Raw genomic sequence first — 109642 nt, forward strand, 5'->3', positions numbered from 1 at the left:
TAAGGTTGTAATGCCATTGAATTTATAATATTTTCAGTTCGGATGTTTTGAAGGGAGAGTGACTGGCATGCTCTGGTTTACAGAACAGCATACTCCTAATGTGAGGTTTTCCATTAAGATTGACAAGCAGCTCTTTAGCGAGCAGAGTGAGTTTCAGCGGATTGATGTTTTTGAGTCCGAGGAGTTTGGCAGGGTGCTGGCTCTTGATGGCTATCTGATGCTGACGGAGAAAGATGAGTTTATCTACCATGAGATGATAACCCATGTACCTATGTGCGTGCATCCCAGCGCCAAAAGGGTGCTGGTCATCGGTGGCGGTGATGGGGGTACTGTCAGGGAGCTGACCAAGTATCAGAATATCGAAAAGATTGACCTGGTGGAGATTGACCAGCGGGTGGTGGAGGTCAGCAAGATGTTCCTGCCCAAGACGGCGGCAGCTCTGGAAGACCCTAGGGTGACCTGCTATTATGAGGACGGCTTGAAGTTCATCCGCCATGTGGAGGATGAGTATGACCTGATTCTGGTGGATTCCACTGACCCTTTTGGTCCCGGTGAAGGCCTCTTTACCAAGGAGTTTTATGGCAACTGCTTCAAGGCGCTCCATGAGGACGGCATCATGGTGAACCAGCATGAGAGCCCTTTTTACAAGGAGGATGCCTATGCCATGCAGCGTGCCCATAAAAGGATATGCCATTCCTTCCCGATCAGCAGGGTATATCAGGTGCATATTCCTACCTATCCTTCCGGCCACTGGCTGTTCGGTTTTGCTTCCAAGAAGTACCATCCTGTGAAGGATGTGAACTGGCAGGCCTGGAAGGAACTGCGGATACGCTGCCATTATTATAACTGTCCGTTGCATGCAGGCTCTTTTGCCCTGCCGAACTATGTAGAGGAGCTTTTGCGAGATGTTGAAGACTAATGTAGAAACCTTTTTGGGCTGTGAGGCGGAGCTGGCGGATGCCAGGATTGTCATCTTCGGTGCGCCTTTTGATTCTACCACTTCCTTCCGTCCGGGAACCCGTTTTGCCAGCAAGGTGATGCGGGGGGAGTCCTACGGACTGGAAACCTACAGCCCATATCAGGATCTTGATATGGAGGATGCTGCTGTCTTTGATAGCGGTGATTTGGAGCTGTGCTTCGGCGATACGGAGACGGCACTGAAGGATATTGAGGAAAGGACGGCGGAAATCCTGGCTGCCGGGAAGCTGCCCTTTATGATTGGCGGTGAGCATCTGGTAACGCTGGGAGCCATCAGGGCTGCTGTGAAAAAGTATCCTGACCTGCACATCCTGCATTTTGATGCCCATACGGATCTGCGGGAGGAATACCTGGGGGCAAAGTTGTCTCATGCTTCTGTCCTGCGCCGTGCCTGGGAGCTCACCGGGGATGGCAGAATCTGGCAGCTGGGCATCAGGAGCGGCCTGCGGGAGGAATTCCGCTGGGCGAAGGAGCATACCAATCTGAGGCCTTTTAACCTCAAGGCAATGCCAGAGGCACTGGCAGCCTTGCAGGGAAAGCCGGTGTACTTCACTATTGACCTGGATGTGATGGACCCGTCGGTTTTTCCGGGAACCGGGACGCCTGAGTATGGCGGCGTGACCTTTGGGGAGCTGATGGAAGCGGCAGTGGCCGGCTGCGGCCTGAACGTAGTGGGCTGCGACCTGGTGGAGCTGTCGCCTGCCTATGACCAGAGCGGCGCCTCTACGGCGGCGGCCCTGAAGATTATGCGGGAAATGCTTCTGAAGCTGGAGGAACCTTTTATCAAGGGGCCTGTGCAGGTGTGAGGCAAATTCTGCCGATGTGTTGATTTATTGATGTATAAAATAAATTCTGTTTATGTATAAACCTTTTAATCTTAGTGCTTAGTGAAATCTGGAGGTAGAAGAATGGGAAAAGCGTTAATTATCGGCTGCGGCGGCGTGGCCAGCGTGGCAATTCACAAGTGCGTGCAGAACAGCGATGCCTTTGAGGAAATCTGCATCGCCAGCCGTACTGTCAGCAAGTGCGATGCCCTGAAGGAAAAGCTGCAGGGGGGCAAGTGCAAAATCACCACGGCTCAGGTGGATGCCAACAGCGTGGAGCAGCTGGTAGCCCTCATCAAAAGGGTGCAGCCGGATGTGGTGCTGAATCTGGCACTGCCTTATCAGGACCTGACCATCATGGATGCCTGCCTGGAGTGCAAGGTAAGCTATGTGGACACTGCCAACTATGAGCCGGAGGATACGGCAAAGTTTGAGTACAAGTGGCAGTGGGCTTATCGGGAGAAGTTTGAAAAGGCAGGCATTACGGCGCTGCTGGGCTCCGGCTTTGACCCGGGGGTAACAGGCGTGTTCAGTGCCTATGCCTTGAAGCATCACTTTGACGAGATTAACTACATCGATATCCTTGACTGCAATGCCGGTGACCACGGCTATCCATTTGCTACCAATTTCAACCCGGAAATCAACATCCGCGAGGTTTCTGCCAAGGGCAGCTACTGGGAGGATGGCAAGTGGGTTGAGACCGAGCCTATGGAAATCAAGCGGGTGTACAATTTCCCTGAGGTGGGGCCGAAGGACATGTATCTCCTGCATCATGAGGAGCTGGAATCCCTGGGCATCAACATCCCTGGCATCAAGCGCATCCGCTTCTTCATGACCTTCGGTGAGAGCTACCTGCGCCATCTGAAGTGCCTGGAGAATGTGGGCATGACCTCCATTGAGCCGATAGAGTTCGAAGGCAAGAAAATCATTCCGCTGCAGTTCCTGAAGGCGGTGCTGCCGGACCCTGCCAGCCTGGGTCCCCGCACTGTGGGCAAGACCAATATCGGCTGCATTTTCCGGGGCAAGAAGGATGGCAAGGACAAGACCTACTATCTGTACAATGTCTGCGACCATCAGGAGTGCTACAAGGAAGTTGGCTCCCAGGCCGTATCCTATACCACGGGTGTACCTGCCATGATTGGCGCCATGCTGGTGATGAATGGCACCTGGAAGAAGCCTGGCGTGTACAACATTGAGGAATTTGATCCGGACCCGTTCATGGAAGCCCTGAACAAATGGGGGCTGCCATGGCAGGAAAGCTTCAATCCGGAGCTGGTTGACTGATGGGGGCGTTCAGCTACCGGCCTGACTGGCTGGCTGAAGTAACCACACCTGCCTATGTGGTGGAGGAAAAGCGGCTGGTACACAATCTGGAAATCCTCAGGGGGCTGCAGGAGAGGACGGGCTGCTATGTGCTTTTGGCGCAGAAGGCATTTTCCATGTACTCCTGCTATCCTCTTATCGGTCGCTATCTGAAGGGGGCTGCCGCCAGCGGCCTCTTTGAGGCACGGCTTGCCTACGAGGAATTTCCCGGGGAGAACCACGTCTTTAATCCTGCCTTTCAGGAAAAGGAATTTGCGGAGCTCCTTAAATACTGTGACCATTTTGTGTTCAACTCCATGTCCCAGTGGAAAAGGTTTGGTGCCCGGGCACTGGCTGCCGGCAAGGAGTGCGGCCTGCGCATCAACCCGGAGCATTCCACCCAGGACCATGCTATCTATGATCCCTGCTCCCCTCTGTCCAGGCTGGGGGCAAGGCTCAGCGAGCTGGATGAGGACAGCCTGGAGGGACTGTCAGGCTTTCATTTCCATACCCTCTGCGAGCAGGGGGCGGAGCCTCTGGCAGAAACCCTGGAAGCAGTGGAGGAAAAGTTTGGCAGGTTCCTGCCACGGCTGAAATGGATTAATTTCGGCGGCGGCCATCATATTACCAGGGAGGGCTATAATATGCCCCTTTTGGAGCGGTGCATTCGCAGGATGCAGGACAGGTACGGCCTGAAGGTATATCTTGAGCCGGGAGAGGCGATTGCCCTGGATGCAGGCTTTCTGGCGGCTACGGTGCTGGAGGTCATCGAGGGGCCTGAGCGGGAGCTGCCTGTGGCGGTTCTGGATGTGTCGGCTGCCTGCCACATGCCTGATGTGCTGGAGATGCCCTACAGGCCGCCTCTGTCTGACAGTGGTGAGGCCGGCGAGCGGAAGCATTCCTACATGCTGGCAGGTGCTACCTGCCTGGCAGGGGACAATATCGGCGTCTTTTCCTTTGATGAACCGCTGAAGCCGGGACAGAAGCTGCTGTTTGGCGATATGGCCATCTACACCATGGTAAAGAATAATACCTTTAACGGCATGCCGTTGCCGGATATTGTGTATGTGGATGCCGGGGGCAGCTGGAAGACAATCAGAACCTTTGGTTATGATGACTTTAAGCAGCGGTTATGAAAACAATGTGTTATGGTATATGAAAATTTTTGTTTTTCGCAAAAAAATTGCACATTTGATATTTACGAAACTCGCAAAATTTTATATAATGTATATGAATGGTACTTATTATCAAGGGATTGAAGTTTAGGAAAGAAGAGGGGCGTATATATGGAAAATAGAAAAATACGGGATGAATTGGAGAGCCTGGTGTCGTTCATTCGTCAGAAGCACAAGGAGTTCATGGTGAGCAGGCTGCAGCCGCTGGGCATCAAGACCAGCTCAAGGGGTGCTGTGCTGTATGCTGTCTTCGAGAATGAAGGCCTCGTGCAGGAGGATATCAGCAGCAGGCTGAGCATGGACAAGGCTTTTGTCACCAGGGAGCTGAATGCTTTGGGGGATATGGGGCTGATTAAGCGTCTCAAGGACCCGCAGGATCATCGCAGAAATCATATTTTCCTGACTGATGACGGCCGGGAGCTGGGCGAGTCCATCGTGAAAATCGAGGAAGAATGGGTAAAGATGGCCTATGCCGGTTTTTCAGCCAAGGAGTTCTCAGCTATGAAGAATTTTTCCGAGCGTATCAGCAACAATATAAGGAATAATTAAGTTTCATAGGAGTGCGGCGGCACTCCTTTTCTTTTTGCTTTTTTGATTTGCAATCTGTGGCAAATCGTGGTAGAATGTTTGGTACAGCGAAGAAGGAGAGAGTAGCCTGCAAGGTGTCTTTCAGGGAGTCCTGGCAAGTGGGAACAGGGCAGATGGCGGCAGGTGAAGTTCACTCCGGAGCTGTCCTGGTGAAGAGATGTAGTCAGGACGTTTTCCGCGTTAAGGAGCAATTAAGTGAGAAAATAGGGTGGTACCGCGAAATGGTGGTGCATCTTTGATGCGATGCCTTCGCCCCTAGCTGTTGGGGTGGAGGCTTTTTTGTGCACAGAAACCGCCCATAGAAAATATTTTTAGGAGGATATTATGGAAGAAAAGATTGAACAGCTCAGGCAGGAAGCCGCCAAGGCTGTAAAGCAGGCAGTAGGCAGCCTGGGGGACCTGAATGATATCAGGGTAAAGTACCTGGGCAAGAAGGGTGAGCTGACCACTATCCTGAGGGGCCTGGGGCAGCTTTCCAAGGAGGACAGGCCACGCATCGGCCAGATTGTGAATGATGCCCGTCAGCAGCTGGAGCAGCTGATTGCGGAGAAGAACGAGGAGCTCCGTGAAGCGGAGCTGAAGAAGCGCCTGGCCAGCGAAAAGATTGATGTTACCCTGCCGGGGCGCCGTGCCCCTCGCGGTCATCTGCATCCCCTGACCATGACGCTGATGGAAATCAAGAGCATCTTCATGAAGATGGGATTCACGGTGGAGGTGGGCCCGGAGATAGAGAAGGATTATTATAACTTTGAGGCATTGAACCTGCCAAAGGACCATCCGGCAAGGGATATGCAGGATTCCTTTTATATCACCGAGGATATCCTCATGCGTTCCCAGACTTCCCCGGTACAGGCAAGGACTATGGAGTCCCATGAGCCCAACAGCCCTATCCGCATGATTGCGCCGGGCAGGGTGTATCGCCGTGATGACTACGATGCCACCCATTCCCCGATGTTTACCCAGGTAGAGGGCATGGTGATTGACAAGGGCATCAGCCTGGCTGACCTGAAAGGCACTCTGGAGAGCTTCCTGAAGCAGATTTTTGATGAAAAAGTCAAGGTGCGTTTCCGCCCTAGCTTCTTCCCATTCACCGAACCTAGTGCCGAGGTGGATATTTCCTGCGTGATGTGCAAGGGCAAGGGCTGCCGTGTCTGCAAGGGCACCGGCTGGCTGGAAATCCTCGGCTCCGGCATGATTCATCCGAATGTGCTCAGGATGAGCGGCTATGACCCTGAGAAGGTTAGCGGCTTTGCATTTGGCATGGGTGTAGAGCGTATTGCCATGCTGCGTTACGGGATTGACGATTTGCGTCTTTTCTATGACAATGACTTGAGATTTTTAAAGCAGTTCTGGTGATAGGGAGGAATTGGAAAAATGCAGGTATCTGTAAAATGGCTTCATGATTATATAGATTTCACGGAAACTGCCGAGGAGCTGGCTGACAAGCTGACCATGGCAGGTATTCCTGTCGAGAATGTTATCCGTGCCGATGAGGGACTGGACAAGGTTGTCACCGGCAGGATTGAGAAGATAGAGGTGCACCCGGACTCCGATCACATGGTGATTACCTCCATGAACGTGGGGGCGGCTGAGCCTGTCCAGATTGTCACCGGTGCCCAGAATGTACGGGAAGGGCAGATTGTGCCGGTGGCCATGATCGGTGCCAAGCTGCCCAATGGACAGAAGATTTCCAAGGGCAAGCTGCGGGGCGTGCAGTCCAACGGCATGCTGTGCTCTGCCGAGGAGCTGAAAATGGATGTGACTGCCCTGCCAAAGGAGCAGACCGAGGGCATCTATATCCTGCCGGAGGATACTCCTGTCGGCATTCCTGCCAGCTCCGTGCTGGGACTGGATGATGTGGTGCTGGAATTCGAGCTGACTGCCAACCGTGGCGACTGCTTCAGCGTGCTGGGGCTGGTGCGTGAGGTGGCTATCCTCACCGGCAATGAGCCAAAGTGGCCGGTGATAAAGGTCAATGAGGATGATGCAGCCAAGGCTTCTGACATGATCAGGATTGGCATCCAGGCGGAGGACCTCTGCAGCCGTTTTTCTGCCCGTGTGCTGAAAAATGTCAAGATTGGCCCATCTCCGAAGTGGATGCAGCAGCGCCTGGAGGGAGCCGGTATCCGTGCCATCAACAACGTGGTGGATGTGACCAACTTCGTCATGGTGGAGCTGGGGCAGCCTATGCACGCCTATGACTATGACCAGATTGCAGGCCACAGCCTGACTGCCCGGCGTGCCGTGGAGGGTGAGAACCTTCATACCCTTGATGACTCCGAGCGCCTTGCCAGGGGCAACGAGCTGGTGATTGCTGACAGCGAGAAGCCTGCCGGCCTGGCCGGTGTCATGGGCGGCCAGGAGTCAGAGGTAACGGATAGTACGACTGCTATTGTGCTGGAGGCAGCCTGCTTTAACGGTGCCAGCATCCGTCGCACCTCTCGTGCCTGCGGTCTTCACTCCGAGGCTTCCGGCCGCTTTGAGCGCGGTACGGATGTGACGGCTACCATCAGGGCTATTGACAGGGCGGCACAGCTCTTGCAGGAGATGGGGGCATGCACTGTCACTCAGGGCGTAGTTGATGTTTATCCTGTAGCTAAGGAGCCTGTCCATGTTACCTTTACGGCAGAGCAGATTAACAGCCGCCTGGGCACGGAGATACCGGCTGAGCGGATGATTGAGATTTTGGAGAAGCTTTATTTCAAGGTAAGCCCTCAGGAGGGCGGCGTATATAGCGTAGAGGTTCCATCCTGGCGAAACGATGTTACCTTTATGGAGGACCTGTCCGAGGAAATCGCCCGTATCCACGGCTTTGACAATATCGCCTCCACCACCCCTAGGGGCAATGTTACCCAGGGGGGGCAGAAGCCGTTGCAGGCCTTTGCTGACCGGGTGAAGCTGGCACTGTCCCACATGGGCATGTGCGAGGAGGTTTCCTTCAGCTTTACCAGCCCTGAGATTTTTGATAAAATGGAACTGCCGGAGGACAGCAGCCTGAGAAAGGCTATCCCTATCATGAATCCTCTGACGGATGAATTCCCGCTGGTGCGTACTACCCTTCTGGGCAGCGTGCTGGAGAATGCCGTCCGCAACCTGTCCAGGAAGAATGAGGACATCAAGATTTATGATGTGGCACCTGTCTTCTATCCTAAGGCACTGCCTTTGACGGAGCTGCCGAGGGAGGTTGTGAAGGTAGCAGGCTTTATGACCGGCCGCCGCAACCCTGTGGGCTGGAGCAATGACAGTGCTCCGATTGATTTCTACGATGCCAAGGGCATTGTGGAGGATTTGCTGGAAATGCTGGAAATCAGCCGCTATCAGGTGGAGGCTGGCGAGTATACCGCCATGCATCCGGGCAAGACTGCTCTCTTTAAGAAGGGCAAGGAGGTTATTGCCGCTGTAGGCGAGCTGCATCCGAAGGTGGCTGAGAATTTCGGCATCACCAAAAAGGCATATGTCTTTGAAATGGATCTTTTGACACTGCTGAAGTACACCGTAGCCAAGAGCAGCTGCACATCCCTGCCGCGTTATCCTGGTATCAGCCGTGACCTGGCCATGCTGGTGGATGAAAACGTCAGCGCAGCGGAGATTGAGCGCACTATTTCCAGAAATGGCGGCAAGTTCTTCGCCGGTGTCACCCTGTTTGATGTATATCAGGGCAAGCAGATCGCTGCTGGCAAGAAGTCCATGGCATTCAGCATCCAGTTCCAGTCCAATGACAAGACCTTGACTGATGCCGAGGCCGATGAGGGCTTCCAGGGGATTCTGGAGGCTGTGCAGAAGGAGTTTGACGCAGAACTTAGAGGGTGATGCTTATGGCAACAATAGTGGATGTAACTATTCTGGGAAACCGTTATAAGCTGAAAAGCAGTGACAATGAAGCCGGGCAGCTGGAGGAGCTGGCCGCCCGGCTGGATGCCAGAATGCAGGAAACAGCCAGTCATCTCAAAAGGGTTAATCCGCTGAATGTAAGTATACTGACAGCCCTGCAGCTGGCGGAGGAGCTGGCGAAAAGCCATGGGGAGGCCAGAGCTGCCTATGCAAAGCTGCAGAAGCAGTACAATGACGAGCTGGCGAGGCTGGGCAGGCAGCATGCTGCCGAGCTGGCACAGTGCAAAAAGGATGCTGCTGAGCTGGAAAAAAAGCACTCAGAGGAGCTGGCACAGTGCAAAAAGGATACTGCTGAGCTGGAAAAAAATCACTTAGAGGAGATGGCAAAGCTCAGGCAGGATATGGACAGGCTGGAAAAGAAGCAGGCTGATGAGCTGGCACAATGCAGAGCGGAGCAGGCAGCTCAGGGCAGAAAACATGCTGATGAGCTGGCAAAGCTGACTGACGGGCAGAAGGAGTCCTTGTCGCAGCTGACCAGGCAGCATGAGGCGCTGGTGGCTGAGCTGCGGCAGGCGCACAGCCAGGAAATGGCAAAGGTGCAGCAGGCGCACAGCCAGGAAATGGCAAAGGTGCAGCAGGAGCAGTCACGCCGCTACGAGGCGTTGCAGGCGGAGCATGCCAGCCTGAAAAAGGACTATGACGAGCTGATGGAGCTGCTGGAAGAAACCTGAGTTAATGAAAAAATGACCACCTGGATAAAAGCTGGCTTTATGGATTTTGTGAGCGAGCGATTCCGGTGGTCATTTTTATTTTATTGATGGTGTTGCTGATATTGGTACTGATATCGATGCTGTTACTGTTGTTTGATTGTTGATATTGCGCAGAGTTTTATTTTTGGGCGATGGCGCGGGAGGCGGCACCGCCATCAGCATTGGCACGGACAGGGATTTGCAGCTGCCGTCCTGCTTTCAGGGGAGTATCGGCATGTACGCCATTGATTTCACAGATGGCCTCTATCAGCTGTGCTTTGTCGGCTTCGTTAATGGTATACCTGCCGGCTACATCGTGTAGGCTTTCGCCGGGCTGTATGGTAACGGCTGCAAAGGTATCAGTGCGCAGGTAGTCATTATCCAGGTGCATAGGGGCTAGGGCGGCAAAGGCGATGAGGATGGTTACGATAAGCTTTTTCATTTTTTACATCTCCTGACTGTAGTATTTTGGTATTGCATTGCTTGAAGTATCCGGGGTGCGGAAACCTTTCTTCGTGAAAGGAAGGTTCGCAACATGTTTGTTTGTATATATATTAGCACGAAAAATCGTTCTTGGCAAGCACTTTCGGAACGAATTTACCAAAACTTTTTACCGAAACTTTTTTTAGCGGTATAGTTCCTGTAAAAATGAATGGTCAATAACTATAAAAACTTGCAATAAATTTGTGTAAATACTATAATGGAAGCTGGTATTTTAAAAGAAATGACAAATTTCTTTGACTATATAGGAGGGTTAAGATGATTAAATTGACTATGCCGGATGGTTCCATTCGGGAGGCAGAGGCCGGTATCAGTGCGCTGGAGCTGGTAAAATCCATCAGCAACAGCTTGGCAAAGAAGGTGCTGGCTGTCAGCATTGATGATAAAACCATGGATTTAACGACAATTCTTGACAGGGATTGCAAGGTGCAGTTCCTGACCTTTGAGGATGAGGGAGGCCGCCATGCACTGCGCCATACCGCATCACATATCCTGGCACAGGCAATTAAGCGTCTGTACAAGGATGAGAACGTGCAGCTGGCCATCGGCCCTGCCATTGAGAACGGCTTTTACTATGATATTGATATGGAGAAGCGCCTCACCGAGGATGACCTGAAGGACATCGAGAAGGAAATGAACAAGATTGTCAAGGAGAACCTGAAGCTGGAGCGCAAGCTGGTCAGCCGTCAGGAGGCTTTGGACATGTTCGGGGCAGCCGGTGAGAATTACAAGGTAGAGCTTATAAATGACCTGCCTGAGGATGCGGAGATTTCCCTCTATACCCAGGGGGAGTTTACGGATTTGTGCGCAGGCCCTCATGTGGTGTCCACCGGCAAGGTAAAGGCACTGAAGCTGCAGAGCGTGGCAGGTGCTTACTGGCGTGGCAGCGAGAAGAACAAGATGCTGCAGCGTGTATACGGCACTGCTTTTGAGAAGAAGGATGAGCTGGATGCTTATCTGAAGATGCTGGAGGAGGCTGCCAAGCGCGACCATCGCAAGCTGGGCAAGGAGCTTGATTTGTTCAGCATCCATGAGGAAGGCCCTGGCTTCCCGTTCTTCCATCCAAACGGCATGGTTATCCGCAACGAGCTGATTAACTATTGGCGTGAGGTACATCGCCGCTATGGCTATCAGGAAATTAGGACGCCGATGATTTTGAACCGCCAGCTGTGGGAACAGTCCGGCCATTGGGCTCATTACAAGGAAAATATGTATTTCACCGAGATTGACGGTGAGGACTACGCTATCAAGCCTATGAACTGCCCGGGCGGCATGCTGGTGTACAAGACTCAGCAGCACAGCTATCGCGACCTGCCGTTGCGTGCCGGTGAGCTGGGCCTGGTGCATCGCCATGAGCTTTCCGGCGCCCTCCACGGCCTGTTCCGGGTGCGCAACTTCACCCAGGATGATGCCCATATCTTCATGACGCCGGAGCAGATTGAGGGAGAAATCCAGAACGTTATCAACCTTTTTGATGAGGTGTACAGCACCTTTGGCCTGAAATATCATGCAGAGCTTTCCACCCGTCCTGAGGATTCCATGGGCTCCGATGAGATGTGGGAGCTGGCTACTAACGGCTTGCGGAACGCCCTTGAGCATCGCGGTCTGGATTATATTGTCAACGAAGGTGACGGTGCTTTCTACGGCCCGAAGATTGACTTCCACCTGAAGGATTCCATCGGCCGTACCTGGCAGTGCGGCACTATCCAGCTGGATATGCAGCTGCCGGAGAAGTTCGACCTGACCTATGTGGGCGAGGATGGGCAGAAGCATCGCCCTGTCATGATTCACCGCGTGGTATATGGCTCCATTGAGCGCTTCATCGGTATCCTGATTGAAAACTATGCCGGTGCTTTCCCGACCTGGCTGGCACCTGTGCAGGTAAAAATCCTGCCTATCACTGACAGGCACATGGATTATGCCTTTGAGCTGAAAAAGAAGATGTTTGACCTGGGGCTCCGTGTAGAGGTAGATGACCGCAACGAGAAGGTTGGCTACAAGATGCGTGAGGCACAGGTGAAGAAGATTCCTTATATGCTGGTAGTGGGCGATCAGGAGATGGAAAGTGGCACTGTCAACATGCGCAAGCATGGGGAGAAGGATACTTCCACCATGCCGGTGGATGAGTTTATTGCTTATATTCAGAAGAATATTGCGGACAAGTCCGAGGCTTATTGATTATACAAAATGGTTTGTGGGATCTGCTCAGATTAAAATTGATTATTGATTAAATAAAATATTTGTGGACTCTGTTCAGATTAAAATGGGATGAGCAGTGACAGTTTTCATCTTGGATCGTCACCGCTTATCCCTTTCTTTTTCTGAATAGATACAACAGAATGATATAATGATATTTCTTGTACGTTGCTTTTATGCTTATTGATTGAAAATATGTACAGAATATTGTACAATGTTATTAGAGGGGGTGGCGGCGATGCTGGCTGTTAATTATTCATCTGTAAGAAATAATTTTAAGGAATATTGCGATAGGGCAGTGTATGACGTTGAGCCAATAATTATTACTCGTAAAAATGAGGAAAATGTTGTCATGCTTAGCCTTGATGTCTACAATAATATGCTGGAAAATTTATTTATTAGAAGCAATGATAATAACTATCAGCATATTCTCAAGGGAATCAAACAGCTTGAAGCAGGCCAGGTAGTAACTTCATCTCTGGATGAAATGGAGAAGCTGATGCATGAACAATAAAATTGTGTTTTCTGCTAGTGCATGGCAGGACATTAATAACTGGGTGCAGGAGGATAGAAAGGTATTTAAGAAAATTAATGCTTTAATCCAGGATATTGCCAGGAATGGTAACGAAGGAATAGGGAAGCCTGAACCTCTTATCAATATGAATGGATATTGGAGCAGGCGTATAACAGATAAAGATCGCCTTATCTACAAGGTGCAGGAGGCTGCAATACTGATTGCAGCCTGCAAGGGACATTATGGAGATAAATAAACCATTTGAAATTAAGGAGAAACTTTATATGAAAGCGACTGTATTTTATTTTTCAGTGTCGGGAACTACAAAGCGTTTTGCGGAGATTATTGCTGATGCCATGAGTGCAGAAGGGGTAGAGGCTCGTGCCATGTCCATTGAGGCAGTGGATGAGCAGTGGGTAAAGGAAAGCCGCTGCGTAATCCTGGGTACGCCTACCTACTTTGCTGACATGGCAGGCACGGTAAAGTGTTTTTTGGAGAAGTGCGGTAGCTATGAGATGAGTGGCAAGCTGGCAGGTGCTTTTGCCACGGCTCGTTATGTGCATGGGGGCGGTGAGGCGGCCATCCAGATGATTCAGACTCATTTCATGTGCTATGGCATGCTGGTGTATTCCGGCGGCAGCCAGGATGGGCTGACTATCCATCTTGGGCCGGTGGCTATCCGGGAGCAGGCGGATGATTATGTGGAGACCTTCCGTATCTACGGCAGCCGTATGGCGAAGAAGGCACTGGAATTGTGGGGCTAAAAGGTTCTTTATTGTAATAAGATCTATAGATAGGGCTAGGGGATAATACAGCAATATAGATATGGAGCAGGTTTGAAGCCTGCTCTTTTTTTGTGCAAATTTTTATGAAAATGCTTTCAGAGGCTGAAAACATACTGTGCAGAGAGTGTCCTATAATGTAACCATAGCAAGGGAAACACCGGCAAGCCGGAATGAAGGCAGGCAAATAGCGGTGTAGAGAAATAAATTATGCAAAGGAGATTTGGACATGAAGGTTGCAATTTCTGCTAATGAGGTTGGTGCCCGCTTGAAGGATGTTATCAAGGCGCATCTGAGCGGTGCAGGTTATGAGGTTGTGGATGTTTCTGACAAGGACATCTTCACTGCTACCATGAACGTGGTGGAGCTGGTGAACAAGGGTGAGATTACCAGGGGCATCGTGGTGGACGATTATGGCGTGATTCCTTTCAACATCGCTGCCAAGAACCACGGCATTGTATGCGCTCCTGTTTATGAGGATTATACTTCCAGCATGACGCGCCGTCACAACAGCACCCAGATTATCACCATGGGCTGCAATGTTACCGCTGACGTGCTGTCCTGCCAGCTGGCTGAGAATTTTGTCAAGACCGAGTATGATGGGGGACGCCATCAGATTCGCATCGATATGCTGAACCGTGAGCTTTGATAAGCAGGATAACGTGAGACAGGAGGAAAGGTAATTATGAAAATCGCTATTGGCTGTGACCATATTGTTACTGATATTAAGATTAAGGCAGCTGAGTTTCTGAAGAATCAGGGCCATGAGGTTATTGATGTAGGCACTTATGATTTTATCCGCACCCATTATCCTATTTTTGGCCGCAAGGTGGCAAAGGCTGTTGTTACCGGCCAGGCTGACCTGGGGGTATGCATCTGCGGCACCGGCATCGGCATCAACAACTCCGCTGTGAAGGTAAAGGGCATCCGCGGTGCCTGCGTGGCTGATGTGCAGACTGCTGTTGCTGCCAAGGAGAACCTGAATGCCAATGTCATCGGCTGCGGCGGCCGTGTGCTGGGTGTAGGCACTATCGAGTACATCCTGGAGGCTTTCTTGAAGGCTGAGTACAAGCCGACTCCTGAGAAGGAGGCACTGATTGCGAAAATTGATGCCATGGTGCCTGAGAATGACTGCATTGAGAACGATGCTCTCTTTGATGAGTTTGAGCAGAAGTGGGCAGAGGGCTATTATCACGACTGATAATGTGATATGATGTAAGGGCTTATCTTTTGCGGGATACGGCATTGCATCATTTAAAAGTTGTGAGTGTTAATTTCAGATGTTTAGATGTTTAGATGTTTTAAGGGGGATATTGAAAATGACTAAGGAAGATATGGAAATGGTGGCTATGGAAATCGTAGCCTATGCAGGTGAGGCCCGTACCCAGTTCCTGAAGGCTATGGACGCCATGGCTGACAAGGACTGGGAGGCAGCTGAGAAGCTGATCAGCGAGGGGTATGAGACCGTGCTGAGCGCCCATGATTCCCAGACTGATATGATTGCCAGGGAGGCCGGCGGCGAGGACATGGAGCTGTGCTTCCTGATGGTGCATGCACAGGACCATCTGATGAACGCTATGCTGCTGGGTGATATGTGCAAGCGTTTCATGAAGATGATGAAGTAATTCGGGCTGTCAGGCAGGAGGAAATTAAAAATGTTAGTTACCGCAAAAGAGATGCTGCTGGAGGCAAAGCAGGGCAAGTATGCCATCGGTGCCTTCAATGTTGAGAATATGGAAATGGTTATGGCTGTGCTGGCTGCTGCCGAGGCGAAGAATTCCCCGGTTATCATGCAGACTACTCCGGGCACTATCAAGTATGCAGGCGTGGATTATTATTATGCTAACGTGGCTGCTGCCGCTGCACGGAGCAAGGTGCCTGTCGTTATGCACTTGGACCATGGTGACAGCTTTGACCGTGCCATGGCTGCTTATCGCGCCGGTTATACATCCATCATGATTGACGGCTCCAAGCTGTCCCTGGAGGAGAATATTGCCCTGACCAAGCGTGTTGTGGATGCCTGCCATCCGGGCGGCGTGTCCGTTGAGGGCGAGCTGGGCAAGGTCGGCGGCAAGGAGGATGACCTGGACGGCGGCGATGACAATCCATACACCAATCCTGACGAGGCAAAGATTTTCGTTGAGCAGACCGGCGTGGATTATCTGGCTATCGGCGTAGGCACGGCACACGGCGTGTACAAGGGGATTCCTCATGTAAATACCGACCTGATTGCCACTATCCGTGACCTGGTGGACATTCCGCTGGTGCTCCATGGTACTTCCGGCGTGCCTGATGACCAGGTTACTACTTCCGTGAAGAACGGTATCTGCAAGGTAAACTATGCTACTGACCTGCGCATTGCCTTTACCAAGGGCGTGAAGGAGTTCATGGCTGCTAATCCTGAGGCTTTTGACCCGAAGAAGTATTGCAAGCAGGGCATGGCTGAGGTGCAGAAGTATGTGGAGCAGAAGATTGAGGTCTGCGGCTCCGCGAACAAGGCATAAATTTTTCGCTATAAAAATAATAAAACTTAAAACACGTCGGCAGTACCCACGAAAACCCGCTTGCGCTCAATGGATAAAAAAGGTTTTCGTCTGGTACATACCGGCGTGTTTTTGGTTTACAAAAGGCGCATATCACACATGATAATTGCGATTGCTCTTTGCCCGTTCCCGTGCCATTTTCCTGGCTTCCTCCTGCTGATGCTGTATTATCAGGTAGTCAATGAGGATACGGCTGATGACATAGAGGGGCAGCCGGGAGGTCACATCCACCCGGGTAAAGGAGCGGTTCCTGTGGCTGTAGCCCTGGATTTTGATATGGGCGATTTTGTTCAGGGGCAGCTCCGGCGGGGCGCAGGTAATGGAAATAATCCTGGCACCCATCATGGAGGCCCGCTCGGCAGCAGAGATCAGCTCCGGCGTGCTGCCTGACATGGAAAAGAGGATAACCACGGATGTGCTGTCTGAATGGCCGCTCAGCTCCTGCATGATGTTGGAGTCGGTGTTGAGGATGACGCATTTGCCCAGCACCTGCAGCTTCAAGGTCATTTCCGATGCTACCTGGTTGGAAAGCCCCTTGGAGAAAACGAAAATCTTCTCCGCCTTTTGGATTTCCTCTACCGCCTTGAGGATAGTATCGATGGAGAGCTGGTCGATGGTGTTGCTGATTTCCGTCAGTGACTTGTTGAAAATCTCGTTGATGTCCGTGGTATCCTGCTTGACCTCCGTATGCTGGGTAAGCATGTAGCGAAGCTCCGCAAAGCCGGAGATGCCGCATTTCTTGATGGTGCGGGAGACGGTGGCAGGGGATGAGTAGGTAGCCTCTGCCACATCGCTGATGGACATGTTGGAGATTTTTTCTGCATTGGAGTTGATGAAGCTGATGACATTCTTCTCCGTGTCGGTCAGTTTGTTCAAAAAGTCATGGTCAATTTTTATGAGCATAATAGGCACCTCGCACATCATTTTCTGTATTGCTTGCATTGGCAGCTGGCAGCCGGGCCTGCATACCACGCCTCTAATAATACCATAAAAGAAGAAATTGTGCCAAATATATGGGTAATCAGCACTATCTTTCAGAAAATTCCTCCGGTGAGGAATGAAAGTTCTAAGAAATATTGGACAAACGTCAAAAGATGTGGTATCATAGCTTCCGTATTAAAAACCGAAAGGGGATTAGTAAAATGACAAAAGCAGAATTGATTGCAAATGTTGCAAAAAAGGCCGAGCTGACTCAGAAGGACACTGAGGCAGCAGTAAACGCATTCTTCAGCACTGTACAGGAGTCCCTGGCTGCTGGCGAGAATGTTCAGGTTATTGGTTTCGGTACCTTCGAGGTTAGGGAGCGTGCTGCCCGTGTTGGCCGCAATCCGCAGACTGGCGAGGAGATTCAGATTGCCGCTGCCAAGGTTCCTGCTTTCAAGCCTGGCAAGGCATTGAAGGATGCTGTGAACAAGTAATTTTAAAAAAATTACTCATAAAAAGAGCTGTCGATTTTTTCGATGGCTTTTTTTTGGTATTTTTCCCATAATAACAAAATAATTATAAAAAAAAGAAGGATTTTTCAATTAAACGGCGAATACTAAAAGATGTACAGGATAATATAATAATCATGGAAATTCCACATTTATTTGCGGAATAAGGGGTGTGAGCCGTGCATGTATAAATGTGACCTGAATATCTATCTGGTGGGGGTAGAGACCGAGGCTGCCGAGGCAATGCGGTCGGTAGAGCCTTTGGAGTGGTTTTCCCACAACTTCATTGCGGCTGACGGCTTTGCTGGGATTGATGTGCAGGAGGCAGATGTTCTTGTTTTCAAAGCTTCTGCCGGTGCAGGAGCGGAGCGTGTCAGGGAAATGGCTGGTGATAAGGCTGTGTGCGTTATTTGCAGTGATGATGCTTCCGGCATGTCGTGCCGTGAGCTGTCCGCTGTGGATGATGTGTGGCCCGGCAGGCTGGCCTTTGACACGGCAAAGCTGCTCTTTGCCCGGCTGATGAAGGATATAAAGCTGAAGAAGGATGCCTGGCTGTGGGAGCTGGAGCTGCAGTCGGTGATTGACACCAGCATGGACCTCATCTGGTTCAAGGGGCGCTACGGGGAGCATTGGCGCGTCAATGACGCCTTCTGCAAGATAGTGAACAAGACCAAGGAGGACATCCGTGGCAAGCAGCATTACTATATCTGGGGGCTCAGCGAGGAGGAATACAAGGCTGGCAAGTTTGTCTGCCTGGAGACCGAGCAGGATGTGAAGGAGGCCGGCAAGACCTGCCGCTTCCGGGAGCATGTCATGGGGCAGGACGGCCTCAGGGAAATGATTACCCTGAAGACACCCCTCTATGACGAAAAGGGCGAGTTCCTGGGGACTGTAGGCGTTGCCAAGGACATAACCAAGGAGGAGGCGTATCGCAAAAAGCTTTTGCATCAGGCTCAGACTGATGAGCTGACAGGACTGCTGAACCGGCGGTACTGCTTCTTCAAGCTGGAAAAGCTGGCCAGATGCGAGCGGCTGGCTATCTGCTACATGGATCTTGATTTCTTCAAGGAGCTCAATGACAGGTACGGCCATCAGGCCGGGGATGATGCCCTGGTGGGCTTTGCCGGGCTGCTGCGGCAGAATTTCCCGGAGGCGATGAATGTCCGCATGGGTGGCGACGAGTTCGTAGTTGTCATGTGTGGTGAGCATAGCAGGGAGGGCATCCAGTCCCAGCTGGACAATTTTATGGATAATGTGCACGAGTTTTTTGCCAGGACGGAGGAATTCCGAGAGCTATCCGTCAGCATAGGCGTTACCATAGGGGAGGAGGCAGGCATTCCGCTGGAAGTCCTGCTCCGCCAGGGGGACGTCGCCATGTATGAGGCAAAGAACGGCGGCAAGAACAGATATTGCTTCTACAGTGATGAAATGTATGGAGCAAATAGATAAGTGTAATTATTTTAGGGGGTATGTGCTATGACAGATTTTAGGGAAATGGGAAATTTCAGGTCTATCAAGATGCAGCTGATTGGTGTTATTGCAGGTGTATCGGTGGCAACAGGGCTATTGCTTGGCGGTTTCTTTATTTTTTCGCAGATTCAGAACAATCACGCCCAGCTGGATCATTATCGGGCAAACCTGGAGGCAAATGTTGAAGCAAGCCTGAAGGGCGAAACCCAGGTGGCATTCAGCATCCTTGAGCAGATGCACAAGAAGGAGCAGGCAGGTGAGCTGACCCGGGAGCAGGCTCAGAAGCAGGCAGCCGACCTGGTGCGTGACCTGCGCTATGACAATGGCAAGGGCTACTTCTGGATTGATACCAAGGAAGGCGTGAACGTGGTGCTTTTGGGGCGTCCTTCCGAGGGCAAGTCCCGTATTGACCTGGTGGACCCGAATGGCACTTATTTCATCAAGGAAATGCTTGCCAACGGCCTCAAGGAGGGCGGCGGTTTCACTGATTTGATGTTTGCCAAGCCGAATGAGACCACTCCGCTGCCGAAGCGCAACTATACTGTCTGCTTCCAGCCATGGGGCTGGGTAATCGGTACCGGTGTCTGGATTGACCAGATTGATGCCCAGGTTGCCGAGGAGCAGGCACTTTTGCAGAGTGAGCTGCAGAGCGACATCCTGATCGCTGTACTTGTTATCATCATTCTGCTGGTGCTGTTTGTAGCTTTTGCTATTTATATGGGCAACCGCATTGCTACGCCGATTCAGCTGGTTACCAAGCATATTCAGTGGATGGGTGATGGCGACTTCCGTGCCCATCAGGAGGATGCGGCAGAGATGCAGGCGCTGGCTGCCAGGCCGGATGAGCTGGGCGTTATGACTCACGCCATGGACGATATGCAGGGCAAGCTTCTGAAGCTGATGCAGCAGATTGTGGAGACTGCCGAGTATCTGGCAGCGGCTTCCGAGGAGCTGACCTCCACCTCCGAGCAGGCGGCTACTGTCAGCAAGTCTATTGCCGAGTCCGTGATGAATGTGGCAGGCTCCTGCAGTGAGCAGTTTACTGAGGTGGAAACTGCTTCCGGCAATGTCAGCAACCTGACTGCACACATGCAGGAATTTTCCGCTACGATTCGTGAAAGCAGCCACAAGATTCAGGAGACTGACGAAGTGGCAGAGCAGGGACGTGCCAATGTAGGTACTGCGGTGAACAACATGGAAACTATTGATGCTACTGTTACCCATATTGCAGAGGTTATTGAGCGCCTTGGCGAGCAGAGCCAGCAGATCGGCGTTATCATTGACACCATTTCCTCTATTGCCGAGCAGACCAACCTGCTGGCACTGAATGCGGCTATTGAGGCTGCCCGCGCTGGTGAGCACGGCAGGGGATTTGCCGTTGTGGCCGAGGAAGTAAGAAAGCTGGCAGAGCAGTCCCAGGCTTCTGCCGGTGAGATTGCCGCCGTGGTAGTTGGCATCCAGAAGGATACCGAGAATGCTGTAAAGGCTATGAAGGCCGGCGTTGAGCAGGTAAAGAGCGGTACCGGTGCCGTAAAGGATGCCGGTGGCTCCTTCGCCCATATTGCCGAGATGGTATCCGTGGTGGCTGATAACTCCAACACCATGGAGAATGCGGTGACTGTCCTGGCTGACAGCACCATGAAGATTAACGAGGCCATTGAGAAGATTAACTCCATGAGCCGTGCTGTAGCCAGCGAGGCGGAGACTGTATCTGCCGCTACCGAGGAGGAGACTGCTTCCATGCTGGAGATTGCAGATGCCAGCCGCAAGCTGGCTGAGCAGGCACAGGATTTGCAGAACTCCCTGGCTCAGTTCAAGCTGTAAGTTGTAAGTTATAAGTGATAAAGGATGGTAATTGATGCTGGAGAAAATGATTGGCGGCAGGCTGAACCGAAAGAAGTATATCATGTATTATCTGGCTACCATAGTTGCAGCTGTGGTGGTGATGATGCTGTTCAGCGCCGCAATGATGGCAACCGGCCAGCTGGAGACTATGGAGACTGGCGGCACCATGTATATTGGGGGAGTGCTGATTGGGCTTTTTTCCAACCTGGTTGCGGTGTGCCTGGGCATCAGGCGGCTGCACGACCTGGGCAAGGGCGGCAAATGGCTGCTGGCAGTTATAGTGCCAGCCGTGCTCAGCTTCGGCGTGTATTTTTTGGACAGCAGCCTGGTGGCGAACCTGGTCAGTGCACTGGATATTGCCGTTGTCATAGCTTTGGCTGTGATGAAGGGCAACGAGGGTGCCAATGAGTTCGGTCCTGCCAGCTGAAATCCTGTTGCAGCCGGGCTTTTAAGTTAAAGCCTTCGATATATCCGCATCAGCTTTTGATGCGGATATATTTTTTTGCAGGATTTTTGTTTTTCATGTAGAATATATAATATATGTGGCGATTATCCAAACCGCCGTAAAACCCCTAGCTTCAGCTATAGGGATACAATTCAACGTAGATAGTCTTGTATTAGTTTACTTAAAGTGATATAATACAAACATGAGCGAAATAAAATACCACTCAAGCCACAATATCGTATATTCGTGTAAGTATCATATTGTATTCTGCCCCAAGTACCGCAGAAAAGTGTTGGTCAATGGCGTTGATACCAGACTAAAGGAGCTGGTCAAGTCAATCTGTGAAGAAATCCAAGTCGATGTAATCGAAATGGAAATCATGCCAGACCATGTGCATCTTCTACTGGAGGTTCATCCGCAGTTCGGTATTCACAAAGCCGTAAAAACTATCAAGGGTAAGACCTCTCGTATCTTGAGGCAGGAATTTCCATGGCTGACAACTAAACTGCCTAGCCTATGGACAAACAGCTATTTCTGCTCCACTGTCGGCGGTGCTCCGCTTAACATCGTGAAGCAGTATATCGAGAGCCAAAAAACATCGCAAAGGAAGTGAGAAAATGGACAAGTACACAATGGGCTTCAAATTCAGAATATATCCGAACCATGCCCAGCAAGAACTAATTAATCGCACTCTGGGCTGTTGCCGATTTGTGTTCAATCATTTTCTCGCCATCCGTAGAGATGAATGGACTGCAAACCATAAGTCTGTAACCTACAATCAGACTAGTGCCATGCTGACGGACTTGAAAAGGTATGAAGAGTATAGCTGGCTGAAAGAGGTAGACAGCATGGCATTACAAGAGTCCCTAAAGAATCTCGACACAGCGTATCAGAATTTCTTCAAGCACCAGTCAAGATACCCCCGCTTCAAATCCAAGCATAACCATAGCCAATCCTACCGCACAAGAAACCAAGGCAATGGCGTCCGTATCATAGGAAATCGAATCAAGCTGCCAAAAATCGGAGCTGTGAAAATCAAGCAGAGCCGAAAATTTGAAGGGCGAATCCTTAATTCTACGGTCAGCCGTAATGCTTCTGGTAAATACTTCGTATCTCTGTGCGTAGAATTGGACAAGGAGACTTTACTCAAGACTAATGACGGCGGCGAAATAGGCATTGACGTAGGCGTAAAGGAATTCTATTCGGACAGTAATGGAAATACTGTTGCCAATCCCAGAATCCTGCGGCGTTTGACAAGAAAGCTCGTGCGAGAACAAAGACGGCTTTCCCGGAAAATGCCAAGGTCTATGAATCGCGACAAGGCTAGAATCCGTGTTGCCAGAGTACATGAGCGTATATCCAATATCCGCAGGGACTTCCTGCACAAAACATCTACGGCATTGGTTAGACAGAACAAGACTATAGCCATAGAACACCTAAAAATAAAGAACATGATGAGAAACCACAAGTTAGCTCGTGCCATATCGGACGTAAGCTGGTCTGAGTTCTTCCGTCAGCTTGAATACAAGGCAGAATTGCATGGCTCTGAAGTTCTGAAAGTAGATACATTCTATCCATCTAGCCAAACCTGTTCTGAATGCGGCTATCAGAACACGGAAACTAAAAATCTTGGTATTAGGAAGTGGACTTGCCCTAAATGTGGCTCACACCATGACCGAGACACCAATGCCGCAATAAACATACTGCGCAAGGCAATAGAACAAAAACAGGTTTCCTAGCATAAATCAGTACCGTGGGACACACGGGAATTCACGCTTGGGGAGAACGTGTAAGTCGGAATAACTACGGTTAGTCCGCAGTGTTCAGCGAACCAAGAATCCCCTGCCTTTAGGCATGGGGAGTGTCAACCTGATAAAATTTTTTTGAATGGGGAGATTGCTGCATGATGCAGGCAAATATGATGTGAGTATGCGGGCAGATATTATGATATGATATGAGAGGATGTGGGAGAATGGGAGATAAGGATATATCTGGCGGGGCTGCAAGTTATTTCAGCGATTCCATGACCTTTGAGGAAATGGAGAAGATTCTGAGCCTGCTGCCGGCCAATATCTACCTGAAGGATGCAGAGGGGAGATATGTTTTTTGTACCCAGTACTGGCATCATCTGAGGGATAAGGATGAGCCGGGGTGGACTATCCGGGGCAAGACCGATGTGGAAATCCGGGAGGACAAGGAGAATGCCCTGCTTGCCATGGAGAAGGACCGGGAGGTCATGCGCTCCGGCAAGGGCTGCCGCTATGTGATTGAGATTTTCCAGAACGGTGTGCAGGAGTTTCTGGAGATTGTCAAGGAGCCTATCAGGGATGGCAAGGGCAATATTGTGGGCATCGTAGGGCTGATTAACGACGTGTCGGAAAGCGAGAAGCTGAAGCGGAAGCTGAACCGGATGGCCATGACGGACAGCCTGACGGGGCTGGGGAATCGCAACAGCCTGATGCGTGATTTGGAGAAGCTGACGGCAGATTCGCTGCCTATCAGCATTGTCAGTGCAGACTGCGACGGCTTGCAGATGGTAAATGACACCTATGGCAAGGCCACAGGGGACGAGTATATCCGCATGACTGCCATGGTCATGGAGCTGGCGCTGCCTGAGGATGCCATGGTCTACCGGGTAGGCGGTGATGAGTTTACCATTGTGCTGGTGAATACGGATGAGAACGAGGCCAAGGGGATTATGCGCATGTTCAAGGAGCAGTATGACCAGTATCGGATTCAGAACCAGCCCCTGAGCATTTCCTACGGCATTTCCACGGCGGAATCCGTGCGGGATGATTTGCGCCGGGTGCTGGAAAAGGCGGATCTGGATATGTGCCAGAGAAAGCAGCGCAGGCGCCGGGTGCTGTAAATTTGGAGTAAATGAGTAAATGAGGAAATTTTTTGTGCCATTTTGCCCGATGTGTGATATACTAGTAAAGTTAGTGTGCGGTTGTTGTGCATTAAGGCATAGTATAACATAGCATAATGCGTAAGAAATTCCTTATTTGGGGGTAGATTATTTTGAAGAAAATGTCAGGTAATGAATTGCGGGAGGCTTATCTCCAGTTTTTTGCTGAGAAGAAAGGTCATCTGAGGCTGCCAAGTGCCTCCTTGATTCCGGAGAATGATCCGACTCTCCTGATGGTGGGTGCAGGCATGGCGCCTTTCAAGGCGTATTTCACCGGCAAGGTAAAGCCGCCTCGCGGACGTATTACCACCAGCCAGCGCTGCGTGCGTACCGGCGATATTGAGAATGTAGGCCGTACTGCCCGTCATCAGACTTATTTTGAGATGCTGGGCAACTTCTCCTTTGGTGATTATTTCAAGAAGGAAGCTATTCCTTGGTCCTGGGAGTTCCTGACCGAGGTATTGGAGCTGCCAAAAGACAAGCTGTGGGCATCCATTTATCCGAAGGATACCGAGGCAGAGGAGCTGTGGAAGGCACAGCCTGGCTTTGATCCGACTCATATCGTGAAGCTGGAGGACAACTTCTGGGAAATCGGCCCCGGCCCTTGCGGACCTGATACGGAGATTTTCATTGACCTGGGGGAGGAGCGTGGCTGCGGCAGCCCTACCTGCGGCGTAGGCTGTGACTGTGACCGCTATCTGGAAATCTGGAACAACGTGTTCACCCAGTTCGACAGGACCGAGGAAGGCACCTACAACGATTTGGAGCACAAGAACATCGATACCGGCATGGGCCTGGAGCGTATTGCTTCCGTTATGCAGGGGGTAAAGAACAACTTTGAGACTGACCTCCTGTTCCCGATTATTGAGTATGCCTCCAAGGTGTCCGGCGTTCAGTACGGTGCTGATGCCGAGACTGATATTTCCCTGAAGGTTATTGCTGATCATGCCCGTTCTATGACCATCATGATTATGGACGGCATCCTGCCATCCAACGAGGGCAGGGGCTATGTGCTGCGCCGCATCCTGCGCCGGGCTGTCCGCCATGGCCGCATGCTGGGCATCAAGGACAAGTTCCTGGAGGGTGCCGTGGATGCAGTCTGCGATATTTATGCAGATGCCAGCGACTTTGAGGCTCTCGGCCAGAAGAAGGAGTACATCAAGAAGGTTATCGCCCTGGAAGAAGACCGCTTCTCTGCAACCCTGGAGCAGGGCATTGAGCTTTTGGACGGCTATATGGCTGAGACCAAGGCAGCTGGTTCCAAGGTATTGTCCGGGGAGCTGGGCTTCAAGCTGTACGATACATTTGGCTTCCCTTGGGAGCTGACGGAGGAAATCCTCCATGAGAACGATATGGAGCTGGACAAGGAAGCCTTTGACAAGGAAATGCAGGCACAGCGTGACCGCGCCCGTGCGGCCCGTGCGGAGAATGAGCGTTATGCTATCCCTGATTTGCAGGGCATCGATACTGCAGCCCTGAAGGTTGACCTGTCTGCCCGTGAGGGCAAGGTGGTGGCTATCTGGAAGGATGGCGCCCTGGTGGATGAGCTGCAGGATGGCGATGAGGCAGGCATTATCCTGGATGTTACCCCGTTCTATGCAGAGGGCGGCGGCCAGGTAGGTGACAAGGGCGTGCTGGTTACCGAGTTTGGCAGGATTCAGGCTGTCAATGCCAAGAAGCTGCCGGATGGCACCGTATACCATGAGTGCTATGTGGAGGAAGGCCAGCTGAAGGTTGGCGACAAGGTGGAAATCAAGGTTGACCAGAATGTGAAGCTGGCTTCCGCCCGCAACCATACTGCAACCCATCTCCTGCAGGCTGCCCTGAAGCGCGTGGTAGGACAGCAGGTAAATCAGGCTGGTTCCTCCGTGAATGCAGACCGCCTGCGCTTCGACTTCACCAACTTCGAGCCTGTTTCCGCCCAGCAGCTGGCTGATGTGGAGGAGCTGGTGAACCGGGAAATCCTCAAGGGCACCGATGTAGTCATCGAGCACATGTCCAAGGACGAGGCCACCGGCAAGGGTGCTATGGCACTCTTTGGTGAGAAGTATGGTGATGTAGTACGGGTTGTCAGCGTACCTGGCTTCTCCATGGAGCTGTGCGGCGGCTCCCATGTGACCAATGTAGGTCAGATTGGCCTGTTCAAGATCATCAGCGAGACCGGCGTGGCTGCCGGGGTGCGCCGTATCGAGGCTATTACCGGCCAGGCTGCCCTTGACTACGCCTTTGGCAAGATGAAGGTGGTTGCCGAGGCAGCTGCCAAGCTGAAGTGCCATGAGGAAGATGTCATTGCCCGTGTGGATGATGTGCTGGCTCAGTCCAAGGACATGCAGCAGCAGCTTGCTGCCATTCATGCCGAGCAGGCCAAGGCTGATGCAGCGGCATTGGGTGACCGGGTGCAGTCCGTGGGTGCTTTCAGCGTGATTGCCGCCCGGGTGGCTGCCAATGACATGGATGACCTGCGCAGCATGGCCGATATGACCTGTGACAAGCTGGATACCGGCGTAGTTGTGCTGGCTGCTGTCAACGAGGCAGAGGGCAAGGTAAGCCTGGTGGTGAAGGCTTCCAAGGCGGCTGTGGCTGCCGGTGCCCATGCAGGCAAGGTCATCAAGGAAGCTGCCAAGCTGGTGGGCGGCGGCGGCGGCGGACGCCCTGATATGGCTCAGGCCGGCGGCAAGAACCCTGCCGGTGCAGAGGATGCTCTCGCCAAGGCTGTGGAGATTCTGGCTTCCCAGAGCAAATAAGGCAAAGTCGCATATCATGCAGATGATATGCATGTAAATGCCGTAAATGCTGTAGATAATGCAGATGATAATGCAGGTCATGCAGATAATGTGATGCTGTAATTCGTTTTATTTGCAGCAGGCTATAGAAAATCACTCCCCGATGGTGTACAATATATATGTACTGAAAGGGAGTGATTTTTTTGCGCGAAGATAATAATCGGGCTGCAGATAATAATGAGCCTACAGGAAATGCCGGAGCCGGTGAGGCGGTTTTGGAGCCCGGGACTGCCAGGCATCTTTTTCTGGCGGTTATAATTACTTCATTCATCGGGCCCTTTGCCGGTTCCGGCATCAATGTGGCAGTACCGGCTATCGGCCAGGAATTTGGTGCCAGCGCCAATGACCTCAGCTGGGTGGTGTTCGGTTATTTGCTGGGAGCTGCCATGTTTACGCTGCCTACAGGCAAGCTGGCGGATATTTTGGGCAGGCGCAGGGTGTATCATATGGGGCAATGGCTGTTTTCATTGACCTTTCTGGCAGGTGCTTTTGCCACTTCCATAGAAATGCTGAATGTTATCCGCTTCATCGAGGGCAGCGTCATGTCCCTGATTTTCGGGCCGGGCATGGCTCTCCTGGTTTCCTCCCATCCACCTACGGAGCGGGGCAGGGTTATCGGCTATTCCGCTGCCTCCACCTATAGCGGATTGTCCCTGGGGCCCGTTATCAGCGGCTTTCTCTGCGAGCTGACGGGCTGGCGCAGCATCTTTGTGGCAACGGCGGCAGTGGTGCTCATCAGTATCTGGATGCTCCGCGGCATCTCTCAGGAATGGTACGGGGACAAGGGAGCGCGGCTTGATGTGAAGGGAAGCCTGTGCTACATGCTGGCGGCGCCAACGCTGCTATACGGCCTGGCGGAGATTAACAGCAGTGAGCTGGGCAAGGTGGTGCTGGCCCTGGGAGTTCTTGGGATGCTGGCCTTTGCCTTTATTGAATACAGGGTGGCGAATCCCTGCCTGGATATCAGGATTTTTAAGGGCAACAGGGTGTTCACCTTCAGCAATCTGGCAGCCATGCTCCATTATAGTGCCACCTTTGCCATCAGCTTTTTGATGTCTCTGTATTTGCAGATTATTTTGGGCTTTTCCGCCTCCATGGCAGGGGGGATTATCCTTTTGCAGCCTGTGGTGATGGCACTGCTTTCCCCAAAGGCAGGGGCGCTTTCCGACAGGATTCATCCCGGCAAGGTGGCCTCCGTGGGCATGGGGATTACCTGCCTGGGGCTTTTGCTGATGTCATTTCTGAATGGAGGGACGCCTATTTGGCAGACGGGGCTGATTCTGATGCTGGTGGGGCTGGGCTTTGCCCTGTTTTCCTCACCTAACAACAATGCCATCATGGGGGCTGTGCCGCCCAAATACTACGGCACTACCTCGTCCCTGGTATCTACTATGCGGCTTTTCGGCCAGTCCATTTCCATGGCACTGGTGACAATGCTTCTGGCATGGTGCGGCGTGCAGTCCCTGACCGGCAGTGACAATGTGCACCTGCTGCCAGCAATTCAGGCGATTTTCCGGGTGTTCTGCGCCCTGAGCTTCATCGGCATAGGTTTTTCTTTGGCGAGAAATAAGTGAGAAAACTACTGAAAGTATTTCATTTCTAAGGGGAAGCAGCTGAAATAAGGAATAGAAGGAATAGGAGGAGATTTTATGGTAAAGATAGCGGTTATTGGCGGTTCCGGGGTATATGACCCTGATATGCTGGAGAATGTACGGCAGGAGAAGGTGGAGACTCCTTATGGGGAAGTGGAGCTGCAGGTGGGCACTTATGCAGGCAAGGAAGTGGCATTTCTGGCCCGGCACGGCAGCAAGCATTCTATTGCACCTCACAAGATTAATTACCGGGCCAACATCTATGCCCTGAAAAAGCTGGGGGTGCGGAAGATTATTTCCACCACGGCAGTTGGCTCTCTGAACAAGGCCATGCAGCTGGGGGATTTCGTGCTGCCGAACCAGTTCCTGGATTTTACCAAGAACCGGGTGTGCACCTTTTATGAGGGGGGAGAGCGTGGCGTAGTCCATGTGGATGTGACGGACCCGTACTGCCCTGACCTGAGGCGGAAAATCCAGGAGATTGGCAGCCGCCTGGGGATTCATGTGATAAACGGCGGCACCTATGTCTGCACTGACGGCCCCCGCTATGAGACTCCGGCGGAAATCAGGATGTTCTCCATGCTGGGAGGCGACCTGGTGGGTATGACCAACGTGCCGGAGGTTACTCTTGCCCAGGAGGCGGAGATGTGCTATGCAACTATCTCCATGGTGACTAACATGGCGGCAGGCATTTCCGAGACCAAGCTTACCCATCAGGAGGTCATGGATGCCATGGCGGCCAACAGCGGCAATTTCCGCAGGCTGATTATGACCTTGCTGGCAGAGCTTGATGCGGACGAGGACAACTGCGACTGCGCCCATGTGCTGGCCGGGGTAGGCGGCTTCAAGTTATGATGAAGTTTCAGCTGCCCCAGCTTTACTTTAGCAAGCTTATGCGGGCGATTACGGAGTTTGAATTGATTGAGGACGGGGACAGGATTCTGATTGGGGTGTCCGGGGGCAAGGACAGCATTTTCCTTGCCTACGCCATGGCCATGATGCGAAAGCGGCTGAAGAAGGACTTTGAGCTGATGGCGCTGACCATCAATCCCATGTTTTCCCAGGATTTTGATACGAAGCGGATCGGGGAGTTTATGGCGGAGCTGGAGATTCCCTTTGCCAGCTTCGAGGTGGATATTGCAGGCACCATTGAGGCTCAGCAGGGCAAGGACCCCTGCTATACCTGCGCCTTTTTCCGCCGGGGGGCGGTGAACCGCTATGCGGTGGAGCAGGGCTGCAACAAGGTGGCCTACGCCCATCACCATGATGATGCGGTGGAGACCTTCTTCATGAGCCTTCTGTATTCCGGGCAGCTGCATACCTTTACCCCGAAGACCTATCTGGACAAGACTGATCTGACGGTTATCCGTCCCCTGGTGTATTTCCGGGAGCAGGAAATCAGGGAGGCAATCCAGTATCACGGCTTTGCGCCGGTGCCTTCTCCCTGCCCTCATGACGGCCATACGGTGCGACAGAAGGTCAAGGAGCTGATACGGGACATGAGCAAGGACAATCCCCAGCTGTATCCCCATCTGGCGGCTGCCATGCGGGAGGATGCCCTGGGGGAGCTGTGGCCGCCGGTGAAGACCAGGAAGGAAATGAAGAAGCAGTATTATGAGTACATGTATGGCAAGCAGGAGATGAAGGATTAGCAGCTTTGCAGCCTGCCTGCCGGCCGGCTGAGTATCCGGAAGGATGAAAAACAGGCTCAGGCTATAATTTTAGCAGTGTTTCCATATATGGCAGGATTTTTTGTAACATAGTAACAAAGACGTCCTGGCACCCTGTATAAAAGCTTCCCTTTTGTTAGAATAATAATCAGATGAAGCAAGAGATTTTGATTGTTGATTGTTTTGTGATTTTGATTTACCATTTGCAGAGAGGGGAGAGAATTGTTGTGAGCAATTCCAAGGGTGTCAAGGGCGATTTTGTTATTTTGGACGGGGAAAAGTTCTACAAGCTGGAGAACTATGACCGCATGGATGATTTTTTCATGACTATCACCAGTTCCGGCGATGTGTGGAATTTTCTGTGGGCGAAGGGCGGCATCACTGCCGGCAGGAAGAATGCCGACCACGCTATTTTCCAGTACGGCACGGCAGACAGGATTGCCGACTACAAGTACACCACCGGCTCCTATACGGCGATTCAGGTGGAAAGGGCTGATGGCGTAACGCTGTGGGAGCCTTTTGGCAGGTTTTTGCAGGGAACAGGGGCGGCAGGCATCCCGGAGGATGGCGTGCAGTACAATCTGTACAAGAATATCAACGGCTCCAAGGTGATTTTTGAGGCACGTAATGAGGCTTTGCAGCTGGTTTTCCGCTATGGCTGGACCTCCAGCAGGCGTTTTGGCCTGGTCAAGCTGGCAAAGCTCATCAATATGGCTGACAAGCCTCAGAGGGTGCGCGTTTTGGATGGTGCCAGGAATATCATGCCTGCCATTGTGGATGCCTCCCTGCAGAACAATATGTCCGTGCTGGTGGATGCCTACAAGAGCACGGAGCTGGATACAGAGTCGGGACTTGCCATGTTTGCCCTGTCTTCGGCCCTGACGGACAGGGCCGAGCCAAATGAGGCGCTGCTGGCCAATACCTGCTGGTTTACCACAGAGGATGAGGTGTATATTTCTGATGGGGTGATACAGGACTTTGCTGCTGGCAGGAAGCTTACGGAAACAGATATAATTAAAGGCGGCAGGGGCAGCTGCTTTATCCTGCATGAGGCGGAGCTGGCAGCTGGCTCCGAGGACAGCTGGGCAAGTGCCTTTGACCACTCCCTGAATGCAGCTGATGTGGTGAAGCTGAAAAAGGTGCTGGCTGACAGGAAAGAGGCGGCAAGGCTTCTGGCAGAGGATATCGGGGCTACGGATGCTGAGCTGGACAGGTTTATCGGTGAGGCTGACGGCATTCAGTCTACGGCTGATGAGATGGCATGTGTCCACCATCGTACCAACGTGATTTTCAATATCATGCGGGGCGGCTTCTTTGCCAATGATGGCAGGATTGATGTGGCAGATTTTCTTGCCTTTGTCAAGCAGAGAAGCGCAGCTGAATATGATAAGGCGGCAAGGCTGCTGGCTGATATGGAGGAATCTTCTGAGGCGGCAGGGGAGAAGTCTGTGGCCAAGAAGACCTTGGAGGGAAAGATTTTTGCAGCGGCTGACAGCCAGCTGACCAGGCTGTATATGGAATACCTGCCGGTGATTTTCTCCCGCAGGCATGGTGACCCTTCCCGTCCGTGGAATAAGTTCAACATCGCCCTGACTGATGGGGACGGCAACCAGGTGCTGAACTACGAGGGCAACTGGCGTGATATTTTCCAGAACTGGGAAGCCCTGCTGATATCTTACCCTGAGTACATTTCCAATGTGGTGGCGAAGTTTGTCAATGCCATGACCATTGACGGCTTTAACCCGTACCGCATTTCCCGGGAGGGGATTGACTGGGAGTGTCCGGACCCTTCGGACCCTTGGGCGCAGTTCGGCTACTGGGGCGACCATCAGGTGATTTATCTCCAGAAGCTGTTGGAGCTTTTGGCAGGCTATGATGCTGCTTTGCTGGATGATTATCTGTCTGCCAAGCTGTTTTCTACTGCCAATGTGCCATACAGGCTGAAAAGCTATGAGGATATCTGCCGTGACCCGAGAAATTCCCTGATTTTTGACAAGGCTCTCAGCGACGAGCTCTTGAAAAAGGCAAAGTCCCTGGGGACTGACCAGAAGCTGGTGCAGGACAAGGAAGGCAGGGTGGCACTGGTGAACCTGACTGCCAAGCTTCTGCAGCTGGTGATTGCCAAGGCTGCCAATCTTGTGCCGGGAGGCGGCGTGTGGATGAATACCCAGCGGCCTGAGTGGAACGATGCCAACAATGCCCTGGCTGGCTGGGGTCTGTCCATGGTAACCGTCTGCTACATGGAGCGGATGCTGAAGTTCCTGACGGAGCTCTATGGGCATCATGGTGAAGCTGTCTATGAGATACCTGCCACGATTGCAGCATGTATGCAGGATTTGAAAAAGCTTTATGCAGGTGCAGGCATGAAGGCAGGCAATGCAGTCTTTGCGGATGGAGTCTTTGCGGATGCAGGCAGCCGCAAGGCGTTTACTGATGCGGCAGGCTTGATTTTCCAGCAGGAAAGGGACAGCCTGTACAGGGAGTATTATGGGGCTGAGTCTGCCCAGGTGTCCGGCAATGAGCTGAAGGAGTTCTACGGACTGGTGGAACGCCTGGTAGCCGGGACTATTGCCTGCAACAAGCGGGCAGATGGCCTGTATCACACCTACAACACCCTGAAGCTGGCTGCTGACGGCATGGAGATAGAGCACTTGCAGGAGATGCTGGAGGGGCAGGTGGCTGTGCTGTCCAGCGGGCTTCTGACCTCCGGGGAGGCAGTGGAAATCTGTACTGCCCTCAGGCATAGTGGCATGTACGAGGAGCGGCAGAATTCCTATATGCTCTATCCAAACAAGAATTTGCATTGCTTTTTGGCAAAGAACCGCGTTTGCGCTGACAGGGCAAAGGGGCTGGAAGCTTATCTTGAGCAGGATTTGGATGGCTTCTATCATTTCAATGCCTGCTGCCAGAATGAGGAAAAGCTCACCGGCTGGCTGGAGACTCAGCCTGCTATGGCTGCTGCTGACAGGGAGAAGCTTTTTGCCCTGTATGAGGAAGTATTTAACCATCATGCCTTTACGGGCAGGTCCGGCACCTTCTATGCCTATGAGGGGCTGGGCAGCATCTACTGGCACATGGTGGCCAAGCTTCTGGTGGCAGTGCAGGAAAATGCCCTGCGCTCCCTGGCTGCTGATGATGGCTATGGGGAGAAGCTGAAGGCGTTGTATCAGGAAATCAAGGCTGGGCTGGGCGGTTCTGCCAAGTCCCCTGAGGTATACGGGGCGTTCCCGTTTGATGCGTATTCCCATACCCCTTACCATAAGGGTGCCTGCCAGCCGGGCATGACCGGACAGGTAAAGGAGGAAATCCTTACCCGCTGGGGCGAGCTGGGCATCAGCATTGAGGCAGGCTGTGCCGTATTTAAGCCGCAGCTTCTGCCAGAGGCTGAGATGGGGGATGCCAGTCTGGGCTTTACCTGGTGCGGTGTGCCTGTCAGCTACCGCCGGGGGGCAAAGAAGCTGGCTGTCAGCATGGCAGATGGCACTGTGCAGGAATTTGACGGCGGCGTGCTGCCACAGGAGTACAGTGAGCTGCTGTTCAGCCGCAGCCATGCCATCAGCAGGATAGAGTTCAGCTTTTGATGCTAGCAGTTAAGGAAAATTTTGTCCGTAAATTGCAAAAAATAAAATAAAAGTAAACTAAAAAGATGGTTTTGATGTGCATTCTATACATGTTAGACATGCTATGCGTCAAAACCATCTTTTTTATTTAAGCATTTGTTTTTTATTTTTTGCTATTTGTTTATGCGGCGTTATTGGGATTATGGGGATTCATATAATAGTAGCCGTTCCGCAGCTCCAGTATCAGCTCGTCCACTTTGTTGGAAAACCTGTCCAGCGTGGCTTGGAATTTTACCAGCAGGTAGCAGGAGACAACGATGGGGAAGCCGACCGTGGAAATGGCGGATAAAAGCTTTTCTTCCATGAATGTGCTCGCTCCTTTCGATATTAAAATTGCCCCGCCGGGGAAGCGGGGCAACGTAGGGAAATAATAGGTGGTAAACAAAGTTCATGCCTTGAACCTTCAGGCGTTCAAGCTGGCCTTATGCCTCCGGCAGCTCCGTGATGATAGTCTCACGGATATAGGCGCGTTTGATGCCGTCAATAGGGGAGCCGGTCTCAAACTGGAACACATCCTTGTCGATGATGTTCTGCATTACGCCCTTTACCTGGCTGGCAGTAATGCCATCCTTCGGGTCCGCCAGGGAAATAGTCTTGGTGCCGTCCTCGCCACGGGTAAAGACCATATTAAGCTTCTTTGCCATATATATTCTCCTTTCCATTAAAGTTAGTAGCTAAAGGGGTTAAAGGCTCTTAATGCTCAAGAGCCACTTGAAGCAGTGCCGCCCTATGTCATGGGTTATGCGGCCTTCTTCAAAACGTGGGTGTCAATACGGAGCACATCCTCATTGGGATAATTGTACAGACCGGCCAGCTTGTCCCCGATGCTTTTCATGTCAGCATCAGAGATAGCGGTATCAAAGCCGTTGATGGTCTTGTACAAAAGGATGTGGTCACCCTCGTTATCGGTGCCGGTAATCAGTGCCAGCTTCAAGGCAGAAGACTTGGTTTCACGAATTGCCATAGATAGTTCCTCCTTTCATGTCTCAACAAACTCAAAAGTTAATAAGCCTCTGTATGTGGTCAGGCTGCGGCATCTTCCAGCTCAGTCACGATGACATCGCTGTAATACGCCTTCTTGATACCATCCACAGGCACGTCCTTGACCAGGACAGCCTTCTTGTCCACAATCGCCTGCATTGCCTCATAGGCCTGAGCCTTGGTGAGGTTCGGATTTGGATCGCTGATGGTAATAGTCTTGGAACCGGTGCCCTTGCTGAACACCAGATGCAGTGTTGCTGCCATAAAAATCACTCCTTTCGTCAGTCACGCAATCGATACATAGTTTTGCCCCTTCGCAGGTTATGCGGAGAGGACAGAGGTGTCAACCCGGTCTACCTCTGCCAGGGCATGGCTCTGCAGTCCTGCCAGACCGTCGGCAATGCCCAGAAGCTCATCATCGGTGAGCCCGGGATTGATGCCGCCAAAGCTCTTGGTAGAGCAGGTGGCATCCCCCTTGGCATTAGTGCCGGTCTCCAGCTTCAGCTTGAGGGTGGAATGGTTGTCCATCAGTGTGCTCATGAAAACATCTCCTTTCACGAAAAATAATTTTTTCAGGGAACAGGTGCATATGACAAATGATTATAAAATCAACAAGCAATATACATGGAAAAGTTAGGGGGTATGGGAAATATATTGCTTTTATCAGGTGCCGTTGTTCCCTGCACCCATATAGTACGTCCATGACATGTCACCGTCAAGTCTTTTTTTAAAAAATTTTTTTTACGCCATATTCCAGCCCTGCCAATCGCTGTGGGGACGGGGAGCAGGCCGCCTGGTGGCAGCCTTGTCCAGCTGCCACTGCATGCGCCGCAACACCCCTTCGCAATAATTCAATGACTCGGCCTTGTTCCGCATCATGACATCCATGGCCTTCAAGGTGCTATCCGTGCCGTATTCAGCCAGGAAGCGGAGCAGCTTCACCTTGTCCGCAGAAGGGGGCTCTCGTTTGAAGTAGTCCATGTAGGCATCCTGGCAGAGCTGGTAATCCCCGCTGTTCTGACAGAATTCATTGACTGTCATAGGCACTTTAGGGTTAGCAGTATTATTGCCAATGCTATGGCAATTGCTATTACTGCTGCCGTTGTTTATATTTTTCTTTTCTGCCTGATCTGTCACTGTAGTAACGTGGGTAGTATATCTTTTCTTTTCTTCTTCTTCTCCTATAGGGGAGTTTTCAGTTTTGTTTTCACTCAGTATATAGAATAAACCCTTGATACATCTATAGAGTCCAGATGTATCAAGGGTTTTAGATTGGATAAGATTAGGTAAAATTTGGTTCGTTGCTAACTTACTACTAGCATACTACTAACACTATTTGTAGGTCGGTAGCACATTAATAGCTTCAATAAGTTGCTCTTTGGTCTTATGCGTGTATACTGAATCATCTACGTCACTCCCTGCATGACCGATTATTCTTTGAATGATAACCTTGTTCACGTTAGCGTTGTTCAGCATGGTCTCGCATGTATGTCTTCCGTCATGCGGTGTATGCTTTTGGAGACATGGTATTCCGCTATTCTTCCAGCGGTGCTCCCTAAAATTTGACGTTGACATACTAACGAAAAGTTCCTTATCGCTCTGGTATCTCTGGATTATTGGCTTTATGGCATCATGAATAGGGATAACCCTGTCCTTCCCAGCTTTCGTTTTAATACCACCAATCATATAGTCCTCATGTATGTTAGAGTTTTTAAGGGTAAGCAATTCGCCAATTCTCATTCCGGTGAATATCAGTATCAGAGCCATGTCAGCTGTAAAGCCTCCTTCGTGTTGCCATAGTTCATGTATTTCTTCTGGAGAGAACGGGTAATGCAATGTTGACTTGTCTACAGCCTGGGGAGTTAAGGCATCCGCAAGGTTTGTTGAGGTATAGCTATTCATCATGGCAAACTTGTATAGCCCTTTGATTGCTGCCTTTAAAACCTGGGATACCGATGGAGTAGTGCTATCCATTATCAATTGCAAATCATGTGCTGTCACATGTTTAAACTTGTGCCTGTGTAATGGAGTTAGTTTTCTGAGCGATGCCTTATATGATGCTGAGATATCCTTTGAAGATGCCTTGTAATCCAGGAACTCCTGAACTACTTCGCCGAATGTCTTCTTGTTGCCAGCAAGATACTGTGGTTCACGGTGGTATATAGCGAGGGCATCCAATCCTTCCTGGCGTGTCCTATAGTAGCCTATAGGTTCCCTGTCCACCTTGCCTTCTGCGTTGATGCCATGCGATACCACAACTATCCACGGCTTCCTGCGCTTGCCTGAGAGCTTATAGACACTTCCGTATCCATTAGGTAATCTCATGATTAATCGCCTCCCAAAAAATCTAAAAATTTTTCATGGTTATCCTTGACCATACATGTAATATAATGTATCATGTATATAGTCAACAGGGCGAAAGGAGGTGTAAATATGAAGATTTCAATAGACTATGCCGCTCACCAAATGGGAGTGAGTCCATCGTTTCTCCGGGCAGGATTGCAACGAGGGGCTTTCCCATTTGGCACAGCGTACAAGAATGATAACCGGTGGAGCTACTATATTTTCCCAGCTAAGTTCCAGGAGTATATAGGCTCCGCATGTCCTCAAGGAATTTGACCATGAGGTCAAGCTCTTCTTTGGAGAAACGTTTCGCTAAATGCAGGGACTCAACATTTCTTCCCATCATATGGTCAACGGAAACCTTGAGTTCATTTGCAGTCTTCTCGATAGTAGACCACTTTGGGTCACCTTCTCCATTTTCCAACCTCTGGATGGCTGGGAGAGACACGCCAACCCTGTAAGCAAGGTCTCTCTGGGACAGTCCCTGGGCTTCACGAAGTTCTCTAATTTTTCTCATAAAAATTTCACTCCTTTCCTTGACTACACTTATGACATGTTGTATCATATATGTAGTCACTGAGGTAAACTTCTATAGATACATTATAGCACAGTTTGTCAAGGGTGAAAAGCAGTTTTTTAAAAATTTTTTAGGAGGTCATATCATGGCAAAGATTATCAAGAAGTCGTTTGACAACAAGGTTACTCCGAAGGGATTAGCCAAGTGGGTAAAAGTAAACTCCAGGTACGATGAATACGAGGGTAAGAAGAAGTACACTGTAACCCTGCGGTTCCCGAACAAGGACGATGAGGCTCGCATGAAGAAGTTCTGTGATGATACCTTGGCAGAAGCAAAGAAACTGTCTGAGTTCGAGGGGCGTACATGGAGAAGCGGTGATGACCTGCGCAATGGCTATACCGTAAACGAGGATGGCTCTCTGGACTTCAAGTTCCAGACCGCAGCATTCTATACCGACAAGGATACCGGTGAGCTGGTTCAGAAGTTCATCCCTGTATTCAATGTAGCAACCCAGTCAAAACTGCCACACGATGTAAGCATTGGTGATAACTCTGAATTGCGCATTGCATTCATGCCGATGGCATATTGGATGACCAAAGACTCAAACGGTGTGAATCTGTACATTAACAAGATTGTCGTTGATAAACTGATTGAGTTCGGCGGTAGTGATGATTTCAGTGAGTTCGGTATTGAGATGCCGGTGAGAGAGCCTGGCCTCGATGAGGAGGACGTTCCAATCTGATGAAAAGCTGGGATGACTGCAATAAGCCTCACAGGCTGGCAAAGAAGTTCCTTGGAATAACAGGTGACTTCTCCAAGAAGAACTTCTTTGCTGTCTACAGCTTCTTTAAGAAGCAACAGGAGACCACTCTGAATCTGCTATATGAGTACCTTTGCTCCCTTGACGGGAAGCGAAAGATTACTATGGCAGACCTGTTTAAACAGGCGGATGAGTGGAACACGAGAAGCAAAGTAAAACACATAACTCATAGTAATGTTACTGATTATCTTGAGTTATTAGGAGGTACACGATGAAAGATTTCATAGGGGTTCCAAGGGTGAAGTTGAAAGACTTCTATAAGATGGTGAAGGCTAAGGCACAGGCTGAGGCTGAGGAGCACAGGAAAGCGAGGAAGGCAAGGCATGAAGCTCAGAACGCTGATGATGACGATGGTTCTGGTTCTGAGCCAAAGCGTGAACGCATCCGCACCAGGGCACGTTTACAGTGACCTTTCTTTTTGTCGCCCCAAAGACATTATAGAAGATGTAAAACCAACTGTAAGATACATAGCAAATGTATCATGGTATACAGCTTCTGACGATGAATGTGGAAAGTCAGATGGAATCACTGCGAGCGGTGAGCAAGCGGTTGCCGGAATTACGGTGGCCGCTGATGACCTTCCGCTGGGTACAAGAGTCCGCATTAACGGTCATGAATACATCGTTCATGACAGGTTTGGCGGTGGGTATAAAGGGCGCATAGATATTTATTGTGAAAGTAAAGAGGAGGCATTTGCTAACGGTAGGCAAATGCTAGAAGTGGAGGTACTGGAATAATGGACAATATAAGAGCAAAGATATTTATTGAAGCAGATGAAGCAGGTACAAAGGTTGAAGTTAATGGTGCCCCATCTATTATCATGTTCTTCCTTGGTCAGGTCATAGTTGACATATCGAAAACATCTGATGTACCACTGGAGGACATACGTGAGATGCTTGCAAAGTCTATTCAAGTATGGTCTGAGGATTAATTGTGAGAGGACATGACACATGAATGTTAATAGCTTACTAAGGAAAAGCCTGGTGGAATATATTCCGGAGGCGCAATTGCATAGCGATGGGACATATCGGTGCGCATGTCCTATTCATAACGGTGATAACCCAACGTCATTCACTATCTTTCCACAGGAGAATACATTCCATTGCTTCTCCTGTGGAGCCCATGGCAACATCATTAACTTTGTCATGGAGCGTGACAGCGTATGCTTCGACACCGCAGTCAAAACCCTCTGTGATGATTTCGGTGTTGAGATTGATGATCCGAAGTACAAGGAGCAGCTTGATATTACCCAGCGTAATGCAAGGTGGGCAGTGGGTATGCAGAGACAGCTCCCACGCATCATTGATTACCTGCACAAGCGCGGGCTGACCGATGAATCCATCAAGACATTTGGTCTTGGGTACAGCGAAAAGCTACAGGCTCTTTCGATTCCCATGTACGACACCTGGGGCCGGTGTGTGGCATTTCTCTATAGATACTTTGACCAGATGCCTAAGTACAAGAACAGCAAGAATATAGATGGACTCTTTGTTAAGGGTAAGTTCTTGTATGGCCTTCCACAGGCACAGCGGTTCCTGCGCAAGACGAAGACTCTCATGCTTTGCGAGGGAGCCATGGATGCCATCAGTGCAATCCAGCAGGAGAACTGCTGTGTAGCCTACTGTGGTATCAGTGTTGGCAAGGCTCACATCGAGCAGATAAAGGAAGTCATTAAGCCAATTGGTGCCAAGGTTGTCCTGTGTCCTGACAATGATGGCAAGGCTGGCAAGTTTGTTCTGAGAGCCCGTGACTTATTCATGAAGCAAGCACCGGACACGGTTGTCAAAGTAGCCGTGATACCTGATGGGGCAAAGGACTTCAACGACATGCTTGTCCAGGGCATGGATATAGCCAACGATTGCAAGTATGAATCCGTGGACTTGTACTGTGTAAAGCAGATTGTAGCCAATGAGCCCGACAGGGATATGCAGGAAAAGCAAGTGGTCGCTTTCATGTGTACCGTGAGGAACCCTTTGACTCGTGCTGATATAGCTGAATATCTTGCTGACGTATGGGAGCGCGATGTAGCTCTGGTTCGTGAGTTATTCAATATCAAGCAGGATACAGCCGAGGAACAAATCAAGGACATCATGACAGTGGACGTTGGGTATCAGAGGCTGGAACATAAGAAGGTCGAGGAAACCTTCGGAGTTGGCTTTGATAACATCGACAATACCATTCAGTTCACAAGGAAGAATGTGGTTATCCTTGGAGCGTACAGTGGTTCTGGCAAGACTACCATGTTAGCCGAGTGGATATTGCACTGGTGCATCAAGTGCCACAAGAAAGTCCTGTTCTTCTCACTGGAGATGCCAGTGGAAGACATAATGAAAATCCTCATATCCAAGATTGTGCAGATACAGCAGTTCAAGGTATACGAGTATATCAAGGAGCGTCCTGATACCTATGAGCTAATCATGGATGCCCTGAAGAAATACCTGTTCATCGTGGACAAGAACTACTTATCCTTTGATGATATGGGAAACTACATCAAGCTCCTGGCCTCACGCGATATTATGGTTGACATAGTAGCCGTGGATTACTTCCAGTACATGCAGGGCACTGACACGCTGGAAGGGCAGGAGAATACAGCGAAGAACATGAAAGCCTTCGCAAAAGAGAATAACGTGACATTGTTCATGCTTTCACAGCTCAATAAGGGAAGTCAAAAGGATGGCAGCGGAAAATTCAGAGAGCCGGTGCAGACTGACCTCATGGGCTCAGGTGCTATAGGCAATTCAGGTGATTACGTGGTTGCTATATGGAGACCAGCGCAGGTTCCTGGCTTATCACCGATTGACCGTGAGCATGTGAAGTACGACACGATGTTCAAGATAATCAAGGCTCGCGAGGTAAGAAGTGGTGACATCATATTTAATCTGGTGTACAACCCTGATACCTCACGATTAATGGAAAAGATTGGAGAGACAGTATAATGCCAGCGATAGGTTTTAAATGTCCTAATGGGGACAAGGTTACATTCGAGCAGTGCTTTGCAGGGTGTGACCATCAGTGCATGAGCTTACCTGCACTCAAGGCTACATCGCAACCACATTGGTTCGGTAAGCCAAGTGTTACCCAGCTCTTAGCACCGACACGCATCATGTACCTACAGATTATGAATGACTTCTACCTGAATCCGCACGGTAGCATAGCAGCCATGATTGGCACATCAATGCACGCCATCATGGAAGACAATTGTCCCGATGGATGGATAATGGAGAAGCGTTTGGAAGATGACATTACATCGGGAGCCTTCGATGCCTACGATGCGACAACGAAAACCCTGTATGACTTCAAGAACTATGGAGCCTACAAGGTATCGCAGGTACTTGGCTACAAGGCTCGCTGGGTAAAGCGTACAGTTACCAGGGGAAAGCACGCTGGCGAAGAACGCTGGGAGCAGAAGTTTGAACCTGGTGGCGTGAGGCATGTGCATGACGTAGCATTACAGATGAATTACTACCGCATCCTCATGGGGAAGCATGGGTATCCGGTGGAGAAAATGATGGTTCAGGTGTTTGTCCGCGGTGGTCTGGATAAGACAGCGAAAAGCTATGGAGTTACCCAGCCGACATACCTTGTGCCCATCAATCCAATATCAGACCGATGGGTGCGGAGGTACTTCGAGATGAAGTATAAGAAGCTCATGGATGCCGTGGAGAGCGGTGTCGTGCCGGAGGTATGCAAGCCGGTGGAGCGATGGAATGACCGCAGATGCAAGGACTTCTGCGAGGTTAATGAGTTGTGTCCATATTACCAGAAGAACTACATGGTGTAAGGAGGAAGAACAAATGACTAACGAGGAATTTCTGAGAAGATTTGATGCGCATGAAAAGTTCACCAAGAGAGAAATCAGGGAAATGTGCTGGGGGGAAGTCGGCGAGTTTATTGATGAGCGTGTAGTTGATGAATTACGTTGGTTTTTATCAAAGGAGACAATATTTCAGGTAGAAGATAGGTTCTTTAGTATAAGTTGGTTTCAGGGAGCCACTGAATGCCAGGAAAATGAATATGATGATAGTTATCCAGTGGAAGTACGCAGGGTTGAAAAGGTTGCATACGATTATGTGCCAATCGAGGAGGACAACTGATGAACAAGATGTGTGAGGTGGCGCACTTGCTTGGCCTGGAGCTGGGGCAATTCTTCATGATAGATGTGTTCGAGGGTGTATTTTGTATCACGGAGCATGGCCTCGTAAACGTAATCCTTAAAGGGAATGTAATTAACAATGAGCAGGGTGAGATATTACAACGCTTGCTCTTGGGTGACTTCGAGATTACTCATGTTGCCAAGTGGACAAAGATTAAGGAGGGATATCATGGCTGATTTGTTTGATAATGTATATACGCACTGTAAGTCATTCAATAGTTCTGAATGTATAAACAATGGCGAAAGGTGTAAGTTCAGAGAAGGTGATGATGGTTGTAAAATAGAGAACATCACTGGTGAGGTACCGATACTCTGGGATGATGAAGATAGAGAGAGTATCAATAAGGTTCTCGCGGAGCACCATATCAGCATCGAAAATGACAATGGTATTGAGAACGACAACAATGGCTACAGTACATCTCAGAAGCACTATATAGCCAAGTCTCCTATTGAGTTCATGCAGACTCTCATGAGCAAGGAGATGTTTGTTGGCTTCTGTATTGGTAATACCGTCAAGTACCTGATGCGTGCGCCGTTCAAGGGACAGCTCAGGAGTGACCTTGATAAGGCTAGGCAGTATTCGTGGTGGGCATCGCTTGCCAGGAAAGGTAAAGTGGTTGACCCATCGGAGCCTGTACCCAAGGATTTCAAGACGAGGGTGTTTATATGTTAAGAAGTTTTATCATATTTGCAGTAATGGTTATCGCTGGTACATTTGTTTACCTGGTTGTAAATTACGCCAAGGGGTTTGGCAGATGTATCATGGATATAAAGAAGCGTTTTATGGATTCCATCTCTGATGATGGAGTGCCGGAGAACATCAAGGTGACAAAGTTAAGGAGGACGAGAACATGAGTAACAATGGAAAAATTGGAATGACAGGTATTGCAGTGGCGATGATGTTAGCCATCGGTCTTGGGGCAACGGCTTCATATAAGGTGGATCCTGGGTACGCCGGTGTTGTCTACAATATGGATGGTGGCCTTGAGGAGGAAACCTTGGGGCAGGGCTTTCACATGGTATTGCCATGGAAGAAGGTTATTGAGTATCCTGTAAGCACCGAGACTGTGTACTATACTAAGTCTAACGATGACGGTGAGCAGGTTGACAACAGCATTAATGTGAATACCAAGGATGGCAAGCAGGTAAATGTATCCGTGACCTACGCTTATCACATGGATGAAGCAATGCTTCCTTCGGTATTCGAGAAGTTCAGAGGTCAGAAGGCTTCCGCGATTGAGGCTGGCTACATGAAGAACGAGATGTATCAGGCGATTAACGAGGTTACCTCTCAGTATTCTCTGATGGAGCTGGTTGGCAATAAGCGGCCTCAGATTAACGAGGAGATTCTCAGGAAGTTCCGTAGTTCCCTTGAGCAGTACGGCATTATCATTGAGACCTTCAATTTGTCCGATGTAGTTCCTGATGAGCAGACCAAGACTGCAATTCAGGCTGTGGTAGATGCGCAGAACGCACTGGAAAAGGCAAAGGTTGAAAAGGAACAGGCTGAGGTTGAAGCTGAGAAGGCAAGGGTGGCAGCTAAGGGCAAGGCTGATGCTGAAATCATTGAAGCCGAAGGTACAGCCAATGCAAATGCAAAGCTCCAGCAGAGCCTGACACCGCTTATCGTTGAACAGCGTAAGCTCGAAAAGTGGGACGGTAAACTCCCTGGTATCGTTGCCGGTAATTCAAATCTTTTGATTCAGCCATAAGGAGGAATGTACATGAGTAAGATTATTATCAGTGTTGACGATGATGAAAAAGTCTCGGTTGAGTACGATGGTTGCGAGGATAACCTGCGTACCCTGGGAACGTTGCACTTTGCGCTTGTCAAAGAGATTGCTAAGTTCTACAACGTTGACCTGGGCGAGGCAACGTTTATCATTGGCAAGATGTCATTCAATATTATCCGTAGCTTAATTGAGGAGGAAAACGTATGAAGGCAACAACAAAGGCAGAGATTCACATGATAGTTGAACCGCTGGAGGCACTTGTAATCTACAAGGCGTTGTCCGGCAAGAAGATGGATTCCGAGGAAGATGGTGTCCGCAAGGAGCTCTTGGAGCAGCTGAATTCAACCGTATGCTTCGGCGTTGCAGAGGAAATCCTTGGCTGACAGGCTTCATCTTGTCTTACCGCTGGTTCCAAGTGTGAACAGTATGTACATGACCACCAAGTACGGTGGTCGTGTGCGTACTAAGAAGGCAAGGGACTGGTTCGATGAGGCAGAGAGGATTACCAAGCTGGCAATAGTTGAGCAGGGATGGCAGCCTACTATTGGTGAAAAGGTTGTTCTTGAAATCATGACATACTTTCCTGACCGCAGGAAGCGTGATGTGAACAATAGCTCCAAGGCCCTCTGTGATATGCTTGAGCACGCGAGGGTGTATGACAATGATAGGTATGCGCTCCCACGGTATATTGATTATGCAATTGACCGCGAGCATCCGAGGACAGAAGTGGTTGTGCGTAGGTTCGGGGAGGGAGACGAATGGAAGACGATGATTCCCCATGCGTGAACTGTATCAATAAGTGTGATGCGTGGGAGGCAGAGTATTGTTGCTTGTTATGTGAGTATCTTGGTGGTGGCAATTGTGATGATTGTGACCCGATGGAAATCTGAGGAGGAATTGTATGTTCTATGAAAGCATGATAAAACTGAAAAAGAAGAACATCGAGGCCGTAATTAAAATCCCGTTTGATACCAGGGATGAAGCGTTGGTTGGGTTCAATAGGTTACTTGATATGCTTGATGAAAGCCACGATGATACCTTGAAGGTATTGAATAGCTTTGCTGGCAATGGTGTTAAGGAGGAGTCGCATGTTTTATGACAATGAAATCTCCATGGGTATAATGGAGAAGAAGTATTTACAGCCAGGGGAAACCCCAGAGCAGTGGCTGGACAGGGTGGTGTCCATATTCTCCCCTGATTTGCAGGATGATATAAGGTATGCCATTAGTCAGGCTGACTTCTTGCCAGCAGGGAGAACCTTGGCTGGCGCAGGACTCAAGGGAAAGCGTAAGATGAGTACGTCTAACTGCTATATTTGTCCTTCACCAAAGGATAACATCGAATCCATATTTGATACAGCGAAAATGGTTGCTCGCATCAGTAGCTATGGTGGTGGCTGTGGGATAGCATTGGATAACTTGAGACCGAAGGATGCACTGGTAAACAATAGTGCAAGAACATCAACGGGTGCCGTGAGCTTCCTGAATCTCTTTGATACGACAGGCTCAATTATTGGCCAGGCTGGAAGACGTGCAGCTTTGATGGTTGGTTTACGCTGTGACCATCCTGACATTTATGAGTTCCTTCGTGTCAAGGAGAATAACGAAAAACTTGCTTCCATGAACATCAGTATTAAATTCACTAATGAATTTATGGAGGCGGTGCGTGACCATAAGAAATTCCATCTTCACTTTGAATCCGTGCATGAAAACATTGAGCGTGACATTGATGCCGCTGAATTTTTTGAGGAATTCTGCAAGGTCAATGCTGACTGGGGAGACCCAGGGTGCATCTTCATCGACAGGGTAAGGAGCTACCACTTGCTCAGTGGTTATCCTGAGTATCAGATTGATATATCCAATCCGTAAAGTGTATGCGGCGTTGCATGGTAACATGCAAATGAAAATCCCCTCTGAATAACTTGGAAGCCCTAACGTAAAGCCGAGGGTGACAGGGAGCAAGGGTAATGCCAGCTTGAGAGAAGTAAGCGAGGGGACATCCCATGTGGATGGTGCGGTACTCCAGACGACAAACACTGTTATACCAGGTGTGCTATGGAAACATAGTGTCGTAGGGTGCAGAATATTATGGTATAGGTGGTAACAGCTGCAACCTTGGTTCCATCAATCTTTATAACATGATTGATGACAAGTTCACTCGCGAAGCGCATGTGAACTATGAACGCTTGGGAACTGTCGTAAACATTGCTGTTCAGGCACTCGATGAAATCCTTACTTATGGCTATGGTATGCAGCCATTAGATCTGAATCGCAAGGTCATTGATGACTGGCGCAGCATAGGACTTGGTATCTTCGGTCTTGCGGATGCACTGGTTGCTATGGGTATACGTTATGGCAGCAAGGAGTCAATTGAATTTGTCTCTGATGTCATGGAACACATCATGCTCTATGCCTTGGAAACATCATCAGACCTGGCTCATCACTATGGCTCATTCAGAAAGTATGATTTCGAGAAGATTTGCGAGTCTCAGATAATCAAAGCTTTCCCTTACATGAGGGATAAAATAGAAATGGATGGGCTCCGTAATGGCTCACTGATTTCCATCGCTCCAACAGGCACTATTTCCCTGTTTGCCGGGCGGTTCACTGGTGGTGTGGAGCCTATGTATCAGGTGGCATACGAGAGAACCTCCCATTCCACTGAGGACGAAGGAAAGACCTTCTTTGTCTATGCTCGTGGCGTGGAAGACCTCCTGAAATTCCATGGGATTGACCCTCAGAAAATCACGGTGGACGAGATTAAGGCACGGTTCCCATTTGTTATTGAGTCTCATGAGGTGCCATGGAAAGAGCGTGTGGCTCTCCAGGGTGTAATGCAGGATTACGTTGACAACTCCATCAGCTCCACGGTAAACCTGCCTAACAGTGCAACATGGGAAGATATTCGTGACATCTACATGTTTGCATGGGAGCAGGGGCTCAAGGGAATAACCGTGTTCCGTGATGGGTGCAAGCGTGGCAATATCCTTGGCGTATCTAAGGATGAGCCAGTTGAGTCAATGTATAACATGGTTGAACCGCTGAAGCGTGGCAGTACCTATCGCGTTGATGGCTCCACATTCAAACAGCGGACAGCCTGTGTTCCTTCCATGTATGTCACGGTGAACAAGTCAGACACAGGCGACCTCATGGAGGTATTCACTAATGCCAGCGGTGGTTGTCAGGCCAACATTAATACCATTACTCGCCTGGTTTCCCTTTTACTACGCGCTGGTGTCAAGCGTGACATTGTAATCGAGGAGCTTCGTGAGAATCAGTGTCCTGCATGTCAGGCTCTTAGAAGGCAGGGAAAATCCCTTTCCCTGAGCTGCGGTAATGCCATTGCAGATGCCATGACAGCCATGCTGGACGATGAATCTACCGTGGAGCATGATGGCTACCTGGTATGCCCTGAGTGTGGCAAGCATACCCTTAGACCAGAGGGTAAATGCTTTACATGCAGTAACTGTGGCTACAGCAAATGTGATTGAGGTGATTTGATGGGACATGTTTATAACCTAGGATTAAATGTAGCATGTGACGTTTCCGTGTATGCGGAGAACGCCAGTGAAGCCAAGGAGCAGGCAGTGAGCCAGGTTGAAAGTGGCTTGGTAGACCTTGGGTTCGATAATCCCGATGCTGATGTGGTGAGCATTGAAGCAGACGATTGAAGAACGCATCAAAGCACTGCGACTACAAATCATGATTCATAGCATTATCTATTATGAAATGGATAACAATATAATCAGTGATGCTGAGTGGTCAAAGCGTGCTATGGAACTCGTGGAATTGCAGAGGAAATACCCCTCTGTATCCACGGTGTTCGATGAAGCGTTCAAAGATTTTGATGGTAGCACTGGTTTCCATTTGCTGCGCTATGCAGACGATAGAGCCAGGGGCAAAGCGAAATATTTGTTAAGAATAGAAGGGAAGTTAAGAGAATGATTAAGACATTAGGCGTATATAATCTTGAGGAAGCACTCGCATCCGCTGGACTTCCGATGTGCTTGCATATTGATGCGTTAAAAGCATCGGAGGGCAGGGGAAAGAAGCTTGGTCATGCCCCTGTCGGCAGTGGTCACGATAAGTTCCTTCGCGGTATCATGGTGAGCTTCAGGATACAGGCTCCACGGTATTTCTACCAGCAGCTTGATACCTACCATTTTGTTGAGAGCGTAAGCAGTCAGTCCACCATGCATTGCGTTGATGAGTTCAATCTGAATACAATGCTTGCCCCGGCTACTGACCAGATAATTGCAACGAGATTCAAGCAGCTGGTTCAGATGTACAAGGATGGCAGGATTCCATTGTCCGTGGTAAAGGCATCGCTTCCGGAGGGGCTCATGCTTTACCGTGACTGCGTGACCAATTATCAGCAGTTGAAAACCATTTACAAGCAGCGCAGGAATCACAGGCTCACTGAGTGGCAGGAGTTCTGTGATTGGATTGAGACTTTACCTATGTTTAAGGAGTTGGTATTAGATGAAATTGGGTGATTATGTAGAGGTTACTAATGGAGATTTCGCAGGGAAGCAGGGGTGTGTTACTGCTATCGAAAGCAATAACATGGTCCGCATTGATGACAAGTATTGGTTCGTTGCTGAAGATGTGAAGCCAATTGCTCCCATTGTTGAAGTGAAATACTTCGATAAGCGTTGCAAGCTTGAGCAAAATGGTGATTGGATTGACCTCAAGGCAGCAAAGGATTTCCATTATCATGCAGGGGATGCCCTCATGATACCGCTGGGAGTGGCAATGAAACTTCCAAAGGGGTACGAAGCTCACATGCTTCCGCGTTCCAGCACATTCAAGAGATATGGTATTATCATGACCAACTCCATGGGTATTATTGATGAAGCATACTGTGGCGATGATGACCAGTGGCATTTCCCTGCGTGGGCATTGCGTGAAGGTCGCATCAAAGCCGGTTCCAGGATTGCACAGTTCCGCGTGGTAAAGCACCAGCCAGCATTGCATTTTGCTGAGACTTCAAGGCTTGGGTATAAGAACCGCGGTGGCTTTGGGAGCACTGGCAAATGATTGTCCGTGTTCTCGTGGATTTGAATGATGAGGGGTGGCTATACCTCCTCACCATTCAAACAGAGGATAAAGACAGGCTCTTTGAGTTATTGAAAGAGCATAGCCATGATGTAAGATTCATCGAAGAAAAAGAGGAGCCTTCCAAGAGGGACACAGGTGACCGCAAACTAGACGATGGAAGCATTGTCCTGCGTTGCCAGTCCTTTGGAGACAAGGTTGGTGCAATGTACGCCTTTGGCAAGAGCCAGGGCAAAATGTGCACCATAGAAAAGGCGGTGGCAGTATGAAAGATACCATTGCCCAGTTCATGGATGACTATAATACCGGCAAGATTTCCTTGGTAGACCTGCAACGCAGATTGGCATTTGACCAGTGGAAGCAAGACAGTAAATATACTAGACTAATAGAGTACGTTCCTAACATGAGATGCCCGGAAGACATCGTACTCGCCAAGTATGATTACTTGGAACTCTATAGCTGTCTTATGAAGCTAAGGCACCGCGTATCCAGTACCACTTGGAAAATCCTGTGCATGGTTGCATACGGATATACCCAGGAACATATCGGTCAACGGTTGAACTTAGGTCAGCCAGCGATAAGCAAACGAATAAGCAGGGTTCTTCCCATAGCTGAAAGGTTAAACTTGAAAGCACTGCTTCACGCGGTAATTGCATGGAAGCAATAAAAAAGGGGGAGCATTAAAACACTTGCTTTTAGTATAACTGTGTGATATTATATAGGCAAAGATAAGGTAAGAAATGTCGTAGAGCCACGACGTTATAAAGAAAGCTCACTGAGAAGATGGGTCGTAGAGCCACGACCGGCACAAAAGAAAGCTCACTGAGAAGAACCCTCTTTTGAGGGCTTTTCTTGTTTTTGGGAGTAATTATGCATTAATCAACCCTCTCTAATCTCTGCAAAAGAGAAAAGGGAGGGTTGTTTTTTATTATTGCATGTTGTCTATAACTCTGTCCCATCTAAACATACTTGCGGTTCGTTTTTGTAAGAACCGTCTATTCTTTTTCTGATAATTCTTGCACTTCGTTCTTCGCCCGCTTCCTCATATGCCTCTGCTATGAAATTAGCATAGGATAAGAATTTAACTTCATCCCCTTCCATGTGAGCAGAGATAAGAATACCTATTGTTGTTGCATTTATTACCTTCATTTTGTCATATCCCCCCTTTTTTTATCTGCCTTCCATGAAATCCTCCATTTTCTGAAGGTCTCGCTCAAGCATACGCCTGTAATTCAAAAGCTCTTTCATTTCAAGTGCAGTAAAGCAATCTTCGTTATCTTTATATGGTTTTGTTGCGGCATCCTTTATGCCAACGAGCACATCGTACAGCAATTCTTCTTCACTGAGATACACTTGCCAGGCGCGATATATAGTAGCATTGGTTGAATCGAATGAGTCATAAACAATTCCATCAATACAGCACACTGTATGGTCAGTTATTTTGAGTTTATCATTATCTACTTTTACACCCAGCAAAAACCTTCCTTTAGGATGGTTTAATGCAAACTCCTTAACTGTTTCCTGTACATCAATCATTAATCTCACAGCCTTGTTGCTCAGATATACACCAATACATCTGGATTCATTAAACATTCTTGACATTTTTATACCAAATTCACATAAGTTACGATATGCTTTATCATAAGATATATCAAATGCTAATGCTGTAGCGCGGATAGAACAATCCAGGGAAATGTTTTTCTTTGGATTAACATTGAACTCGCAAAACACCTCGCCATCTTTTGGTTTCGGTAAATCATATAGCATAACAATCACTCCATTGTATCGTATTTCCAGTTTTCATTTTGTCATATTTACCATTTTATCACATTAGAAAAGCGTGGGGAATACCCACGCTTAAACAACTTTCAATGTACGGAATATCACGGAAGAATCATCGAACCTAATTGTGTCATCGAAGCTATCAGTAACCTTGTAGCACGTCATGATAAACATAATGTTGTCAACCATATCATTGTCATCAACGTCTTTGCTGACTCCATCTTTAACAAAGCTAAGTAAGGTTTGCAGGTACACTCTTATAGCCTCTATATACTCATCTTTAACTTGCATACAAATAGATAAATCATCGCTATTATCAATTGTTGTTATTGCATACAACGTCTTGCACTCTTTATCCTCGCATGGAAGGTTGTACAGTCTAACACTCTTGTTTCCAAGCCTTGCCATTTTACCATCTGGAAAAACATGCATATTCCATTTCTCAGCCCATTCGGTAAAAAGTTTCCTTGCAGTTTCCAGGCTGCACGTGACAGCCTGGTCTTCCATGTACAATCCATCTAAAGCAGTGACAATATACATGATTACTCAGCCCCCTTCATGAAATCTGCGATAACCTTAATTTCCTCTGGCATCCGCTCATACGGTGGTAACTTTCCAGTCTCAGCACAGTTGTCATACAGACTGATGATTTCTTTGACTGTCTTTTTGATGAGTGCATGGTACTTATTCGTGCCGAGCAAATCCAGGAGCTTGTCGCCATACTCAACGATACCATCATGCACCCAGTAGAAATCCGTGAAATTATCCAATGGCTTACTATTGGAACCCATCTGCAGGATTTCCAGGGCTGACAGGTTATCAACCGCACTATCGAAATGCTTGGCGGTGCAAATGAATCCATCGAACCCATGCCTATCAAGGTCAACCACTTCCAAGTCCAGGTACTTATCGATGACATCGAACTGAGCACTTGGTTTTGAGAACTCAATGCAAGTACACAGGATGTCAAACAGCTTATCCTGCTTATCGCCGGCCAGCTCAAATACAAGCGTGTGTCTCTCGAATACGCATTTATATTCATGGAAGCCATCGAACCTCATGACCTTAGTAATGTCATATTCACCGAATGTTCTGTGATTCAGTGTATCATCATAATAATCATGAGAAAAATCATTGAGGCTAATGCCTATCTGCCTATCACAGGACACAACAGTATCACTTGCAACCACACAGGTGTCTCCATTTTTCAGCGTAATAATATCAGCATTCTTGAATTCCATAGCTTATTCCTCCCCACCAAGCAATTCCATTTTCCCATCAATGAGCCTATAGTGCTCACATATATCCAGGTCTTCATCCCATGTGTTCATGTACCCCTCATACTCAGTGAGCTCAATCCACTGGCAGTCCTTGGGAAATATAATGCGATTACCGGCAATTACACCCCTGTCACCATCTTTGAGTACAACAATGTCACCGCACTCAAGGGGCTCACCACGCTTGAACACAGTGGTGTAGCACTGCTCATAGCTTTCCTTTCTCTTGATTTCCATGATGTCCCACTCGATGCAAATCTTGCATGTGCCATTATCCCTGAAATCCTCCAGGGAAATCCAGTCCCAGTCACCGCGCTCATCGATTCTTACGATGGCATCATCAGATACCACGCCCTCAGTCTTGTCCCTGAATACAACTATGTCTTTCTGTAAGAATTCCATGATTTTTACCTCCTAAAACTATAGATTAATCCCCATTTTTGAGGGGTATTAATTGCCTGTCCATATAATTATATAGGCAAGCAATTTTACCCCTCGAAAAACAGGCTTTAAACGGCTTCTATGATGCGAATATCCACGTCAATGAGACCAATGCTCTTCTGACAGACAATGTTATCATCTATATCCACGCTGATATAGTCGCCAAATGCTTTCTCACAAAATTCCCTGAGAATTTCACGGGCACCGCTGAGGCAATACTCCCATGTCATAATCAGGTAAAAATTATGCTTATACAGTTTGGTCTTGGTGTGTGCAGAACTCATGAACTGTATGAATTTTTCATCGCGCTCATGTAACTTCATGAGCTGGGCATAGTCCTCCACAAGTAACGCAGCTTTTATCATCATATTAATCGCGCCTCCATATTTCCCTGCCATCCCTTATGATAACCATTACATCAATGTCGGAGTTTCTCTCACCGTGCTGAAGGTCATCTGTGAAATAATCCCAGTAAACAACTTCGTATGTAGCCCTGTGAACAAAGTATGGACCGGACACAATGTAATCTTTTTCATTCCTCAGCGTTACAATGTCGCCATTTTTCAACATGTAGCGTGGATCAACACGTCTCCAGATGCGCTCATATTCCCTGCTGCCCTCATGTTCATCGTCGCCCCAGTCGATACGATACACTTCCATGATGTCCAGCCCGTCATCCTGTATGTGCCTATAGTCATCAGTGTAATCTTCAAAGAGCACATAGTCATATGCATCATCATCTATATCGCTGGGAACAAATGCAATAATGTCACCAGCAATTGTGCCACGCCTGTAATCCCTCAGCACAACGACATCTCCGTTAAACAGTTTCATGATTACATACCTCCATTTCATTTTTCGTATGCTTAACCCTCGGAATACTTGGAATTTCCGTGTATTCCTTTATCCTGAGCTGCTCACATGAATTAAATTCATACAAGAGCCTGTAGAATTTCCCTTTTTTAGCATCGTTAGCCTGCCCATCCTTGGCAACGAGGATATTTCCCACGCAATGGCCAAGAGCCTCGAAGGTTACCGAGCGTTTTTCCTTGTGTACGCATTGGACATAGTCTATGTACATTGGTTCACTCCCTTATCTTATAGAATTTCACTCGCTTAAATATCTTTCCCACATGATGCTCGCATGTGAACACGAGATACCGTTCCCTCAATTGCTCAGTGGAAAAAATAGGGGAGACGGTGATACCAATCTCCCTCAAGCCCTCAATAATGTCCTTCCGCTTCCATTTCTTCCATGGCTTTTCGCCTCTAGCATAGGCTGATATAGCATTGTTGCTCATCATCTTGTCTTTAGAGTACCCAGCCATGACAATCACTCCTTTGTTTCACAATTATACGCTTTGAATTTACGTTTGTCAAGCTAATGTACGCTTGATATTGCAAAGACTTCTTCCATAGAAGCACCCTGCGGAGCCATGCAGGTCGCAGTCAGGACAACGCCATTCACCTGCACGCTTGATTACTCCTTTCTGTATCGTCTTTTTTCCTGAGTCAATAGGGCACATGTATTTCTCAGCCCACGCTGGGACAACTGGAATCTCCTTGCTCCCCTTGATGGGCAATACTACACCACCATACTCAAGGAACCTATCCTTAAGCTTGTCCAGCATTGGATAATCCTTGTTCTTGTATACGAAAGCCAATGGAAGGGTAGGGTAGATGTGGAGATTTTTTGCTGATGCATCGACAGACCACATGATTACATTCATATCCCTGTCCAGCTTCTGGATAAGCTCAGGATACTTGGAAAATATCTGTGTTCTTATACCCCTTTCATTGAGGAGCTCAATTACCTTCAGCCAATCATCGTTGATGTCACCTTTATCAAACATACGCAACGCTTCTCCGTGGCGGTGCGTTGGAGCGACATTGTACTCACAGCTAATCATGTGAGCAACCCTGTAGGGGTCAAGGTGTGCAGCGAGAGCAATTAATTCACCCTTGATAGCCACTTTTCTCATGATGTAATGCCCAAAGCAGGCATAACAATACTTAGCACATGCTTCCGTGGGATTGCAGTCAAGATAGCTGCCGTTCACGCAAAGCCCTGGCTTGCTTGCGTGACCGCAAATGCCCACGGAATACAGCCAATCAAAAAGCCCATCAACTCCACGCTCTTTCATGGGCTGATAGGCCGAATGTGTTTCATCGAATACGCTTTTATGCACATTTTCTTTTCCTTGCAGCAAATCGTTGGCTGTATGCCTTATTTCTGAGGCATATCCTGCCATGCGATGCCACGCTGTTCCCTTCAGGCTCATTTATTTCACTCCTTTTCTTGGTAAATCGTGTAATCCTACGGCATTATTGATGGATTCCACTTCTTCATCCGTGAGAATACGCTTTATCTTAATAGCTCCGCAGATATACCACTGAACCACCGCCTGAGCATTGGTTTTGTATCTGTAGAAGCCATTTTTTGGCACGTATCTCAGCATTTTATCCCGAGCACACTTCCCAGCAAGCTCAGCCTGTACCTGGTAGTCAATTTCATCACTGAATTCTATCAGTGCCCACACCTGGTTGTCCGGGCGGTAGCTTGGGCGTGCATCCGTGGGATTTTCCTTGCTTCCAATGTGTGTAGCCACGGGATACTCGCATACATGCCATCCAGGACGGAAGCAAAGTTCTCCAGAGGATGCCTTGACTCTCCCTGATGGCATACGCTTTCCTTCGGATGCCTCCAGCCATACCCCGATGGGGCGTGGTTCCTTTGCATCCACATAGAGGGTAAAGAGCTCTCCATGCTTTACATTGAATAACTTGTAGCCTTCCATAATACCCTCCCTTACACTGCAATATTGTTGTCAACAAGGTAATGGGCCAGCTTATTGGCAGCCTGGTATCTTGCTTCCGTGTTCCAATCATATGCTGGCATACCGTGGATTAATACGTTCCTTCCAGTGCGACTGGTGTTAGTTACATAGAACACAGTACAGTATTTTGGCGTGCTCCATGCAATAGAGCGCATTACATCGGTTACGCTTAACCCCTTGAACACCTCATTCAACGTCCTGTCATTAAAGAACACAGGTACATCAAGGTCAATCTTCCTGTTATATACGTCCCTCAACAGGTCAAAGAAAATCTCCTGATTTTCCATGAGCTTGTGCAACATGAACTCATACTGTCTCTCGCTTGCTTCACGCTCTGCAATCATATCCATGAGCTCATCGTACTCACGCTTCATAATGTCTGCCCGTGCCTTCATGTCTTCAATGTTGTTCATCATTTTACTTTTCCTCCTTGTAAATCCTTTTCATGATTGCTGCTACGTCATCCTGGTCAATATTAAGATACCTCATTGTAGTTCCAGGATTTTTATGTCTCATTGCAGTCTGAATGTACTGCAATTCAACGCCATGTTTTGACAGTGTGTTCGCAAAGTATCTGCGGAAAGAATGTGGGTGATAGGGGAGACCACATTCCCTGCAAACCTTACTGACCATGAATTTCATACCCTCCAAGGTCATCGCTGCCTTCTGCTGGGTAACAAATAATTCATCCAGGTCATACTTGCGTGTGTCCAGGTATTCATCAAGTGACTCACGCACCCTATTATGGATAATGGGAACCACGGCATCCCGTTTCCCTTTTGTATTCCTGAGCAGGATTTTATTCCCAGATAAAATATCTCCGAGATGCAAGTTAGCAACCTCGGAGATACGGAGACCATTATATGCCATGAGGGCAAAGATTAATTTGTCTCTTGGGCGTTTCAATACACCCCATATTTTCTCAACCTCCTCATCGGTGGGGCAGGGCTCAATAGGATTATTACAACGATAACCCTTGATTATCCTTGCCTTGTCCTTGGATAATTCACCGTAATAATCAAGCGCACTTTTGAGTACCGTGAGGTACATCTTTTTCGATGTGCCCTTGATGCTGTCGTCTGCAATGAACTCAATAATTTCCTCTTTGCTGCCTGTCTTGAATTTCTTCAAGGCATTACAGTAGTTCTCGTAAGTGTTCGGTGAACGTGTCCTCCGGATTTCCTCAAGATATTCTTTAAACATGCTTACATCTCCTCCCAGAGCATTTTCAAGGCGGTATCAAGGAGCTTGTTGCCTTCCAGGGCATCTACCATAGGGCGTTCTGCAGAAGACTTCGTTCTCCTTACCGGTTCAGTATGATAAGCAAAGTCACTCGCTGCTGAAATAAATCCCCAGCCATCAACGAGGTTACCATTCCAATGGTCAGCAAGGTCAGGAGCCTTGAGGCACCTCATGAACCTCACCCTATTTTCTGAGGCTCTCTGCGTTGCAATATCTCCCATGTCAGCATTGATAGGGAAGAGCCTATTGACCATCTGACATCCACGCTCAGTACCAATCTTTACATGGGCAAGAGCCTCGGCTGTATCGTTGAGAGCCTTGTTGTATTTGGTCTGCATGGCAAGAATGTTCTGACATTCTCTTACCTTGCTGGCAATGTCTCCCTTGTGAGCAAAACTCCACTTGCGAGCAGCCTTTTTCAGTGCCAGGTTCATGGTATTCTGGCAAAATACACGGACATTCGTGAAGCATACGCTCACCGCACGGGTTCCGTCGAAGCTATTGGCGAACAAGAGATAATTCTCGAACTCATCTCCGAGAACCATGCTGTCGGGCGTTCTTGCGAGCATCCATATCACCTTGGAACCCTTGACATGACCAGCAGTTTCCAGTTGTATATCATGTTCAAGAAGCTCGTCAATAAAATCAAATGCTTCCCAGTTCTGGACAATGCGATACTTCTTTCCCACAGTTCCGAGGATTTCTCCATTGTCAGTACGATAGTTTGCCACTGCACCCGTAGGGACCTGCACCCCATCGATGTAGCAGAACTGGTCTGCCTGGGACACGGTAAAGTCCAAGTCTGCAAGATGCAATGCATCCCGCATTTTCGTGGAGCCAGGGAAGGTGATACTTCCAAGGCTATCCCACGGATTCTTACGGGTATCATACATGCTCTTTGGTACGATATTCCTCTGATTGATTACGGTATTCCTCTGATTCACTACTGCTAACATTTTTATTACCTCCAATTCTCTAACGTGTCCCTAAGCTGTTTTGCAAGGTTATCATAGAGCTCACCCTTGATGTGCACTCTACTGTCACCTGTGTACTCGTCAAGGAAATCCTCGATGATGTCGATGAGGCATCCAATCAGCTCTTCATCCATGCGTGTCACTCCTTCCATCCATACACTTTCTTCACTGCATCCGCGAGGCTCTCCGTGTACTTGCTAACAAACTCATCCAGCGGCATCTCATGGAGCCTATCCATATCCTTTACCTTCCTGTACACGATGTTGTGGTGTCCGTCATGGTGATACAGGGTAGACCTCAGCTCGCCATCCTCAATAAAAAAGGTTGCATCATCGCAACCATGGAAATTGAATATGTCACTCAGTATTCCAGATGTGATTAAGTGATACCCCTGCGTTCTCCCATTCCAGAACCCAAGGTCTGCCACCTCAATAATTGGAGAACCAACGTCAATCCTGAGATTCATCCTCTCGTCATCAAGGTATTCTTTATTCAGCTCGCTGACGATATTGTACTTCTCATCATCATCGGTAACACCTGGAAAACATTCCTCCAAATAGTCCTTGTAATCATCAATGTCGACTTCGCTGCTCCAAATTTTAATCATGTGTATTACCTCCTTTTAACATTGGTACTGGCTGGGCATTATCAATTGCTATCATGATTTCGGTATTGGCTTCACCGAAGCCTTCACCGAATTCCCTGTCAACAATTTCCCAATCACGGATAATATATGTACCATTGTCTCCGTTATCCGTATCCAGCCTGTCATACCGGTCAATACCGATAGACAGTGCACCGCCAAAATAGTTTGCTGCCACTTGACACAAGCGTGCCCACCCATAGCAATCACTTTCTGGCCTCCTGAAGCCAGCACGCTTACAATACTTAAGCAGGGAAGCTACGAAATCAGGATTTCCATTCCAGTGCATGTATACACCGACTTCCCTTGTCTCGGTCGTTATTACACACCTGTTTCCCATGATTCTTCCTCCTTTACCTCTTCGTACAATTCCTGTATAATCTCACGCCCATAGTAGGCTACGTACTCCATCAGTATATCTTTACCCATGTAGACGGAGAGCTCATCCAGCATTTCCTGTTCTTCCTGTGTGGGGATAAAGCAATCCTGCGTTTCATCGAGCCTCCAATCTTCTTTATAGGGAAAACTGGGAAGCTCATCTGATTCATTTACAATCTCAGTCACCACCTTTATCGTGTGCTCTAATTCAGGTAACACGATGTACTCATGTTCCGTGTGAGCATTGTAGTATCCACAGGACAGGTTCACAGCGGCAATTCCAAGGACAGGGGCGATGTCCACAATATCACTGTACGAACCTATGTCCGTATGGAACCCCTTGGAAGTAATGTAATCCTCCAGTTCGGGGCAATAGCAATCGTAATACACGGCATCATTCTTGCCCTTACGGTCAAGCTCAATAATGAACTTTATGGAACTCATTCTTTTCCTGAGCCCCTCGTTCTTGAGATATTCATTAACAAACCTGCTTGCCCCGATTCCACCGCTTTCCTCACCGCATGTAAAGAGGAGCCACGGCTTTTTCTTTGCCTTTTCACGGATGCTCACGAGAGCATACACACCACAACGGTCATCACCTCCGATACCCTGCGGAGACATCCAGATTTTACTGGACCGACAAATGGTTTCCACTTTTTCCTTGTGAACCGTGTCCAGGTGGGCAACGAGAAGCACAGGAGCTTCACCTGGAACCAGGATATACTTGATGGCTTCGTGGATTGCATTTTCATACCTGCGAGTGAGCCGGTTGAACAACTGCAATTCGGTTTTCCTTATGATTTTACTCAGCATACTTATGCCCTCCCTAAAGTTTCACGGCTTACCCGTGGGAAACACTCAGGACAAAGACCATCCCTAAGAGTGCTCAACGGATAGGCATCGTCACATTCTTTGCATTCCGAGAATCTGCTGTTATAACAGTATTCACATACTGTTATACTGCTACCATCATGGTCGATTGCATCATGTGTCTCTTCCTTGTTACCATAGTTACTGCACCAGTCGCATTTTTCATAGTTCTCGGCGCACTCATCGCATACCCTGCCAATTCCGGATAGGCATTGCGTCTGAGAACTGAATACATCTCTTTCACAGCAATTACATTCGACAACCTCTGAATCATAGCAAGCATCGCAAACTACCACCGATTCACCTGTTTCCAGGTCGTGGACTTCATTTCCATTTCCATGGTGGACAGCATCGCCACAGCAAAAGCAAATGTCATAACCCATATCTTCCAGGCAATCGTTGCAGTAGAGGTACTTATCGATTTCCTCGCCACACTTGAGACAAAGCCCTGCCTCGCCAGCAATGAAAGGACTTGCTGTTTCCATGTGAGATTTGAGTACAGATACTGTTGCTAAATTACTGAAATGCCACCAGTCAGCATATCCGCCGAATAATCCGTGCTCATGTACCCAAGTTCTCCCCCATTGGCTTACTGTTTTCTTGGTCCAGAGATTTACCTCGCCCTCAAGGAGAGCAATTTCCCTCTGGACAAGGTCACGGTAAAGCCTGTACTCTTCCACCTCTGTATCAGTGCCTCCGTTGGTGGTATAGAGGCGAGACTGACACAAAACGCCATTCCCAGGCTCATACATGAAGAGCTGTCTTGTTGTCTTGCGGTTATTCAGCGTTTCCTTGTCGCTAGGGTCCGCCACGGTAAATGCGATGAATGTCACCGGGTCACGGGCATACCCAGTACATCCGTTGTTATACTGATATTCAGTGCATGTCAGGGAGTGGCATGAGGTGAGCATCTGTCCACGGTCATCTCCATGGGGGTTGCTCATAGTAAGAAAATGGGCTGGGTTCAAGCTGAGGAACAGCTTGTAGCTCAGCTTTCTGCTATTCATTTCATCTGCCACTTCTGCGAACTTCTTCTGGAACCATGAGCCTTTAGACTCATTGACGATTCCAAGGCTCTTACATACTCCATGGAGTACGCGGGATAATTTCTTTCCTGGCCTCCATGCGTTTGGAGCGACCCTCTGTAATACTGGCAAGTGCTCGTTTTCATGACATGCAAAGAATCTTGCAATTTCAGCTATCTCACTAAGGCGAATGTCTTCTCCCACCTTTGCCTTCACAAGAAGGTCAACGACTCCCGAATATACCATCCCAACAACTGGCTCATGGGTACGATTGCCATTCAATACAATCGCATCGAGTTCCTCGTCCCACGATGGGGACTTACGGAAGAGCTCACGGAGTCCCTGCTTTGCCATGGTACTGTCCTCCGCGAGCCGTTCGTAAAAAGGCTCGTCTGTGAGAATATGGTCATCAACATCGATATGTTCGTTGTAATCTATCATGGCAAGGCGAATGTTCTGCTCTGCCATAGCAATTTTCTCTTCCATGCTAATCATTTTATTGCTCCTTTCTCCTTCATGGAGACAAAGCTGTCTCCACCGATGATAATGTGGTCGAGCACGGAAATATTCATGATTTTTCCTACCTGAACCATGCGAGCGGTAACCTCAAGGTCCTCTTTGCTAGGCGTTGGGTCACCACTTGGGTGATTGTGAACCAGGATAATCGAGGCTGCTCCTTTGATTATCGCTGGCCTAAAGACTTCCCGTGGGTGTACCACGGAAGCATCCAGGGAACCTATTGAGATAGTTTCCCATGACAAGATATGATTCTTTACATTGAGCAGGATGATACAAAAATGCTCCCTGTTTTCATATTTCAGCCGTGAAGCTGCGTAATCCGCAGCATCCTCTGGACAGGTGATAATTTTGATATTCCTATTTTGTTGCCCCAGTCTCTTGGCGAGCTCCAGGAGAGCAAGTAGCTCCAGTGATTTCCCTTTCCCTATGCCAGGAAAGGATTCAAGATTAATATCCCTGAGCCCTGCGAGCCCATTTGCTTCCCTGAGTAATTCCTGAGCTACCTCGTAACCTGAAGTGGTGCTGGTATCTTTGATAAGCAGAGACAGGAGCTCTGCATTACTCAGAAACCCTGCCCCCAAATGCTTGAGCCTTGTGGATGGGCGTTCATCCACAGGCATTTCACGAACAAATATAGTCGCCATTTTTCTCTCTCCTTTACCAAATTTTTCCTTTTTCCTAAGTAAAAACCAATAAAACTTTGAAACTCCAAAAATTTTCCTTTTTTTGTACAGGCTTTTAACCCAGGAAAGTCTTAGAATACGTCAACGATTAATACCGCTGACATAAACAAGAGCCCCATGATAAGCAACGCACTCGTTGCTATCCCAGTGTGTAACCCTAGAAGGATAACGCACCCCATGACCCCTAGAGCTATGTACTCCGCGAAATCATCGGGGTACTCTTCATATGCTGCACAGTAGGCAGCATAGAACGCAAGGGCAAGAATTGATATTATGAGAGTCCAGTCAATAAACATTAGAAATCCTCCTTTACAATGTCAACGCGGAGCACACGCTCCCATTTCTCAAACGGCATTTCCACAGAGCCATCGGGGAGAATAGTTCTCCCCATTTTCGCGGTAATCACAGGCTTATCCCCAGCAATCCGAAGGATGCCTGCAAGCAAATTCGGGGGAGCCACCACGGCAATAATGTCATGCGCCTCAATTTCCTGGGCTATATCCTGGGCGGACTGGATAGACTTGTTCACCTGGGTAATATCAACGTCACCCAGCTTATCCATGAGAGCCTGCATCTGTGCCACCTGCATGAGGTGGCGCGAAAACCATAATACTTTTGTCATAATGAACCTCAACTTTCTCCCCGTAACAAGTCGTACAAGTGTACTAAATCGAGCACACCGACATACCTTAAGCCGATAGGACAGCACAAAACTTATACTTGCTCATGCCAATTCATGGGCAAAATAAAAGAGCCATACAAGTAAATCGCATGACTCCTCTGTTTGCCCATGACATACTATAACCCCATCGCAAACTCTGTCAGCATGGCAATAATGGTAGCCTTGCTTGCACGGAATGGCAGGTGATACACAGGGAGCTGCCCTGCAACCGTGCCTCTACGATAGAATACATAGGTGGCTTGTGCCCCGCAACCGCGAAGCTCCACCTGATACCTCTTTATCTTAAGTATACTAGGCATAACTATTCCACTCCTTTGCAATATTAATTACCATACCTGGCTTCAAGCTGAAGACTGAGAAAAAGACGGATACGCCTTGGTACAGTAGGGTTGAGTATGGTTTCAACGAAATCAAGAATTACCTCGGCTTCCTTACGCTCCTTGCGATACAGTGGACGCCGGTGCCCTTTGGTGCGCCCCTTAGTAAACCTACGTGGCTCAGTGAGCTTCCTGAGCAAACTAATGGCTTCCTGTGACTCAGGGCCACTAAAATGGTACTCAACGAGAGTGCTTATGAGTAACTTTGTTTTGAGCATTGTTTTTCACCTCCTCCAGTAATTACGGTTCCAGGTGATGGCACCCCTGGCAACCTCGCCTACACACAACTCGCCATAGGATGGCGTTTGCCCACCGCCTATGTAGTGCCTCTTATGGCTACGGTGGAGAAGCTTGTTTGTGTCGTATACCGCGACACCATCGCTCCCCTTGTATTCCGGTGTACTCTTGATGGTAGCAGGGATAGGCGGCAACTCAAGGTTAATTCGCCCCTGAGTATCAATGAGCCACGATATATGCCGTTTGCCCCCACATGTAAACACGGCTATAGAGACGTTTTTCTCGTGGTCCCTATAGTGCTTGACGAACACGAGTGTGAACATGCCTTTTACAGTGAGCTTTTGCCCTGGCGTTAGGTCTTTGATATTCATGGTAGCCCTCCAATTGCATAGTAAAAAAGCATAGTGTATAGTCACCATGCTTGTGAGACATAGTTTTGTGCGACACTATTTGCACGCATAAAAAAAGAGGCTAGGGAAAAATCCCTAGCACTCTTGCAGGTATCACAGACACAATTTATAAAAATAGCCGTCCTTGTCGTACATAAAATTAGCACATGTGATAATATCTGCTTTCATAGTGTCGCCGTCAAACGTTGTAAAATCAACGGCATAACCACCAACCCCACTGCCTAGCGGATTATGGGATATGGAAGCCCCATTTTTCGAGGCTTTCACATAAATTTTTTTAGCCGTATCACTATAAGCAATTTGTGTTTTAGTGATATAGCCTTGCATGGTGTACGCTCTTACAATGTCAATATAAGTATTGGCAATAGTATTTTCTGTATACTCATTATCTTTAACAAGTATGCTGTCCTCGGGTATCTCGCCAAATTCCATAGTCAACGCTGTTTTTGGAGCCCCCTGCATCTCATAGATACTATCTGTCAGCCTTGCCAACAATGCCTGTACATCTGCCACACTTGCCTTGCCTTTTGCCATGGTAAAGACCACCTTTCATTATATATAATTGTAAATGTGCTATCGCCCCTTGGCTTTTGCCTCAAGGCTTGCATATAAGGTATCATGAAATCCTATTTTCGCCTATGTATACATTAAAATATCGCTTTATAACCATAAAGCCAGGTATCAAGGATAGACCCCGGACCCCGTGCCACACAAGGGCTCCCAGGGTGCAAAAATTTTCACCAATGATAGCAAAAAAATTTATCTTCGCGCGGTATGACCCTCATATCCCGTGGCCACCAATTTTTCAAATGAAATCCCCCTCAAGCCCAGTAATATCAACGCTTCTCACTGTCATTCACCCACCGAAACACTATGTAATTCCCAGGCATCAAATGAAAAAACTCTGCTAACCCCAGTAATACCAAGGGGTGCAAGGCTCTGTACCAAAGCGAAACAATATTTTTATGGGACTAAAGTTTCATTTTTAAAAATTTGAAAATTTTTTTGGGAAACATGGAATATTATTGTGGGCTAAATACATTATATGTAGAACAGGTTTTTACGTTCTATCCTTTTCTCTTCTTTGTAAAGGAGCTGAGAAGGACATGGACTCATGAGGAAAACTTTGCGAATCGTTAGTGTTGCATTTCCCAGTCTTTGACTTGCGACTCTTACTCATGTTGTTCATGGCTTTTTCAGAACTCGCCCATGAAGTACAGTGCAGCTTATGCTGTGAGATAGTAGTGGGAGCAACCCTATTAATCCGTCATTGGCATGGAGTGCTTCTTTAAAAGAGAAGAAAGTAGGGAATGAGGATACGACCGTCTGTGGGGGACTACAGGGGGTCAATGTTTAAACCATAGTTCTTATCATAGATATACATTGTATTACTATGATATATATGTATACTATGTATACAGTGTATTCGAGGGTAACTCATAACCTATGGTTCTTAACCATGGGACATCACCCCCTTGGGATAACGTTATTGTCCGATAGGACAATAAGTCACGAAGTGACTTTACCTTCTATGGGATATATCGTACTAAGAATACGATAGTATTCCATGTAGCTCTATATGAACTATGGAGTTCCATAGAACATGAGTATATGATATACCATGAATAACTATGACATACATGTATACTATGAATACCTTACTTACCTATAGATACTACATTGTATCTTTATGGAACTATATATTCTTTATAGTTCTATAGAAATGCAATGTATATCATACATACAAATGTTTACAATTAATTACATTAAATTACAAACAATGTCATTAATTGTTTACATTGTTTACTATGTATTACATTGAATAACAATGTAAAGGAGGTACATCATGGCAAGAGGAAATCCAAATCCAAAACCATTAGCTCCAAGGAGGGGCAGTGCGACAAGTCCTCACATGGAAGCTCCAGGCAAGAGCATGATTCAGATATACAATCTGACTGGCATGGTAAGGGAAATGAGACTCAAAGGAAAAAGCTATAGAGCCATTGCTGATTACATTAATAGCAATAAGCTCATACCAAATGGCTATGTCCTTTCTTATAACAGCGTGGTTCGCTGGTGTGCCAATAATGGCCTGGGCGGAACCATAGAAGCAACTTCTGATACTGAGGCCGTCAATACATACAATATCAATTGCAAGCTGTTAGCCATGTACCGCGAGGCACTTGATGGGTTGCAGCTCAGGCTCGATGAAGCCAATAGCAATCCTGGCGGTACAAAGATTTCTGAGTACAACAAGATTGTTGATGGCATAGCCAAGATGGGCTTTCAGATCCAGCAGCTCACAGCGAAAATCGGTGAGATGCAGGAGCAGGTCTATAGATATGAAACTGCTTCCAAGGTAATCGAAATCATCATGGCTAAAATAAGTGTCCTGCTTCCTCAAGAGGATTATGAGGAAATCAAGGCCAAGCTGAGGGACGACCCGATTCTCTGCGAGGCACTGAAGACAATCGCACCGAGCAACGTATGAGGAGGAATGTGTATGCTATGGTTCATATTTTATCCGATGAACCTGATGCTTTCCATATTGTGCTATCTCACAAATTGGTTGGCAGCGCTGTTCGCTGATGAGCGTGGTGAGCTTCATGGCTCATGGCTCTACTGGCAGACATGGGATGATTCATTGGATGTGGAGTGGTTCGTGAAGGAAACTGTTCCCAAGATTTTCAGGTACGACTTTGACAAGCACTATGTCAGTACCAGGGAGGCTCCTGAGTACCTCAAGCACCTGGGCAGGGATAAAGGCGCTGTCAAATGCATTAATAATGAATTCACATTGAAGGAACGCATCCAGCGGTATTTCTGTCGAGTGCTTTGGCTGTACCGTAATAACGGTTATGGCTTTGCCTTCTACTGGTTTGGCAATGGGTGTGTTGGCAACCTGCTTGCAACCAGGAAATTCAAGTATGGTACGCTGGTATACGATAGGTTCAATCCTATCTGGGGGCCATGGAAGCTGTCTGGCAAGATTGGCTGGTTTGAATTCCTTGCTGGCTGGAAACTTGCCACGGAATCCGGTGCCTTCAAATGGGCAATGATAACAGGAAGAATTTTGATTAGAAAGTAAGCTCTGCAAATGCAGGGCTTTTTCTATGGAGCCATGGCAGAGTGGTTTATTGCAGCGGTCTCTAAAACCGATGATGTTCACGCATCCGTAGGTTCAAATCCTACTGGCTCCGCCATAAGAACAATAAGCTGCCATGCATCCCCATTGTCCGGGGAACCGCAAGCGCAGTACTAAAGCATAAGAGGGCATGTGAGTCATGAATCACGAATGGTAATCCATTCAGAGTATGGGTTGCAAAACGGCTACATGAGGTTCGCCCTTACTCATGTATCACATGGTTCGTTAGCTTAGTTGGTAGAGCATCTGACTTTTAATCAGAAGACCTGGGTTCAAATCCTAGACGAGCCACCATAAACATGCAAAAGGAGAATGACTATGATTAATGCAAATGATTCTGTAAAACTCACTGGTTCTGTTGCCAGCACTGGCACCGGCTCCTTTACCGTGTCCGTAACCGAGTTTTTCGTTGATGGGGCATGGCACAAGCTGGAAACCCCTCGTGAGCTTGAGATTAACACGAGTGACTACACGAATGACTTTACATCCCTGGAGCTCAAGTACATCAAGGAGAAGGCTGAGGCTGACAGCAAGTCTTCCACGCTCTGCGAAGATGACCTTGAGATTGTGAATTCCATTGTGAAGAAGTTTTCTTCCGCGGCTACTGACGCATGAGCATGGAAGAAAAGAATCGCAGACCTCGCCATGTGAAAAAGGGCAAGGATCTGCGCAGACATGTGAAGGACAGGGATGACTACAGGGCAGCCAAGAAAGAAATATTTGAGCATAGAGCACGATGAATGACTTGGTTACAACGATAGACGATAGAGAAGCCGTGACATCCAGCCGTGTCGTGGCAACAGCCTTTGAAAAAAGGCATGACAATGTTTTGCGAGACATAAGGGGTCTCCTCAAAATTGAGGATACCCAAGGAATGTTCTACAAGACTACATATATCAATAAGCAGAATGGACAGAAGTACACGGAGTACCTCATGAACCGCGATGGGTTTGCCATACTGGTCATGGGGTTCACGGGAGCTAAAGCCCTTGAGTGGAAAATGAAATTCCTGAATCAGTTCAACGCCATGGAATCCGTCATCAGACAGCACGGTCTCGAAGGGAAGGTGCAGAAGTCTCTTGATGCCATATCTGACCTGCGAAAGCAATTGAAGGACTCAGGCATACTGAGGGAGTACATAGCTCCCCATCATTTCTTTGACCACCTGGCAGCTCGATGGAAGGAAGCAACGCACCGTGAGCGCATAAGGGACTTCTATGATGATATTGGTTCTTACGCTGGCGTGAATGTTCCTTATAGCAACATGATAAACATTACAGTCAAGGATTGGCTGTTGAATCATGTTGGACTCAGTACCATTGAGGAGCTTGTGATTGGGCTGGAAACACATACGATTACATATTCTAACCGAGGCAAGCCAGTGTCAAAGCATGGTGTCTTCGGGAACAAAACTGAATGGACAAAGATTGTTAATGAGTTCGGCGGTCGATGTGCTTATTGCGGAGCTGAGGGAACGCCATTGATTGCCGAACATATCATTTCACAATCCGCGCTGTCCAAAGACCACCCTGAGAAAGTTGACTTGATAGGAAACATTATTCCTGCCTGTCAGCAATGCAACCGATAGAAATACACGACCGACTTTGAGAAATGGTTCCCAAAGCAGCCATTCTACTCAAAGGCACGGCACAAGAAGATAATAGAACACATGGAGAAGTATGAGGTGAAGTGAATTGGCAGAGAACATCATGAGAGAAATCTTTGGCAACAAGCTTCGCAGGGATGCAGAAGTCGGCTCCATGAAAGACAAGTGCGCCCATGACTTCAAGCTGTTCTGCGAGTATTATCTGGCGGATAGCTTTGGATAGCCCTGGAGCCACAAGTTCCATGACTGGCTGATTGACAAGCTGGTGAGCATAACCTTTGACCATAGGGATGATGAAACGAGAACAGTGGTAGCATCGCCTCGTGGTCATGCAAAGTCAACACTCATATCCTTTGGGTATGTACTTTGGCTGATAGTGTATAACTACAAGAAGTTCATCGTTATTGTCTCGGCTACTGGCACGGTATCAAAGCAGTTCCTACTGAATATCAGGACAGCCCTTGAGACAAACCAGCGATTGCGACAGGATTTCGGTGACCTAACCAGCGATGACCTATGGAATAACACGGAGCTTCTTACGCAGAACAAAGTGTTTGTCACTGGTCGTTCGGCAGGACAGCAGATGCGAGGACTGAACTTTAATGGAACACGACCGGACATCGTTATCCTTGATGACTTGGAAACTCCTGAGCAGGTGGCAAGTCCTGCGCAAACACGTGACCTTGAGAAATGGTTTAACTCAGATGTTCTTCCTATGGGCAGCATCAGTGCTGACTTCATTTACATTGGCACAGTGCTTTCATATGAAAGCCTTTTGTACCACATGCTGACCAATGCTGGCTACAGCTCATGGACACGCAAGAGGTTTCAGGCGGTAATTGAATTTTCCAGGAGCCCATTGTGGGACGAATGGGAAACCATCATTACAGACCTGGAGCGTGGCGACCATGCGTATGACGATGCGGTGGCATTTTACAATGAGCACAAGGAAGAAATGCTTGAGGGCACGGAAGTCCTCTGGCCAGACCAGCGACCTGATATGTACAGGTATCTCATGGAACGCAGGATAGCCGATGAGGAAAGCTTTGCCAGCGAGTACATGAATGACCCACAGACCGAGAACACAAGAGTCTTTAAGACCAAGTGGCTTGAGGATAACTATTATGTCGATGCGCCTGACATTCGGGAGATGTGCATTGCCATTGACCCGGCGGTATCAGCGAAGCGCAAGAATGACTATAGTGCCATTGTTGCTGTGGGGCGTGGCATGGATAACTACTTCTATGTACTGGAAGCCGATGTACAGAAGCGCACCCCTGATAAGATTATTGAAGATGCCAAGGAGATAATCGCTAGGTACTACAAGTACAAGCCTAGCATTGTCGTGGAGACCAATCAGATGCAAGCATTCTTTAGCAGTACCTTGAAGCGAGATATGGTTAATGCTGGAATATACCTTGACTGGATAGAAGTCTATCGTAAGTCAGGGGACAGCAAGAGCAGTCGTATAGAGAGTCTGGTACCGCACATAAAGAATGGTTACATAAAATTCAAGGCAAGTCAGAAGATATTGCTTTCACAGCTAAGGAATTATCCAAAGGGACATGATGATGCTCCCGACTGCTTGGAGTCAGCGTTGGCTCCGATGCTGAGTACAAACAAAACATCGTTTGGCTTCAGTAGTGCAGGGGCATCTCCGAAGCACGGTGGAACTTTTGACTTCCTCAAGAAAGCGATAGGAATGAGGTGAGAAATTGTTTAACAGTGTAAGAAAGTATTTGGCAAGTGTAATCACGCCACCGTTGATGAAACTGCTTCCAACGGACAGGTATGGGACACGGCTGCCACAGAATGTCAAAACGAAATCTGTTTTGCCAAAGAACCCTACCGTGAGGCAGCTACGGAATTTCTCACGAGAGCCTATTGTGCGCAAGGCAATCATGATTGTACAGGATGCCCTTGCCAGACAGGATTACCGCATTGATGTAATCGGTGGGCGAGGGAAATGCACAAGGCAGATTGCAGTGCTAAAGAATATCATCGAACATCCAAACGTGATTGACAGTAAAGACTCGTTCATCAAGAGAATACTTGATGATGCGCTGGTACTCGATGCCATGACTGTGGAAATCGCGAGGTCAGAGGATGCGAGCCATCCATTGTTCCTTTATCCGATTGATGGGAGCACCATTCAGCATCTAACTCCGTGTTGCTATTCAGATCCGGATGCTGCAAGGTATTGCCAGCAGCAAGCGGATGGTATGAAATACTTTACAGCCAAGGAGGTTGCGTATCTTCAGCGTGAGTATTTCACTTATCAGCCTTATGGACTGAGCCCTGTCATGACCGCCTACAGGTACATTGATTACTATCTGTCAGCAGTTGACCAGAGCAATTCCAAAGCCACAAACGGCACAGCGGATTATCTGATTGACCTGAAGGATGTGTCCAATGATGAGCGTGAGAGATTCATCCAGTATTTCAATGAAGAAATTGAAGGTACTGGCAAGATACCGATTATCAACGGTACAGAAATTGAAACCAAGCAGATACGGTCGAGCTTCGGTGAATCCAGTTATCTCAACTGGCAGGACAAGCTGACTGCGATTATCGGTGTGGCTTTTGGACTGCCACCTGAAAAACTTGGGTTGATGATTGCTAATGACAGAAGCACCGGTGAAGACCAGGAGAATACAGTGATGCAGGAATTGATTAAGCCTTATGCTTCCATGTATGAGGACTTGATTAACACGTATGTCATTGGCGCACTTGGCTGGGGAGGCATCCTTAAATTCCGATTGGTATACGAGGAATCCGAACAGCAGAAGACCATAAAGTCCAAACGATTGATTGATGAATACTATCGCGGTGCCATTACTGAGAACGAGTTCCGTGACAATATGGGCTATCCTCAGAGCGACAGTCCTTATGCTTCCTTGACCTATCCGGAGAAAACCGTGAAGATTAATGTGGACAACGGATTAGCTGGGGGATTCAATGGGGTTGGCAATGTAAAAGACACCAGCGATACCAAAAAGGATACATGAAAGGTGGTGAGATAAATGGAGAAAATCAAGGCATCACTTAGTAATGTAACCCTATCCAAAGAAAAGAACCTGATGATTATCAATGGATGCATCGCCAAAATCGGTGAGCCAAGCACTGGCGCGCCGTGCGGTTCAGGTGGCTACAACGTATGCTTCACACAGGAATCTGTTGATGCATGTGGTAAGAGCTTCGTTGGTATGCCTGTCAACTGCGTGCTCCCTGCTGGCATATGGGGCGATGGTGCTGACGAATGTTACGCGCCAGAGGAAGTCCTGTCCGGGCATGGAGATACCATCATTGGCTTTGTTCGCAAATGCAAAGCACAGGATGACAACATCATGGCAGAGATTGTCATGTGGAAAGAAAAGTACCCGTGGCTGGCAGAGCTTACCGTCAATACGATGGACTCATTAGGTTTTAGCGTTGAGATGTACCCGACCAAGGTACACAACGATGACAAGAATAATATCCAATACATTGATGAATTTGAGGGCGTTGGCTGTGCAATGCTATGGAGCAATGTGGCAGCGTTTTCCCAGACGTTCATCGATAAGATTGCAGCGATGAGGAGTGATAATAATATGGATGAAAAGATGAAGAATGAGATTGCGGAGCAGGTAAAGGCTTCCGTAGCAGAGACCGCAGAACAGATTCGGGTTTCCCTTGAGGAGACTGTTAATGGCTTGGTAGAATCTGTGGCTGCCATTAGCGAGACTGTGAATAACCTGACGAAAGCACAGGCTGAACCAGAGGAGCCGGAGGTACCAGCTGATGAGCCGGAGGAACCGGTGAAGGCTTCCGATGAGACTGAGCAGACTATTGCTGACCTGAAGGCTACCGTTGAGGCACTGAAGGCTTCCATCGAAAAGCCAAGCATCCCTGAGCCAAAGGCTGGTCAGAAGGCACAGGCAAATCCTAACCTGGATGCACCGAGCGACAAGGCTGAGAGGATTAAACAGATTAATGCATCTTCCATGTCAGCCATGGAGAAGCTGCGTGCCATTGCCCGTCTGAACATTAAGAAAGAAGGTTGATAAACTATGTACAATAGAAAGCTTTATAGAGCATCTGAGAGCCCGATTAACTACGTAAACCAGGGGCACGTAATGATTATTGGTGATTACGACCACGTGCTGAAGGATTACCTGAAGCGTGATTTTGCGATTGACTTCAAGGTGAACCATGTCCAGGCACTTGGCTATCCGCATGTATGGAATGAGCAGAAGGCAATTCCTGAGAATACTAAGGCCGTTGACCCGCGCGCTGGCTTTGGCACTAAGGAGACCCCTTCTTATCGTCCGACTACCCTGAACGCCAACTACGACCGTGATAACTGGAAGCAGGCATTTGCCCGTTGCTATATCACTGGTATCCGTTATGACTTCTTCGACAAGAAGTTGGAGGAGACCTATGGCGTTATGGAAGACCTGATTGCGAAGGACTACAACGATATGTTCGTTGACTTCTCCCGTAAGACTGCAAATGATTTTTGGAATGGCACTGGCACCCTCGCTGGTACCACTGAGAACGACCTTGTGTACTGCGGTGTACTGAGCCAGATTACTGACAAGACTGCCATCGTTTCCGGCGCAAACATTGCAGATGCCCTGACCACCAAGATTACTTCCTTGATGACTCGCCTGGATTACACCAACTACCCTGATGTTATCTGCATGAACCCTGCAACCTATGACATCATCATGAAGCAGGAGCAGAACAGGGACATCTATTCCAAGCCGGTTGACATGGAGATTATCCCTGGTATTTCCGTGCCAGCGTTCTACACTCCGATGGGCAAGCTGCCAATCGTATTGACTCCGTTCATCAAGCCGGTTACCGGTAGTGGCAAGACCACTCACTCCATTGTTGCTCTGAACACTTCCATGATTGATAAGCTGTACATGTTCAATGATGGTCCTCAGACCTACGAGATTGCCAACCCTGACAATCCGCTGGCCAATGACCGTCTGCTGACTGACAAGTTTGTCATGGACTTTGCGAACTACATTGTTCACGGCGCACACACCGGTGCACACTTCATCATGACCTATGAGGTAACTGCATAAGCAGGGGGCTACTAAGCCTCCTGTTTATCTTATGAAGGAGAATTGATATGGCAAGAACTACTAAGGCAACCACTAAGGTTGCAGAAAAGGAAAACATCGTTACTCAGGAGTATGAACTGCTTGAGCAGTACAAGGACTTCACGCACATCATGGTGAATGGTACACTTGTCCCTGTCCATGGTGGCAAGGTTATCCTGGGTAATCCTGATATGGCAAAAGGATTATTGAAATGAGTTACATAAAGGAAAGCGAGATACCAATCTACTGCGGTCTTGTCCGTGGCGTGACCATGGAGCATGTGGAAGCAGCGACAACTTTGATTGATGCGTACAAAGGTACTAGCTTTCTCCCGGTTCAGCATGTGGAGCGTGTGGAGCTGAAGCAACGCCGTGGGGAATACCGTGGCAAGCTTAATCATTTCCCTCGCATCTGCATTGATAAAATCACAGCCAAGGCTCGCAGTATTTTCGGTGAACAGAAATTGGAACTCCCGGTGGATTGCATCGACTTTGACGATGACCTTTCGTTGTACTTCACGTTTACCATGCCTCGTGAGCTGATGTTCAGGCAGGTTCCATAGAACATAAACATTGTTTATCACAGTGGCTACAATGTAATCCCTGAACAGCTCAAGAGGGCGTGTGGCATCCTTGCTTGCAATATCAAGCAGATGGGCGGTGTCATGCGGTGGAAGCAACGTGATGACTACGACATAAAGGTTACTCTGTCAGACGAAGGCGTGTTCACAGAAGAAATAAAGGTTATGCTTAGAGGAGTTGAGATACGATGAGCAGTGTACTTGAATTTTACTCAGATAGACTTGAGCGATTACAGTGTGAGCGTGGCTTCATCGAGGAAGGGCTCATGCTGCGCAGAGGTAAAACTCAGAACCCATACACAATCTCTGACCACAAGAACGTCATTGTTCCTCTTGGGACGAAGATTGCAAATGGCGACCTCATAAAACGCATCGACCATGAGTTGCAAGACCAGTTTATCATCGTTGCAAAGCAGATTGGAGCTGACTGCGTATCCATGCAGGGCAAGCGTATCAATTCCTTTATTGATATTTACCAGATTAGCAACAAGCTGGATGACCATCATCGCAAGGTTGGCTTGAAGGAAGAGCTTGTTCTCAAGAATGTTCCTTCGTACTGCGAAGACCAATCAGCATACAATCAGTTCTATGATGCCGGTTATCTTCCAAAGGTTGTAAAGAAATTCTTTGTGCAGCCTGACGACAGAATAAAGGATATGCAGCGCATCAAGAGTGAAGATGGTGTATTCCAAATTGACGGTATCACCAAAGAAAAATACCGTGATGTTTGGGTAATACAGGTTTCGGAGGATGCCAGGAAATGAATGAGAGGCTTTAGAAAAGAATGGAGAGATGCCTTCGCAAGTTTGCCCGTGCAAAGAAGAAGGAATTTTACCATAAGATGAACAAGACCGCAAAGCAGTACAAGAAAGATCGTGGTGAAATTCATTTTGAATCAGAGGTTTCTTCCACTATGGGTAAGGCAAAGTTATCATTAGCTGCCTATGGTCAGAGAGTATGGACATTCGAGTATGGCAAGGGTAAAGGCACTGGCACATTCGAGAAAACGAATTATACTTTACCAACATCGTTCCATAAGACAAAAATATTCAGGCAATACACTGGTAATCCTGCGAGAAACCCAATGCGAAAAGTTTACCAGCTATATGCCAATAGGCCTTCTAAGCGTAAAAACAAAATCACTGTTAGACGCAAGAGGGGGGATGTTGTTCAGGAATACGAAATGAGCTATCCAAAGCTTATCAGTACACCGATTAAGAGCAATCGTGTAATGGATAAGAATGGGCTCATGAGGCTCATGACGAAGAAAGAACAACTTGCCGAAAGCAACATTGGCTGGAGACAGCAAATCATAGGATTGTTTACGATTTACTCTCGACCGGGTACTTACACCGACCTCGATGGTAAATAGCATACATCCGATGCTAAAGCTGTGTTCGACTTAGAAAAACCTAATAAGCATGGGGTACTAAAGAGGCCCAAGCTCTCTCATCCAGGTAGAGCCTATGTTACCAACTTGTTTGAATATGACTTTGTGCGAGAGAAGCCTCGGATATTCCCCGACAGGTCTAAAGCTCCTGATTGGACATTGCATGGCTTCTGCAAGCAAGCTAACGAGGAGATAAAGGAATACGCTGAAAACGTGTTTGAGGAATTAGGATTTAAATGAATGCATTTGAGTATGTAGACACACTTTGGTTCCTGTGTGCAGAAAATGAAGAACTAAGGGACCTGCTTAACATAAGCGAAGATGAGGATTACTCATTGAAGATAAGGCAAGAGGATGTATCAGCGGAGGGTTATGATGCAGACAAGCTTCCATTTATCGCAATGTATTTTTATGAAGCTTGGACGACTTATAATGACTTTGCTAATCTTGGCTACTTGTACATTGACATATATGCGCCGACACGCGAGGCTGTCCCTGCGATACGAAAGATAATCGTAGACACAATGCATGAGCATTTTAATGAGAGGGTTCGCAACGAAGGACAACAGCAAAGCGGTGTACATGCAGTGTATAAATACAGATTAGAATTTACTCCTCTGATTTCCACATAAGAAAGGATGATGTATATATGGCTAACGTAGCAAACATTTTGAACACCCCAGTATTGCTCCATGGTATCGGTAAGGGCGTACTCAAGACCGTATAGGGCAAGATTCTTGAGTTCACCACTGCTCAGTCCATGAAGCTGAATGTTACCACCTCCTCCGAGGATGTATACGGTGGTGACTCCCTGTTCCCTCTGTACACCTACCTGACTCAGAAGGAAGGCACCGTTGAGATTACCAACGCTGACTTCAAGCTTTCCCAGGTTGATATTGCACAGGGTACCAAGACCAGCACTACTGGCAACAAGCGCAACTACATGGTAAAGATTACCAAGGACAGCTCCAAGCTGACCGATGATTCCGTTCCTGTAACTGGTGTTGAGGTTATTGCGATGGTAGGTCCTGATGGTAAGAGCGTACCTGTAGCAACCGATGCTGGCGATGATGTTGTTGCAATTTCCGCTACCGGTGCGATTACCGTTGGCACTAACGTAACTCTGGATGAGGGCGAGTACAACGTATGGTTCCGTGCTGACAGCTCCGCATCCGTGGCAGCTGAGATGCTGAAGAACGCTATGCCAGAGGTATCCGAGTTCACTTGGATGTTCACCACCGAGGATGCAGATGGCAACAAGTATCAGATTGACATCTATGCCCGTCGTGTCCGTGCAAACGGTGAGCTGGCTATTGAGACCGCACGTGATTCCGCAAGCACTCCTACCTTGACTGTCAAGATTCTTGACCCAGGCGATGGCAGGGATGACTTTGCAACCATTACTATCACTAAGCTGTGAGAATGAAAGGGGAGGGCTGACTGCTCTCCCCGTTATTTTTTTATAGCTACTGTATTACAGCTATGAGTAATTATTATGGTGAACTATAACACAGGAGAAAGTTGCGCTGATGATGGAACAGGGTAAATCCATCCTATATTTACAGTTTCATGGAAGCTGTAGTCCACATGGGGGACTTAATGATACCCATGCCACAAGGCAGATACCGAGGCTGACAACCAGCATAAAACTCCTGTGAACATAAATAACCGAGCAGTAATTGCTGCTTTTTTATTGGAGGGATTTATATGAAGAAAATATTATTGATGGTAATAATGTTACTGAGCTTTAATGGCGTATGCAGTGCAAGCGATGGGAATAACATTGGCGTGGACAGGTTTGCCCACTTTGGCATTTAGTATGTCATTTGCGACCAGTTGCATCGCAATGCTGGCATGAATAAGTTCTGGGCTGGCGTGACCACGCTGGCTATCGGCGCAGCTAAGGAAGCCTTTGTGGATGACCACTGGGATGGCGGTGACTTTGCAGCTGATTGCGCCGGTACATTTCTTTGCGTAACATTTTAATCGGAGGGATTACTATGGAAACAAACACTATTTCTATGTATGAAACTGTTATTGACAGGAACAACAAGAAGCACAAGGTATTTTCCGTGCGCTTCAAGGACTTACAGATTGTAACCTCTTTTACAGAGAAATACAATCCTGACTTTTTGACCATGTACCTTCTGGCTCCTGTAAGCGAGGATGGCGAGGTAGTCAAGGATAAGGATGGTAACATTGACTATAACAACGGCTTCAAGGATGACCTGCTGGAGATTATTGAATGCGCCTTGGATTATCGCGAGAGCCGTGAGCAGATAGAGGAATGGTTGGACATGGCAATCGCTAAGGAGATTATCAATACTTTCCTTGGGCTTTCCCAGTTCAAAAAAAAAGCGATGTAAAGGAAAAGACTGAATGGAGAAACCTATTTGCCTCCATTGTCCAGAACACTAGCATGACAATGGAGGATATAGGCAATCTCCGAATCAATCAGATGGAAGATTTATTGGAAGGTATGAATGAGAATGCGGAAGCATTGGAACGCGAGATGAAGGGCGAGGTAAAGCCACTGGAAGGCGATGCTGCCATTAGAAAACTTATGGGAGGGATGTAATATGGCCACAGAAAACGATAAGCCAAAACTTGGATTGGATATATCCATAAGCACAACGAGCGCATTTAACTAGGTTAGGCATCTGAAAGAAGAAATCCAGAAGCTCAAGAATTTAGCCGATAAAGGAATTGACTTCTCCGTAAACATTGGCAGTGTTATTAAGCAGGCGAACAGCGCACTCAAAGAGGCACGTAAATCTATTGATGACATCAAGAAGTCAGCAATGGAGGGTGGCAAACTCAAGCTTGAACTTTCAGAGACTGATATAGCAAAGATTAACCAGGGCATGACTGAGTTGCAGACTGCCATGACCAAGGCATCTACGCTGGGTATGGAGGCGTGGGCTAGAGTTGACCGCGGTATAACTAGGGCTCGCAAGAACCAGAGTGAATTTATGAGGGAAAGCTATCACACGAATTTCCAGAATTTCGCCGGTCAATCTGAAGATCTCGTTCTGAAGACATAGAACGAAAATGTGAAGAATGCAATTGCCCATCAGATGAATAAGAAGTATTCTGAGTATGACTGGTCTGACCCGGCCAAGCTGGAAGAGGTGAGAAAAAAATTCTTTTAGCTTGTAGATTCATACAAAGATACTGCCGACCTCATGAATCCAGAGAGATTTGCAAGGTTTATTTCTGAGTATAGAGCTATAGTAGACCACGCACCTGCATCCGCGGATATAGGAGACTCCCTTAGAATATTAAAGGAGCGCAACATGGATAAAGTGTTCCAAAAGTATTTCAAAGATACTCATATTGCAGGGATGGAAAACATTTTCAAACAGGTTGCTACGCTTGACGATAAGAACTTTGAGTCTATTAAACCGACAATAAAAGAGGCAATAGGTAATATACGTGAAGCAGGGGGTAACAGCTCTTTGTTCGCTCCACTGGCAAAGCAATACAAGGATAATCCTAGAATGCTTGATCTTTTACCAATCTATCCTAATAAAATTATTGACTGGGACAAGATGTTATATGGCGAGGGCGCAACTAAGACCTCAGTAAATCTCGATGCACTGCATAAGGTAAGCGAGGCTTTGCGCCAGGCTATTATGGAAGTCGTTAAAAGCGTAGAGCAGATAAAGAACGCTGCTGCTACGACTGCTGTTTCAATGAATACGATAGCACCTTCATCGGCTTCTCCTGTACCGCCTGAGAAGAGCAATCTTGTAGTGCAGGTGAAGCAGGAGAACGATGAAATCCAGAAAGCCCTGAAGCAGCGTGAAGCTCTCTTGAAGCAGCTTAACGATATGAATAACCTTGTAGCTAAAAGGCCATACGAGCATCGCCTGGAAAAATTGGATAAACTGAATGCAACCCTGTCAACTAATGGCTATGGCATACAGCTTCCAAGGTTCTATGCAAAAAGCGGTGACAAGGAAGCTACAAATGCAGCTTATGACAATTATCTCCGCGAGGCATCCGGTTACAATTCCATGCGCAAAGAGCTTACTTCCATGATGGAACGTGGTATCACGCCTACCAAGGAGCATTGGAATGAAATCAGGAATAACTATTTGTCCATGCTTGACTCCCTGAGGGAAAAGCGTTACAAGATTTCTCCGGTATCAGATGATTTTACTGGCGGAACCTATGAAAAGTTCCTTGCAAAAATGAGGGAGTTCCAGCAGACCGCAAAAGCAAATGGTATCGTACCTGTTACCGCTGATGCCCGTCAGGTCAACGAGAAAATTGCTGAGTTACGTAAAGCCTTGGCATCCCTGGAAGCATTTAGCATTAGGATTACAGCGAACACTGAGCCTATCATTAAGGCAGTTGACTCCGTGATTGCCAGATTGCAGTCTATGAAGGACGTGGCTATCACCGTAAATGCGAACACAAAGCCGTTCATAGAGGCGATAGATGCTTGCATGGCAAAGTGCAAAGAGCTCAAGCCAAATATAGAGTTCGATGCAGCAAAACTTAACACAGAGCTTGCAAAGATAAAAACTGTTCTCCCTATTGCTATTGACTTTGAGAAATATCGTGAGGAGCTTCAGAAAATCCAGAAGTACACCAATAGCTTACCACATATGATACTCAAGGCTGGACTTGACACAAGCGAGTTCATTAAATCCGTTGAGGCTGCTAAAATTAAAGCCAAAGAAATAAAGGATATTCGTTTGAATATTGATGCGAGCGGTGTTGAACCTGGCTATAACAAGTTCAAGGATTTCGTTGATTATGCATACAGGCACAATCCTATTGCAATTGGTGTTACAGTGAATGAAACTAGTCTCAGTGTTATTGACTTGTTGCTCAATAGGGTCCAGGCATTACAGTAGGCATCTAGGTTGCAGATTGATTTTAAGAAACTCTATGATGATATAAAGGTTCTTGAGCAGAACTGTCCTACCATTAAATTGCCTATCTCAATTGATAAAAATATGTTCAAGGAGCAGGTGGGTAAAATCGCTTCTCCAAAGATTTCCACTCAGCTCAAGATTGAACGACAGAAATTCCGTGATGAAATCAAAGATGTTGGCGAGAAACTTCCTAAGATAAAGGTGGGTATCGGAGTTGATGCAAAGGGGTTCCATGACGAAGTTAAGAACGTTGGCTCACAGCTTCCTACGGTAAAGGTTCCTGTTACAGTTGACTCGAAGTTCTTTAAGGACGAAACCGCACGCATACAGGAAATACTTGATACCATAAAACCCGTATCCATAAAGGTCAATGCTGACACACAGCAGTTCATTTCTACTATAAAGGAGTGCGTTGATGAGCTCCACAAGCTCAAGGACATAACCGTTACAGTAAAAGGTAAGAAGCCTAAAGAAAAAACAGCTGCTGTTACAGAGGATACTCCAAAGAAGGCTAAGGGGAAAGCCAAGAAGGAGATGGACTACGATGAGCTCCTTACTATGCTCAAGATAAATCAGTTTTCTGATGGTATATCGCAGAGTAAATCCACTGTAGGCGCAAGGCTCAAGAGCGTAAGGAACCTCCAGAGTGCAGCGATGCAAGGCGGATGGCAACCGAGCGCCGAGGATTTGGCATGGCTGGCAAATGAGCGCAATGCACTTGAACGGAAAAACGAAGCGGTCAAGCTGAACAGTACCAGACCTGGGACAAACCTTATTGACGAGTATATTCGCTTGAGAGAACAGGAGTCTAAAAGATTCTCTGAATAGCTCCGCAATCAGATGAACGAGCGTGTTAAGCAGGAAAACAAGATTACTGATGAGGAACTTGCTGCAACCAAAAGACAGCTTCGTAGAAATCTCAAGGAATGGCAAAAGAATAATACTGCAATTGCGAAGGCAAAAGAAGAAGCTCGTAAGAGAGAGTTAGCCAAGGAAGCTCAGGCTGCCAAAGAGCAGAAGGAATACAGCGACCGCACGGCAAAACTTCTTGTTCAGGAAAGATTCGCTCAAACAAAGGAACAGGAAAAGGCAGAGGAAAAAGCTCGCAAGCGTAGATTAGCTCAGGAAGCTCAGGCTACCAAAGAGCAGAAGGAGTACAGTGACCGCACGGCAAAGCTTATGACCCAGGAAACCAATAGGCTCCAGGCATTGAAGGATAAACTTGCAAAGCTTCAGAATGACATTACCATCTCCCAGCTTTCCGGCAAGAAGATTGCCATGGATTCCTGGCTGAGGAAGAGTGACAGGGAGGCCGAGCTTATCAATAGCATCATGTCCATGGGTGGCACGGCAAGCGCGAAGTACAATGGCATCGCAGGATTCAAGGAATACGTTAAGCCTTGGAACCAGCAGGATAAACTCAAGACTGACAATAAGGAATTGAAGGAAGCCCTTAAAACATACGAGCGTATCGAAGCCATCCTTGTACGCATCAGGAAAACAGGAATTATCCCTGATAATATCGACAAGTTGAAGCAGAAAGAATTGGAAGCAAGGTCAATCATTCAGAAGAGCTTTGGCGGAGCACTTGGTTCTCCTGCACAGCAAGCTGCCTTCAATGCAAATTATCCGCAGGTATTGACACAGCAGAATATCGATGCTGCAAAGTCCGGCGCTGAGATAAGCAAGAGGCTCAAGGGTGAAATGCGGAGTGCCATGAGCGAGTTCAAGAGCCTCATAAAAGAGGTAAGGCGCGATGCGATAAATGGCACTGGTCGCTCTGAATACTACTTGGCAAACCGCAGTAGCAGGATTGCTGAGATACTCCAGGGAGTTGATAAGAATACCAGGAACGCTCTTTTGATGAGGTATGAGAATGATATTCATAGGGCATACGCAAACCCTGCTGACATTAACGCCAAGGCAATAGCCGAGGTAGAAAAGAGACTTGCAGAGCGTTGGCAGAAGTTTGATATGCTTGACAACGTCACTCCAAAGGCATATACAAATATGTATCAGTATCTCGTGAGAGCCGTAGAAAAAATTGGCTCCATGGGCGGCATGTACGATGGTCGCGTGCTGACCAAGACTCCGGAGGAGTACAAGGCAAGCTATGTGAGACCTTCGACTGGTATAGATGAAGCTGCACGGAAGCAGCAGAATTTAAATGCTATTCAGGAAAGATACAACGCTGAACTTGAGAAGCAGAATGCCCTGATGACCTACGGCACACTTCTTTCCCAGAAGCAGATTGATACTGCAATCAGGAAACTCGAAGCATTGCGCAAGAAATACGAGGAACTGGGCGGTGAGCGTAGCAAGCTTCAGCTGTCTGACATTGAAGCTGCTGGAACTACTGCTCGCGATGTGAACTCTGCAATCGTTGACCGCAATGTGAAAGCATGGAGCACGGATAATGTGGCAACCGTGTCCCAGGGCTTATCGCATCTCAGCGGAATGCAACAGGCCCAGTACAATGCATGGCTCCAGGACCCAAGCAAGAATAACCTGAAGAACCTTACGCTTACCACAGCAGAGATGAGGAAGCTTAACAGGGAGGCCCAGCGTTATCAGCGTGTTGTCAACGACACCAATAAGACGATGGAAAGCCTTAATAATAAGATTCACAATCATCTTTCCTGGATGACAAGCGGACTGTTCATTGGAACTATCTTTGCTATTCCTGCTGAGGTAATGAATCAGTGGAAAGAACTGGAGTATAGCCTCGCTGGTATCAGGCAGGTTATCACGGAAATCGAAAAGAACGAGGGAGGCAATGCGTTTAAAGAAGCATTTGATCTTATGGAGATTGCCAAAAAGAACGGCGTTGGCGTTGAGGAGACCATGGATGCAGCCAAGTCTATCGGTCGTATGTATGGCAAGAACCCTATCGACTCAAACGGTGTCGAAGAAAAGGGCGTTGGTATTCGCAATACAAACCTGATTACTTCACAGGCAGCGAAGATGGCAGTAGCCGATGCCTTCGATATGGAGAATGCATTCAAGGGATTGGAGGCAGCATTATCCCAGTGGAACTTGCAGACAGAGGACACAAACCAGCTTCTCATCAATACCAATCGTATACTGGAAGCATGGACTATCACAGCTCATGCCGGTGCTGCATCGGCTCAGGACATTGGGCAGGCAATTGAAATTGCTGGTACTGCCGCTGCAAATGCAGGCGTGTCATTCGAGTTCTTCAATGCCCTTGTTGCTACAGGTGTACGGCAGACTGCACGAAGCGGTAATGAAATCGGTCAGGCAATCAAGTCCATGATGGTTTCCATGCAGTCAAATAAATCCCTGAAAGCCTTGAAGGAATGGGGAATAGAGTTGTATAATGTAAGCGAGGATGGCACGAAATCCATGCGCTCCATGGAGGACATTATTCTCGATGTATCCCTGCTCATGAACAATACGGCAAAAGATACCAGAGGACTGCTGACTACGCTGTCTGGTGGTAAATACCAGTATTCAAAAGTATCAGCAATGCTGGGCAATTATAAAGAATTGCTCCGCATGATGAAACTCATTAACAACCCTAATGATAATCTCATGGAAGGCAAGCCTGGCTTATTCATCGACCAGCAGGTTGAAGTGCAGATGGACACCTTACAGAGAAAAATCAATTCCATCAAAGCGGATGCACAAAACATCATATTTGACATTGGTGTAAACGCAGGTGGCTTGGATGCCCTCAAGTGGCTCGCTGACAAGATAGATGACATCATTGTAGGTACACAGAAAATAGGGGATAAATGGGGAGAGACCGGTACTAAGATAGCTGGGGTAACAGTAGCAGTCTTGGCTTTCTATAAGGCTGTTGAAAAAATATAGGTAGCCATGAAGACATACGAGATGTACAAGGCTGCCTACAATGCTACTGGCAACACGTAGTTTTTCCAGTCACTTCTTGACAATAGAAAGAAGGAAATAGAGCTCAAGGCTTCTCAGAAAGTGGCGAGTGCCATGAGCGACAATGCTATTGTAGGTGGGAGAGCCGCTAGTACCGAAGCTAATACAATAGCAACCAATGCTAATACAGCTGCGAGAACTGCTAATACCGCAAGCAATACTGCGAACACGGCAGCTACAGCGGAAAATACCGTGGCCAGCGCAGCGAATACAGCTAGGAGGGCAGCGAACACAGCTGCTACCGAAGCTAATACTGTAGCAACAGTTGCTAATGTCACGGCTCAAAGGTCTGCCGCTGGTGCAGCAACGGGAGCAGCCACTTCAATGGGTGTAATGGCTACCGCTGGCATGACTGCTCGTGCTGGCCTTGCTGCCCTGGGCGGCCCGCTTGGTGTTGCAATTACAGCTTTGACAATCCTTATTCCTCTTGGAATAGAATATGCATCAACTCTGGGCGAAGAAGCAAACGCTGCAAAGAAAGCTGCGGATGCACTTGCCGAGAAGAATAATGCAGTAGACCAGGAAATTTCCAAGGCTAACCAGCGTGAGCACGCAGCTATAAGCCTGGCAAACGCTTACAATAATCTAAGTGTGCAGATAGCTAATGGCACCCTGCGCACCGAGGAGGCTCAGAAGGCCGAAGCAGAAATGGCTGACCTCAAGCATACGCTGATTGGTATAGTTGGTCAGGAAGCAGTGGCAATAGACGAAAACGGCAGGATTAACATTGACACCATCAAGCGAATGAGTAAAGCTGAGAAACAGGCAGCTATTGATAAGCTCAGGGCTGACCGTGATAAGCTTGAGTCAGAAAAGGCTGAGACTCAGAATACTATTGAGCTGACAAAACAGCGCATTGAAGCTATCAAATCTGAGATTGAAGCCATGAGGGAGCGTGCTGGTGCCAGCAGTACATGGGATAAGATAGCTGCCTCCGTATACCGTGGAGCAGCTTGGTTTGCACATGCTACAGGTCAGACCACGGACGAAGAGTATGAAACCAATTTGGAAAAAGCAAACCTCCGTGAACAGGGCGTTCCCGCCGAAAAACTCGCTGAACTTGATATGGCAACCAAAAGGGTATCTGAGTTACAAGGTAATCTTGATAAGCTTAACCCAAACATTGATACTCTGAATAATGCAATAGGAAACCTTACATCCCTTGCAGAAGAGGGAAGTCAGACGTACAACCATGGCGAAATAGAAGAGCCGGAGGAAAAAGCCTCCGCTGGTAAATCCGCTGGCTCAGACTCTCGCCAGAACAACATGCAGGACCCTCGCATCCTTGCGCATGTCAGTCGTATTGATGAAATCGCAAGCAATACCAGCAACCAGGTATCTCTGCTTAATGACATTAAGTCCCAGCAGGGTAACTCCAAGGAGCTTTCCATACAGACCTTCGATACATACCAGAGGGGCATCGACGAGCTCAAGGCTGAACGCCAGAGGCTCAACGATTACCTGTATACCAAGAACGTAAATGCGTTCAATGGTCAGTTCTCTGTAACCATTAGCGATACCGCTGCATCCGATGCGGTGGTCGAGGCTGCCATGCCGTATCTTGAGAAGACCATGGAAAATGGTACCGAGGGCTGTGTCGAGGCTGTTACCAAGATTGGCGAAAAAACCAGCAGCTTCCTTGCGCAAGAACTCAAGAACGGTGTAGTCCGTGTGCCTGTTCTTGTATCCGATGCTGAGAACGCTGGCATACCTGTAGTTCCTTACGATGCCAATAATGTAGGTGCCGGGGATGTTATCGTGTACGACAATAATGACCATGTGGTTATGGCTGATGGCAAGGGAGGGTATGTAGGCAATAGCTCCGGACTGAATCGTGTTGTACATAGACCTGACTACACAGCTATGGGCGGTCAGGTTCCTACCCAGATTATCAAGACTGGCACCATTGCTGGCGAAAGAAAAGTCCAGTGGAGCGACAGTCTTGCCAATTATGCAATTGATAATGATGGAACCATGCTTGATGCTGGTACCTGGGATAAGGCAGGGCTCTCTGGGCAAATTAAACTCATTGAGCAGGCATTGCAGGTCAAGGGCCAGGAGAATAACGAGTTCCTCATGCAGTTCTCCAAGGTGCTACTTGTCGACCTCAAGGCTCTCAATGATGCCGATGCTAAAACCAGAAGCCTTATTACCCAACAGGCTAATCAGTGGTTCACCGACATGAACGCTGAGGTATCACAGGCAGGAACCACGGCATCCCAGAAGGGGAACCGTGAGCTGTTCATGCTTGGCTCAGGAGCTACCGAATATGACAAGGCTCGCATCGAGCTCCAGAAGAACACGGCTGAACTCAGTGCTATGAGTGAAATCGTGGAACGTAAGCAGACACAGGATCTGAAGAATACCGTTGCTGGCAAAGCGTTCCTTGACAGCTACCTGCAGAAGCAGATGACTCAGCGCGACCTCCAGTTTAAAACCGTTGTGGCCATGTATAACGATGCAAAAGCAACCACTGACCATAATGTCAAGATGCGTGATTATGGGAACAATAATACCGATGACCGCATGGGTGTCAAGCGAGCCACGGATACCCTGGCAGATGCGATGGTACAGGTTGAGCTTCAGCGGAAACAGTTGGAGCTTGCGAGAGATACGGACGAAAAGAATTACCAGGAAATCCGCAAGATGGAAGAGTCTTACAAGGATGCCCTGGAAGCACTTCGTACCGCACAGAGACAGTACAACCAGCAGGTGCTCGATGGATTCGAGCAGATAGCCGAGGACTTCATGTTCAACGGCAAGTCCTTCAGGGATATTATTGATAATCTCTGGCAGGACCTGGGCAAGGATGCATTGAGGGCATTGTTCGGGCAGGATATTAGCGGTAATCATTCCTTCCTTGCAACCCTGCTTGGTATTGGAAAGCCTGATGAGGAAATGGCGAAGGCACAGGCACAGGAGGAGCTCAAGAATGTTCCGCTTATCAATAACACCAGTGCTACTGACAGGAACACCTTGGCAGTAAACCAGCTTACTCAGGCTATGCTTGGTCAGGCACTTACCCCGTTGGCTACTTCCAAGTATACGTTTGATGCTACACGAAATGCGTATGAATCCGCGAGACCATTCAGCTTGCAGGAGAACGCATGGAACAATGCGGTAGCAACGACAGGCTTTGGCTCACAGCCTACCTACGATTTCGAGGCTGACATGAAGCAGTGGAAGCAGAGCAACGATTACCTGAACCGCACGATGGCACAGTCGAATCGCTTGAACGCCACCGGGAACACCGAACAGAAGAAGAGCAATGATGCTCTTGGCAAGAACACCAATGCTAATCTTCAGGTGGCAACCGGGCTCATGGGCATCGGCAATGCCTTTGCAAACGGTGACTGGCTGGGCGGTCTCCTTGGCATAGCTCAGGTGGGCATGGGCTTCGGTTGGTTCAAGGCTGACGGTGGCAAGTTTGCTGACGGTGGTGCACCAGCTGGCAAGGTCACCGGTGCTGGCACTGGTCGCAGTGATAGCATCCTTGCTTATCTTGCCAACAAGAACAAGTTCGTATGGCTGTCCAATGGCGAATATGTCATCAACGAGAAATCAGCGAAGGCACTTGGATACGATACTCTCGATGCCCTCAATGGATATGCCACTGGAGGCAGTCTGGATTCATCGCCTGTCAATCCAACACCGTACATTCCTACGATTAATCCGCAGGTAGCCAAGAAGGCTACAAGGATTTCCGGGAACAGTGCCACGGAAGCCCTGCTGAGAAAGCAGAATAAATACATGGCCGAGCAGAACTCCATGCTCAGGAACATGGGCGAGTCCGGGAACGGTCAGGTGGTTGTACTGAATACCCAGGCATCCAGTGCAGATGTTATGAAAGCACTTCAGGAAAATCCTAGAGCTGTTCAGGCTATCCTTGGTCGACAGCAGAGAATGGGCTTTAGATAAGGTTTTCAGAGTATATAATGTCGCTCTAGGTATAAACTATAGGGCGACATGATTATACCCTGAAAAATGGGGCATAATGGGTACTTTTGGGTACCCAGAATTGATTGTAGATGGTATAATGATACCGAGGTGATAGCGATGGAACCAAACGATATTAAAATGATCAATGCCATGGTGGAGGCACTCAAAGATCAGGTCGATGCATTTATGTTTAAACACAATCACGAATCGTTATTTGAAGATGAAGACGATAAGACCGATGCTGATTTCTTGAGGCACATGAATCAACCGCCGACAGGGGGTGGCAAGAAAAAGAAGAAGCCCCAAGAAGTCCATTCAGACCGATATTATTCCCGTGAGCCTGATGTGGTGGGCATAGGTGACAGTATTACCTTCATGAAGGATGGGCTCGTGCGCACCAAGGTTCTTGATGAAGACGAGAACTATCCAAGCTATCTCAAGAAGCTCCTCGGACACAGGCTGAACGAAGTTGTCGATGGAATGAAAATAATTTCTATAGAAAAATAATGAAATTCCCTTGAAGCCGTACATAGCGTATGGTATAATATACTCGAAGGTCGAATGGAATATTTTTGAGCTTCAAATGTATTATATGTAGAACCCCTTTTTTCTCTTTCTTTGCTAAAGGAGATAGGGTGTAGCGTGGTCAAAGAGGACACCATGGCAACATGGTAGCATCGCATAAGGATGTGACTCCTGCGTGCTCACTGGATGGCAACGTTAATTCCTAATCTCGCCCATGAAGTACAGTGCAGCTTATGCTGTGAGATAGTAGTGGGAACCTGGCTTACCTTTCTCTAAAAAAGAGAAAGAAAGTAACGCCAGGGGAGAACTCTGCCCATGAGGGGGTTTGGGGGAGTAACCATGGATTTCAATGATAAACACAGTTGTCCTAAGATACTACATAGTATCCTTGGTATATCATAGTTATACATAGTATATCAGTATATCATGGATTACATGTATACCATAGGATAACATAGTTCTCCTTGGAACTCTATATCGTTTATACATAGAAATTCAAGGTATTCTATAGAGTTCTATAGATATTCATGTATACCATGGATAAATATATATTCTATAGAATAAACCTTCCTTCGGAAGGTTAATCCACTGACGTGGATTGACGTATAACAAGGCAAGGTATCTTGCATGGTATTCACTTAGATATTCCATGGAATACTAAGTACCATAGAATCCATGTACCATAGATACCATAGTTATACATAGATACCATAGTATAACATATATATCATAGTAATCAACAAGACAAGTGATACCCTCGCTTGTCTTATTTTATTGGAGGAAAATATGCAGTACGAAGAATACATAGGCTTGCCATACAAGTTCAATGGCTCAGATGAGAATGGCGTGGACTGCCTTGGGCTCGTAAAGATGTTCTATCGTAAGCATGGTTGGATTGATATTGACGATGGCTTACCGATAGACAAGGACACATGGATGAAATAGGCTCCCCGGCGCATCATGCGCTTCTTTGGCAAGCACTTTGACAAGACAAGGGAGCCGAAGGACATGCGACCGTCAGCAGTATGCATCATGCTCATCAATGGAGAAATCCATTTTGGCATCTATCTTGGCTATGGTCGCATGTTATAGACACAGCTCACGACTGAGGGCTATGAGGACAGTTATACCACGATATACAGAAGGGACTTCTGGGAACCGTGGTTCAAGATTGCATTCAATAGAAGGGAGTGTGATTCTCATGGTACAGACTAAGAAACGCCGTGGTGGCTGCAAGTGATTCGGGGGAGCTTCCATGCTCCCTCAGTAAGGAGGCATGAAAAATATGGAAACACTAAAGTTAATCCCAAGAGGTGATGTGACCAAGGCATACGACTATGGGAACAATGTTGTATAGTTTGAGAATGGCTTGCAACAGGTTCAGAGGAAATATGTGACTCCTCGCCTTACCTTGTCCATCCACGTCGAGGGTGACAAAGATATGAAGGAATACCTGGAGGAATTCATCAATGCCAGGCATGGCAACTATGAAGCTTTCTATTGGACATACGAAGGGCACACCGATGTTTACCGTTTTGGCGAGAGTTCCATACAGTTCACGGAAATACGTGGCTACGAGGGCGAGGGGACTGTGGGCTACAAGGCTGACATAAGCCTCCAGAGATGCAAGGAGCGTGAGTATTAATGGTACAGCTACCGGTATGCATGAATGAAATGAAGGACAAGGGCAATACCTTTTTTATTGAATTGTATACAATTGCACTTCGCACTGGTACAATTCATCTCGCTGCTTGCGATGAGGACATCGTATTCGATGGAGTGCGTTATATCGCAGTTCCTATCCAGCGAGAGTCCGTGACACGCTCCATGGACAACATTACAGACAGCTGCCAGCTCACGATAAGCGATGTTGACTATTAGCTCCTCGCTTATGTGGTGAATGGCTTTGACTTCCGCGGTGCCATGGCTACCGTGGTACGCATACAGTATCCTGAGAGCCTCAATGACCCGAAGATATATGAATGGATATACGCTGGGACAATTGACGAGCCATCATTTGCCGAGGGAACCTTCAGCTGTAAATTGCAGACCGTGTTCCCACAGGTGCAGTGTCCTAACCGTGGATACCAATTGGCTTGCAATAGCGAGTTCGGTGATGCCGAGTGTGGTTACAGACCAGCAACTGTGTCCGCTGTGGTCACGGGTGTCAATGGAAACATATTGTATGTGAACATGAATTTCAATAGCAACTATTGGAAGAACGGAGTAATCACGATTGCGGGGGAGTCCAGGATAATCGAAACGAATGCAGGGAACTCCCTTTAGATAAACGTGAATTTTCTTCAGGATAACATTGTAGGCAAGGTTGCAACGCTAAAACAGGGATGCGATAAATCCCATGAGCGTTGCGCATATTATGGGAACACCATTCATTACGGTGGCTTCCCTGCGATACCGTTTGAATCAGTATGGAGGTGATTGGATGCAAGGATATAACGTATTAAGCGATGAGAAGCATCGTGAAGTAATGTTTAACTTTGACCTCCAGTTGTTCGGCGGTGGAGGCGGAGGCAAGGGCGGAGGAAAACTCTTTGGTGTACTTGCTTTCGCTGCACTTGGATGGTTTTGCCCGGCAGCATTTGGGTTTGCTGCGTAGGCTCACTTTGGCGCAGCAGTCATGGGCGCAGCATTGTTTTCCAGCGTATGGACTGCAACCCATCGCCAGGACAGCTATAACTATGACGGCGCATCTGACATACAGAGGTTCGAGCGTTCCCAGGAAACCATGACCTCCGACGGAGACCTGCCTGTTGTCTACGGTCGCCGACAGATTTCAGGCAACCAGACATATCACAAGACCAATTCTGATTCTACGACCTTATGGAAGCACGTTGTATTGTGCGAGGGTGGAATTGAGGGTATCGAGTCCGTGACAGCAAATGACCTGCTGATACCTACGGGCTCCCAGACTGGCAACACTGTATTCACCATTCAGAACGTGAAGTACCCTGATGCGTGGGTAAAAAAGGAAGGGCATACGCTTACCCTGTATGCTAATGGAAATACCAAGTAGATTTACCTGTGCACCAAGGACGACTTGCAGAATCCAAATGCAAGTTTTTGGGAATATCAGGTATCTATGGGCTCGCTGATTTCCTATATCAACCGCATGGGCGAAGGCTGGCAAGCGTTTCCTATATAGAGTACCAATAAATATCCTGGGGAATTATGGGATGCATGGGGAGAGCAGGATGGTTAGTATGGATATGCGTGGTGGTTTTGGGTAGGGCCCAACGGCATACAAGTTAACAATGACCCAATCCTAAATGGTTTAAACTACCAACAGATTATGACGCTGATGAAGCTGGGGACTGGGCACACAATGGAAGCAAATGGCTGGATATATCGTTGTGTTGGCCAGGAGATAATAAAGGTCCTTACAGGGTATAAGAAAGGCTATGCTTATGTAAATGGTAAATATCAACGAGTAGATATTCCTATATACAAAGACAGGCTTGTAAATAAAATCTATCGCTATCACAAAGGTGGAGCTAGTTGTTACAGAAGTCCTGCAAACTTCCAATGCTCCACGGTAACAGGCGGCACATCGTATACATTCCATGACTGCACGCCTCCGTAGAATTACAACGAGGTCGGTGGCTATCCTAATATGGCATGGCTGGACATGACCTTCACGATTTCAAATGAGCTGAATGGTAATCCAAGCGTATCCTGCCTGGTCAAGGGGCGCAAGGTATACGACATAAGAACAGGCATAACCGCGTACTCCACGAATCCTGCATTGTGCCTCCGTGATTTCCTGTTGTCCAAGCGGTATGGCTTAGGCAAATGGTTCACTGCGGACATGCTCGACACGGACTCATGGATAGAAGCAGCGGACTACTGTGACGAGCAGATAACATTCCTTGATGGACAGGGAGCCAAGGTCACAGCAAAGCGTTATGAGCTGAACATGGTTATCGACAGCAAGCGCACGGGACTGGAATGGGTACAGGAGATTCTTGCGAACTTCTGTGGCTACCTCGTATACAGCGGTGGCAAGCTGAAGCTCAAGATTGAAAAGCAGACACCTGTATCATATAAGTTTACCGACGATAACTGCTTTGACCTGAAGATTTCACCGCTTGCTCTGTCGGAGACACCGAACCGCTATGAGGTGACGATAATTGACCCGTTGAATAACTGGGCAGCAGTGAAATGTATATGTGATGACTACGCAGACCAGAAGGAAAGACAGCGGATAGTAACGAAAGCTGTGAGCCTCGAAGGCGTAACATCGCAAAACCAGGCATTACGTTTGGCAAGGTTCTATCGTGATTATAACCTTGTGTGCCCTATTCAGCTATCGTTCACTACAGGCATGCAGGGAATGCATCTGGAACCGGGCGATGTCGTAACTGTATCATACCATGGTGTGTTCAAGGATATGCCGATACGCATCAATGAGATAAAGGAAACAAACAAGGGCACTTTTGAGATAAGTGGTAGGCAGTACAACGATACGATTTATGGAGACATCCTGGGCGGTGGCATCCACTGGTATAACTATAGCACCATGCAGACACCGTTGGTCGGTGAAATCCCGGAGGTAATCAATCTGCAAGCGGTAGATGATACCTATGTACTAAAAGATGGGACGAAGAATTCCACCATAAAGCTCACATGGGAAAAGCCATCTGGTTACCAGTTTACCAGCAGTTATACGATAGATTATTCACTGGACGATGGAGCAACATGGATAGCAGCTGGAAGCACGAGGGAAACCAATTTCTCTTTCCCTGCTCGCATGTACTGGACACATCTCATCAGGGTTCGCGTTGAGAATACCGTGGGACGATTGTCAGCCGGTGAGAAAACATCTGTGTATGTAAGCGGAAAGAACAATCCTCCATAGGATGTAGTGAATCTCAAGGCAGAACTTTTGAATCAGAGCATCCATCTTACCTGGGATGCCAACGCTGATCCTGACCTTAAAGGGTACAACGTGTACATGGGGATTAACGGATGCGAGAAATCCAGTTGTGAGCTTGTAGCCAAGGCACATTCATCGAATACCATTATTATTCCGATTGAGTCCGCGGAGGACTACATATTCTACGTTGAAGCTGTGGACACTGCCGGGAATATATCTGAGCATGCAGCGTATGTAAATGTTCACCTGGATCCACTACCTGCGGTTACAGGGTTTTACGCTGTAAAGAATGGCGATAACATAAATTTCTATTGGGACAAGGCTGGCGATTGCAACTATGAAATCCGCTGGGGAAATTCATGGAAGACAGGGCAGCTTGTGGCTAAAGTGAATTCAAATGTGTATACGCATTTCTTTCCGCTGATAGGCACGTATTCATTTTTCATCAAGGCATATGATGGGCTTGGCTTGTACAGTCGTGATGCTTCGTATGTAAGGATTACCCTGACTCCGGCGGTAACACGCAATATCATAGCTGAGTTCGATGAAAGAGCCAATGGATGGCGAGGGGCAAAAAACCTTACATACGTTGGAGATAACTGCTTAATCAAAGGAAGCAGTGCAGTGAGCGGAGAATACTATACGAATATAAGGCTGGACAAGGAAGTAGAGGCACGCAACTGGGTAGAGTTTGACATCATCAGCCTTGCCAGTGATTATACGTGGGTGACAGCGAATACCGATTGGCAGGACGGTGATTATGCATGGCTACAGACCGAAGGCAATTACCGCTGGTGCGATGCCGAGAAAGCGTGGACGGACTATGAATTTTCATGGAAGGAAAATGCTGACGAGTATCCGGTGGAAGTAAGCAATTACATTGCCCAGTACAAAGGAGTCGACGATTACCTGTACACATTCGACCTGAATGAGAATACAGATGGGGCAAAGGTGGCTACTGGCATAACCTATGCTGATGGCAAGTTCAGGCAGGGGGCCGTGATAAACAATGGCGTAACCTTGGATTATGCCGTGAATATACCAGCGGAGTTCAACCTGTCTTTCAATGCAAAGCATCATGAGATAATAGACAAGCATATTGTCTACATGACACTGGAAGGCTCTAACGGCTGGATGCGCGTAGAATACAAGGATGGCATAGTGAGTCTGCTGGATTCGGCACAGAACCGCATCGAGATACCGATGAGGAATTACGGTGAGGATGCATTGAATTTCTATATACAGCAGAAGGCTGACGAGAGAATCCTCACGGTCAACAGCATAGCAAATGGCAAAACCATGTCAGCAAGCTTACCGCTGGGACCTATGGGGACATTTACAGAAATGAGGTTGAGACCATGAATGAGCAGATGGATATAAAGGAAGAAGTGGAGATACATGTTATCAGAGGAGGTAATGCAAATGAAGATTGATGGAGTCATGACAGTATAGGTTTATCACAAGGATGGCAGTGTGCGCACTGTTATTCAGCATAATATGATTGTAGCCAGCGGATACGATGCTATGTGCGATGTTATTGGTAATGGTGTAATGGCACACATGAGCAAGATTATGGTTGGTAGTGGCACCACTGATACGAATGCTTCCATGACAGCACTTGAATCCAAGGTAGCAGAGAAGGCTGCTGTGTATGCTCACGAGCAGGGCACTCGCAGCTTTTCCTTGAGCACGGATTTCTTGGAAGGCGAGGCTGTCGGCGCACTCACTGAGGCTGGCGTGTTCAACAGTGATGATGTAATGCTTGACCGTGTAACCTTCAAGCCATTGAACATTGATGCCGATGACCGCGTGAGCATGAAGTTTGACTTCACGTTCTCTTAATGGGTGGCAATCATGGCTACGACACATAACTCTTATGAAGCCCAGTGGAAGAACGTAGGATTTACATGGGCAGAAAATGCGAGGGCGTGGGAACAGTGCCAGACGATTGACCAGTACGATGTTGTTACCGCTGAATAGATATAGGCTGATGATGGAAAACGTATTGCTATTCATAAGCATAGCCACGAAGACATGTCGGTTAGCTCGGAATTTGAAAAGAAAACTTTGTTTGCAAGAAGCCCTGCGGAGAAAATCGGATTCTACGATAAGCCTTCGTATTCATGGCTGAACAGCCCATTCAAATGGGGCGATGATACCTGGGCAGAAGCCGTGATGTACCATGACAGGGACGTGGTTTTCGATGTAAGCAAGGCTCAGAGCACGGACATAAGCGTGGATGTCGTGAATAGCAATGTGCCATCGCTACTCAAGAAGGAAGCAGTGGTAGTGCAGGAGGACGCTCGTGGCACCGTGACGTTTGTAAGGAACTTCAGCGAGAGCATAAGCATAGCCGATGAAGCATCTAAGGATATAGCTGTGAATAATCATGAGCCGATTGTTCTTTAGGAGGACATGCTTAACAATAGCGGGGCCGTGGTGAGCGATATTATCGTGTCCGCCACGGAAATTCCAACGATGCTCCCAGCTGGCTATGGAGACTGGCAGCCATTCGTTAGCGGTGACTACAAGTATAGAGAGGCACTGTTGAAGTGTGTAATGAAAATAGAAGGAAACACGAATACAATTGTTCTTCCAAAGTATACCGTGTTCGTAGACCTGCCTGACATTCAGGACCATGCGGTGACAAGGATTGAGTCGGCTGAAAACACATACATTCCATTCAACCTTGATTTCTATCGTGTGCCGGAGGTGACCATTACTACCGTCGGTGGCATGGAAGTAGTGATACCGATTATTACGAAGGTTACTGAGGACGGTTTCTGGGTTGAGCTAAGAAACCTGGATAAGGAATTGTCTACAGGTACTATTTCATGGTCGGCTTTGGGATGCTAAGGAGGAGTATTGAATGACAGACTATCAAATGTTTTAGCTTGTAACCAATTGGATAAACCTGATTATCATACCGTTTGCCATTTGGCTTTACCGGTATCTCTCCAATTGGAAAAAGGAAAATGCAAAGTAGGAAAACGAAAAGGAAAAGAGGCGCAGGGCACAGCAAATGGCTATCATGGCGTTGCTGAGAGACCGCATCCTGCAGAGCGGAAGGTACTTTGTAAAACTTGGGGCTATCCCATAGGATATAAAGGTATCGTTGCTCCGCATGGGCGAGGCATATGCTGACCTTGGAGGTAACGGTGAGGGGCATAGGATGGTAGAGCAAATCAGGGCTTTGCCAGTAGATGACCTGGTGATTGAGCATAGGAGGGATAAGTAATGCAGAATTATACAGAGATTTCAGAGAATCAGACATTGAGGGATTCGAGGAGCTTGCTTCTGAATAACGATAAGACTGCAATGAGCAACAGCAGTGGCGAGAGTTTTCCAACGCAGAACCTTCAGATTGGCATGTTCTGCTATAGGACTGACGAAAAGAAACTGTATCAGCTCATGGACAACATGCCTACATGGAAGCTCGTAGTTGACATGAGTGGCGATGGGGCCAAGGTTGCTTAGGTTGATAAAGATGGCGTGAACGAGGATGCGTTGCAGGACGAGGCTGTCACTGAAAACAAAATTTTAAACAAGGCTGTTTCCACGGAAAAGCTTGCGGACGAGGCTGTCACCGGCAAAAAGGTGGACATCCTGAGCCTCAGGAGCTATATTGTTGCAGCTACTCCGCGGTACTATGCGCGCGCCGAGGTTCCGGCTGCATCAGCAAGGACTATCATTAGTATCCCGTCTGACATTTGGATAAATATCAACAATAATGGTTACGTTATTAATGGTGGAACGGATATTGACATTAACGTGAGTGACAATTGGGACAATGCAACCTATGCTACCGCATAGAATCGTAAGGGCAAGGATTTCTATATGTATGCTTGCATTGGCGACAATGGGATAAAGCTTGTGCTTTCCGCTAATAGCACTGTTCCAACTGGGTACAATGCCAACACATCTCGTAAGATTGGCGGTTTCCATTGCCTCTGCGCTAATGTTGGCTCCATCACTGGACATACACTGTCTGGCTACGTTGCTGGTGACATTATCCCTGGCTCCGTGTGGGACCTGCTTCACAGGGCAAAGAGTGATAACGTTGGTATGGTTTATCATGAAGGACTTGGCATATGGGCTGACATCTATGGGGCATCATGGGATGGCTCCAAGCTTACGAGCGTATACGGCGGAATCTTTGCCGACGGAGAGAGCGCAAAGAGGTTCCATGGAGAGTTGTTCGTTGAGGAGTTTGGCAAGATTGGTAAGCGTTTGATTAGCCGTGCAGAGTTCCAGGTGCTGGCAAAGGGAAGTAATGAATGTACCAATATATCTGGTTCTGCTGACCCAGGTACTACAGGTGGGCATGTTGATACCGCTGGTCGGCGCATGATTTCTAATTTTGGTCTTGAGGATTGCTGCGGAGCAATGTGGTCATGGACAAGTGATTTGCTTGAGAATTATCCTGGGAGCGTATGGAACTCCGCGAACTACTACTTGGATAGCTATGCTTGGCAAGAGAGGTCTGTGTATAATCCGGATATTGATTCCCAGAAGTATGGTTCCTGCTTTGGCTTGCTTCGTCGGTGTCTAGTCGGTGGCGATTGGAGCGTTGGTTCGTATTGCGGTTCCCGTGCGGCGGATTGTGACAATTTCTCGTCTGACCGCTTTGCCGCTTTCGGTGGGCGTGCGGTGTCGGAGCCGAGGGTTGTTCATCTCGGCTAATCGGCTAAAAGAGTAAAACGGGACGGACGAATGGACGACGGTACTTCTGGTCGGCGGTTCGTCAAGACGATTAAAAACCGTCGCGTGAGCGACGGGCGATATATATTTTTTCTAGGTTCATAAGTCGTTCCTGCAATGGCTTGCTTCGTCGGTGTCTAGTCGGTGGCAATTGGAGCAATGGTTCGTATTGCAGTTCCCGTGCAGCGAATTGTAACAATTTCTCGTCTAACCGCAATGCCACTATCAGTGGGCGTGCAGTGTCGGATATGGGGGTACAATGGTGTCGAGCAACCCTCAGCTGGGCTTATGAACCTTCCTGCAAAGGAAAATACACAACAGGGGAAGGAGTGTGGCTAGTAATGAAAATGAACGTCATAGAGCCTCCGTTATGAAACGTCATGGCAATCTTTTTGACCTTATTGCCAGCAAGGAAAACTTATTGGTAGCATTTAATAAGGCTAAGAAGGGAAAGTCACGGCAAAGGAAGGTTAATGTGGTTGCCAGGAACTTGGATAGAATGCTTAGTGATTTGCATGAGAGCTTGGTTTCTGGTAACTACCATACCTCTCCATATAAAACGAGGACTATATATGAGCCAAAGGAAAGGCTTATATACATATTACCATTTTATCCAGATAGAATAGTACATCATGCAATTATGAATGTACTTGAGCCGGTCTGGAATAACTTAATGTATTACCATAGCTACGCTTGTCGTAAGGGCAAGGGGATGCACCGTGGCAGTACCTTATGTATGGCGTATGTAAAGCGATATAAATATGTGTTGAAATGCGATGTGTCTAAATTTTATCCGAGCATTAATCATGAAGTGCTAAAGAAAATCATTAGGAAGAAAATTAAAGACGGTAGATTACTTATGCTTCTTGACGAGATTATTGATAGCACTGGCACACCAACAAATGTACCTATAGGAAACTATCTTAGTCAGTGGTTTGGCAATCTTTATCTTAATGAGCTCGATGAAATGGTCAAGCATAAGCTTGGTGTTAAATCGTATATTCGTTATAGCGATGATTTCGTATTGTTTAGCAACAACAAGTAGGAGCTGCATGAATGGGCGAGGAGAATAAGGGAGTTCCTTGCATCAAAGCTTTGCTTGCGCATGAGTAAGTGCGATGTATTTCCGGTGAGTAGAGGGGTTGACTTCCTTGGATATAGGCATTTTCCAAATAAAATCCTGTGTCGCAAAAGGACGGTGAAGTCGTCCAAGAGGCATGTGAAGGAAACCATGCATCTTCTTAGAAGCGGACGTATATCAAAGGAGCAAGCATTAAGCAAGTTGGCAAGTGTAGTCGGATGGATTAAGCACGCCCAGTGTCACAACCTGTATAATGCTATGGAGATAGACAGGATAAAAAAGGAAGTGTTAGAATATGAAGAAATTCAGTGATTTTGCAAAGACGGAAGCCGGGCTTGTCGGCGATAAGCTAAAGATAAGCGAGGTTATGAATAAGAAAATCGTGGTCACAGGCTATCGTATGCTTACATAGAAGCATAATAGCAGACCATTGCTGCATCTGCAGTTTGAGCTTGAGGGCAAAACGCATACCACGTTTACCAATAGCGTAGTGTTAATCCGTCAGTGCGAGACATATCAGGAGGAAATTCCATTTGAGACGATGATTGTCAAGCAGTCCAATTATTACACGTTTTCATGAGGAGGTTGATACCATGGTAGGTTATCCGAATTTTTTGAATACAAAAGAAGATTATATTTATGTACATGATAATTTTTAGAAAGAGCAGTGGCTGCCAGATTTCCAAGCATTGCTTGATACCATGAAGGACTGGTTCTTTGACCATGTACTAGCTGATGGCGAAATTGGCATTACCGATGACACTCACAAGGCAGTAATTGAGGAAGTGGAGCTTGGTGATGATAGGGTTCAGCGTAATGTACAGTACATTCTTAAAGAGAATCCTGACTGCAAATTGCGCAGACTTGGCTTCACTATTCCGGAGGTTAAGAAATTGATGGCAGGTGAGTAATCATGAAAATCAGTTTTGAAAAGGTGAACATTGCTGACATTATAATCATTATTGCCCTGTAGATTGCATTGTTTGTTGCAATTCATAGTGGCGCAAGCGAGCTGTAGACGACCATAGCAGCAGGGCTTATAGGTTATATCGGTGGTTCTTCATCGCGTGGCAAGGAGGTAATGTGAAATGAGGAATGTTACATTAAATGAATTGAAGTAGATGGCGATGAATGCCCGTGAAGCCATTTGGGACAAGGCAAGGACGGAGCCGAAGATTTATCTTCATTGGACAGCAGGGAGATATGAAACTTGTTTTTCTGATTATCATATTAATATCACGGGCGATGGTGACATTTATGTATCCACGGAAGACCTGTCGGAAACTCTGAGCCATACTTGGCGCAGGAACTCTGGCAGCATTGGTATCGCTTTGTGCTGTGGGTATGGTGCTGGATCCACTAGTCTCGGTTCATATCCGCCGACAGCCAAGCAGATTGAGGTGATGGCACAGGTAATCCGTGTTGTTGCTGATGCGCTTTGGCTGACCATCGATAAGGTTCACGTGCTGACCCACGGGGAGGCAGCGAATAACGAGGATGGTGACAATAGCTATCACAATCCATACGCATGGTGGAACGATAGCTATAGAGACGGTGATACCCGTGGCGACCTGGAATACCTGGGAACAACCGAAAGTCCATGTTACAAGCCGTGGGCAACCGATGGCTCACGTGGTGGCGATGTACTGCGTGGTAAGGCTAATTGGTACAGGAATAATGGATAAGGCATGGATTAAGTATGGTATTGTTATCGTGATACTGTGTGCAGTCGGCTGGTTCTTATGGCATCGTGAGCCAGCCACTGTCATGCCACAGGAGCAAACCACGGATGTAAATACTGTACAGAATAGACTTGAAGTGAACAAGCAGAACGCCAAGGAAATTGTTACGCAGGTTAAGGAAATCCATACATATACCAAGGAGCCTGTAGCAACTTATATTGAAACCAGTCCTGAGCCAGAGAAAGCCGTGGAGAAAAAGCTGGAAAAGAAGGATGTCACGTTGCCACCGGAAGCGTTGAAGGACACGGATAAGACAGTTGTGACCACCGATGGCACGAAGGTTGATGTGTACAAAATAAATACATATAGAAATTGGGAGTTCGGCGTGGGCCTCGGAAGGCATGGTAATGAATCTTATGTACCAATTTCATTACAGCGGAACTACGACAGGGTGCATAGCATAACTGTGGAAGCACATGTGAATGAACAGGGCATCCGCGGTGGCGAAGTACAATGGAAAGTACATTTTTGAGGGAGACTGAAAAAGTTTCCCTCTTTTTTTGTTTTTACCCTTGACTAACTCAGAGATGTATTATATCATCTGTGTATAACATCGATGATGTAAATGTAACGCGTATATCATCAAAGGAGTGTTTGTTAATGGAAAACAAGATTCAGGTTTTTACCAATGAGAAGTTCGGTAAGGTTCGTACATTAATGATTAACAACGAACCGTGGTTCGTGGGCAAGGATGTAGCAGTCGCTCTTGGCTACAAAGATACCTCTGATGCCCTGAAAAAGCATGTCGACACTGAGGATAAGCTGACTCGGCGTTTTGCCGACTCAGGTCAAAGCAGGGAAATGTATATTATTAATGAGTCCGGTGTGTACTCTTTAGTCCTGAGTAGTAAACTGCCCACCGCTAAAAAGTTTAAGCGCTGGGTGACCAGCGAAGTCCTTCCTTCCATTCGCAAGACTGGTGGGTATTCTCTTGAGATTCCAAAGGATTATCCGTCAGCACTCAGAGCCCTGGCTGACCAGTGTGAAATCAACAGGATAATGAAGCCAAAGGCAGATTTCTATGACACTGTTGCCAGTACAGAGTCCCTGCTGTCCATGAATGATACAGCGAAAATCCTGAACATGGGCGTGGGAAGGAATAAGTTATTCAAGCTTCTGAGAGACAAAAAGATTCTCATGAAGGATAACATGCCTTACCAGCGTTATGTTGATGCAGGGTATTTCAAAATGGTTGAGTCGTATTACATGGCTGGTGATAATTCAGTAGTTTCCAAAACTACCTATGTACGCCAGCGTGGCGTGGATTACATTCGTAAGCTTTTGAATGAGTGTGCGTAAGGAGGAAGTCAAATGGAAAACAAGATTCAGGTTTTTACCAATGAGAAGTTCGGTAAGGTTCGTACATTAAATGAGGGTGGCAAGATTTACTTTGTTGCCAGTGATATTGCTAAGAGGCTTGGGTATACCAATCTTAGCAAAGCTGTTAATGACCATTGCAGGTGGGTAACGAAACGTTATATACCTCACCCACAGGGCAATGGTAGCCTTGAGGTAAACATTATCCCGGAAGGTGATGTTTATCGCTTGATAACCCATAGCAAATTGCCAACAGCAGAACGCTTTGAAAAATGGGTATTCGATGAAGTCCTTCCGTCCATCCGTAAGACCGGTGGATATACCCTGCCTGACTTCACGAATCCTATTGAAGCCGCGAGAGCATGGGCTGATGAATGCGAGGCAAAACAGAAGGCTCTCGCCCAGGTAAATGAAATGAAACCCAAGGCTGAGTTCTACGATGATGTAACTGGCTCTGAGGATACTATCGACATCGGCGAGGTGGCTAAGGTACTGCATATGGGCATCGGCAGAAACAAGCTGTTCCAGTTCCTCCGTGATAAAAAAGTGTTAGCACCGAACAATGCGCCATATCAGAGGTTCATTGATGCCGGGTATTTCAGGAGAGTCGAGAGCAGTTATGAAGTGTATGGGACCACACATGTCAGCGTGAAGACCGTAGTGTTCCAGCGTGGCGTGGATTATATTCGTAAGCTTCTGAAGGAGAGTGCATGACATGCTGGTGATTAACGGTGGCTACCGTGATGCTACAGCTTGCACGGTGGAAGAATTGATTGACTGGCTCTCTGAATTTGACCGTGAGAGCCAGGTATACATTAACAGCAACGGAACGCTATTGCCAGTCGTATGGCGTTCCCTGGGAGGCGAGTGAAATGCAATCATACAAATTGTCTATTCCTGGTTCCGCTGATATAAGCTTTTGCAAAGCAACTGATTGTAAAACATATTGCCGCAGAAACCGTAGTCTTGAGTGCTTCAAGCGGTGGCTCAAGAGAGAAGTGGAGATTTGCGGTGAGTATGCAAGGTATTCCGTGAGCGATTTCATGGATAGGTGCAGTGATTACAGGAGGGAATCATGATTAAATTTATATCCTATGATGGCAAGTTTCCTAATTTATGCAGAGGAACACTGGCCATTGAAAAAGATGGAAAACGATATGAGCTTCGTAATGTACTCATATCCTGTGGAAATAGCTTCATTGATGCCTATGGGGATGGGTATACGATAAAGGGGCCTTGGCGCATAGATTCTTTTGAACTTCCAAGGAAGTTGCAGGGGGACATCAAAGAAATAGAAGAGCTCGTTAATGAGCATTTGGAACATGGATGTTGCGGAGGGTGCATATGACAAACAGGGGTAAGAAAGTTAAAGAATGGGCTGGCACCATGGTAAAGAATGGGTTCTCAATTCATGTGAGCACGTTGGCCCCATACCTTTACCGTGTGTATAAGGACGAGATTGTAAACGGAGAACAGGTGAGATACAATTATGGCTTTCATTTCTGGTTACCAAATGGGGTACACCATGAAGCTGATTGCTTGCCAGATGCATTAAGGGAAATCAAAATGTATAGGAGCGAAGAAAAATGACAAAAGAAGATGCTTACAAAATGATTGAGAGCATGAAGGTAATTAATGAAACTTGTAGACATGCATATCTTACAGCGGATGTTCGTAAACGTGAATGCTATTGTAAGAATTGTCCGTTGGACACTGGGGATGAGTGCAACGATAGCTTCTATCCAAGTATCGTAAGTATCATTCAGAACTATAAATTTAAGGAGAGAGATTAGCGTGACTAATGCAGACATAATTAGGAACATGTCAGACGAGGAACTGTTCAAGTTTCTTACTCAGGAACTAAATGTTATCAGCACATGTTGTATTTGTGACTATGGTGGCTGCGGGCCTGGGGATAATTATGATTGCCAGGAGGGTGTCATGAGCTGGTTAACATCTGAGGTAGTGGTATTGGAGTGAAGTGAAAATGACTAATAGAGATAAGATTAATGCACTGTCAAATAGAGAAATGGCTGTTTTATGGGACTATATCAAAAGCGATTGCGCTGGCAGTAATTGCGTATTTTATGCTTGCCCTGACTGCGGTGGTGACTGTCTGAAGGGCTTTGAGGCATGGTTGGGATTAGAGTGTGAAGTTGAAGAAAATCCACCTGCCGAGAATGTAGCTGAGCCACAGCAGGAAGCACCTGCCGAGAGAAACCATGATAAGACCATTGAGGACTTACGAAAGGCGGTCTGGTATATAAACAGGCAGATACAAAGATTGGAAGGTGCAGGGAAATGAATAAATGGAAGCCTAATTACGCAGAGGAATATTTTGTCCCCTATATTAACTTCGGTAAACCAATCAGTTCTGGCTGTGTTTGGCTGAGTCGTGATGATGACCATGCACGATACAATGCTAACATAGTCTTTCAAACAGCCGAAGAGGCTTTGGAGCTTGCAGAGAAAATGCTGGCGGTGGCAAAGGATAGTCCAGTGAATAGTAGGGATAATCCTCTTACAGCCTATAGATATGTCTATGATAACGGTAGAATTAAGTGTCCAAATTGTTCTAAAGAGTTCGTCTGGGGCTACTACGATGGCGATGGTTACGATGAAATAAATTACTGTCCATATTGCGGTCAGAGGATAAATGTTGTAGATAACGAGGATGATGAGGAGGAGAGCCATGAGTAGAAGCAGAAGCCAGAAGCTCATAGAAGCAGCAATGCTAATTAAGAATAATTGCCAGGGACTCAAGAGCAGAGATAAATGTAAAAAGTGTGTCTTTAACAGTGATGGTGAGTCCACCATATGTTTACTAGATCCTCCTGGCGAATTTGAGCCAGATTATTGGATTATCCCAAAGGACAAAGTTAAGACTTTTGCGACTAAGGCTGATGCAATTAGGGCTATGAGTAATAATGAGCTAGCTAAGCTCCTCCACAGTAAGTGTGGTTGCGCGTTCTGTGTACGCGATATACACGAATGCAAGGGTGATGTACCATGCATAGAAGGCATAAGGGCATGGCTTGGACAGGAGGTAGGATGCGATGAATAATAAGGAGTTCCTATACAAATACGATAACTGTGTGCGATTCACCAGCTCGGAGATTATATCCATGTGCAAAGGAAAAGTTGGCACTAATGTCAAGATATTTTGGGATGAACCTGAAGATAATATGGTTACATGCGAGTTTACTGTTGCAAAACGGAGATTTCAGATTGACTACATGGGGGCGCATGACTCATATGGTCAAGCCTGGGATGACGATTTTTGCGATAGCTATCCAAAGGAGATTAGAGAATGAGTTTATTACCGCAGGAGCAGGAGACAGTTATATCATGGAACAAGACAAGCAAATTCGCCACGATATACACTACTATCCCTGCTGACATGAGAAGATTATTGGAATCGCCTGACATCTACAAGAAGGTCAAGGAATATAAGCAGGGCAACAGGGTGATAGGTATGGATTTTAAATGCGAGAAACGCTTTATCACCATGAGGCGCAAGGAAAGGGCGAAGAAAAATGGATGAGGCATATTTTAGGGTTGAGACCGCGGAAGACAATCATGTAAGGATTTCAGCGAAGGGCAGTGATGAACAGATTATCCAGTTGCTTATTGATGGTATCTGTGCATTTGCAGCGAAATCCCAGAGCAACCTGACAGCCAAGGAAATCGTCAGGATAATCAACGAAGAATTGCAGGACTGGGAATGACATTCGTGCGCCCATGTGACCACATGGAAGATGTGAAGACAATGTGCAAGTGGTATTCACGAAATCGGGGGTATCCTTTGGTGGCAGAAAATTCTGCCGCGAAAATTTAGAAAGGAATGGTACTTAATGGAAAACAGTATTGTAATTAGCGAGAACAATGGTGAGCTGGTGGTGTCCAGTAGACAGGTTGCGGAGAACTTTGGAAAAAGGCATGACCATGTTATACGAGACATCGAGAGTATAATTAGTCACACCCCAATTTTGGGGGCTGATACCAAGACTGAATTTTCAACTCTGACCTCTATGTTCTATGAAACTACTTATAAGGCTGGCACAGGTAAGTCTTACAAAGAGTATCTCATGAACCGCGATGGATTCTCCTTGTTGGTCATGGGTTTTACCGGCAAGGAAGCGATGGCATGGAAAATCAAATATATCCAGGCTTTTAACGAGATGGAGAAGAAACTCAAGGAACCAGCTCCGCTTCAGAGAGAACAATTGGAAGTGGATTTGTATAATGCCAAGACCGCCCAGGCAAATCTCTGGTTGCTCATAGCTGGCAATACTAACAATGCCACTCACAAGGAAATCTGCAATGCTTATGCAGCAAATACCTTGGCAGGTCGTGAGGTCTTTGCTCTCCCCATGGTAGAACAGAAAACATATACTGCCACGGAGATAGGTAATATGCTTGGTATCTCAGCCAACAAGGTTGGCAAGATTGCCAATGAGCACTGCTTGAAGAATGATGAAAATGGCAAGTTCTTCTACGACAAGTCACGGTATAGCAATAAGACCGTGGAGTCGTTTAGATATTACTATTCAGCCGTAGATAAATTCCGTGATATTTTGAAGGGAGCATGATTCAAATGGAAACAACTTTTTATCAGCATGTAGAGAGGCTTGGCAACGATGAGGTACAGGGTATCCTTGATGGCATGGTCTACCTGTTCACCAAGCTTGACGGAACAAACATTGGCATTCACAGCGAGAATGGTGAGGTCAAGGTAAACAGCCGTAAGCGTGCTATTGCTATTGGTTGTGATAACGCCGGTAGCTGTAAGTATGTAATGGACAATCCGAAGTTTGCTTCGTATCTCAAGGCGCATCCGCAGCACTACTTGTACGGAGAGTTCCTTGTACCGCATACAATCCGTAGCTACAGTGATGATGCATGGCGCAAGGTGTATATCTTTGATGTGGTTGATTACTCCGATGGCTACCCTCGCTACCTTACATACGAGGAGTATCAGCCGTTGCTTGAGGAATATGGCATCGAATATATTCCTCTCATTGCCAAGCTGGAGAATCCTACTGAGGCGCAGCTTTCCGAGTATCTCCAGCGGAGCAACTTCTTGCAGAGCGATGCCTCCATGCCAGGCGAGGGCATTGTCCTGAAGAACTATGGCTTCCGCAACGAGTACGGCAGAACCACATGGGCAAAACTGGTGCGCACGGAGTTCAAGATGCAGAAGAAATGCAAGGTGTCCGCGGTCGATGTCGAGCATGGCATTGTTGACCAGTATCTTACCACAGCCTTCATCGAAAAAGAGCTGGCGAAGGTGCTGAATGACATTGGCACATGGAACAACAAGTACATTGGTCGTTGCCTGGGTACGGTATGGCATGAGCTTATCGTGGAGAATACCTGGGACATCGTGAAGAAATTCAAGAATCCGAAGATTGACTTTGGCGTACTGAATGTCCTTGCAAACGAGAAGATTAAGCAGGTTATGTCCAAGTTCTTCAAGGAACAGGGTATTACATTGCCGTTTTAAAGGCTGATTTTGGCACCGTTAAATTCGAGGGTAATATGATTGTACCTAAATGGATTTAATGGTGCCAAAAATAGGGAATAAGAGGTGGTTTTTATGGTAATAAATGCACTCAGAGTAGTAATGATTTCGTTATTAGTCATTGGGATATATCTGCTTTTCCAAGGTGACTTCAATGCTGCGGAGCATAGCCTGATAATCTCGGTGCTTGCTTCATTGCAGATTCAGATAAGAGAGGGTGATTTGAAATGATAAAAATGGTGAGAGAGGGGTTCCTGGCCATTGGTGCATTCACAGGTGTTTCCGCGTTGCTCACGGTACTTAATGTAGCCGATAAAAAGACATGGTTTGTTTTGCCACTTGTATTCATGGCTTACTTTTGCTTTAGGGTTTATGTGGTTTTGGGAGGTAGTAATGTTGAGAAATGATTTCAAAAGATTAAGTGAAGGCAAGGAGTTCATTATTGCTACGGACTTTGATGATACTCTCGTTCGTGCAAAGGAGTTCCCTGGGTTTTCCGGCAGAACGTTCTGGTTCTATGTACTCAGGTATATCCAGAGGAAGTATAGTAACGTGAGGGTAATCCTGTTCACATGCAGGGAAGGCAAGTATCTCGATGATGCCGTGAACTTCTGCAGGAAGCACAGTCTTACCTTCGATGCCGTGAACGAGGATATTCCAAGCTCCATCGAATGGAAGGGAAAATCCAGGAAGCCATTTGCTCATATCTATGTGGACGATAGAAATGCAGGGATAGGCGAGGCAGTAAAGAAAATTTGCAGGGAAGCGAGGGAGTAACATGTACATCTCATTACATAATCACAGTCATTATTCTACGCTCGATGGGTATCAGACGGTACCTGAGATGGTCACGAGAGCAAAGGAGCTGGGCTACACAGCCCTCTCCCTGACCGACCATGGAACCATGCGTGGCATCGTGGACTTTTATGAGGAATGTAATAGGCAGGAAATCAAGCCTATCCTTGGGTGCGAGTTTTATTTCTGCGAGACCCCTGAGATAAAGGACAGGGCATTGACTCACCATCTTGTCCTGCTAGCCATGGATGATACAGGGTATCACAATTTAAAGCTCCTGGATTCCGAGGCATACAAGGAAGAAAATTATTTCTTCACTATGCGCCTTGGACTGGATGAATTACGCAGACATTCCGAGGGCATCATCTGTCTAACTGCTTGCATGGCTGGTGTACTGAATACCAATAGAGCCGACTGGTGGATGCAGGAACTGCATGGCATCTTTGGTGACAGGCTGTACGCAGAGATACAGCCACTGAATATTCCTGAGCAGCAGGAGTATAACAGGAAAGTTATTGAGCTTGCCAGGAAATATAATGTACCTCTTGTAGTGACCACGGATGCGCATTATGCAACCCCTGCTGACCAGCCATATCATACGTTATGGAATGAGATACGCGGATTTTCCTACCATGACAATGAGAATTACCTGTGGTCTGAGCAGGAGATTCGTGATACCGCATGGATTCCAGAGGAGGTAAAGGATGAAGCTATCAAAAATACTGAATACATTGCTAGCTTATGCAATGCTACCATTACTATGGGTGGCAACCATT

146 protein-coding genes, 1 tRNA gene, 1 pseudogene and 1 other annotated feature (1 of these 149 running past the window's edge) are annotated in these 109642 nt (G+C 47.5%); of the genes and pseudogenes, 113 read left to right on the top strand and 35 right to left on the bottom strand.

The window, feature by feature from the left end; all coding sequences use genetic code 11:
* Positions 1-67: 67 nt before the first annotated feature.
* The 8 genes from speE (at position 68) to zapA (ending at position 9429) form a co-directional block, all read left to right on the top strand.
* On the top strand, positions 68-919 hold the full coding sequence (gene speE / locus FYJ84_RS03830) for a polyamine aminopropyltransferase (protein ID WP_154406276.1): 852 nt from the start codon (positions 68-70) through the stop codon (positions 917-919).
* The gene (gene speB, locus FYJ84_RS03835) at positions 906-1784 is read left to right on the top strand and encodes an agmatinase (protein ID WP_154406277.1); all 879 of its coding nucleotides are present in this window, start codon (positions 906-908) and stop codon (positions 1782-1784) included. Before speE ends, speB begins: the two co-directional genes overlap by 14 nt.
* Positions 1785-1886: 102 nt before the next feature.
* Entirely contained in the window at positions 1887-3086 is a 1200-nt protein-coding gene (locus FYJ84_RS03840) for a saccharopine dehydrogenase family protein (protein ID WP_154406278.1), read from the top strand.
* On the top strand, positions 3086-4240 hold the full coding sequence (nspC, locus tag FYJ84_RS03845) for a carboxynorspermidine decarboxylase (RefSeq protein ID WP_154406279.1): 1155 nt from the start codon (positions 3086-3088) through the stop codon (positions 4238-4240). Before FYJ84_RS03840 ends, nspC begins: the two co-directional genes overlap by 1 nt.
* 150 nt (positions 4241-4390) lie before the next feature.
* Positions 4391-4828: a MarR family winged helix-turn-helix transcriptional regulator gene (locus FYJ84_RS03850; RefSeq protein WP_154406280.1), complete on the top strand. Its 438-nt coding sequence runs from the start codon at positions 4391-4393 to the stop codon at positions 4826-4828.
* An 80-nt stretch (positions 4829-4908) separates the two neighbouring features.
* Positions 4909-5127: a binding site (T-box leader), on the top strand.
* A gap of 64 nt (positions 5128-5191) precedes the next feature.
* On the top strand, positions 5192-6223 hold the full coding sequence (gene pheS, locus FYJ84_RS03855) for a phenylalanine--tRNA ligase subunit alpha (RefSeq protein WP_154406281.1): 1032 nt from the start codon (positions 5192-5194) through the stop codon (positions 6221-6223).
* Between the two features lie 18 nt (positions 6224-6241).
* Positions 6242-8677, top strand: a complete 2436-nt coding sequence (pheT, locus tag FYJ84_RS03860) for a phenylalanine--tRNA ligase subunit beta (protein WP_154406282.1) — start codon at positions 6242-6244, stop codon at positions 8675-8677.
* Positions 8678-8682: 5 nt separating this feature from the next.
* Entirely contained in the window at positions 8683-9429 is a 747-nt protein-coding gene (zapA, locus tag FYJ84_RS03865) for a cell division protein ZapA (protein ID WP_205764089.1), read from the top strand.
* 157 nt (positions 9430-9586) lie between these two features.
* Here zapA and FYJ84_RS03870 read toward each other — a convergent pair whose 3' ends face one another.
* Complete coding sequence (locus FYJ84_RS03870; protein ID WP_154406284.1) at positions 9587-9889, bottom strand: LysM peptidoglycan-binding domain-containing protein; 303 nt, start codon at positions 9887-9889, stop codon at positions 9587-9589.
* 317 nt (positions 9890-10206) lie between these two features.
* Between FYJ84_RS03870 and thrS the strand changes: the two genes are divergently transcribed.
* The 8 genes from thrS to fba all read left to right on the top strand — a co-directional run bounded on the left by thrS (position 10207) and on the right by fba (position 15944).
* The gene (gene thrS / locus FYJ84_RS03875) at positions 10207-12126 is read left to right on the top strand and encodes a threonine--tRNA ligase (RefSeq protein WP_154406285.1); all 1920 of its coding nucleotides are present in this window, start codon (positions 10207-10209) and stop codon (positions 12124-12126) included.
* A 256-nt stretch (positions 12127-12382) separates the two neighbouring features.
* Complete coding sequence (locus FYJ84_RS03880) at positions 12383-12658, top strand: type II toxin-antitoxin system Phd/YefM family antitoxin (protein ID WP_154406286.1); 276 nt, start codon at positions 12383-12385, stop codon at positions 12656-12658.
* The gene (locus FYJ84_RS03885; RefSeq protein ID WP_154406287.1) at positions 12648-12914 is read left to right on the top strand and encodes a Txe/YoeB family addiction module toxin; all 267 of its coding nucleotides are present in this window, start codon (positions 12648-12650) and stop codon (positions 12912-12914) included. The genes FYJ84_RS03880 and FYJ84_RS03885 overlap by 11 nt, the downstream gene beginning before the upstream one ends.
* 28 nt (positions 12915-12942) lie before the next feature.
* The gene (locus FYJ84_RS03890; protein WP_154406288.1) at positions 12943-13422 is read left to right on the top strand and encodes a flavodoxin family protein; all 480 of its coding nucleotides are present in this window, start codon (positions 12943-12945) and stop codon (positions 13420-13422) included.
* Between the two features lie 247 nt (positions 13423-13669).
* A complete protein-coding gene (locus tag FYJ84_RS03895) occupies positions 13670-14089 on the top strand; it encodes an RpiB/LacA/LacB family sugar-phosphate isomerase (protein WP_154406289.1) in 420 nt (139 codons plus the stop codon).
* 36 nt (positions 14090-14125) lie between these two features.
* Positions 14126-14641 carry a galactose-6-phosphate isomerase subunit LacB gene (gene lacB / locus FYJ84_RS03900; protein ID WP_154406290.1) on the top strand — a complete coding sequence of 172 codons (516 nt, stop codon included), beginning with the start codon at positions 14126-14128 and terminating at the stop codon, positions 14639-14641.
* Positions 14642-14759: 118 nt separating this feature from the next.
* On the top strand, positions 14760-15065 hold the full coding sequence (locus tag FYJ84_RS03905; RefSeq protein WP_154406291.1) for a PTS lactose/cellobiose transporter subunit IIA: 306 nt from the start codon (positions 14760-14762) through the stop codon (positions 15063-15065).
* A 30-nt stretch (positions 15066-15095) separates the two neighbouring features.
* Entirely contained in the window at positions 15096-15944 is an 849-nt protein-coding gene (fba, locus tag FYJ84_RS03910; RefSeq protein ID WP_154406292.1) for a class II fructose-1,6-bisphosphate aldolase, read from the top strand.
* A 132-nt stretch (positions 15945-16076) separates the two neighbouring features.
* Here fba and FYJ84_RS03915 read toward each other — a convergent pair whose 3' ends face one another.
* The gene (locus FYJ84_RS03915; RefSeq protein WP_154406293.1) at positions 16077-16886 is read right to left on the bottom strand and encodes a MurR/RpiR family transcriptional regulator; all 810 of its coding nucleotides are present in this window, start codon (positions 16884-16886) and stop codon (positions 16077-16079) included.
* 239 nt (positions 16887-17125) lie between these two features.
* Here FYJ84_RS03915 and FYJ84_RS03920 point away from each other — a divergent pair, with 239 nt between their 5' ends.
* The 12 genes from FYJ84_RS03920 (at position 17126) to FYJ84_RS03975 (ending at position 33710) form a co-directional block, all read left to right on the top strand.
* Positions 17126-17401 (top strand): HU family DNA-binding protein, encoded by a 276-nt coding sequence (locus FYJ84_RS03920; RefSeq protein WP_154406294.1) that lies wholly within the window; start codon positions 17126-17128, stop codon positions 17399-17401.
* 198 nt (positions 17402-17599) lie between these two features.
* Entirely contained in the window at positions 17600-18865 is a 1266-nt protein-coding gene (locus FYJ84_RS03925) for a sensor domain-containing diguanylate cyclase (protein ID WP_154406295.1), read from the top strand.
* A gap of 27 nt (positions 18866-18892) precedes the next feature.
* Positions 18893-20710, top strand: a complete 1818-nt coding sequence (locus FYJ84_RS03930) for a methyl-accepting chemotaxis protein (protein ID WP_154406296.1) — start codon at positions 18893-18895, stop codon at positions 20708-20710.
* 34 nt (positions 20711-20744) lie between these two features.
* The gene (locus tag FYJ84_RS03935) at positions 20745-21158 is read left to right on the top strand and encodes a DUF805 domain-containing protein (protein ID WP_154406297.1); all 414 of its coding nucleotides are present in this window, start codon (positions 20745-20747) and stop codon (positions 21156-21158) included.
* A 220-nt stretch (positions 21159-21378) separates the two neighbouring features.
* Positions 21379-21789 carry an IS200/IS605 family transposase gene (gene tnpA / locus FYJ84_RS03940; RefSeq protein ID WP_154406298.1) on the top strand — a complete coding sequence of 137 codons (411 nt, stop codon included), beginning with the start codon at positions 21379-21381 and terminating at the stop codon, positions 21787-21789.
* 4 nt (positions 21790-21793) lie between these two features.
* Positions 21794-22915: an IS200/IS605 family element RNA-guided endonuclease TnpB gene (gene tnpB / locus FYJ84_RS03945; protein ID WP_154406299.1), complete on the top strand. Its 1122-nt coding sequence runs from the start codon at positions 21794-21796 to the stop codon at positions 22913-22915.
* A gap of 233 nt (positions 22916-23148) precedes the next feature.
* Entirely contained in the window at positions 23149-24045 is an 897-nt protein-coding gene (locus FYJ84_RS03950) for a sensor domain-containing diguanylate cyclase (protein WP_205764091.1), read from the top strand.
* 161 nt (positions 24046-24206) lie between these two features.
* The gene (gene alaS / locus FYJ84_RS03955) at positions 24207-26828 is read left to right on the top strand and encodes an alanine--tRNA ligase (protein ID WP_205764099.1); all 2622 of its coding nucleotides are present in this window, start codon (positions 24207-24209) and stop codon (positions 26826-26828) included.
* A gap of 182 nt (positions 26829-27010) precedes the next feature.
* Positions 27011-28441, top strand: a complete 1431-nt coding sequence (locus FYJ84_RS03960) for an MFS transporter (protein ID WP_154406302.1) — start codon at positions 27011-27013, stop codon at positions 28439-28441.
* A 75-nt stretch (positions 28442-28516) separates the two neighbouring features.
* On the top strand, positions 28517-29314 hold the full coding sequence (gene mtnP, locus FYJ84_RS03965) for an S-methyl-5'-thioadenosine phosphorylase (RefSeq protein WP_154406303.1): 798 nt from the start codon (positions 28517-28519) through the stop codon (positions 29312-29314).
* Positions 29314-30111 (top strand): tRNA 2-thiocytidine biosynthesis TtcA family protein, encoded by a 798-nt coding sequence (locus tag FYJ84_RS03970; protein WP_154406414.1) that lies wholly within the window; start codon positions 29314-29316, stop codon positions 30109-30111. The genes mtnP and FYJ84_RS03970 overlap by 1 nt, the downstream gene beginning before the upstream one ends.
* A gap of 245 nt (positions 30112-30356) precedes the next feature.
* Positions 30357-33710, top strand: coding sequence for a hypothetical protein (locus FYJ84_RS03975; protein ID WP_205764092.1), 3354 nt, complete (start codon positions 30357-30359; stop codon positions 33708-33710).
* 160 nt (positions 33711-33870) lie between these two features.
* Here the strand turns inward: FYJ84_RS03975 and FYJ84_RS03980 are convergent, their stop codons facing one another.
* From FYJ84_RS03980 to FYJ84_RS04015, 8 genes are all read right to left on the bottom strand, one after another.
* Positions 33871-34053: a YvrJ family protein gene (locus FYJ84_RS03980; protein ID WP_154406304.1), complete on the bottom strand. Its 183-nt coding sequence runs from the start codon at positions 34051-34053 to the stop codon at positions 33871-33873.
* 118 nt (positions 34054-34171) lie between these two features.
* Positions 34172-34393, bottom strand: a complete 222-nt coding sequence (locus FYJ84_RS03985) for a DUF2922 domain-containing protein (protein ID WP_205764093.1) — start codon at positions 34391-34393, stop codon at positions 34172-34174.
* 95 nt (positions 34394-34488) lie between these two features.
* A complete protein-coding gene (locus FYJ84_RS03990) occupies positions 34489-34713 on the bottom strand; it encodes a DUF1659 domain-containing protein (protein ID WP_154406306.1) in 225 nt (74 codons plus the stop codon).
* Positions 34714-34772: 59 nt separating this feature from the next.
* Entirely contained in the window at positions 34773-34994 is a 222-nt protein-coding gene (locus tag FYJ84_RS03995) for a DUF2922 domain-containing protein (RefSeq protein WP_154406307.1), read from the bottom strand.
* Between the two features lie 57 nt (positions 34995-35051).
* Positions 35052-35270 carry a DUF1659 domain-containing protein gene (locus FYJ84_RS04000; RefSeq protein WP_154406308.1) on the bottom strand — a complete coding sequence of 73 codons (219 nt, stop codon included), beginning with the start codon at positions 35268-35270 and terminating at the stop codon, positions 35052-35054.
* A gap of 201 nt (positions 35271-35471) precedes the next feature.
* Positions 35472-35771, bottom strand: coding sequence for a hypothetical protein (locus FYJ84_RS04005; RefSeq protein WP_154406309.1), 300 nt, complete (start codon positions 35769-35771; stop codon positions 35472-35474).
* Positions 35772-36062: 291 nt separating this feature from the next.
* Positions 36063-37055, bottom strand: coding sequence for a tyrosine-type recombinase/integrase (locus FYJ84_RS04010; protein ID WP_154406310.1), 993 nt, complete (start codon positions 37053-37055; stop codon positions 36063-36065).
* Between the two features lie 247 nt (positions 37056-37302).
* Positions 37303-37590 carry a helix-turn-helix domain-containing protein gene (locus FYJ84_RS04015; RefSeq protein WP_205764094.1) on the bottom strand — a complete coding sequence of 96 codons (288 nt, stop codon included), beginning with the start codon at positions 37588-37590 and terminating at the stop codon, positions 37303-37305.
* Between the two features lie 145 nt (positions 37591-37735).
* On the opposite strand from FYJ84_RS04015, the gene FYJ84_RS04020 reads away from it, so the two are divergent.
* The 24 genes from FYJ84_RS04020 (at position 37736) to FYJ84_RS04130 (ending at position 50020) form a co-directional block, all read left to right on the top strand.
* Entirely contained in the window at positions 37736-38332 is a 597-nt protein-coding gene (locus tag FYJ84_RS04020; protein WP_154406312.1) for a hypothetical protein, read from the top strand.
* On the top strand, positions 38332-38625 hold the full coding sequence (locus FYJ84_RS04025) for a hypothetical protein (RefSeq protein ID WP_154406313.1): 294 nt from the start codon (positions 38332-38334) through the stop codon (positions 38623-38625). Before FYJ84_RS04020 ends, FYJ84_RS04025 begins: the two co-directional genes overlap by 1 nt.
* Positions 38622-38819 (top strand): hypothetical protein, encoded by a 198-nt coding sequence (locus FYJ84_RS04030; RefSeq protein ID WP_154406314.1) that lies wholly within the window; start codon positions 38622-38624, stop codon positions 38817-38819. Before FYJ84_RS04025 ends, FYJ84_RS04030 begins: the two co-directional genes overlap by 4 nt.
* On the top strand, positions 38734-39147 hold the full coding sequence (locus FYJ84_RS04035) for a 3D domain-containing protein (protein WP_154406315.1): 414 nt from the start codon (positions 38734-38736) through the stop codon (positions 39145-39147). The genes FYJ84_RS04030 and FYJ84_RS04035 overlap by 86 nt, the downstream gene beginning before the upstream one ends.
* Positions 39147-39341, top strand: a complete 195-nt coding sequence (locus FYJ84_RS04040; RefSeq protein WP_154406316.1) for a hypothetical protein — start codon at positions 39147-39149, stop codon at positions 39339-39341. The genes FYJ84_RS04035 and FYJ84_RS04040 overlap by 1 nt, the downstream gene beginning before the upstream one ends.
* 19 nt (positions 39342-39360) lie before the next feature.
* Positions 39361-41346: a DnaB-like helicase C-terminal domain-containing protein gene (locus FYJ84_RS04045; RefSeq protein ID WP_154406317.1), complete on the top strand. Its 1986-nt coding sequence runs from the start codon at positions 39361-39363 to the stop codon at positions 41344-41346.
* Complete coding sequence (locus FYJ84_RS04050) at positions 41346-42191, top strand: hypothetical protein (RefSeq protein WP_154406318.1); 846 nt, start codon at positions 41346-41348, stop codon at positions 42189-42191. Before FYJ84_RS04045 ends, FYJ84_RS04050 begins: the two co-directional genes overlap by 1 nt.
* A 13-nt stretch (positions 42192-42204) precedes the next feature.
* Positions 42205-42504: a hypothetical protein gene (locus FYJ84_RS04055; RefSeq protein WP_154406319.1), complete on the top strand. Its 300-nt coding sequence runs from the start codon at positions 42205-42207 to the stop codon at positions 42502-42504.
* Positions 42504-42740: a hypothetical protein gene (locus tag FYJ84_RS04060; RefSeq protein ID WP_154406320.1), complete on the top strand. Its 237-nt coding sequence runs from the start codon at positions 42504-42506 to the stop codon at positions 42738-42740. Before FYJ84_RS04055 ends, FYJ84_RS04060 begins: the two co-directional genes overlap by 1 nt.
* Positions 42733-43236, top strand: coding sequence for a DUF3310 domain-containing protein (locus tag FYJ84_RS04065; RefSeq protein ID WP_154406321.1), 504 nt, complete (start codon positions 42733-42735; stop codon positions 43234-43236). The genes FYJ84_RS04060 and FYJ84_RS04065 overlap by 8 nt, the downstream gene beginning before the upstream one ends.
* Positions 43230-43418: a hypothetical protein gene (locus FYJ84_RS04070; protein WP_154406322.1), complete on the top strand. Its 189-nt coding sequence runs from the start codon at positions 43230-43232 to the stop codon at positions 43416-43418. The genes FYJ84_RS04065 and FYJ84_RS04070 overlap by 7 nt, the downstream gene beginning before the upstream one ends.
* Positions 43415-44275, top strand: coding sequence for a prohibitin family protein (locus FYJ84_RS04075; protein WP_154406323.1), 861 nt, complete (start codon positions 43415-43417; stop codon positions 44273-44275). The genes FYJ84_RS04070 and FYJ84_RS04075 overlap by 4 nt, the downstream gene beginning before the upstream one ends.
* A 12-nt stretch (positions 44276-44287) precedes the next feature.
* The gene (locus FYJ84_RS04080; protein WP_154406324.1) at positions 44288-44503 is read left to right on the top strand and encodes a hypothetical protein; all 216 of its coding nucleotides are present in this window, start codon (positions 44288-44290) and stop codon (positions 44501-44503) included.
* On the top strand, positions 44500-44679 hold the full coding sequence (locus tag FYJ84_RS04085; protein ID WP_154406325.1) for a hypothetical protein: 180 nt from the start codon (positions 44500-44502) through the stop codon (positions 44677-44679). The genes FYJ84_RS04080 and FYJ84_RS04085 overlap by 4 nt, the downstream gene beginning before the upstream one ends.
* Before the next feature lie 34 nt (positions 44680-44713).
* Positions 44714-45082: a RusA family crossover junction endodeoxyribonuclease gene (locus FYJ84_RS04090; protein ID WP_328596325.1), complete on the top strand. Its 369-nt coding sequence runs from the start codon at positions 44714-44716 to the stop codon at positions 45080-45082.
* Positions 45083-45197: 115 nt separating this feature from the next.
* A complete protein-coding gene (locus FYJ84_RS04095) occupies positions 45198-45395 on the top strand; it encodes a hypothetical protein (protein WP_154406327.1) in 198 nt (65 codons plus the stop codon).
* A complete protein-coding gene (locus tag FYJ84_RS04100; RefSeq protein WP_154406328.1) occupies positions 45385-46164 on the top strand; it encodes a hypothetical protein in 780 nt (259 codons plus the stop codon). The genes FYJ84_RS04095 and FYJ84_RS04100 overlap by 11 nt, the downstream gene beginning before the upstream one ends.
* A 269-nt stretch (positions 46165-46433) precedes the next feature.
* Positions 46434-47786, top strand: a complete 1353-nt coding sequence (locus tag FYJ84_RS14880; protein WP_154406329.1) for a TSCPD domain-containing protein — start codon at positions 46434-46436, stop codon at positions 47784-47786.
* Between the two features lie 57 nt (positions 47787-47843).
* Complete coding sequence (locus FYJ84_RS14780) at positions 47844-47966, top strand: hypothetical protein (protein WP_268878683.1); 123 nt, start codon at positions 47844-47846, stop codon at positions 47964-47966.
* Positions 47950-48240, top strand: a complete 291-nt coding sequence (locus FYJ84_RS04110; RefSeq protein WP_154406330.1) for a DNA ligase LigA-related protein — start codon at positions 47950-47952, stop codon at positions 48238-48240. Before FYJ84_RS14780 ends, FYJ84_RS04110 begins: the two co-directional genes overlap by 17 nt.
* Positions 48237-48791 carry a hypothetical protein gene (locus FYJ84_RS04115; protein WP_154406331.1) on the top strand — a complete coding sequence of 185 codons (555 nt, stop codon included), beginning with the start codon at positions 48237-48239 and terminating at the stop codon, positions 48789-48791. Before FYJ84_RS04110 ends, FYJ84_RS04115 begins: the two co-directional genes overlap by 4 nt.
* Positions 48778-49335 carry a dUTP diphosphatase gene (locus FYJ84_RS04120; RefSeq protein WP_328596326.1) on the top strand — a complete coding sequence of 186 codons (558 nt, stop codon included), beginning with the start codon at positions 48778-48780 and terminating at the stop codon, positions 49333-49335. The genes FYJ84_RS04115 and FYJ84_RS04120 overlap by 14 nt, the downstream gene beginning before the upstream one ends.
* Positions 49332-49622 carry a hypothetical protein gene (locus tag FYJ84_RS04125; protein ID WP_154406332.1) on the top strand — a complete coding sequence of 97 codons (291 nt, stop codon included), beginning with the start codon at positions 49332-49334 and terminating at the stop codon, positions 49620-49622. Before FYJ84_RS04120 ends, FYJ84_RS04125 begins: the two co-directional genes overlap by 4 nt.
* Positions 49619-50020, top strand: a complete 402-nt coding sequence (locus FYJ84_RS04130) for an RNA polymerase sigma factor (protein ID WP_154406333.1) — start codon at positions 49619-49621, stop codon at positions 50018-50020. The genes FYJ84_RS04125 and FYJ84_RS04130 overlap by 4 nt, the downstream gene beginning before the upstream one ends.
* A gap of 275 nt (positions 50021-50295) precedes the next feature.
* On the opposite strand, the gene FYJ84_RS04135 is transcribed toward FYJ84_RS04130, so the two are convergent.
* From FYJ84_RS04135 to FYJ84_RS04255, 25 genes are all read right to left on the bottom strand, one after another.
* Positions 50296-50502 carry a hypothetical protein gene (locus FYJ84_RS04135; protein ID WP_154406334.1) on the bottom strand — a complete coding sequence of 69 codons (207 nt, stop codon included), beginning with the start codon at positions 50500-50502 and terminating at the stop codon, positions 50296-50298.
* Between the two features lie 21 nt (positions 50503-50523).
* Entirely contained in the window at positions 50524-51120 is a 597-nt protein-coding gene (locus FYJ84_RS04140) for a hypothetical protein (RefSeq protein ID WP_154406335.1), read from the bottom strand.
* Between the two features lie 90 nt (positions 51121-51210).
* The gene (locus FYJ84_RS04145; RefSeq protein WP_154406336.1) at positions 51211-51675 is read right to left on the bottom strand and encodes a hypothetical protein; all 465 of its coding nucleotides are present in this window, start codon (positions 51673-51675) and stop codon (positions 51211-51213) included.
* A gap of 2 nt (positions 51676-51677) precedes the next feature.
* The gene (locus tag FYJ84_RS04150; protein ID WP_154406337.1) at positions 51678-52376 is read right to left on the bottom strand and encodes a hypothetical protein; all 699 of its coding nucleotides are present in this window, start codon (positions 52374-52376) and stop codon (positions 51678-51680) included.
* A gap of 3 nt (positions 52377-52379) precedes the next feature.
* Positions 52380-52814: a hypothetical protein gene (locus tag FYJ84_RS04155; protein ID WP_154406338.1), complete on the bottom strand. Its 435-nt coding sequence runs from the start codon at positions 52812-52814 to the stop codon at positions 52380-52382.
* A gap of 107 nt (positions 52815-52921) precedes the next feature.
* Entirely contained in the window at positions 52922-53221 is a 300-nt protein-coding gene (locus FYJ84_RS04160; protein ID WP_154406339.1) for a hypothetical protein, read from the bottom strand.
* Between the two features lies 1 nt (position 53222).
* A complete protein-coding gene (locus tag FYJ84_RS04165; RefSeq protein ID WP_154406340.1) occupies positions 53223-53687 on the bottom strand; it encodes a hypothetical protein in 465 nt (154 codons plus the stop codon).
* Positions 53674-53934, bottom strand: a complete 261-nt coding sequence (locus tag FYJ84_RS04170) for a hypothetical protein (protein WP_154406341.1) — start codon at positions 53932-53934, stop codon at positions 53674-53676. The genes FYJ84_RS04165 and FYJ84_RS04170 overlap by 14 nt, the downstream gene beginning before the upstream one ends.
* A gap of 4 nt (positions 53935-53938) precedes the next feature.
* Positions 53939-54181 (bottom strand): hypothetical protein, encoded by a 243-nt coding sequence (locus FYJ84_RS04175; RefSeq protein WP_154406342.1) that lies wholly within the window; start codon positions 54179-54181, stop codon positions 53939-53941.
* 48 nt (positions 54182-54229) lie between these two features.
* Positions 54230-55135 carry a hypothetical protein gene (locus tag FYJ84_RS04180; RefSeq protein WP_154406343.1) on the bottom strand — a complete coding sequence of 302 codons (906 nt, stop codon included), beginning with the start codon at positions 55133-55135 and terminating at the stop codon, positions 54230-54232.
* Complete coding sequence (locus FYJ84_RS04185) at positions 55136-55651, bottom strand: hypothetical protein (RefSeq protein WP_154406344.1); 516 nt, start codon at positions 55649-55651, stop codon at positions 55136-55138.
* Positions 55652-55662: 11 nt separating this feature from the next.
* Positions 55663-56106, bottom strand: coding sequence for a hypothetical protein (locus tag FYJ84_RS04190; RefSeq protein WP_154406345.1), 444 nt, complete (start codon positions 56104-56106; stop codon positions 55663-55665).
* A 1-nt stretch (position 56107) separates the two neighbouring features.
* Complete coding sequence (locus tag FYJ84_RS04195; protein WP_154406346.1) at positions 56108-56893, bottom strand: tyrosine-type recombinase/integrase; 786 nt, start codon at positions 56891-56893, stop codon at positions 56108-56110.
* 2 nt (positions 56894-56895) lie between these two features.
* Entirely contained in the window at positions 56896-57888 is a 993-nt protein-coding gene (locus FYJ84_RS04200; protein ID WP_154406347.1) for a DUF932 domain-containing protein, read from the bottom strand.
* Positions 57889-57893: 5 nt separating this feature from the next.
* Complete coding sequence (locus FYJ84_RS04205) at positions 57894-58040, bottom strand: hypothetical protein (RefSeq protein WP_154406348.1); 147 nt, start codon at positions 58038-58040, stop codon at positions 57894-57896.
* 5 nt (positions 58041-58045) lie between these two features.
* A complete protein-coding gene (locus FYJ84_RS04210) occupies positions 58046-58513 on the bottom strand; it encodes a hypothetical protein (RefSeq protein ID WP_154406349.1) in 468 nt (155 codons plus the stop codon).
* Complete coding sequence (locus FYJ84_RS04215; protein ID WP_154406350.1) at positions 58506-58889, bottom strand: hypothetical protein; 384 nt, start codon at positions 58887-58889, stop codon at positions 58506-58508. The genes FYJ84_RS04210 and FYJ84_RS04215 overlap by 8 nt, the downstream gene beginning before the upstream one ends.
* The gene (locus FYJ84_RS04220) at positions 58871-59740 is read right to left on the bottom strand and encodes a M28 family peptidase (RefSeq protein ID WP_154406351.1); all 870 of its coding nucleotides are present in this window, start codon (positions 59738-59740) and stop codon (positions 58871-58873) included. Before FYJ84_RS04220 ends, FYJ84_RS04215 begins: the two co-directional genes overlap by 19 nt.
* Before the next feature lie 2 nt (positions 59741-59742).
* Positions 59743-61317: a hypothetical protein gene (locus FYJ84_RS04225; protein ID WP_154406352.1), complete on the bottom strand. Its 1575-nt coding sequence runs from the start codon at positions 61315-61317 to the stop codon at positions 59743-59745.
* Positions 61314-61985 (bottom strand): RadC family protein, encoded by a 672-nt coding sequence (radC, locus tag FYJ84_RS04230; protein ID WP_154406353.1) that lies wholly within the window; start codon positions 61983-61985, stop codon positions 61314-61316. The genes FYJ84_RS04225 and radC overlap by 4 nt, the downstream gene beginning before the upstream one ends.
* A gap of 110 nt (positions 61986-62095) precedes the next feature.
* Entirely contained in the window at positions 62096-62320 is a 225-nt protein-coding gene (locus FYJ84_RS04235) for a hypothetical protein (protein ID WP_154406354.1), read from the bottom strand.
* Positions 62320-62646 carry a hypothetical protein gene (locus tag FYJ84_RS04240; RefSeq protein WP_154406355.1) on the bottom strand — a complete coding sequence of 109 codons (327 nt, stop codon included), beginning with the start codon at positions 62644-62646 and terminating at the stop codon, positions 62320-62322. The genes FYJ84_RS04235 and FYJ84_RS04240 overlap by 1 nt, the downstream gene beginning before the upstream one ends.
* Positions 62647-62822: 176 nt before the next feature.
* Positions 62823-63005 (bottom strand): hypothetical protein, encoded by a 183-nt coding sequence (locus tag FYJ84_RS04245; RefSeq protein WP_154406356.1) that lies wholly within the window; start codon positions 63003-63005, stop codon positions 62823-62825.
* A gap of 302 nt (positions 63006-63307) precedes the next feature.
* Positions 63308-63691, bottom strand: coding sequence for a hypothetical protein (locus FYJ84_RS04250; protein ID WP_154406357.1), 384 nt, complete (start codon positions 63689-63691; stop codon positions 63308-63310).
* A 132-nt stretch (positions 63692-63823) separates the two neighbouring features.
* Positions 63824-64264, bottom strand: a complete 441-nt coding sequence (locus FYJ84_RS04255; protein ID WP_154406358.1) for a hypothetical protein — start codon at positions 64262-64264, stop codon at positions 63824-63826.
* A gap of 1312 nt (positions 64265-65576) precedes the next feature.
* Here FYJ84_RS04255 and FYJ84_RS04260 point away from each other — a divergent pair.
* The 61 genes and pseudogenes from FYJ84_RS04260 to FYJ84_RS04540 all read left to right on the top strand — a co-directional run.
* Positions 65577-66221 carry a hypothetical protein gene (locus FYJ84_RS04260; RefSeq protein WP_154406359.1) on the top strand — a complete coding sequence of 215 codons (645 nt, stop codon included), beginning with the start codon at positions 65577-65579 and terminating at the stop codon, positions 66219-66221.
* A gap of 12 nt (positions 66222-66233) precedes the next feature.
* Positions 66234-66818 carry a DUF7338 family protein gene (locus tag FYJ84_RS04265; protein ID WP_154406360.1) on the top strand — a complete coding sequence of 195 codons (585 nt, stop codon included), beginning with the start codon at positions 66234-66236 and terminating at the stop codon, positions 66816-66818.
* A 276-nt stretch (positions 66819-67094) separates the two neighbouring features.
* Positions 67095-67169: transfer RNA gene (locus tag FYJ84_RS04270), tRNA-Lys, on the top strand.
* A gap of 24 nt (positions 67170-67193) precedes the next feature.
* Complete coding sequence (locus FYJ84_RS04275; RefSeq protein WP_154406361.1) at positions 67194-67490, top strand: hypothetical protein; 297 nt, start codon at positions 67194-67196, stop codon at positions 67488-67490.
* A 121-nt stretch (positions 67491-67611) separates the two neighbouring features.
* A complete protein-coding gene (locus tag FYJ84_RS04280) occupies positions 67612-68463 on the top strand; it encodes a Rha family transcriptional regulator (protein ID WP_154406362.1) in 852 nt (283 codons plus the stop codon).
* 106 nt (positions 68464-68569) lie between these two features.
* Entirely contained in the window at positions 68570-68704 is a 135-nt protein-coding gene (locus FYJ84_RS14785; protein WP_268878684.1) for a hypothetical protein, read from the top strand.
* A 42-nt stretch (positions 68705-68746) separates the two neighbouring features.
* Positions 68747-70192, top strand: a complete 1446-nt coding sequence (gene terL, locus FYJ84_RS14885; RefSeq protein ID WP_328596327.1) for a phage terminase large subunit — start codon at positions 68747-68749, stop codon at positions 70190-70192.
* A 4-nt stretch (positions 70193-70196) separates the two neighbouring features.
* Positions 70197-71489, top strand: a complete 1293-nt coding sequence (locus FYJ84_RS04290) for a phage portal protein (RefSeq protein WP_154406363.1) — start codon at positions 70197-70199, stop codon at positions 71487-71489.
* Between the two features lie 15 nt (positions 71490-71504).
* Positions 71505-72524 (top strand): hypothetical protein, encoded by a 1020-nt coding sequence (locus FYJ84_RS04295; protein ID WP_154406364.1) that lies wholly within the window; start codon positions 71505-71507, stop codon positions 72522-72524.
* Positions 72525-72596: 72 nt separating this feature from the next.
* The gene (locus FYJ84_RS04300) at positions 72597-73556 is read left to right on the top strand and encodes an SU10 major capsid protein (protein ID WP_235901340.1); all 960 of its coding nucleotides are present in this window, start codon (positions 72597-72599) and stop codon (positions 73554-73556) included.
* A gap of 47 nt (positions 73557-73603) precedes the next feature.
* Positions 73604-73789 (top strand): hypothetical protein, encoded by a 186-nt coding sequence (locus FYJ84_RS04305; RefSeq protein WP_154406366.1) that lies wholly within the window; start codon positions 73604-73606, stop codon positions 73787-73789.
* A complete protein-coding gene (locus FYJ84_RS14615; RefSeq protein WP_235901341.1) occupies positions 73786-74136 on the top strand; it encodes a hypothetical protein in 351 nt (116 codons plus the stop codon). The genes FYJ84_RS04305 and FYJ84_RS14615 overlap by 4 nt, the downstream gene beginning before the upstream one ends.
* Positions 74137-74342: 206 nt before the next feature.
* Positions 74343-74918 (top strand): hypothetical protein, encoded by a 576-nt coding sequence (locus FYJ84_RS04315; protein ID WP_154406367.1) that lies wholly within the window; start codon positions 74343-74345, stop codon positions 74916-74918.
* Between the two features lie 77 nt (positions 74919-74995).
* Positions 74996-75526: a hypothetical protein gene (locus FYJ84_RS04320; RefSeq protein WP_154406368.1), complete on the top strand. Its 531-nt coding sequence runs from the start codon at positions 74996-74998 to the stop codon at positions 75524-75526.
* Positions 75527-75780: 254 nt separating this feature from the next.
* Positions 75781-76176: a hypothetical protein gene (locus FYJ84_RS04325; protein ID WP_154406369.1), complete on the top strand. Its 396-nt coding sequence runs from the start codon at positions 75781-75783 to the stop codon at positions 76174-76176.
* Positions 76177-76304: 128 nt separating this feature from the next.
* Complete coding sequence (locus tag FYJ84_RS04330) at positions 76305-76964, top strand: hypothetical protein (RefSeq protein WP_235901342.1); 660 nt, start codon at positions 76305-76307, stop codon at positions 76962-76964.
* A gap of 434 nt (positions 76965-77398) precedes the next feature.
* Positions 77399-77530, top strand: coding sequence for a hypothetical protein (locus FYJ84_RS14790; RefSeq protein ID WP_268878685.1), 132 nt, complete (start codon positions 77399-77401; stop codon positions 77528-77530).
* 14 nt (positions 77531-77544) lie between these two features.
* Entirely contained in the window at positions 77545-77910 is a 366-nt protein-coding gene (locus tag FYJ84_RS04335) for a hypothetical protein (RefSeq protein ID WP_154406370.1), read from the top strand.
* 435 nt (positions 77911-78345) lie between these two features.
* Positions 78346-78588: a hypothetical protein gene (locus FYJ84_RS04345; RefSeq protein ID WP_154406372.1), complete on the top strand. Its 243-nt coding sequence runs from the start codon at positions 78346-78348 to the stop codon at positions 78586-78588.
* A gap of 141 nt (positions 78589-78729) precedes the next feature.
* A complete protein-coding gene (locus tag FYJ84_RS04350) occupies positions 78730-80412 on the top strand; it encodes a hypothetical protein (RefSeq protein WP_154406373.1) in 1683 nt (560 codons plus the stop codon).
* 9 nt (positions 80413-80421) lie between these two features.
* Positions 80422-81261, top strand: coding sequence for a hypothetical protein (locus tag FYJ84_RS04355; RefSeq protein WP_154406374.1), 840 nt, complete (start codon positions 80422-80424; stop codon positions 81259-81261).
* Between the two features lie 12 nt (positions 81262-81273).
* A complete protein-coding gene (locus FYJ84_RS04360) occupies positions 81274-84270 on the top strand; it encodes a phage tail tape measure protein (RefSeq protein WP_154406375.1) in 2997 nt (998 codons plus the stop codon).
* Between the two features lie 402 nt (positions 84271-84672).
* Entirely contained in the window at positions 84673-88266 is a 3594-nt protein-coding gene (locus FYJ84_RS04365) for a BAR domain-containing protein (RefSeq protein WP_154406376.1), read from the top strand.
* Between the two features lie 138 nt (positions 88267-88404).
* Complete coding sequence (locus FYJ84_RS04370; protein ID WP_154406377.1) at positions 88405-88794, top strand: hypothetical protein; 390 nt, start codon at positions 88405-88407, stop codon at positions 88792-88794.
* 804 nt (positions 88795-89598) lie between these two features.
* Positions 89599-89757, top strand: a complete 159-nt coding sequence (locus FYJ84_RS04375) for a hypothetical protein (RefSeq protein ID WP_154406378.1) — start codon at positions 89599-89601, stop codon at positions 89755-89757.
* 424 nt (positions 89758-90181) lie between these two features.
* Positions 90182-90457 (top strand): hypothetical protein, encoded by a 276-nt coding sequence (locus tag FYJ84_RS04380; RefSeq protein ID WP_205764095.1) that lies wholly within the window; start codon positions 90182-90184, stop codon positions 90455-90457.
* Entirely contained in the window at positions 90457-90693 is a 237-nt protein-coding gene (locus FYJ84_RS14620) for a DUF2163 domain-containing protein (RefSeq protein WP_235901343.1), read from the top strand. Before FYJ84_RS04380 ends, FYJ84_RS14620 begins: the two co-directional genes overlap by 1 nt.
* Positions 90694-91104: 411 nt before the next feature.
* Positions 91105-91251, top strand: a complete 147-nt coding sequence (locus tag FYJ84_RS14890; RefSeq protein WP_328596328.1) for a phage BR0599 family protein — start codon at positions 91105-91107, stop codon at positions 91249-91251.
* A gap of 4 nt (positions 91252-91255) precedes the next feature.
* Entirely contained in the window at positions 91256-91429 is a 174-nt protein-coding gene (locus tag FYJ84_RS04390; RefSeq protein ID WP_154406380.1) for a hypothetical protein, read from the top strand.
* Positions 91430-91450: 21 nt separating this feature from the next.
* Complete coding sequence (locus tag FYJ84_RS04395; protein ID WP_154406381.1) at positions 91451-91846, top strand: hypothetical protein; 396 nt, start codon at positions 91451-91453, stop codon at positions 91844-91846.
* A gap of 597 nt (positions 91847-92443) precedes the next feature.
* Positions 92444-93688 carry a phage tail protein gene (locus FYJ84_RS04400; RefSeq protein ID WP_154406382.1) on the top strand — a complete coding sequence of 415 codons (1245 nt, stop codon included), beginning with the start codon at positions 92444-92446 and terminating at the stop codon, positions 93686-93688.
* Between the two features lie 6 nt (positions 93689-93694).
* Positions 93695-95068 carry a fibronectin type III domain-containing protein gene (locus FYJ84_RS04405; protein ID WP_154406383.1) on the top strand — a complete coding sequence of 458 codons (1374 nt, stop codon included), beginning with the start codon at positions 93695-93697 and terminating at the stop codon, positions 95066-95068.
* Between the two features lie 111 nt (positions 95069-95179).
* Positions 95180-95548: a hypothetical protein gene (locus FYJ84_RS04410; RefSeq protein ID WP_154406384.1), complete on the top strand. Its 369-nt coding sequence runs from the start codon at positions 95180-95182 to the stop codon at positions 95546-95548.
* A 12-nt stretch (positions 95549-95560) separates the two neighbouring features.
* Positions 95561-95686 carry a hypothetical protein gene (locus FYJ84_RS14795; RefSeq protein WP_268878686.1) on the top strand — a complete coding sequence of 42 codons (126 nt, stop codon included), beginning with the start codon at positions 95561-95563 and terminating at the stop codon, positions 95684-95686.
* 54 nt (positions 95687-95740) lie between these two features.
* Entirely contained in the window at positions 95741-96115 is a 375-nt protein-coding gene (locus FYJ84_RS04415; protein ID WP_154406385.1) for a hypothetical protein, read from the top strand.
* Positions 96116-96121: 6 nt separating this feature from the next.
* Complete coding sequence (locus FYJ84_RS04420) at positions 96122-96562, top strand: hypothetical protein (RefSeq protein WP_154406386.1); 441 nt, start codon at positions 96122-96124, stop codon at positions 96560-96562.
* A 9-nt stretch (positions 96563-96571) separates the two neighbouring features.
* The gene (locus FYJ84_RS04425; protein WP_154406387.1) at positions 96572-96850 is read left to right on the top strand and encodes a hypothetical protein; all 279 of its coding nucleotides are present in this window, start codon (positions 96572-96574) and stop codon (positions 96848-96850) included.
* Between the two features lie 93 nt (positions 96851-96943).
* On the top strand, positions 96944-97183 hold the full coding sequence (locus FYJ84_RS04430) for a hypothetical protein (protein ID WP_154406388.1): 240 nt from the start codon (positions 96944-96946) through the stop codon (positions 97181-97183).
* 15 nt (positions 97184-97198) lie between these two features.
* Positions 97199-97519 carry a hypothetical protein gene (locus FYJ84_RS04435; protein WP_154406389.1) on the top strand — a complete coding sequence of 107 codons (321 nt, stop codon included), beginning with the start codon at positions 97199-97201 and terminating at the stop codon, positions 97517-97519.
* An 18-nt stretch (positions 97520-97537) separates the two neighbouring features.
* Positions 97538-97726: pseudogene (locus FYJ84_RS15015) on the top strand (phage major tropism determinant); the annotation flags it as partial.
* A gap of 210 nt (positions 97727-97936) precedes the next feature.
* Positions 97937-98389, top strand: a complete 453-nt coding sequence (locus FYJ84_RS14450; RefSeq protein ID WP_205764096.1) for a hypothetical protein — start codon at positions 97937-97939, stop codon at positions 98387-98389.
* Positions 98390-98738: 349 nt separating this feature from the next.
* On the top strand, positions 98739-99452 hold the full coding sequence (locus FYJ84_RS14630; protein ID WP_154406391.1) for a reverse transcriptase domain-containing protein: 714 nt from the start codon (positions 98739-98741) through the stop codon (positions 99450-99452).
* 725 nt (positions 99453-100177) lie between these two features.
* Positions 100178-100399, top strand: a complete 222-nt coding sequence (locus tag FYJ84_RS04450; RefSeq protein ID WP_154406392.1) for a hypothetical protein — start codon at positions 100178-100180, stop codon at positions 100397-100399.
* A 216-nt stretch (positions 100400-100615) separates the two neighbouring features.
* Positions 100616-101173 carry a peptidoglycan recognition protein family protein gene (locus FYJ84_RS04455; protein WP_328596329.1) on the top strand — a complete coding sequence of 186 codons (558 nt, stop codon included), beginning with the start codon at positions 100616-100618 and terminating at the stop codon, positions 101171-101173.
* Positions 101166-101702: a hypothetical protein gene (locus FYJ84_RS04460; RefSeq protein WP_154406393.1), complete on the top strand. Its 537-nt coding sequence runs from the start codon at positions 101166-101168 to the stop codon at positions 101700-101702. The genes FYJ84_RS04455 and FYJ84_RS04460 overlap by 8 nt, the downstream gene beginning before the upstream one ends.
* Positions 101703-101830: 128 nt before the next feature.
* The gene (locus FYJ84_RS04465) at positions 101831-102529 is read left to right on the top strand and encodes a BRO family protein (RefSeq protein WP_154406394.1); all 699 of its coding nucleotides are present in this window, start codon (positions 101831-101833) and stop codon (positions 102527-102529) included.
* 12 nt (positions 102530-102541) lie between these two features.
* Complete coding sequence (locus FYJ84_RS04470; protein ID WP_154406395.1) at positions 102542-103261, top strand: phage antirepressor KilAC domain-containing protein; 720 nt, start codon at positions 102542-102544, stop codon at positions 103259-103261.
* Between the two features lies 1 nt (position 103262).
* Positions 103263-103418 (top strand): hypothetical protein, encoded by a 156-nt coding sequence (locus FYJ84_RS04475; protein WP_154406396.1) that lies wholly within the window; start codon positions 103263-103265, stop codon positions 103416-103418.
* Between the two features lie 204 nt (positions 103419-103622).
* Positions 103623-103895 carry a hypothetical protein gene (locus tag FYJ84_RS04480; protein ID WP_154406397.1) on the top strand — a complete coding sequence of 91 codons (273 nt, stop codon included), beginning with the start codon at positions 103623-103625 and terminating at the stop codon, positions 103893-103895.
* The gene (locus FYJ84_RS04485; RefSeq protein WP_154406398.1) at positions 103892-104137 is read left to right on the top strand and encodes a hypothetical protein; all 246 of its coding nucleotides are present in this window, start codon (positions 103892-103894) and stop codon (positions 104135-104137) included. The genes FYJ84_RS04480 and FYJ84_RS04485 overlap by 4 nt, the downstream gene beginning before the upstream one ends.
* Positions 104138-104534: 397 nt before the next feature.
* Positions 104535-104852 (top strand): hypothetical protein, encoded by a 318-nt coding sequence (locus FYJ84_RS04490; protein WP_154406399.1) that lies wholly within the window; start codon positions 104535-104537, stop codon positions 104850-104852.
* The gene (locus FYJ84_RS04495) at positions 104849-105247 is read left to right on the top strand and encodes a hypothetical protein (protein WP_154406400.1); all 399 of its coding nucleotides are present in this window, start codon (positions 104849-104851) and stop codon (positions 105245-105247) included. The genes FYJ84_RS04490 and FYJ84_RS04495 overlap by 4 nt, the downstream gene beginning before the upstream one ends.
* Positions 105240-105611 (top strand): hypothetical protein, encoded by a 372-nt coding sequence (locus FYJ84_RS04500; protein ID WP_154406401.1) that lies wholly within the window; start codon positions 105240-105242, stop codon positions 105609-105611. The genes FYJ84_RS04495 and FYJ84_RS04500 overlap by 8 nt, the downstream gene beginning before the upstream one ends.
* A complete protein-coding gene (locus FYJ84_RS04505) occupies positions 105604-105861 on the top strand; it encodes a hypothetical protein (RefSeq protein WP_154406402.1) in 258 nt (85 codons plus the stop codon). The genes FYJ84_RS04500 and FYJ84_RS04505 overlap by 8 nt, the downstream gene beginning before the upstream one ends.
* Positions 105858-106091 (top strand): hypothetical protein, encoded by a 234-nt coding sequence (locus FYJ84_RS04510; protein WP_154406403.1) that lies wholly within the window; start codon positions 105858-105860, stop codon positions 106089-106091. The genes FYJ84_RS04505 and FYJ84_RS04510 overlap by 4 nt, the downstream gene beginning before the upstream one ends.
* Positions 106084-106275, top strand: coding sequence for a hypothetical protein (locus tag FYJ84_RS04515; RefSeq protein WP_154406404.1), 192 nt, complete (start codon positions 106084-106086; stop codon positions 106273-106275). The genes FYJ84_RS04510 and FYJ84_RS04515 overlap by 8 nt, the downstream gene beginning before the upstream one ends.
* Positions 106276-106401: 126 nt before the next feature.
* On the top strand, positions 106402-107139 hold the full coding sequence (locus tag FYJ84_RS04520; protein ID WP_154406405.1) for a Rha family transcriptional regulator: 738 nt from the start codon (positions 106402-106404) through the stop codon (positions 107137-107139).
* 5 nt (positions 107140-107144) lie between these two features.
* Positions 107145-108053 (top strand): RNA ligase family protein, encoded by a 909-nt coding sequence (locus FYJ84_RS04525; protein WP_205764097.1) that lies wholly within the window; start codon positions 107145-107147, stop codon positions 108051-108053.
* Between the two features lie 245 nt (positions 108054-108298).
* A complete protein-coding gene (locus tag FYJ84_RS04530) occupies positions 108299-108478 on the top strand; it encodes a hypothetical protein (RefSeq protein ID WP_154406407.1) in 180 nt (59 codons plus the stop codon).
* Complete coding sequence (locus FYJ84_RS04535; protein ID WP_154406408.1) at positions 108465-108848, top strand: hypothetical protein; 384 nt, start codon at positions 108465-108467, stop codon at positions 108846-108848. The genes FYJ84_RS04530 and FYJ84_RS04535 overlap by 14 nt, the downstream gene beginning before the upstream one ends.
* A gap of 1 nt (position 108849) precedes the next feature.
* Positions 108850-109642, top strand: the 5' end (the start) of a protein-coding gene (locus FYJ84_RS04540) for a PHP domain-containing protein (protein ID WP_154406409.1). It continues 3344 nt past the right edge of the window; the window shows 793 of its 4137 coding nt (coding positions 1-793); the start codon lies at positions 108850-108852; the stop codon falls past the right edge of the window.

It is taken from the genome of Anaerovibrio slackiae, from assembly GCF_009695585.1.
Classification (GTDB): domain Bacteria; phylum Bacillota; class Negativicutes; order Selenomonadales; family Selenomonadaceae; genus Anaerovibrio; species Anaerovibrio slackiae.

What these genes read in the sequence shown, in the direction of transcription:
- speE (WP_154406276.1), top strand. Translation starts at nt 68, where the DNA reads ATGCTCTGGTTTACAGAACAGCATACTCCTAATGTGAGGTTTTCCATT.
- speB (WP_154406277.1), top strand. Translation starts at nt 906, where the DNA reads ATGTTGAAGACTAATGTAGAAACCTTTTTGGGCTGTGAGGCGGAGCTG.
- FYJ84_RS03840 (WP_154406278.1), top strand. Translation starts at nt 1,887, where the DNA reads ATGGGAAAAGCGTTAATTATCGGCTGCGGCGGCGTGGCCAGCGTGGCA.
- nspC (WP_154406279.1), top strand. Translation starts at nt 3,086, where the DNA reads ATGGGGGCGTTCAGCTACCGGCCTGACTGGCTGGCTGAAGTAACCACA.
- FYJ84_RS03850 (WP_154406280.1), top strand. Translation starts at nt 4,391, where the DNA reads ATGGAAAATAGAAAAATACGGGATGAATTGGAGAGCCTGGTGTCGTTC.
- pheS (WP_154406281.1), top strand. Translation starts at nt 5,192, where the DNA reads ATGGAAGAAAAGATTGAACAGCTCAGGCAGGAAGCCGCCAAGGCTGTA.
- pheT (WP_154406282.1), top strand. Translation starts at nt 6,242, where the DNA reads ATGCAGGTATCTGTAAAATGGCTTCATGATTATATAGATTTCACGGAA.
- zapA (WP_205764089.1), top strand. Translation starts at nt 8,683, where the DNA reads ATGGCAACAATAGTGGATGTAACTATTCTGGGAAACCGTTATAAGCTG.
- FYJ84_RS03870 (WP_154406284.1), bottom strand. Translation starts at nt 9,889, where the DNA reads ATGAAAAAGCTTATCGTAACCATCCTCATCGCCTTTGCCGCCCTAGCC.
- thrS (WP_154406285.1), top strand. Translation starts at nt 10,207, where the DNA reads ATGATTAAATTGACTATGCCGGATGGTTCCATTCGGGAGGCAGAGGCC.
- FYJ84_RS03880 (WP_154406286.1), top strand. Translation starts at nt 12,383, where the DNA reads ATGCTGGCTGTTAATTATTCATCTGTAAGAAATAATTTTAAGGAATAT.
- FYJ84_RS03885 (WP_154406287.1), top strand. Translation starts at nt 12,648, where the DNA reads ATGAACAATAAAATTGTGTTTTCTGCTAGTGCATGGCAGGACATTAAT.
- FYJ84_RS03890 (WP_154406288.1), top strand. Translation starts at nt 12,943, where the DNA reads ATGAAAGCGACTGTATTTTATTTTTCAGTGTCGGGAACTACAAAGCGT.
- FYJ84_RS03895 (WP_154406289.1), top strand. Translation starts at nt 13,670, where the DNA reads ATGAAGGTTGCAATTTCTGCTAATGAGGTTGGTGCCCGCTTGAAGGAT.
- lacB (WP_154406290.1), top strand. Translation starts at nt 14,126, where the DNA reads ATGAAAATCGCTATTGGCTGTGACCATATTGTTACTGATATTAAGATT.
- FYJ84_RS03905 (WP_154406291.1), top strand. Translation starts at nt 14,760, where the DNA reads ATGACTAAGGAAGATATGGAAATGGTGGCTATGGAAATCGTAGCCTAT.
- fba (WP_154406292.1), top strand. Translation starts at nt 15,096, where the DNA reads ATGTTAGTTACCGCAAAAGAGATGCTGCTGGAGGCAAAGCAGGGCAAG.
- FYJ84_RS03915 (WP_154406293.1), bottom strand. Translation starts at nt 16,886, where the DNA reads ATGCTCATAAAAATTGACCATGACTTTTTGAACAAACTGACCGACACG.
- FYJ84_RS03920 (WP_154406294.1), top strand. Translation starts at nt 17,126, where the DNA reads ATGACAAAAGCAGAATTGATTGCAAATGTTGCAAAAAAGGCCGAGCTG.
- FYJ84_RS03925 (WP_154406295.1), top strand. Translation starts at nt 17,600, where the DNA reads ATGTATAAATGTGACCTGAATATCTATCTGGTGGGGGTAGAGACCGAG.
- FYJ84_RS03930 (WP_154406296.1), top strand. Translation starts at nt 18,893, where the DNA reads ATGACAGATTTTAGGGAAATGGGAAATTTCAGGTCTATCAAGATGCAG.
- FYJ84_RS03935 (WP_154406297.1), top strand. Translation starts at nt 20,745, where the DNA reads ATGCTGGAGAAAATGATTGGCGGCAGGCTGAACCGAAAGAAGTATATC.
- tnpA (WP_154406298.1), top strand. Translation starts at nt 21,379, where the DNA reads ATGAGCGAAATAAAATACCACTCAAGCCACAATATCGTATATTCGTGT.
- tnpB (WP_154406299.1), top strand. Translation starts at nt 21,794, where the DNA reads ATGGACAAGTACACAATGGGCTTCAAATTCAGAATATATCCGAACCAT.
- FYJ84_RS03950 (WP_205764091.1), top strand. Translation starts at nt 23,149, where the DNA reads ATGGGAGATAAGGATATATCTGGCGGGGCTGCAAGTTATTTCAGCGAT.
- alaS (WP_205764099.1), top strand. Translation starts at nt 24,207, where the DNA reads ATGTCAGGTAATGAATTGCGGGAGGCTTATCTCCAGTTTTTTGCTGAG.
- mtnP (WP_154406303.1), top strand. Translation starts at nt 28,517, where the DNA reads ATGGTAAAGATAGCGGTTATTGGCGGTTCCGGGGTATATGACCCTGAT.
- FYJ84_RS03970 (WP_154406414.1), top strand. Translation starts at nt 29,314, where the DNA reads ATGAAGTTTCAGCTGCCCCAGCTTTACTTTAGCAAGCTTATGCGGGCG.
- FYJ84_RS03980 (WP_154406304.1), bottom strand. Translation starts at nt 34,053, where the DNA reads ATGGAAGAAAAGCTTTTATCCGCCATTTCCACGGTCGGCTTCCCCATC.
- FYJ84_RS03985 (WP_205764093.1), bottom strand. Translation starts at nt 34,393, where the DNA reads ATGGCAAAGAAGCTTAATATGGTCTTTACCCGTGGCGAGGACGGCACC.
- FYJ84_RS03990 (WP_154406306.1), bottom strand. Translation starts at nt 34,713, where the DNA reads ATGGCAATTCGTGAAACCAAGTCTTCTGCCTTGAAGCTGGCACTGATT.
- FYJ84_RS03995 (WP_154406307.1), bottom strand. Translation starts at nt 34,994, where the DNA reads ATGGCAGCAACACTGCATCTGGTGTTCAGCAAGGGCACCGGTTCCAAG.
- FYJ84_RS04000 (WP_154406308.1), bottom strand. Translation starts at nt 35,270, where the DNA reads ATGAGCACACTGATGGACAACCATTCCACCCTCAAGCTGAAGCTGGAG.
- FYJ84_RS04005 (WP_154406309.1), bottom strand. Translation starts at nt 35,771, where the DNA reads ATGACAGTCAATGAATTCTGTCAGAACAGCGGGGATTACCAGCTCTGC.
- FYJ84_RS04010 (WP_154406310.1), bottom strand. Translation starts at nt 37,055, where the DNA reads ATGAGATTACCTAATGGATACGGAAGTGTCTATAAGCTCTCAGGCAAG.
- FYJ84_RS04015 (WP_205764094.1), bottom strand. Translation starts at nt 37,590, where the DNA reads ATGAGAAAAATTAGAGAACTTCGTGAAGCCCAGGGACTGTCCCAGAGA.
- FYJ84_RS04020 (WP_154406312.1), top strand. Translation starts at nt 37,736, where the DNA reads ATGGCAAAGATTATCAAGAAGTCGTTTGACAACAAGGTTACTCCGAAG.
- FYJ84_RS04025 (WP_154406313.1), top strand. Translation starts at nt 38,332, where the DNA reads ATGAAAAGCTGGGATGACTGCAATAAGCCTCACAGGCTGGCAAAGAAG.
- FYJ84_RS04030 (WP_154406314.1), top strand. Translation starts at nt 38,622, where the DNA reads ATGAAAGATTTCATAGGGGTTCCAAGGGTGAAGTTGAAAGACTTCTAT.
- FYJ84_RS04035 (WP_154406315.1), top strand. Translation starts at nt 38,734, where the DNA reads ATGAAGCTCAGAACGCTGATGATGACGATGGTTCTGGTTCTGAGCCAA.
- FYJ84_RS04040 (WP_154406316.1), top strand. Translation starts at nt 39,147, where the DNA reads ATGGACAATATAAGAGCAAAGATATTTATTGAAGCAGATGAAGCAGGT.
- FYJ84_RS04045 (WP_154406317.1), top strand. Translation starts at nt 39,361, where the DNA reads ATGAATGTTAATAGCTTACTAAGGAAAAGCCTGGTGGAATATATTCCG.
- FYJ84_RS04050 (WP_154406318.1), top strand. Translation starts at nt 41,346, where the DNA reads ATGCCAGCGATAGGTTTTAAATGTCCTAATGGGGACAAGGTTACATTC.
- FYJ84_RS04055 (WP_154406319.1), top strand. Translation starts at nt 42,205, where the DNA reads ATGACTAACGAGGAATTTCTGAGAAGATTTGATGCGCATGAAAAGTTC.
- FYJ84_RS04060 (WP_154406320.1), top strand. Translation starts at nt 42,504, where the DNA reads ATGAACAAGATGTGTGAGGTGGCGCACTTGCTTGGCCTGGAGCTGGGG.
- FYJ84_RS04065 (WP_154406321.1), top strand. Translation starts at nt 42,733, where the DNA reads ATGGCTGATTTGTTTGATAATGTATATACGCACTGTAAGTCATTCAAT.
- FYJ84_RS04070 (WP_154406322.1), top strand. Translation starts at nt 43,230, where the DNA reads ATGTTAAGAAGTTTTATCATATTTGCAGTAATGGTTATCGCTGGTACA.
- FYJ84_RS04075 (WP_154406323.1), top strand. Translation starts at nt 43,415, where the DNA reads ATGAGTAACAATGGAAAAATTGGAATGACAGGTATTGCAGTGGCGATG.
- FYJ84_RS04080 (WP_154406324.1), top strand. Translation starts at nt 44,288, where the DNA reads ATGAGTAAGATTATTATCAGTGTTGACGATGATGAAAAAGTCTCGGTT.
- FYJ84_RS04085 (WP_154406325.1), top strand. Translation starts at nt 44,500, where the DNA reads ATGAAGGCAACAACAAAGGCAGAGATTCACATGATAGTTGAACCGCTG.
- FYJ84_RS04095 (WP_154406327.1), top strand. Translation starts at nt 45,198, where the DNA reads ATGTTCTATGAAAGCATGATAAAACTGAAAAAGAAGAACATCGAGGCC.
- FYJ84_RS04100 (WP_154406328.1), top strand. Translation starts at nt 45,385, where the DNA reads ATGTTTTATGACAATGAAATCTCCATGGGTATAATGGAGAAGAAGTAT.
- FYJ84_RS14880 (WP_154406329.1), top strand. Translation starts at nt 46,434, where the DNA reads ATGATTGATGACAAGTTCACTCGCGAAGCGCATGTGAACTATGAACGC.
- FYJ84_RS04115 (WP_154406331.1), top strand. Translation starts at nt 48,237, where the DNA reads ATGATTAAGACATTAGGCGTATATAATCTTGAGGAAGCACTCGCATCC.
- FYJ84_RS04120 (WP_328596326.1), top strand. Translation starts at nt 48,778, where the DNA reads ATGAAATTGGGTGATTATGTAGAGGTTACTAATGGAGATTTCGCAGGG.
- FYJ84_RS04125 (WP_154406332.1), top strand. Translation starts at nt 49,332, where the DNA reads ATGATTGTCCGTGTTCTCGTGGATTTGAATGATGAGGGGTGGCTATAC.
- FYJ84_RS04130 (WP_154406333.1), top strand. Translation starts at nt 49,619, where the DNA reads ATGAAAGATACCATTGCCCAGTTCATGGATGACTATAATACCGGCAAG.
- FYJ84_RS04135 (WP_154406334.1), bottom strand. Translation starts at nt 50,502, where the DNA reads ATGAAGGTAATAAATGCAACAACAATAGGTATTCTTATCTCTGCTCAC.
- FYJ84_RS04140 (WP_154406335.1), bottom strand. Translation starts at nt 51,120, where the DNA reads ATGCTATATGATTTACCGAAACCAAAAGATGGCGAGGTGTTTTGCGAG.
- FYJ84_RS04145 (WP_154406336.1), bottom strand. Translation starts at nt 51,675, where the DNA reads ATGTATATTGTCACTGCTTTAGATGGATTGTACATGGAAGACCAGGCT.
- FYJ84_RS04150 (WP_154406337.1), bottom strand. Translation starts at nt 52,376, where the DNA reads ATGGAATTCAAGAATGCTGATATTATTACGCTGAAAAATGGAGACACC.
- FYJ84_RS04155 (WP_154406338.1), bottom strand. Translation starts at nt 52,814, where the DNA reads ATGGAATTCTTACAGAAAGACATAGTTGTATTCAGGGACAAGACTGAG.
- FYJ84_RS04160 (WP_154406339.1), bottom strand. Translation starts at nt 53,221, where the DNA reads ATGATGATAAAAGCTGCGTTACTTGTGGAGGACTATGCCCAGCTCATG.
- FYJ84_RS04165 (WP_154406340.1), bottom strand. Translation starts at nt 53,687, where the DNA reads ATGAAACTGTTTAACGGAGATGTCGTTGTGCTGAGGGATTACAGGCGT.
- FYJ84_RS04170 (WP_154406341.1), bottom strand. Translation starts at nt 53,934, where the DNA reads ATGTACATAGACTATGTCCAATGCGTACACAAGGAAAAACGCTCGGTA.
- FYJ84_RS04175 (WP_154406342.1), bottom strand. Translation starts at nt 54,181, where the DNA reads ATGGCTGGGTACTCTAAAGACAAGATGATGAGCAACAATGCTATATCA.
- FYJ84_RS04180 (WP_154406343.1), bottom strand. Translation starts at nt 55,135, where the DNA reads ATGAGCCTGAAGGGAACAGCGTGGCATCGCATGGCAGGATATGCCTCA.
- FYJ84_RS04185 (WP_154406344.1), bottom strand. Translation starts at nt 55,651, where the DNA reads ATGGAAGGCTACAAGTTATTCAATGTAAAGCATGGAGAGCTCTTTACC.
- FYJ84_RS04190 (WP_154406345.1), bottom strand. Translation starts at nt 56,106, where the DNA reads ATGATGAACAACATTGAAGACATGAAGGCACGGGCAGACATTATGAAG.
- FYJ84_RS04195 (WP_154406346.1), bottom strand. Translation starts at nt 56,893, where the DNA reads ATGTTTAAAGAATATCTTGAGGAAATCCGGAGGACACGTTCACCGAAC.
- FYJ84_RS04200 (WP_154406347.1), bottom strand. Translation starts at nt 57,888, where the DNA reads ATGTTAGCAGTAGTGAATCAGAGGAATACCGTAATCAATCAGAGGAAT.
- FYJ84_RS04205 (WP_154406348.1), bottom strand. Translation starts at nt 58,040, where the DNA reads ATGGATGAAGAGCTGATTGGATGCCTCATCGACATCATCGAGGATTTC.
- FYJ84_RS04210 (WP_154406349.1), bottom strand. Translation starts at nt 58,513, where the DNA reads ATGATTAAAATTTGGAGCAGCGAAGTCGACATTGATGATTACAAGGAC.
- FYJ84_RS04215 (WP_154406350.1), bottom strand. Translation starts at nt 58,889, where the DNA reads ATGGGAAACAGGTGTGTAATAACGACCGAGACAAGGGAAGTCGGTGTA.
- FYJ84_RS04220 (WP_154406351.1), bottom strand. Translation starts at nt 59,740, where the DNA reads ATGCTGAGTAAAATCATAAGGAAAACCGAATTGCAGTTGTTCAACCGG.
- FYJ84_RS04225 (WP_154406352.1), bottom strand. Translation starts at nt 61,317, where the DNA reads ATGATTAGCATGGAAGAGAAAATTGCTATGGCAGAGCAGAACATTCGC.
- radC (WP_154406353.1), bottom strand. Translation starts at nt 61,985, where the DNA reads ATGGCGACTATATTTGTTCGTGAAATGCCTGTGGATGAACGCCCATCC.
- FYJ84_RS04235 (WP_154406354.1), bottom strand. Translation starts at nt 62,320, where the DNA reads ATGTTTATTGACTGGACTCTCATAATATCAATTCTTGCCCTTGCGTTC.
- FYJ84_RS04240 (WP_154406355.1), bottom strand. Translation starts at nt 62,646, where the DNA reads ATGACAAAAGTATTATGGTTTTCGCGCCACCTCATGCAGGTGGCACAG.
- FYJ84_RS04245 (WP_154406356.1), bottom strand. Translation starts at nt 63,005, where the DNA reads ATGCCTAGTATACTTAAGATAAAGAGGTATCAGGTGGAGCTTCGCGGT.
- FYJ84_RS04250 (WP_154406357.1), bottom strand. Translation starts at nt 63,691, where the DNA reads ATGAATATCAAAGACCTAACGCCAGGGCAAAAGCTCACTGTAAAAGGC.
- FYJ84_RS04255 (WP_154406358.1), bottom strand. Translation starts at nt 64,264, where the DNA reads ATGGCAAAAGGCAAGGCAAGTGTGGCAGATGTACAGGCATTGTTGGCA.
- FYJ84_RS04260 (WP_154406359.1), top strand. Translation starts at nt 65,577, where the DNA reads ATGGCAAGAGGAAATCCAAATCCAAAACCATTAGCTCCAAGGAGGGGC.
- FYJ84_RS04265 (WP_154406360.1), top strand. Translation starts at nt 66,234, where the DNA reads ATGCTATGGTTCATATTTTATCCGATGAACCTGATGCTTTCCATATTG.
- FYJ84_RS04275 (WP_154406361.1), top strand. Translation starts at nt 67,194, where the DNA reads ATGATTAATGCAAATGATTCTGTAAAACTCACTGGTTCTGTTGCCAGC.
- FYJ84_RS04280 (WP_154406362.1), top strand. Translation starts at nt 67,612, where the DNA reads ATGAATGACTTGGTTACAACGATAGACGATAGAGAAGCCGTGACATCC.
- FYJ84_RS04295 (WP_154406364.1), top strand. Translation starts at nt 71,505, where the DNA reads ATGGAGAAAATCAAGGCATCACTTAGTAATGTAACCCTATCCAAAGAA.
- FYJ84_RS04300 (WP_235901340.1), top strand. Translation starts at nt 72,597, where the DNA reads ATGATTATTGGTGATTACGACCACGTGCTGAAGGATTACCTGAAGCGT.
- FYJ84_RS04305 (WP_154406366.1), top strand. Translation starts at nt 73,604, where the DNA reads ATGGCAAGAACTACTAAGGCAACCACTAAGGTTGCAGAAAAGGAAAAC.
- FYJ84_RS14615 (WP_235901341.1), top strand. Translation starts at nt 73,786, where the DNA reads ATGAGTTACATAAAGGAAAGCGAGATACCAATCTACTGCGGTCTTGTC.
- FYJ84_RS04315 (WP_154406367.1), top strand. Translation starts at nt 74,343, where the DNA reads ATGAGCAGTGTACTTGAATTTTACTCAGATAGACTTGAGCGATTACAG.
- FYJ84_RS04320 (WP_154406368.1), top strand. Translation starts at nt 74,996, where the DNA reads ATGAACAAGACCGCAAAGCAGTACAAGAAAGATCGTGGTGAAATTCAT.
- FYJ84_RS04325 (WP_154406369.1), top strand. Translation starts at nt 75,781, where the DNA reads ATGAATGCATTTGAGTATGTAGACACACTTTGGTTCCTGTGTGCAGAA.
- FYJ84_RS04330 (WP_235901342.1), top strand. Translation starts at nt 76,305, where the DNA reads ATGAAGCTGAATGTTACCACCTCCTCCGAGGATGTATACGGTGGTGAC.
- FYJ84_RS14790 (WP_268878685.1), top strand. Translation starts at nt 77,399, where the DNA reads ATGAATAAGTTCTGGGCTGGCGTGACCACGCTGGCTATCGGCGCAGCT.
- FYJ84_RS04335 (WP_154406370.1), top strand. Translation starts at nt 77,545, where the DNA reads ATGGAAACAAACACTATTTCTATGTATGAAACTGTTATTGACAGGAAC.
- FYJ84_RS04345 (WP_154406372.1), top strand. Translation starts at nt 78,346, where the DNA reads ATGGAGGGTGGCAAACTCAAGCTTGAACTTTCAGAGACTGATATAGCA.
- FYJ84_RS04350 (WP_154406373.1), top strand. Translation starts at nt 78,730, where the DNA reads ATGAATCCAGAGAGATTTGCAAGGTTTATTTCTGAGTATAGAGCTATA.
- FYJ84_RS04360 (WP_154406375.1), top strand. Translation starts at nt 81,274, where the DNA reads ATGAACGAGCGTGTTAAGCAGGAAAACAAGATTACTGATGAGGAACTT.
- FYJ84_RS04365 (WP_154406376.1), top strand. Translation starts at nt 84,673, where the DNA reads ATGGGTGTAATGGCTACCGCTGGCATGACTGCTCGTGCTGGCCTTGCT.
- FYJ84_RS04370 (WP_154406377.1), top strand. Translation starts at nt 88,405, where the DNA reads ATGGAACCAAACGATATTAAAATGATCAATGCCATGGTGGAGGCACTC.
- FYJ84_RS04375 (WP_154406378.1), top strand. Translation starts at nt 89,599, where the DNA reads ATGCAGTACGAAGAATACATAGGCTTGCCATACAAGTTCAATGGCTCA.
- FYJ84_RS14620 (WP_235901343.1), top strand. Translation starts at nt 90,457, where the DNA reads ATGGTACAGCTACCGGTATGCATGAATGAAATGAAGGACAAGGGCAAT.
- FYJ84_RS04390 (WP_154406380.1), top strand. Translation starts at nt 91,256, where the DNA reads ATGCAAGGATATAACGTATTAAGCGATGAGAAGCATCGTGAAGTAATG.
- FYJ84_RS04395 (WP_154406381.1), top strand. Translation starts at nt 91,451, where the DNA reads ATGGGCGCAGCATTGTTTTCCAGCGTATGGACTGCAACCCATCGCCAG.
- FYJ84_RS04400 (WP_154406382.1), top strand. Translation starts at nt 92,444, where the DNA reads ATGGCATGGCTGGACATGACCTTCACGATTTCAAATGAGCTGAATGGT.
- FYJ84_RS14795 (WP_268878686.1), top strand. Translation starts at nt 95,561, where the DNA reads ATGGCTACGACACATAACTCTTATGAAGCCCAGTGGAAGAACGTAGGA.
- FYJ84_RS04415 (WP_154406385.1), top strand. Translation starts at nt 95,741, where the DNA reads ATGTCGGTTAGCTCGGAATTTGAAAAGAAAACTTTGTTTGCAAGAAGC.
- FYJ84_RS04420 (WP_154406386.1), top strand. Translation starts at nt 96,122, where the DNA reads ATGCTTAACAATAGCGGGGCCGTGGTGAGCGATATTATCGTGTCCGCC.
- FYJ84_RS04430 (WP_154406388.1), top strand. Translation starts at nt 96,944, where the DNA reads ATGCAGAATTATACAGAGATTTCAGAGAATCAGACATTGAGGGATTCG.
- FYJ84_RS04455 (WP_328596329.1), top strand. Translation starts at nt 100,616, where the DNA reads ATGAATGCCCGTGAAGCCATTTGGGACAAGGCAAGGACGGAGCCGAAG.
- FYJ84_RS04460 (WP_154406393.1), top strand. Translation starts at nt 101,166, where the DNA reads ATGGATAAGGCATGGATTAAGTATGGTATTGTTATCGTGATACTGTGT.
- FYJ84_RS04465 (WP_154406394.1), top strand. Translation starts at nt 101,831, where the DNA reads ATGGAAAACAAGATTCAGGTTTTTACCAATGAGAAGTTCGGTAAGGTT.
- FYJ84_RS04470 (WP_154406395.1), top strand. Translation starts at nt 102,542, where the DNA reads ATGGAAAACAAGATTCAGGTTTTTACCAATGAGAAGTTCGGTAAGGTT.
- FYJ84_RS04475 (WP_154406396.1), top strand. Translation starts at nt 103,263, where the DNA reads ATGCTGGTGATTAACGGTGGCTACCGTGATGCTACAGCTTGCACGGTG.
- FYJ84_RS04480 (WP_154406397.1), top strand. Translation starts at nt 103,623, where the DNA reads ATGATTAAATTTATATCCTATGATGGCAAGTTTCCTAATTTATGCAGA.
- FYJ84_RS04485 (WP_154406398.1), top strand. Translation starts at nt 103,892, where the DNA reads ATGACAAACAGGGGTAAGAAAGTTAAAGAATGGGCTGGCACCATGGTA.
- FYJ84_RS04490 (WP_154406399.1), top strand. Translation starts at nt 104,535, where the DNA reads ATGACTAATAGAGATAAGATTAATGCACTGTCAAATAGAGAAATGGCT.
- FYJ84_RS04495 (WP_154406400.1), top strand. Translation starts at nt 104,849, where the DNA reads ATGAATAAATGGAAGCCTAATTACGCAGAGGAATATTTTGTCCCCTAT.
- FYJ84_RS04500 (WP_154406401.1), top strand. Translation starts at nt 105,240, where the DNA reads ATGAGTAGAAGCAGAAGCCAGAAGCTCATAGAAGCAGCAATGCTAATT.
- FYJ84_RS04505 (WP_154406402.1), top strand. Translation starts at nt 105,604, where the DNA reads ATGAATAATAAGGAGTTCCTATACAAATACGATAACTGTGTGCGATTC.
- FYJ84_RS04510 (WP_154406403.1), top strand. Translation starts at nt 105,858, where the DNA reads ATGAGTTTATTACCGCAGGAGCAGGAGACAGTTATATCATGGAACAAG.
- FYJ84_RS04515 (WP_154406404.1), top strand. Translation starts at nt 106,084, where the DNA reads ATGGATGAGGCATATTTTAGGGTTGAGACCGCGGAAGACAATCATGTA.
- FYJ84_RS04520 (WP_154406405.1), top strand. Translation starts at nt 106,402, where the DNA reads ATGGAAAACAGTATTGTAATTAGCGAGAACAATGGTGAGCTGGTGGTG.
- FYJ84_RS04525 (WP_205764097.1), top strand. Translation starts at nt 107,145, where the DNA reads ATGGAAACAACTTTTTATCAGCATGTAGAGAGGCTTGGCAACGATGAG.
- FYJ84_RS04530 (WP_154406407.1), top strand. Translation starts at nt 108,299, where the DNA reads ATGATAAAAATGGTGAGAGAGGGGTTCCTGGCCATTGGTGCATTCACA.
- FYJ84_RS04535 (WP_154406408.1), top strand. Translation starts at nt 108,465, where the DNA reads ATGTTGAGAAATGATTTCAAAAGATTAAGTGAAGGCAAGGAGTTCATT.